At 71.3% G+C, this 100,232-nt stretch carries 87 protein-coding genes; 37 read left to right on the plus strand and 50 right to left on the minus strand.

The genetic code is table 11. The features are described from left to right. The 16 genes from ACWCPM_RS24430 to ACWCPM_RS24505 all read right to left on the minus strand — a co-directional run. Positions 1–410: hypothetical protein (locus ACWCPM_RS24430; protein ID WP_450978381.1), on the minus strand; the 410-nt coding region annotated here is incomplete at its 3' end. A gap of 88 nt (positions 411–498) precedes the next feature. Then, positions 499–687 carry a hypothetical protein gene (locus ACWCPM_RS24435; protein ID WP_450978382.1) on the minus strand — a complete coding sequence of 63 codons (189 nt, stop codon included), beginning with the start codon at positions 685–687 and terminating at the stop codon, positions 499–501. A 515-nt stretch (positions 688–1,202) separates the two neighbouring features. Further along, positions 1,203–1,829, minus strand: a complete 627-nt coding sequence (locus tag ACWCPM_RS24440; RefSeq protein ID WP_450978383.1) for an OmpA family protein — start codon at positions 1,827–1,829, stop codon at positions 1,203–1,205. Positions 1,830–1,837: 8 nt separating this feature from the next. Continuing rightward, a complete protein-coding gene (locus ACWCPM_RS24445; protein ID WP_450978384.1) occupies positions 1,838–2,416 on the minus strand; it encodes a hypothetical protein in 579 nt (192 codons plus the stop codon). Positions 2,417–2,450: 34 nt separating this feature from the next. Then, positions 2,451–3,047, minus strand: coding sequence for a pilus assembly protein TadG-related protein (locus tag ACWCPM_RS24450; protein WP_450978459.1), 597 nt, complete (start codon positions 3,045–3,047; stop codon positions 2,451–2,453). Beyond that, positions 3,047–3,211 (minus strand): Flp family type IVb pilin, encoded by a 165-nt coding sequence (locus tag ACWCPM_RS24455; protein WP_450978460.1) that lies wholly within the window; start codon positions 3,209–3,211, stop codon positions 3,047–3,049. The genes ACWCPM_RS24450 and ACWCPM_RS24455 overlap by 1 nt, the downstream gene beginning before the upstream one ends. Positions 3,212–3,334: 123 nt before the next feature. After that, positions 3,335–4,135: a response regulator gene (locus tag ACWCPM_RS24460; protein ID WP_450978385.1), complete on the minus strand. Its 801-nt coding sequence runs from the start codon at positions 4,133–4,135 to the stop codon at positions 3,335–3,337. Next, on the minus strand, positions 4,122–5,588 hold the full coding sequence (locus tag ACWCPM_RS24465; protein WP_450978386.1) for a sensor histidine kinase: 1,467 nt from the start codon (positions 5,586–5,588) through the stop codon (positions 4,122–4,124). The genes ACWCPM_RS24460 and ACWCPM_RS24465 overlap by 14 nt, the downstream gene beginning before the upstream one ends. Before the next feature lie 5 nt (positions 5,589–5,593). Then, positions 5,594–6,481, minus strand: coding sequence for a DUF5936 domain-containing protein (locus ACWCPM_RS24470; protein ID WP_450978387.1), 888 nt, complete (start codon positions 6,479–6,481; stop codon positions 5,594–5,596). An 18-nt stretch (positions 6,482–6,499) separates the two neighbouring features. Then, positions 6,500–7,444 (minus strand): type II secretion system F family protein, encoded by a 945-nt coding sequence (locus tag ACWCPM_RS24475; protein ID WP_450978388.1) that lies wholly within the window; start codon positions 7,442–7,444, stop codon positions 6,500–6,502. Between the two features lie 13 nt (positions 7,445–7,457). Continuing rightward, complete coding sequence (locus tag ACWCPM_RS24480; RefSeq protein WP_450978389.1) at positions 7,458–8,795, minus strand: CpaF family protein; 1,338 nt, start codon at positions 8,793–8,795, stop codon at positions 7,458–7,460. A 15-nt stretch (positions 8,796–8,810) separates the two neighbouring features. Continuing rightward, positions 8,811–9,125, minus strand: a complete 315-nt coding sequence (locus ACWCPM_RS24485) for a TadE family protein (RefSeq protein WP_450978390.1) — start codon at positions 9,123–9,125, stop codon at positions 8,811–8,813. Between the two features lie 55 nt (positions 9,126–9,180). Further along, positions 9,181–9,564 (minus strand): TadE family protein, encoded by a 384-nt coding sequence (locus tag ACWCPM_RS24490; RefSeq protein ID WP_450978391.1) that lies wholly within the window; start codon positions 9,562–9,564, stop codon positions 9,181–9,183. A 20-nt stretch (positions 9,565–9,584) separates the two neighbouring features. Beyond that, positions 9,585–10,832: an AAA family ATPase gene (locus ACWCPM_RS24495; RefSeq protein WP_450978392.1), complete on the minus strand. Its 1,248-nt coding sequence runs from the start codon at positions 10,830–10,832 to the stop codon at positions 9,585–9,587. 7 nt (positions 10,833–10,839) lie between these two features. Then, positions 10,840–11,547 (minus strand): Flp pilus assembly protein CpaB, encoded by a 708-nt coding sequence (gene cpaB / locus ACWCPM_RS24500; RefSeq protein WP_450978393.1) that lies wholly within the window; start codon positions 11,545–11,547, stop codon positions 10,840–10,842. Between the two features lie 64 nt (positions 11,548–11,611). Next, complete coding sequence (locus ACWCPM_RS24505) at positions 11,612–12,427, minus strand: hypothetical protein (protein ID WP_450978461.1); 816 nt, start codon at positions 12,425–12,427, stop codon at positions 11,612–11,614. 352 nt (positions 12,428–12,779) lie between these two features. Between ACWCPM_RS24505 and ACWCPM_RS24510 the strand changes: the two genes are divergently transcribed. Beyond that, positions 12,780–14,438 (plus strand): chitinase, encoded by a 1,659-nt coding sequence (locus tag ACWCPM_RS24510; protein WP_450978462.1) that lies wholly within the window; start codon positions 12,780–12,782, stop codon positions 14,436–14,438. Positions 14,439–14,536: 98 nt separating this feature from the next. Here the strand turns inward: ACWCPM_RS24510 and ACWCPM_RS24515 are convergent, their stop codons facing one another. Next, positions 14,537–14,947, minus strand: a complete 411-nt coding sequence (locus ACWCPM_RS24515) for a hypothetical protein (protein WP_450978394.1) — start codon at positions 14,945–14,947, stop codon at positions 14,537–14,539. A gap of 151 nt (positions 14,948–15,098) precedes the next feature. On the opposite strand from ACWCPM_RS24515, the gene ACWCPM_RS24520 reads away from it, so the two are divergent. Both ACWCPM_RS24520 and ACWCPM_RS24525 read left to right on the plus strand, forming a co-directional pair. Then, positions 15,099–15,602, plus strand: coding sequence for a SigE family RNA polymerase sigma factor (locus ACWCPM_RS24520; RefSeq protein WP_450978395.1), 504 nt, complete (start codon positions 15,099–15,101; stop codon positions 15,600–15,602). A gap of 61 nt (positions 15,603–15,663) precedes the next feature. After that, entirely contained in the window at positions 15,664–16,920 is a 1,257-nt protein-coding gene (locus ACWCPM_RS24525; RefSeq protein ID WP_450978396.1) for a hypothetical protein, read from the plus strand. 9 nt (positions 16,921–16,929) lie between these two features. Here the strand turns inward: ACWCPM_RS24525 and ACWCPM_RS24530 are convergent, their stop codons facing one another. Together ACWCPM_RS24530 and ACWCPM_RS24535 are read right to left on the minus strand one after the other, a co-directional pair. Then, positions 16,930–18,258, minus strand: a complete 1,329-nt coding sequence (locus tag ACWCPM_RS24530; protein ID WP_450978397.1) for an Nramp family divalent metal transporter — start codon at positions 18,256–18,258, stop codon at positions 16,930–16,932. A gap of 283 nt (positions 18,259–18,541) precedes the next feature. Further along, positions 18,542–19,825 (minus strand): anti-sigma factor RsbA family regulatory protein, encoded by a 1,284-nt coding sequence (locus ACWCPM_RS24535; RefSeq protein ID WP_450978398.1) that lies wholly within the window; start codon positions 19,823–19,825, stop codon positions 18,542–18,544. Between the two features lie 346 nt (positions 19,826–20,171). On the opposite strand from ACWCPM_RS24535, the gene ACWCPM_RS24540 reads away from it, so the two are divergent. Then, a complete protein-coding gene (locus tag ACWCPM_RS24540; RefSeq protein WP_450978399.1) occupies positions 20,172–21,524 on the plus strand; it encodes a M14 family metallopeptidase in 1,353 nt (450 codons plus the stop codon). Between the two features lie 25 nt (positions 21,525–21,549). On the opposite strand, the gene ACWCPM_RS24545 is transcribed toward ACWCPM_RS24540, so the two are convergent. The 5 genes from ACWCPM_RS24545 to ACWCPM_RS24565 form a co-directional block, all read right to left on the minus strand. Continuing rightward, positions 21,550–22,170, minus strand: coding sequence for a hypothetical protein (locus ACWCPM_RS24545; protein WP_450978400.1), 621 nt, complete (start codon positions 22,168–22,170; stop codon positions 21,550–21,552). A gap of 87 nt (positions 22,171–22,257) precedes the next feature. Beyond that, a complete protein-coding gene (locus tag ACWCPM_RS24550) occupies positions 22,258–23,733 on the minus strand; it encodes a GntP family permease (protein ID WP_450978401.1) in 1,476 nt (491 codons plus the stop codon). A gap of 133 nt (positions 23,734–23,866) precedes the next feature. Next, entirely contained in the window at positions 23,867–24,277 is a 411-nt protein-coding gene (locus ACWCPM_RS24555; protein ID WP_450978402.1) for a RidA family protein, read from the minus strand. Then, the gene (locus ACWCPM_RS24560) at positions 24,274–25,035 is read right to left on the minus strand and encodes an IclR family transcriptional regulator (RefSeq protein ID WP_450978403.1); all 762 of its coding nucleotides are present in this window, start codon (positions 25,033–25,035) and stop codon (positions 24,274–24,276) included. Before ACWCPM_RS24560 ends, ACWCPM_RS24555 begins: the two co-directional genes overlap by 4 nt. Then, complete coding sequence (locus ACWCPM_RS24565; protein ID WP_450978404.1) at positions 25,032–26,105, minus strand: sugar kinase; 1,074 nt, start codon at positions 26,103–26,105, stop codon at positions 25,032–25,034. The genes ACWCPM_RS24560 and ACWCPM_RS24565 overlap by 4 nt, the downstream gene beginning before the upstream one ends. 137 nt (positions 26,106–26,242) lie before the next feature. Between ACWCPM_RS24565 and ACWCPM_RS24570 the strand changes: the two genes are divergently transcribed. The 8 genes from ACWCPM_RS24570 to ACWCPM_RS24605 all read left to right on the plus strand — a co-directional run bounded on the left by ACWCPM_RS24570 (position 26,243) and on the right by ACWCPM_RS24605 (position 35,700). Then, entirely contained in the window at positions 26,243–27,529 is a 1,287-nt protein-coding gene (locus ACWCPM_RS24570) for an amino acid deaminase (protein ID WP_450978405.1), read from the plus strand. A 10-nt stretch (positions 27,530–27,539) separates the two neighbouring features. Continuing rightward, positions 27,540–29,156, plus strand: coding sequence for an N-acyl-D-amino-acid deacylase family protein (locus tag ACWCPM_RS24575; protein ID WP_450978406.1), 1,617 nt, complete (start codon positions 27,540–27,542; stop codon positions 29,154–29,156). A gap of 129 nt (positions 29,157–29,285) precedes the next feature. Then, complete coding sequence (locus ACWCPM_RS24580) at positions 29,286–30,497, plus strand: pyridoxal phosphate-dependent aminotransferase (RefSeq protein WP_450978407.1); 1,212 nt, start codon at positions 29,286–29,288, stop codon at positions 30,495–30,497. A 101-nt stretch (positions 30,498–30,598) separates the two neighbouring features. Further along, a complete protein-coding gene (locus tag ACWCPM_RS24585) occupies positions 30,599–31,015 on the plus strand; it encodes an SCO4983 family protein (protein ID WP_450978408.1) in 417 nt (138 codons plus the stop codon). A 258-nt stretch (positions 31,016–31,273) separates the two neighbouring features. Continuing rightward, on the plus strand, positions 31,274–32,347 hold the full coding sequence (locus ACWCPM_RS24590) for a hypothetical protein (RefSeq protein WP_450978409.1): 1,074 nt from the start codon (positions 31,274–31,276) through the stop codon (positions 32,345–32,347). A gap of 14 nt (positions 32,348–32,361) precedes the next feature. Further along, positions 32,362–33,573: a toxic anion resistance protein gene (locus ACWCPM_RS24595; RefSeq protein WP_450978410.1), complete on the plus strand. Its 1,212-nt coding sequence runs from the start codon at positions 32,362–32,364 to the stop codon at positions 33,571–33,573. Continuing rightward, entirely contained in the window at positions 33,570–35,111 is a 1,542-nt protein-coding gene (locus tag ACWCPM_RS24600) for a substrate-binding and vWA domain-containing protein (protein WP_450978411.1), read from the plus strand. The genes ACWCPM_RS24595 and ACWCPM_RS24600 overlap by 4 nt, the downstream gene beginning before the upstream one ends. Further along, positions 35,098–35,700 (plus strand): hypothetical protein, encoded by a 603-nt coding sequence (locus ACWCPM_RS24605; protein ID WP_450978412.1) that lies wholly within the window; start codon positions 35,098–35,100, stop codon positions 35,698–35,700. The genes ACWCPM_RS24600 and ACWCPM_RS24605 overlap by 14 nt, the downstream gene beginning before the upstream one ends. A 219-nt stretch (positions 35,701–35,919) precedes the next feature. Here the strand turns inward: ACWCPM_RS24605 and ACWCPM_RS24610 are convergent, their stop codons facing one another. Further along, the gene (locus ACWCPM_RS24610; protein WP_450978413.1) at positions 35,920–37,740 is read right to left on the minus strand and encodes a phosphoenolpyruvate carboxykinase (GTP); all 1,821 of its coding nucleotides are present in this window, start codon (positions 37,738–37,740) and stop codon (positions 35,920–35,922) included. A gap of 326 nt (positions 37,741–38,066) precedes the next feature. Between ACWCPM_RS24610 and trhA the strand changes: the two genes are divergently transcribed. The 3 genes from trhA (at position 38,067) to ACWCPM_RS24625 (ending at position 40,257) form a co-directional block, all read left to right on the plus strand. Next, positions 38,067–38,780, plus strand: coding sequence for a PAQR family membrane homeostasis protein TrhA (gene trhA, locus ACWCPM_RS24615; RefSeq protein ID WP_450978414.1), 714 nt, complete (start codon positions 38,067–38,069; stop codon positions 38,778–38,780). A gap of 85 nt (positions 38,781–38,865) precedes the next feature. After that, complete coding sequence (locus ACWCPM_RS24620; RefSeq protein WP_450978415.1) at positions 38,866–39,492, plus strand: TetR/AcrR family transcriptional regulator; 627 nt, start codon at positions 38,866–38,868, stop codon at positions 39,490–39,492. A 33-nt stretch (positions 39,493–39,525) separates the two neighbouring features. Beyond that, a complete protein-coding gene (locus ACWCPM_RS24625; RefSeq protein WP_450978416.1) occupies positions 39,526–40,257 on the plus strand; it encodes a Mut7-C RNAse domain-containing protein in 732 nt (243 codons plus the stop codon). Here ACWCPM_RS24625 and ACWCPM_RS24630 read toward each other — a convergent pair. From ACWCPM_RS24630 to ACWCPM_RS24650, 5 genes are all read right to left on the minus strand, one after another. Further along, the gene (locus tag ACWCPM_RS24630; RefSeq protein WP_450978417.1) at positions 40,254–42,656 is read right to left on the minus strand and encodes a galactose oxidase-like domain-containing protein; all 2,403 of its coding nucleotides are present in this window, start codon (positions 42,654–42,656) and stop codon (positions 40,254–40,256) included. The genes ACWCPM_RS24625 and ACWCPM_RS24630 overlap by 4 nt on opposite strands. Continuing rightward, positions 42,653–43,855, minus strand: a complete 1,203-nt coding sequence (locus tag ACWCPM_RS24635; protein ID WP_450978418.1) for a glycosyltransferase — start codon at positions 43,853–43,855, stop codon at positions 42,653–42,655. The genes ACWCPM_RS24630 and ACWCPM_RS24635 overlap by 4 nt, the downstream gene beginning before the upstream one ends. Then, entirely contained in the window at positions 43,852–45,504 is a 1,653-nt protein-coding gene (locus ACWCPM_RS24640) for an ArnT family glycosyltransferase (RefSeq protein WP_450978419.1), read from the minus strand. Before ACWCPM_RS24640 ends, ACWCPM_RS24635 begins: the two co-directional genes overlap by 4 nt. Continuing rightward, positions 45,501–46,763 carry a glycosyltransferase gene (locus tag ACWCPM_RS24645; protein ID WP_450978420.1) on the minus strand — a complete coding sequence of 421 codons (1,263 nt, stop codon included), beginning with the start codon at positions 46,761–46,763 and terminating at the stop codon, positions 45,501–45,503. Before ACWCPM_RS24645 ends, ACWCPM_RS24640 begins: the two co-directional genes overlap by 4 nt. 195 nt (positions 46,764–46,958) lie before the next feature. Continuing rightward, positions 46,959–48,992, minus strand: coding sequence for a thioredoxin domain-containing protein (locus tag ACWCPM_RS24650; protein WP_450978421.1), 2,034 nt, complete (start codon positions 48,990–48,992; stop codon positions 46,959–46,961). Positions 48,993–49,281: 289 nt separating this feature from the next. Here ACWCPM_RS24650 and ACWCPM_RS24655 point away from each other — a divergent pair, with 289 nt between their 5' ends. Beyond that, positions 49,282–52,482 carry a tetratricopeptide repeat protein gene (locus ACWCPM_RS24655; protein WP_450978422.1) on the plus strand — a complete coding sequence of 1,067 codons (3,201 nt, stop codon included), beginning with the start codon at positions 49,282–49,284 and terminating at the stop codon, positions 52,480–52,482. Between the two features lie 389 nt (positions 52,483–52,871). Here ACWCPM_RS24655 and ACWCPM_RS24660 read toward each other — a convergent pair whose 3' ends face one another. Next, on the minus strand, positions 52,872–53,132 hold the full coding sequence (locus ACWCPM_RS24660; protein WP_450978423.1) for a hypothetical protein: 261 nt from the start codon (positions 53,130–53,132) through the stop codon (positions 52,872–52,874). Further along, a complete protein-coding gene (gene mca / locus ACWCPM_RS24665) occupies positions 53,125–53,985 on the minus strand; it encodes a mycothiol conjugate amidase Mca (protein ID WP_450978463.1) in 861 nt (286 codons plus the stop codon). Before mca ends, ACWCPM_RS24660 begins: the two co-directional genes overlap by 8 nt. A gap of 170 nt (positions 53,986–54,155) precedes the next feature. Here mca and ACWCPM_RS24670 point away from each other — a divergent pair, with 170 nt between their 5' ends. Together ACWCPM_RS24670 and greA are read left to right on the plus strand one after the other, a co-directional pair. Further along, on the plus strand, positions 54,156–54,554 hold the full coding sequence (locus ACWCPM_RS24670) for a DUF4307 domain-containing protein (RefSeq protein WP_450978424.1): 399 nt from the start codon (positions 54,156–54,158) through the stop codon (positions 54,552–54,554). 168 nt (positions 54,555–54,722) lie between these two features. Next, positions 54,723–55,223 carry a transcription elongation factor GreA gene (gene greA, locus ACWCPM_RS24675; protein ID WP_450978425.1) on the plus strand — a complete coding sequence of 167 codons (501 nt, stop codon included), beginning with the start codon at positions 54,723–54,725 and terminating at the stop codon, positions 55,221–55,223. A 144-nt stretch (positions 55,224–55,367) separates the two neighbouring features. Here greA and ACWCPM_RS24680 read toward each other — a convergent pair whose 3' ends face one another. From ACWCPM_RS24680 to ilvA, 3 genes are all read right to left on the minus strand, one after another. Continuing rightward, a complete protein-coding gene (locus tag ACWCPM_RS24680) occupies positions 55,368–56,216 on the minus strand; it encodes an ABC transporter permease (protein ID WP_450978426.1) in 849 nt (282 codons plus the stop codon). Continuing rightward, positions 56,213–57,235, minus strand: coding sequence for an ATP-binding cassette domain-containing protein (locus ACWCPM_RS24685; RefSeq protein WP_450978427.1), 1,023 nt, complete (start codon positions 57,233–57,235; stop codon positions 56,213–56,215). The genes ACWCPM_RS24680 and ACWCPM_RS24685 overlap by 4 nt, the downstream gene beginning before the upstream one ends. A gap of 209 nt (positions 57,236–57,444) precedes the next feature. Then, positions 57,445–58,674: a threonine ammonia-lyase gene (gene ilvA / locus ACWCPM_RS24690; RefSeq protein WP_450978428.1), complete on the minus strand. Its 1,230-nt coding sequence runs from the start codon at positions 58,672–58,674 to the stop codon at positions 57,445–57,447. Between the two features lie 161 nt (positions 58,675–58,835). Between ilvA and ACWCPM_RS24695 the strand changes: the two genes are divergently transcribed. The 3 genes from ACWCPM_RS24695 (at position 58,836) to ACWCPM_RS24705 (ending at position 60,346) form a co-directional block, all read left to right on the plus strand. Next, the gene (locus tag ACWCPM_RS24695) at positions 58,836–59,342 is read left to right on the plus strand and encodes a MarR family winged helix-turn-helix transcriptional regulator (protein WP_450978464.1); all 507 of its coding nucleotides are present in this window, start codon (positions 58,836–58,838) and stop codon (positions 59,340–59,342) included. A 235-nt stretch (positions 59,343–59,577) separates the two neighbouring features. Continuing rightward, positions 59,578–60,081 carry a sigma factor-like helix-turn-helix DNA-binding protein gene (locus tag ACWCPM_RS24700; protein WP_450978429.1) on the plus strand — a complete coding sequence of 168 codons (504 nt, stop codon included), beginning with the start codon at positions 59,578–59,580 and terminating at the stop codon, positions 60,079–60,081. A gap of 13 nt (positions 60,082–60,094) precedes the next feature. Continuing rightward, a complete protein-coding gene (locus tag ACWCPM_RS24705; protein WP_450978430.1) occupies positions 60,095–60,346 on the plus strand; it encodes a hypothetical protein in 252 nt (83 codons plus the stop codon). A 3-nt stretch (positions 60,347–60,349) separates the two neighbouring features. On the opposite strand, the gene ACWCPM_RS24710 is transcribed toward ACWCPM_RS24705, so the two are convergent. Further along, on the minus strand, positions 60,350–61,510 hold the full coding sequence (locus ACWCPM_RS24710) for a cystathionine gamma-synthase (protein WP_450978431.1): 1,161 nt from the start codon (positions 61,508–61,510) through the stop codon (positions 60,350–60,352). A gap of 198 nt (positions 61,511–61,708) precedes the next feature. Here ACWCPM_RS24710 and ACWCPM_RS24715 point away from each other — a divergent pair, with 198 nt between their 5' ends. The 5 genes from ACWCPM_RS24715 to ACWCPM_RS24735 all read left to right on the plus strand — a co-directional run bounded on the left by ACWCPM_RS24715 (position 61,709) and on the right by ACWCPM_RS24735 (position 67,576). Continuing rightward, positions 61,709–62,827, plus strand: a complete 1,119-nt coding sequence (locus tag ACWCPM_RS24715; protein ID WP_450978432.1) for a hypothetical protein — start codon at positions 61,709–61,711, stop codon at positions 62,825–62,827. A gap of 378 nt (positions 62,828–63,205) precedes the next feature. Beyond that, positions 63,206–64,873: a M48 family metallopeptidase gene (locus ACWCPM_RS24720; protein WP_450978433.1), complete on the plus strand. Its 1,668-nt coding sequence runs from the start codon at positions 63,206–63,208 to the stop codon at positions 64,871–64,873. Continuing rightward, positions 64,870–65,970, plus strand: coding sequence for a hypothetical protein (locus ACWCPM_RS24725; protein WP_450978434.1), 1,101 nt, complete (start codon positions 64,870–64,872; stop codon positions 65,968–65,970). Before ACWCPM_RS24720 ends, ACWCPM_RS24725 begins: the two co-directional genes overlap by 4 nt. Positions 65,971–66,095: 125 nt before the next feature. Beyond that, positions 66,096–66,764, plus strand: coding sequence for a peptide-methionine (S)-S-oxide reductase MsrA (msrA, locus tag ACWCPM_RS24730; RefSeq protein WP_450978435.1), 669 nt, complete (start codon positions 66,096–66,098; stop codon positions 66,762–66,764). A 164-nt stretch (positions 66,765–66,928) separates the two neighbouring features. Beyond that, a complete protein-coding gene (locus ACWCPM_RS24735; protein WP_450978436.1) occupies positions 66,929–67,576 on the plus strand; it encodes a hypothetical protein in 648 nt (215 codons plus the stop codon). A 161-nt stretch (positions 67,577–67,737) separates the two neighbouring features. Here the strand turns inward: ACWCPM_RS24735 and ACWCPM_RS24740 are convergent, their stop codons facing one another. Further along, positions 67,738–69,798, minus strand: a complete 2,061-nt coding sequence (locus tag ACWCPM_RS24740) for a restriction endonuclease (RefSeq protein WP_450978437.1) — start codon at positions 69,796–69,798, stop codon at positions 67,738–67,740. Positions 69,799–70,349: 551 nt separating this feature from the next. Between ACWCPM_RS24740 and ACWCPM_RS24745 the strand changes: the two genes are divergently transcribed. After that, positions 70,350–74,180 (plus strand): S8 family serine peptidase, encoded by a 3,831-nt coding sequence (locus tag ACWCPM_RS24745; protein WP_450978438.1) that lies wholly within the window; start codon positions 70,350–70,352, stop codon positions 74,178–74,180. A 260-nt stretch (positions 74,181–74,440) separates the two neighbouring features. On the opposite strand, the gene ACWCPM_RS24750 is transcribed toward ACWCPM_RS24745, so the two are convergent. Then, a complete protein-coding gene (locus tag ACWCPM_RS24750; protein WP_450978439.1) occupies positions 74,441–75,280 on the minus strand; it encodes a carbon-nitrogen family hydrolase in 840 nt (279 codons plus the stop codon). Between the two features lie 477 nt (positions 75,281–75,757). On the opposite strand from ACWCPM_RS24750, the gene ACWCPM_RS24755 reads away from it, so the two are divergent. Further along, complete coding sequence (locus ACWCPM_RS24755; protein WP_450978440.1) at positions 75,758–76,981, plus strand: FG-GAP-like repeat-containing protein; 1,224 nt, start codon at positions 75,758–75,760, stop codon at positions 76,979–76,981. Between the two features lie 7 nt (positions 76,982–76,988). On the opposite strand, the gene ACWCPM_RS24760 is transcribed toward ACWCPM_RS24755, so the two are convergent. Next, on the minus strand, positions 76,989–77,909 hold the full coding sequence (locus ACWCPM_RS24760; RefSeq protein WP_450978441.1) for a helix-turn-helix domain-containing protein: 921 nt from the start codon (positions 77,907–77,909) through the stop codon (positions 76,989–76,991). Positions 77,910–78,075: 166 nt separating this feature from the next. Between ACWCPM_RS24760 and ACWCPM_RS24765 the strand changes: the two genes are divergently transcribed. Beyond that, positions 78,076–79,116 (plus strand): NAD(P)-dependent alcohol dehydrogenase, encoded by a 1,041-nt coding sequence (locus ACWCPM_RS24765; protein ID WP_450978442.1) that lies wholly within the window; start codon positions 78,076–78,078, stop codon positions 79,114–79,116. Positions 79,117–79,332: 216 nt separating this feature from the next. Here ACWCPM_RS24765 and ACWCPM_RS24770 read toward each other — a convergent pair whose 3' ends face one another. From ACWCPM_RS24770 to ACWCPM_RS24790, 5 genes are all read right to left on the minus strand, one after another. Beyond that, positions 79,333–82,635: a S8 family peptidase gene (locus tag ACWCPM_RS24770; RefSeq protein ID WP_450978443.1), complete on the minus strand. Its 3,303-nt coding sequence runs from the start codon at positions 82,633–82,635 to the stop codon at positions 79,333–79,335. A gap of 231 nt (positions 82,636–82,866) precedes the next feature. After that, on the minus strand, positions 82,867–83,550 hold the full coding sequence (locus ACWCPM_RS24775) for an ABC transporter ATP-binding protein (RefSeq protein ID WP_450978444.1): 684 nt from the start codon (positions 83,548–83,550) through the stop codon (positions 82,867–82,869). Positions 83,551–83,686: 136 nt separating this feature from the next. Beyond that, entirely contained in the window at positions 83,687–85,120 is a 1,434-nt protein-coding gene (locus tag ACWCPM_RS24780) for an ABC transporter permease (RefSeq protein WP_450978445.1), read from the minus strand. Positions 85,121–85,264: 144 nt separating this feature from the next. After that, complete coding sequence (locus tag ACWCPM_RS24785) at positions 85,265–86,515, minus strand: L,D-transpeptidase (protein ID WP_450978446.1); 1,251 nt, start codon at positions 86,513–86,515, stop codon at positions 85,265–85,267. Positions 86,516–86,753: 238 nt separating this feature from the next. Beyond that, positions 86,754–87,098 (minus strand): hypothetical protein, encoded by a 345-nt coding sequence (locus ACWCPM_RS24790; protein ID WP_450978447.1) that lies wholly within the window; start codon positions 87,096–87,098, stop codon positions 86,754–86,756. Positions 87,099–87,206: 108 nt separating this feature from the next. On the opposite strand from ACWCPM_RS24790, the gene ACWCPM_RS24795 reads away from it, so the two are divergent. Both ACWCPM_RS24795 and ACWCPM_RS24800 read left to right on the plus strand, forming a co-directional pair. After that, a complete protein-coding gene (locus ACWCPM_RS24795; RefSeq protein ID WP_450978448.1) occupies positions 87,207–87,584 on the plus strand; it encodes a hypothetical protein in 378 nt (125 codons plus the stop codon). A gap of 68 nt (positions 87,585–87,652) precedes the next feature. Continuing rightward, positions 87,653–88,462: a hypothetical protein gene (locus ACWCPM_RS24800; protein WP_450978449.1), complete on the plus strand. Its 810-nt coding sequence runs from the start codon at positions 87,653–87,655 to the stop codon at positions 88,460–88,462. Between the two features lie 80 nt (positions 88,463–88,542). Here the strand turns inward: ACWCPM_RS24800 and hutH are convergent, their stop codons facing one another. The 3 genes from hutH to ACWCPM_RS24815 form a co-directional block, all read right to left on the minus strand. Further along, positions 88,543–90,081 (minus strand): histidine ammonia-lyase, encoded by a 1,539-nt coding sequence (gene hutH / locus ACWCPM_RS24805; protein ID WP_450978465.1) that lies wholly within the window; start codon positions 90,079–90,081, stop codon positions 88,543–88,545. Positions 90,082–90,236: 155 nt separating this feature from the next. Continuing rightward, positions 90,237–91,379: a diguanylate cyclase domain-containing protein gene (locus ACWCPM_RS24810; RefSeq protein ID WP_450978450.1), complete on the minus strand. Its 1,143-nt coding sequence runs from the start codon at positions 91,377–91,379 to the stop codon at positions 90,237–90,239. Positions 91,380–91,695: 316 nt separating this feature from the next. Further along, positions 91,696–92,496 carry an enoyl-CoA hydratase/isomerase family protein gene (locus tag ACWCPM_RS24815; protein WP_450978451.1) on the minus strand — a complete coding sequence of 267 codons (801 nt, stop codon included), beginning with the start codon at positions 92,494–92,496 and terminating at the stop codon, positions 91,696–91,698. Between the two features lie 224 nt (positions 92,497–92,720). Here ACWCPM_RS24815 and ACWCPM_RS24820 point away from each other — a divergent pair, with 224 nt between their 5' ends. Continuing rightward, on the plus strand, positions 92,721–94,316 hold the full coding sequence (locus ACWCPM_RS24820; RefSeq protein ID WP_450978452.1) for a hypothetical protein: 1,596 nt from the start codon (positions 92,721–92,723) through the stop codon (positions 94,314–94,316). A gap of 12 nt (positions 94,317–94,328) precedes the next feature. On the opposite strand, the gene ACWCPM_RS24825 is transcribed toward ACWCPM_RS24820, so the two are convergent. Both ACWCPM_RS24825 and ACWCPM_RS24830 read right to left on the minus strand, forming a co-directional pair. Next, positions 94,329–95,435, minus strand: a complete 1,107-nt coding sequence (locus ACWCPM_RS24825) for an adenylate/guanylate cyclase domain-containing protein (protein ID WP_450978453.1) — start codon at positions 95,433–95,435, stop codon at positions 94,329–94,331. A 92-nt stretch (positions 95,436–95,527) separates the two neighbouring features. After that, positions 95,528–96,391, minus strand: a complete 864-nt coding sequence (locus ACWCPM_RS24830) for a biotin--[acetyl-CoA-carboxylase] ligase (protein ID WP_450978454.1) — start codon at positions 96,389–96,391, stop codon at positions 95,528–95,530. Positions 96,392–96,500: 109 nt separating this feature from the next. Here ACWCPM_RS24830 and ACWCPM_RS24835 point away from each other — a divergent pair, with 109 nt between their 5' ends. The 4 genes from ACWCPM_RS24835 (at position 96,501) to ACWCPM_RS24850 (ending at position 99,265) form a co-directional block, all read left to right on the plus strand. Then, positions 96,501–98,111, plus strand: a complete 1,611-nt coding sequence (locus ACWCPM_RS24835; RefSeq protein WP_450978455.1) for an acyl-CoA carboxylase subunit beta — start codon at positions 96,501–96,503, stop codon at positions 98,109–98,111. 39 nt (positions 98,112–98,150) lie between these two features. Beyond that, positions 98,151–98,360 carry an acyl-CoA carboxylase epsilon subunit gene (locus tag ACWCPM_RS24840; protein WP_450978456.1) on the plus strand — a complete coding sequence of 70 codons (210 nt, stop codon included), beginning with the start codon at positions 98,151–98,153 and terminating at the stop codon, positions 98,358–98,360. Positions 98,361–98,484: 124 nt separating this feature from the next. Beyond that, positions 98,485–98,613, plus strand: coding sequence for a morphogenic membrane protein MmpB (gene mmpB, locus ACWCPM_RS24845; protein ID WP_450978457.1), 129 nt, complete (start codon positions 98,485–98,487; stop codon positions 98,611–98,613). A 31-nt stretch (positions 98,614–98,644) separates the two neighbouring features. Then, positions 98,645–99,265 (plus strand): Maf family protein, encoded by a 621-nt coding sequence (locus ACWCPM_RS24850; RefSeq protein WP_450978458.1) that lies wholly within the window; start codon positions 98,645–98,647, stop codon positions 99,263–99,265. Here the strand turns inward: ACWCPM_RS24850 and ACWCPM_RS24855 are convergent. Next, positions 99,234–99,797: a hypothetical protein gene (locus ACWCPM_RS24855; RefSeq protein WP_450978466.1), complete on the minus strand. Its 564-nt coding sequence runs from the start codon at positions 99,795–99,797 to the stop codon at positions 99,234–99,236. The two genes, ACWCPM_RS24850 and ACWCPM_RS24855, sit on opposite strands and share 32 nt — an antisense overlap. 332 nt (positions 99,798–100,129) lie before the next feature. On the opposite strand from ACWCPM_RS24855, the gene ACWCPM_RS24860 reads away from it, so the two are divergent. Further along, positions 100,130–100,232: biotin carboxylase N-terminal domain-containing protein (locus ACWCPM_RS24860; protein WP_382268234.1), on the plus strand; the 103-nt coding region annotated here is incomplete at its 3' end.

Consider the following 100,232-nt stretch of genomic DNA (forward strand, 5'->3'; position numbering starts at 1 on the left):
CCAGACCATCGGGCCACGGACCGGCTGCGTTCCGGCATGGCGAGCGGTGCACGTTCGTCCGTACCAGGCTGAGCACTTTCATGCGTACGCCGACAGGTGGTTGCTCTCGTCGCCCGGTCCCGGAAGGCTTCGGGGTCCTCCGCCAGGGCGTGCAGTTGCCGGGCGGACTCCTGAGCTTGGACCATCCAGGGCGCGAAGGCATCCTCGGCCAGGACCTGGTCGAGGCGTCGCCGCGCGGTGGAGGTATCACCGGTCAGCCCGGCGGCGATCCCGGCGTGGTATCTGTCCCAGAAGTAGCCGGGGCGAGGCTTCTGCGAGGCCAGGAAGTCGGCGGTGGACGGCAGGTCAATGAACCTGGCCTCGGTTTTCCAGCGCCAGGTCGGCGGCTCGCCGCGCGAGGTTTTGCGCATCGAGGGCGAACTGGGTGGGGTTCACGAACCGCTCGAATCCGGGCTCGCGGCCGCCGACGTCGAATGCCAGATGATCTCTGTCCTGCCACTACCACATCACGCCGACGTTCAGATAGCTGCCGGCGTTCCGGCCGGGCTGGAACTCGATGATGCCCAGCCACCATCGGTGGTCGTCGATCCAGGTTCGCGACCTTCCGCGCTGCTGGAGACCGTGGGGCCGAAGTGCCTCGCGGGCTGCTGCCGTGACCAGGCGGGGAGCGGTGGGTGTGGCTGCCATGCCGATCATTGTCGGCTGCCTGGTCGTGTGTGTTCTGTCCGGGCTGGTTCGCGGTGAGGCCAGGCGGAAGGACCTGAGCTTCGACCGCCAGGCGGCGTGCGGCTTCGGCATGCAGGTCGTTGCCCTCGCGCCAGCGGGCGAGGCGAACAGGCCGGTCAGGGCAACGGTTCCGGGGTAGGTGGCGAGTTCGATGCGGTCCTCGGTGAGGCGGTGGGGGTCTCCTTAGGCGTCCTCAGCGATGACCTCCAGGCGTCGGGTCCAGCGCTGCCGGAGAGTGAGTGGTTCACACGCTCGGAACCAGTTCGCTGTGGTCGTGCGGGCGCGCAAGTAGTCCAGGCCGATGAACGGGGTGAGACCAGCCAGATCAGATGAGACTCAATCCACCCTGTCACCTGAGACGAGTGAGACACCACCGGGTCCAGTGAGACCGGACAATAAGTGCCGCCGCCGTGCAGTTCTCGCTGAGATTATGCAGCGAGTTTTGAGACCCTGCGGGCCCTGCCCGGCGGGGCAAGTCAGCTGCCGGTGCGGGGGAATGACACCTCGACGCGGCGGTTCTTCTTGCGGCCGGGCTCCGAGGAGTTGTCGGCGATGGGGTACTGCTCGCCGTAGCCGCGCACCTCGAAGGTGATGTCCGGGTCGTTCAGTTCCGAGTCGAGGATGTCGTGGACGGCGTTGGCGCGGCGACGCGACAGGGTGTCGCCGTGGGCGGAGGAGCCGAGGTTGTCCGTGAAGCCGAAGACACGGACCTTGGTCGCGTTCTGGGACTTGATCTCGTCGGCGATCGCGCCGATGCGGGCCTTCGACTCGGCGCTGAGCTTCGCGCTGTCCCTGCCGAACAGGACTTCCGCCTGGAGGGCGAACTTCACGTCGGCGTTGGTGTCCTCGCGGCGTTCCTCGCCGCTCTGGTCCTCGACGACCTGCTTGATGTCGAGAACCTTGGGTTCGGCGAGGGTGGCGCCTTCCGGGATCTTCAGATCGGGGTCGTTGCCGTCGACCTCGACGGGTGCGGAGGCGGTGGCTTCGGTGCCCGGGGGGACGCCGGGGTCGTCGTCGGCGTGGGCGGTCGCGGTGGCGTAGAGGGTGGTGGCGAGCATGACCGTGGCGGTGGTGAGGGCCAGGGGGAGGCGGGTGGGGGTCATGGGCGGCCTCAGCCGGTGATCTCGATGGAGACGGCGGCGAACATCGGGAGCTGGAAGGCGACCTCGGAGGTGCCGCTGGGGGGCGCCGGGAACTGCATGAAGACGGGAATCGACTCCCCGGACTTCAGGGAAGGGAAGTTGGTCGTGGTCAGCGGGCGGCCGTCCGTGTCGCGCAGAACGTAGTAGCGCTTCTTCCCCTGGGAGTCCACAAGGGTGGCTCCTCCCAGCGACCTGCCGTTGCGGATGATCTCCGTCTCGTTCCCACTCAGCTGCGCGGGCACATTCACCGTGTCGTTGCCGTCGTTCTTCATGGTGCCACTGACGGTGACGAATCCGCCCGAGTCGCGCGCCGCTGACGTGATCTGGAGAAGCAGGCCGTCAGGGCCCTTGAGTTCGGCAACAGGAGCGCCCGCATCTCCTTCCTGAGCACTCGGCTGCGGTCCGTCGTCCTTCGAAGCGGAAGCCGACGCCTTCGGCTTCTCGTCATCACTTCCGCCGCCGCAGCCGGTCACGCCGAGGGCCAGACCGGCCGCCACCGTCAACGCGACCATCCCGCTGCGGGCCTTCGTAGTGAACCGAATGCTCATGCCTCTGCTTCCTTCGTCATTCGTCGTTCGCTTGTCAGTCGGCCAGATGGACGTCGAAGAGGTCCTCGGGGTCCGGAAGGGTGTCGGGGGCTTCCGGGTCCAGGTCCCATTTCACGCCCTCGCAGTCGAGCCTCGGCAGGGCGTCGTCCCCCGCATCCTCACCGGGGAACTCGAAGGAACAACGCAGCTCCACGACGGCCAAGGCGGAGGCCGTCGCATACTGGCCCTCCGTGCCGGGCACGATGGTGTCCCCCACGGGCTCGTCGGTCGTGACCTCGACCCGGTAGCCCAACAGGCCCTCCTCCTGGCAAGCGTCCACGTGAGCCTCGTTCTGGGCAGCAAGCTGCCCCGCCCGGTCACAAGGGTCCTCGAACAGTTCCACGTCGCCGTCGAAGATGCCCTGCCACGAATCCGGGTCCAGCAGGTTCTCGACCCAGTCGGCCGTGATCTGCTCCCGGAGGTTCTGGGCCGCCGCGAGTGCGGCCGCGTCCGCCGCGGTCTGGGCCTCGTTGCGTGTCGCCGCGGCCTGGCCGACCGCCAGGTACGCGAACGCGAGAAAGAGCAGACCCGCCACCACCGTGATGTAGATGGGGAATGCCTGCCCTGCGTCGCGGTACTTGGCTAGGCGGATCAGCCTCCGGTCACCTCGGTGATCTTGTCGGTGATCGCGTTGTAGATCGACTGCCCGATGTCCGTCCCCGTGATCGCCAGCACGATCGCCACCACGACCGCGATGATCCCCAGGTACTCCACCGCCGTCTGGCCCTTGTCGTTGGTGTTCCTCCAGTTGGCCATCGCGTTCCCCTCCCGTTGTGGCGGCTTCCGTGCCGCGACCGTACGAGGGTGCCGCCGGATCCGCCCAGGGTCCCAGGGCCCAGTCGCGGGCCCAATCCTCAGCCTGTGGTCGATGCATGGCAATCACCCCAACCCCAGCCACTTCGCGGTGGCCTCCGAGCGGCTCGTGCTGTGGAGCTTGGCGAAGATGCGGTTGATGTGGTTCTTGACCGTCTTCTCGCTGATGAAGCACGTGGCGGCGATGTGCCGGTTGTTCATGCCGGACGCGATGAGGTCCATGATCTCCGCCTCCCTCGGGCTGAGTTGGGACTCCGACCGGTATGACGACGACTGTCCCACAAGCGGTTGCACCTGCGAAAGGTTTTCCGAAGAAATAGGCGGAGACGGGAATCCTTGGTTTGCAGTCGCATTTGTCATACCCAGGTCGTCGGGGAGCGGAGCTCGGCCCGGAGAGGGGGCGCTCCGCCTCAGCCGGGTCACGAGGGCCTCCGCCGCCGTGGGGGTGAAGTGGGGCTTGCCGACGGTGATGTCCCGTACGGCCGTGACCAGTTGGTCGGCCGTGAACTCGCCGTGGACGAGGTAGCCGCCCGCGCCGCGGCGCAGGGCCTCCTCGACGACGTCCGGTTCCCCGCTGTAGGTGAGCATGACGACGGGGGCGAGCCGCACCAGGTAGGGCAGTGCCGAGATGCCGTCCACGCCCGGCATGCGGACGTCGAGCAGGACCACGTCCGGGCGGTGGGCCCGGGCCGCCTCGTACGCCTCCCTGCCGTCCGCCGCCTCCGCCACGACCGTGATGTCCGCGCGGCCCGAGAGGAGGGCGGTGAGGCCCGCGCGGACCACGGGGTTGTCGTCGGCCACGATCACGCGCAGAGAGGTGGCCGCCGGGGGCGGGAAGGGGGCGGCGGGGTGCTCAGTGTCCGGCATCGTCCGGCCTCCTCACGGGGGTGGGGTCGAGGGCCGCCAGCGGGAGTTCCAGGCGTACCTCCGTGCCCTTGGGGTGCGTGCCGCGGCCGATGCGGAGGCGGGCGCCCACCGAGGCGGCGCGTTCGACCATGCCGACCACCCCGAAGTGGCCGGTTCTGCGGAGCTGTTCGAGCGTGGTCCCGGGGGCGAGGCCCCGGCCGTCGTCGTGGACGCTGAGGAGGAGCAGGTCTCCTTGGACGCCCGTCGTGATGTCGACATGGGTGGCGTCCGCGTGGCGGTGGGCGTTCTCCATGGCTTCCGTGGCGATGGTGAGGAGCTGGCGGGCCACTGCCGGGGGCACGGGCGGCACGGGGGTGGCGCCGGTGGGCCGGCACGTGGTGGGGACACCGGTGCGGGTGGTGAAGTCGGCGGTGCGGGCGGAGAGTTCCGCGAGGATGTCGGTGCCGAGGGCCGGGTCCGATTCACGGCGAAGGTCCGTCAGGAGCTCGCGGGACTCCGCGGCTGCCCGGCGTGCCGAGCGGGCCACCAGTTCGGCCTGTTCCTTGACCCGGGACGGGTCGAGTCCGTCCGCCGAGCCGGCCAGGCCGTCCGCCGCGAGCGCCACGCCGTGCAGGGTCTTGGCCACCGAGTCGTGCAGTTCGCGGGCCAGCCGGGCGCGCTCCGCCGCGACCGCCTCCGTCGCCGCCAGCCGGGCCTGGACCGTGGTCAGGGCGTGGGTGGCCTCGCCGAAGCGGAGCATGAGGTTGCGCAGGGTGGACCCGGCCGCGCCGGTGATGACACAGAGGCCGGGCAGCAGGAGCGTCTCGGCGGGGGTGGCGTCGGGGGTCCTCGCGAGGGTGGCGTGGACCAGCAGCAGGATCAGGGCCTGGAGGGAGGCGAAGACCGCGGCGCCCCGCCAGCTGTAGACGAGGCCGGCGAGGAGCGGGGTGCAGACGCTGACGTAGGCGAGGGTGCTGTCGGGGCCCGCGGAGATGAGGGGGAGGGAGCCCACGAGGGTGTCGAAGGCGAGGAGGGTGGGGTGGCGCAGGAGCAGGGGGGCGAAGCGTTCCCAGTCCCTGAAGAGGACGTAGGACGCCATGAAAGTGACCACCACCGCCGCGCCGACGAGGCGTACGCCCAGGCCGGGCGAGGCGTTGAGCAGGGCCGAGGGTGCGGCCAGGGCGATCATGGCGAGGCGGAACCCGAAGACCTGGCGGCACAGCGCCTGGAGGGCGTTGACCTGGATCGGGAGTGCGGGTGCGGGTGGGGTGCCGGGTGTGCGGGGCTGCGCCGGGACCGGGTTCTCCGCCGCGCCGCGCAGGCGGTTCACGTCGCCCTGCGCGAGTGGCCCTTCAGAGGCGTGGGCGCCCTCGGCGGCCGGTCCGCCGTGCTCCCTGCACACCCGGGCCGGCAGATCCGCGCGGCGGCGCACCCGCAACGCCGCGCGCGCCCCCTCCGCAGGTGTGAGTGTCATGGCCGTCACTCACCCGTGAGGGTGCCGAAGTCCGTGCCGGAGCCGAGGAGCAGGCCGGCCCCCAGCAGCAACATCGTCGCCGGGACCATGAACGTCGTGATCATCATCGTGGCCTTGGGCACCGCCCGCGCGGCCTTGCGCCGGGCGTTCTGCGCGTCCGTGCGCCGCATGTCCTTGGCGAGCGACACCAGCGTGTCCACGATGGGCGCGCCCAGCTCCTCCCCCTGCTGCAGCGCCGTCACGAACATCGCCACCTGCTCGGAGTCATTGCGCCGGCGCAGTTCCGCGAAGGCCTGGCGGCGGCTCATGCCGAGGTCCATCTGGTGCAGGGTGATGCGGATCTCGTCGGCCCAGGGTCCCTCGTAGCGGGAGGCGACCCGGTCGAGGGCCTGGCGGAAGCCGAGGCCGGCGCTGACCACGACGGCGAGGACGTCGAGGAAGTCGGGCAGGGTCCGGTCGATGACGTCCTTGCGGACCCGGATCGCCGACCAGATGCCGACCTCAGTCCAGAAGGCGCCGAAGGCGAGCAGCAGCAGGGTCATCAGCACGTTGCCCTGCAGCAGGAACATCAGGCCGCCGACGGCGCCGAGGAAGCCGTAGACCGCGCGGCGTGCGGCGTAGCGGTCGATGGTGAGGCCGCCGGGGTTGCCCGCCAGGTCGATCCTGCGGCGGTACCGGGCGACCTGCTGGGGGCCCATCAGACGCAGTACGGCGGGCGCGTAGCGCATGCCCATCCGGTCGACCAGCGAGTCCACCGCGCCGGTGCGGGTCGAGCCCACCTCCAGCGCGAGAACGAGGTCGGCGGGGAGTTTCGCCTCCGCCCGGTACATCCGGATCCCGGCGAAGACGCCCCACACGCCGAGGCCCATGGCCAGTGCCAGCACGAGTGCCATGCCGTTCCCCTCCCTTCCTCAGACGTCGATGCGGGACAGCCGGCGGATCATGACGAAGCCGACGGCGTAGAGCGCGAACGCGACGACCACGCAGGCCTGGCCTACCGGGGAGCCCGTCATCCGGTCCAGGGCGCCGTCCTTGACGCCGTTCATCAGGAACAGCGAGCCCACCCCCATCACCGGGACGGCGTACGACGTCATGCTCACCTGCGAGAGCTGGGTGCGGATCTCGCGGCGGGTCTCCTTGCGCTCCTCCAGGGTCTCGGTGAGGTTCCGCAGGGCACTGACCAGCTGTCCGCCCGCCCGGTTGGACAGCACCAGGGTGGTGACCAGGACCACCAGCTCGCGGGACGGGAGCCGCTCGGCCATCTCCCCCAGCGCGTCGTCCATCGACGCGCCCACCGCCAGTTGGTTGGCGACCTTGGCCAGCTCTTCCCCGGCCGGGGCCTCCAGCTCCTCGGCCGCCATGCCGATCGCGGTGCGCAGGGCGAGGCCGGCCTGGGTGGCGTTGGCCAGGATGCGGGCCAGTTCGGGGAGTTGGTTGATGAATCTCTCGATGCGTTTCTGGCGTTGCCAGTTGAGGAACTGGACGGCCGCCCAGACGCCCAGCAGCCCGGCGATCGGGCCGAAGAAGGGGGCGAGGGTGGCCTGCCCGATCAGCCATAGTCCGGCGACGGCGGCGAGCATCGCGACGAAGAACTCGCCCGGCGTCACGTCCAGGCCCGTCGCCAGCAGCCGCAGCTCCAGTCTTCGGCCCGGCCGGGTACGGCGCAGCCGGCGGTCCAGTTCGCGGAACCGGCGCCGGCGGCCGGCGACCTGGACCTGGCCGGTGGACGACAGGCGCTCGACGAGTGCCTGTCGCTGGGCCCTGCCCATGGCGTACGCGTGGAGTCCGGCCACGGCGAGGACGCAGGTCAGCAGGGTGACACCGGTGGTGAGGGAGACGAGGGTCGTCAGTTCCATGGTCGGCTCCTGCCTACCGGGCTTCTCGGGTGGCCAGCTGGTCCGTCGACTGGGCGACGCCGAAGGCCTGGGGGACGGGCTGGCTCGCCATGTAGAGGCGTTCGGCGGTGCGGCGGGTGAGCGGGAAGTACTGGAAGCCGCCGTGGATCCGGCCGTCGGCGGACATGGGCCGCGCGTTGAAACGGGCGACCGTGGCCAGCCGGTACGGCTCGCCGCCGTGGCTGTCGAGGAGCGCGACCTCGGTGACCCTGCGCAGTCCGTCGGCGAACCGGGTGAGCTGCACGATCACGTCCAGCGCGCTGTTGATCTGGTCGTGCAGCGCGGCGAAGGGGACCTCTACGTCGGACATGGAGGCCAGGGTCTGGAGCCGCATGAGGGCGTCCTCCGCGCTGTTGGCGTGGACGGTGGCGAGGGAGCCGTCGTGGCCGGTCGACATCGCCTGGAGCATGTCGAGCGACTCGCCGCCACGGACCTCGCCGACGACGATCCGGTCGGGGCGCATACGCAGCGAGTTGCGGACCAGGTCGCGGATGGTCACCTGGCCCTGGCCCTCGACGTTGGGCGGGCGGGACTCCAGGCGGACCACGTGCTGCTGCTGGAGCTGGAGTTCGGCGGAGTCCTCGATGGTGATGATCCGCTCGCTCTCGGGGATCAGGCCGGACAGCGCGTTCAGCAGGGTCGTCTTGCCGGTGCCCGTGGCGCCGGACACGATGATGTTGAACCGTGCCTGCACCAGCCCGGCCAGCAGGTACACCATCGGCTCCTCCAGCGAGCCGAACTGGACCAGTTCCTGGAGCGTGAAGGAGCGCGGGAAGCGGCGGATGGTGAGTGTGGCGCCGGTGAGGGAGAGCGGCGGGATGATGACGTTGACGCGCTCGCCGGAGGGGAGTCGGGCGTCGACCATCGGGTTCGACTCGTCCACTCGGCGGTTGACGGTCGACACGATCCGTTCGATGGTCTGCATCAGCTGGTCGTTCGAGGCGAACCGCAGCGGCAGCTGCTCCACCCGGCCGCCCCGCTCCACGAAGATCGCGTCGGGGCCGTTCACCATGATCTCGGTGATCGAGGCGTCCTCCAGCAGCGGCTCCAGGATGCCTAGGCCCAGCGCCTCGTCGACCACACGTCGGATCAGCTGCGACCGCTCGGCCGTCGACAGCACGGGGCCCTCACGGCTGATGATGTGGCCGAGCACCCGCTCCAGCCGTGCCCTGCGCTCGGCCGCCGCGAGGGCGCTCATCTCCGCGAGGTCGATCTCCTGAAGGAGCTTGGCCCGGTACGAGGCGACCAGGTGCGCGTCCTCGCCCCGGCTGCCGTTCTCCTCCGGGGAGTTGATCCGTGCGCGCAGGCTCATCGCGGTACTCCCTGCTCAGTGGTCCATCGGCATGGTGGCGGTCTTGCGGGCGGGGTCGAAGTCCCAGCCGGGGACGATCGACGGGATCTCGATCGTGGCGGTGACCTCGACCTCGTCGCCCAGGTACGAGGCCGCGCAGCCGGCGTCCAGCCAGGAGCTGACCGCGTTCTGGCAGTCCTGCGCGTACGGCCCGTCGAGGGAGGCGCTGCGCGCGCCGGTGCGGGCGGCCGTGCCGGCCTGCTGCGCGGTGTAGGCGATCAGGCCGATCTGCACGGCGGCCATCGCGACGAGGATCAGTACCGGGAGGAACCCCAGGTATTCCAGGGCCACTTGTCCCCGGTCGCGATCCCGGTCACGGTCGCGGTCGCTCCGCCGCCGCGCCACCTCAGTCCGTCTCCTCGACGACGGCCCCCGCGTGACCCACGACGCCCGGGAAGGGGAAGCCGATCGAGCCGGGGAAGAGGACGGGCACGTCGAGCCGTACCTCGGCCGTGACCAGGCCACCGCTCTCGCCGCAGGACACCTCGGCACCCCCCTCCCACGCGGACGGCAGATGCCTCAGCCCCGCCGTCCGACAGGCCGACTGGCGGTCCTCGGCCGCCGTGCCCGCCCGTGCCGCCTCGTCCGCAGCGTTCCCCGCGAGCGAGTAGGTGTACCCCACGAGCACGAACTGCCACAGCAGCACCAGGGTCAGGACGATGAGCGGGGTCATGCCGAGGAACTCGACGGTGACCTGTCCCCGGTCGCGGGCGCGGTGGGCCGGCGTCATCCGTCCCTCCGCCTCCGGCCTCATCCGTCCCTCCGCCGCCGCGACCCCATCGACCCGCGGTCCGCGCGCGACCGGCCGCCCTTCCGGTCGGCCGCGGGCGTCCTGACCAGTCCCAGTTCCCCGGCGAGCGCCCACAGGGCCTGTTTCACCGCGCTCCTGCTGTCGAGCTCGTGGACGCGGCCGGCGTCCACGACGCCCTGGAGCTCCTTGAAGTTGGCGGGCACCGCCGTCGCGGCGACCGCGGTGCCGGTGATCCGCTGGATGAGGGAGGGCTGGATCTCCGTGCTGCGCGTGAGCCGGTTGACGACGAGCGTGGTCTCCTCGGCCTTGCGGATCTGCAGCCGGTCCCACATCCGTACCGTGCGCTTGGCACCCCGGACCGCGACCACGTCCGGTGTGGTCAGGAGCAGGGCGGTGTCGGCCGTCTCGATCGCGACGGCGCCGGCGCCGCTGAGCTGGGCGCCGCAGTCGACGACCACGGTCTCGTAGCGGGAGCGCAGGACGCCGAGGATCTGCCGGGCGGCGCGGTCGGTGACCTCCTCGCCGCGTTCGCCGTCGCCCGGGGCGAGCAGCAGGGTGAGGCCGGTGTCGTGCGGGAAGAGCGCGTCGGCGAGGACGCGGGGCGAGATGTCGGTGATGGCGGCGAGGTCGGCGACGCTGCGCCGGAACTGGACGTCCAGGTACGAGGCGACGTCGCCCGTCTGGAGGTCCATGTCGACCAGCACGGTGGAGCGGCCCGACGCCTGGGAGGCGAGCGCCAGCTGGATGGCGGTCAGCGTCGCCCCGACGCCGCCCTTGGCGCCGCTGACGGTGACGACGGTGCCGCCGACGCCGCTGATGACGTCGCCGCCGTGTCCGAGGTGCCGGCGTACGCCCACGGACCACTGGGCGACCGACTGCACGCGGTGGGCCAGTTCCTCGTACGACAGGGGCAGCGTGACGAGGCCGCGGGCGCCGGAGTCCATGGCGGCCTGGAAGAGGCCGGGGCTCGCGTCGGAGGTGACGAGGATGACGCCGACGGCGGGGAAGCGCAGGGCCACCTCGCGGATCAGCTCCAGGGCCGGGACGGGTCCGATGCGTTCGTGCACGACGACGACCTCGGGCAGTTCGTCGACGGACTCGGCGGCGAGCCGTGCGAGGGTGTCGACGAGCTGGGTGGAGTCGACGACCGGGGGGACGGGTTCGGCGTCCGGGAGCTGGCTGAGCAGGGTCGTGACCGCGCGGATCGCGTCCGCGTCGCCGACGGCCGGCAGGATCCTCGTGGGCATCCGGGCCTCACTTGTCCTTCGCGAGTTCGTAGGTGCGGTCCGCGTCGGGGACGGTGGTGTCGCCGCCGGGCGCCACCAGGGCGAGCCGGACCCGCTCGGCGAACGACTCGGCGTACGTGAGGCGCTGGGCGTCGAGGGTGGACAGCGCGAAGGTGATGGGCACGGCGTCGGTGGAGCGCCGGGTGCGGTCGTCGCCGCCGGGTTCCAGGGCGGTGAGCTCCCCGACGTCGATCACGCGGGCGTTGGTGACGATGATCTTCGACTGGGCCGGGTCGCCCTCGCGCTCACCGGCGAAGGTGGCGTACACGTTGACCGTGGACCCCGGCGTGATCTTGCCGGCCACTCCGGTGGCCGCGTCGATCATGATCGCGACCTCCTGCTGCCCCGGCCGGAGCGCGGGCTGGTCGACGATCATGTCGCTCTGCAGCAGGGAGCCCTCGCGCAGGGTGGTGACGGCGATCTTGCCTCTGAGCTGCCGCAGATCGGTGACCGCGTTCCGCGACAGCCAGCGTTCGGGCATCTCGACCCGCTCGAACCTGTCGGCGGTGAGGGCCGTGTAGGGCGCCACGTCGTCCTTCACCCGGTACGCGGTGACCTCGGGGCCGACCTTGGACTGCACGTCGTCGATGACGGAGAGCACGCCCGCGAACGCGCCCAGGGCGCAGAGCACGGACAGGAGCAGGAGTATGACGCCGCGGCGCTGACGGGAGTTCATGGATTCGTGCAACCTCGTCGGGGTGGGGTCGAACGGGTCGGGGGGGGCTCGTCGGGACGGCGGGTCACCCCGCCGGGAGCTGGAGCTGGTCGTCGTGGACCGGTGCCGTCGCGGAGCAGAACACGCACCGGTCGCCGATGACGTCGATGCCGCACCAGTGGCAGCTGTTGCGGCGGACCGAGCCGACCAGTTGGTAGAGCACGGACAGGTCCGGCAGATAGGAGCAGAACTCGATCAGCCTGCCCGTCCCCCACCACTCGGCGGACTCGGCGGGCAGCGTGGCCTCGCGCAGGCCCTGCACCCGCCAGGCGGGCGCGAGCGTGGTGGTGACCCAGTCGGACTGGAGGCGGCCTCGGGCGAGCAGCATCCAGGTGCCGAACTCCGGTCCCGTGAGCCGCGCCTCCGGGGCGATCCGCACCAGCTGGGGCTCCGGATGGGCGAGGACGCCGAACTGGCTGCCCGGCACCCAGGACTTGGCGTGCGAGGTGAGGCCGACGGGGACGCGGTCGAGCCGGGCGACCGAGCCGAGGAGCGCGCCGGCGTGGAGGTAGTGGGTGAGCAGGCGGCCGGCCGAGGCGAGCACGCCGGGGCCGAGGTCGCAGGAGGCCAGCTGTCTCAACTGCCGGGCCAGGACGGCCAGCCCGAGCGGGGGCAGGTCGGGCCGGAACAGGGCGATGCGGTCGCTCTCCAGGAGGGAGCGGATGGTGTGCAGCCGCCGTTCCACTCCTGCCGGGACCGCCCGCGAGTACACCACGATCACATGGCCGTGCGCCTCGACGAGGGCCTGCATCTCGGCCAGCACGCGGTCCAACGGGCGTGCGTCCACGTCGCGCAGGACGACGGCGGGCAGGGTCCGCTCGTCCTGCGCCGGCAGCGCCATGTCGGCGCTGGTCACGGCGATGGCTGTTGGCACACGCAGCTCCCCGATTCCCACCCGAGTCCGGCCCGCGGGCGCAACTCCCGTGCACCTGGGCGACTTCATTGCGTGACTACCTCAGCACTGTATCCACGCGTCCACGACCGGAGAACAGCGTTTCCGCAGCCTGGCGACAACTCTTCTCGCGCAAGGCGCATCAAACCGGGGCAGGGGGAGCATCCCGACCGGACCCCGGGGAGTGCGCGGGTCGGCCCCCTTGACAGCTGAATTGGTCTGGACCAACTTGGAGCTCCTGTCCCCCACTCCCCCACCGGAGGCCCCAGTGGACCGCGCACGCAGACGCAGACGTATCCGCATGTGGCCGGGAGCGGTGATCGCCGCCCTGGCCCTCACCGTGCCCGCGATCGGCCAGGCATCGGCCGCGGACATCAACAACGCCAAGAACGCCGGCTTCGAGGCCGGGCTGACCAAATGGTCCTGCACGGCGGGCAGCGGTACGACGGTCTCCTCGCCGGTGCACACCGGCGCGTCGGCGCTGAAGGCGACGCCCGCCGGGCAGGACAACGCGCGCTGCTCGCAGACGGTGGCCGTCCAGCCCAACTCGACGTACACGCTGAGCGCGTGGGTGCAGGGCGGATACGCCTTCCTGGGCGCCACGGGCACCGGCACCACGGACGTGTCCACGTGGACCCCCGACTCCTCGACCTGGAAGAAGCTGTCGACCACCTTCACCACGGGCTCCTCGACCCGCTCGGTGACGGTCTACACGCACGGCTGGTACGGCCAGGCCGCCTACCACGCCGACGAGGTCTCGGTGTTCGGCCCCGACGGCGGCGGGGGCGGCGACCCGGACCCGACGGTCCCGGGCACGCCGGCGGGCCTCGCGGTCTCCGGTACGACGTCGTCCTCCGTCTCGCTGTCCTGGAACGCGGTCTCGGGCGCGACGGGCTACAGCATCTACCGCAACGGCACGCGGGTCACGGGGGTGACCGGCACGTCGGGGACGGTGACCGGGCTGGCGGCGTCGACGTCGTACAGCTTCCAGGTCACGGCGACCAACGCGGCGGGCGAGTCGCCGAGGTCGGCGACCGTGACGGCCACGACGGCGCCCACGGGCGGCAACCCCGGCGTCCCCCGGCACGCGGTGACCGGCTACTGGCAGAACTTCAACAACGGCGCGACCGTGCAGCGGCTGTCGGACGTGCCGGGCCACTACGACATCATCGCGGTGGCGTTCGCGGACGCGACGGCGACGCCGGGGGCCGTGACCTTCAACCTGGACTCGGCGGGGCTGGGAGGCTACACGGTCGACCAGTTCAAGGCCGACCTCCGGGCGAAGCAGGCCGCCGGGAAGAAGGTCATCATCTCGGTGGGCGGTGAGCTCGGCCGGGTCGCGGTCAACGACTCCACGTCGGCGACGAACTTCGCCAACTCCGTGCACACGCTGATGCAGACGTACGGCTTCGACGGCGTCGACATCGATCTGGAGAACGGTCTCAACGCGACGTACATGTCGCAGGCGCTGCGCTCGCTGTCGGCGAAGGCGGGACCGTCGATGGTGCTCACCATGGCGCCGCAGACGATCGACATGCAGTCCACGTCGAACTCGTACTTCCAGACGGCGCTGAACGTGAAGGACATCCTCACGGTCGTCAACATGCAGTACTACAACAGCGGTTCGATGCTCGGCTGCGACGGCAGGGTCTACAGCCAGGGCACGGTGGACTTCCTGACGGCCCTGGCCTGCATCCAGCTGGAGAACGGCCTCTCCCCGTCCCAGGTGGGCCTCGGCCTCCCGGCCTCGACGCGGGCGGCGGGCGGCGGCTATGTCGCCCCGTCGGTGGTCAACAACGCGCTGAACTGCCTGACGCGCGGAACGAACTGCGGCACCTTCAGGCCGTCGCGGACCTATCCCGACCTGCGCGGCGCGATGACCTGGTCGACGAACTGGGACGCGACCAGCGGCAACGCCTGGTCGAACGTGGTGGGGCCGCACGTGGACGCCCTGCCGTAACGGCCCGCACCGAAGGACGCCGGCCGCGAGGTACTCCTCGTGGCCGGCGTCGTGTCGTCACCGCGGGCGGGGCCCGGATCTGCGCGCGGCCTCATCGCCTAGTGGGCAGGCCGGTAGTGGTTCAGCACCCAGGCCAGTTGGCTGAACCACTCGTTCAGGCGCGTCCTGGGCCTCGCGCGCACCACCGCCTCGTAGACCCTGCCGTCGAGGTGGACGACGGCCACCATGAGGGCCTTGCCGTCGGGGCTCGCCTTGTAGTGGACGCCGCGGATCTCGGGCCAGTCGAACTCCGCCGACGTGCCGTGCATCTCCAGCGCGACGCCCGAGGCGTCGACGACGACCGAGTTCTGCTTGTCGATCGCGAGGAACTCCGGCCCGGTCGGCGGGACGCCGTACTGCGGGGCCGGGACGCCGTACTGCGGGGCCGGGGCGGGCGCGTACTGGGGCGGAGGCGGGCCGAAGCCCGGCGGCGGGGGGCCGAAGCCAGGGGGCGGTGGCTGCTGGGTCATCCGGTGGATTCCTTGTGCGTCGCGGGGCGGACGGAGACGCCGCACATTCTTTCGCTCCCCCCGCGGGGCGATGACCACACGACCGCCGTGAAACATTTCCCCCGGCCATCGCATCTGTGAGGTGACGGAACTTACGACGGAGGAACACACCATGCAGGACCGCGGTGACGAGTACGCCGAGTTCGCCGCAGCACGCGCGGGGCACCTCTACCGGGCGGCCTGTCTGCTCACCGCCGGCGACACATTCCTCGCGGAGGACCTGGTGCAGGAGACCCTCGGGCGGCTGTACCTGAAATGGGGCCGGGTCTCCCGTGCCGAGAATCCGGCCGCCTACGCGCAGACCGTCCTGACCCGCACCTTCCTCGCCCAGAAGAGACGGCGCAGCAGCACCGAGCGCGCCACCGACGTACTCCCGGAGTCCGCGGGAGCGGACGGGGACACGACTCTGCGGCTCACCCTGCTGGCGGCCCTCGCCCGGCTGCCCGCGAAGGACCGGGCCGTCGTCGTGCTGCGCTACTGGGAGGACCGCAGCGTCGAGGAGACCGCCGACGCGATGAACACCAGTTCGGCCGCGGTACGCACCCGCTGCTCCCGCGCCCTCGCCCGGTTGCGGGAGTTGCTGGGCGAGGACCTCACCGAGTACGCGGCGACCTGACCCGTCCGCCCGCGCGGTTCCATTTCACCTCACCAGCCCTCAAGACAGACGGTGATTCGCCATGTCCACAGAGCACCACGACAACCCCTTCGAGGACCGGCTCGGCAGCGCCCTGCGGCAGACCGGGGACACGTTCGACACGGACCGCGCCGCACTGATCGCCGCGGGCCGGTCCCGCGGGCGCACGCTACGGCTGCGCCGCCGGGCCGCGGTGGCCGGCGGCGCGGCCGGCATCGCCCTGGTCGGCCTGGCCGGGGCGCTGGTCCTGCCGGGAAGCGGCGGCCCGGGCCACGAGCAGGACTCCGTCAGCTCCACCGGCGAGACCGCCCCGCCGTCCGGCACGGCGACCCCGCGCAGCCCTGGCGCGGAGCGGATGATCGGGATGCTGAAGCAGCGCCTCCCCGAGGGAAAGATCTCGGACGTCGAGGCCGGCGGCGGAGGGGGCGGTGAGCTCCCGTATGTGCGGCTGGTGCACGACGACGGCGCCGGCGGCGGCCTGATCAGCCTCTCGCTGAGCCGGGTGGAGCCGGGCAGCCCGCAGGCCGCGGAGACGGTCGCCTGCCCGGACAAGGTCTACGTCCCGCACGACAGCTGCACCACCACACGGCAGCCGGACGGCTCGGTCCTGATGCTCTTCCAGGGATACGAGTATCCGGACCGGCGCGAGGACACCAAGCTGTGGCGGGCGGAACTGGTCACGACCGACGGCGTTCACGTCGGCGTGAGCGAGTGGAACGCCGAGAAGGAGAAGGGGGCACCCGTCACCCGTCCCGAACCGCCCCTGACAACGGCAGAGTTGAAAGACGTCGCCACCGCCTCGGTGTGGAGTGCGCTCGCCCCGGCCGAGGACGGTCAGGGAAGCCCCCCGCCGATGGAGCCCGCCGCCCCGAGCCACACTTTCACCGGCTCGGCCGTGGACAGGCTCGTGACGCTCCTCCCCGAGAAGGCGAAGGTCGTGAGCAAGGGCGGCGAGGGCGAGTTCGGCTATGTCGTCGTCGACGACGGCAAGGGGCGGAGCCTCGTCCAGATCAACGTGCAGCCGGGGATGGGTGACACCGCCGGCGAGCTCTTCGGCGGGGCCGAGACCCTGCCGGACGGCACGCTGGTCACCGAACGGCAGGGGCCCGGCGAGAAGGGCGGCGAGGGCGTCGTCATGTGGACCGCGGACACCCTGCGCGAGGACGGCCTGCGCGTGGTGATCAGCGCCTTCAACTCCGGCACCCAGCACGACGCGGCGACCCGCGAGGCCCCCGCACTCACCACCCGGCAGCTCCGCGAGATCGCCCTCGACCCGAAGTGGCCCACCCTGCTGAAGTGAGGGAGCCGGTCAGAAGAAGTCCGCCCAGGGCTGGTCGGAGATCTGCTTGACGCACAGCACCAGGAACAGCAGGCCCGCGATCACCAGCATCCCGTTGCTGATCCAGCCGTTGCGCCACTCCCTGGGAGTACGGCCGGTGTTGAGGAGCCAGAGCAGGGTGCCGGCGAGGAACGGCAGGAAGGCGGCGCCCAGCACGCCGTAGAGGATGACCAGCCGGAACGGCTGGCCCTGGAAGAGCAGGACCATGGGCGGGAAGGTCAGCCACAGCAGGTAGGCGCGGAACGGCCAGGACCGTTCCCGCTCGCCCGAGGCGATCTCCTCGCCCCCGGTCCGCGCCCGCCCGCGGTAGCGCGCCACGAAGTCCGCGAACATCAGGCTCACGCCGTGCCAGACACCGATCAGCGAGGTGAAGGAGGTCGCGAAGAACCCGATCAGGAAGAACTTCGCGGTCGCCGAGCCGTACTCGGCCTCCAGGATGCCGGTCAGCTGGATCAGGCCCTTGTCACCGCTCTCGATGGCGACGTTGCGGGTGTGCAGCAGCTCGGCGCCGACGAAGAGCATCGCGATGACGAAGATGCCGGTGGTGGCGTAGGCGACCCGGTTGTCCAGCCGCATCACCTTCATCCAGCCGGCGTTCGTCCAGCCCTTGGCGTTGACCCAGTAGCCGTAGGCCGCCAGCGTGATGGTGCCGCCGACGCCGCCGATCAGGCCGAGGGTGTTGAGGACGGAGTCCTTCTCGTCGGGCAGTACGGGCAGCAGGCCGGCGAAGGCGTCCGGGAGGTTCGGCGTGACCCGGATCGCCAGGTACACCGTCACCACGAACATGACGCCGACCAGCACCGTCATGACCTTCTCGAAGACGGCGTACTTGTTGAACCAGACGAAGACCAGGCCCACCAGACCGCAGGCGATCCCCCACCACTGAAGGTCCATCACGTCGGGGAACAGCGCCTGCAGGGGCAGCGCGCTCGACGACATCGCCGCCGCCCCGTACACGAAGCCCCAGACGACGACGTAGACGACGAAGAAGTACGTCGTCCAGCGGCCGAGGCTCGCCCAGCCCTCGAAGAGGGTGCGGCCGGTCGACAGATGCCAGCGGCCGGCCGCCTCCGCGAGGGAGATCTTCACCAGGCAGCCGATGACGGCGGCCCACAGCAGGGTGTAGCCGAACCTGCTGCCCGCGATCAGCGTCGCGACCAGGTCGCCCGCCCCGACACCGGTCGCCGCCACGACGATCCCGGGGCCGATGTACTTCCAGCTCGCCTTGCGCGGGCTCGCTCCGGAGTCCGGGCCGGATGCCGCCCCGGTGTCACTGGTGTTTCCCGTGGTGTCCGCCATGCACGTCAACCAAGCCCATGGACGGACAGGGGACAAGAGGGCATGCGGGATCTTCACCCGATGTCTCCGCCGGCCCGGCAGACCCCCGGGAACGGGGACGGGCCTGTCACGGCCGGAGGGGACCATGGGCGGTCGAGGACAGGCGCCGTAACAGGGTTCTGGATCCGGGCGGCCGGTCCCGGAGAGTCGCAGCACGCCTTCACGGTGAGGTGTGCCGGGTCCGGGGCGCACGGGGAGGACCACCTGTTCCCCTGCCTGCCCGGGGGTGCGCGTCCGGATCGGGCTACGCGTACTGCAGGCGCACGACGGCGCCCGCGTCGTCGTCGCGCACATCGACGTACGCGCACACCTGCCGCGCGAACCACAGCCCCTGTCCGGGGGCCGGCTCGGCACTGGGCGGGGGCACGAAGCCGGCCAGCGGATCGTCGACGCGGCGCGGTGAGCGCAACTCGCAGACGCAGCCGGGCGCCTCGCCCCACAGCAGGACCTCGCTGACCGGGTCGAGCGGGTCCGCCGCCTCGGAGACGGCCGCGGCGAACAGCTCCGCGTCGGCGGCGGGCAGACCCCGGCCGGCGGCCCAGGTGCGCACGGTGTGCGGTTCGGGCGCGGGCAGCGGATGCGCGTCGTACGGGACCGGCGGGAGGGGTACGGCGTCCAGCTCGGCCGCGATCCGCAGCGGGTCCTCGTAGACGTCGGTGCCGGGGTGGGCACGGCGGGCGGCGGCGATCACGGCCCGGCCCGCGGTGCGGGCGTCGTACGCGCACAGGACGGTGGTCGCGAGCGGGGCGAAGAGAAGGTTGGCGAACGCCTCGTAGCGGATCCACTCGGCGCTCTCCCGGACGGAGCGCCCGGCACGGCCGCCCCAGTCGGGCTCCATCAGCAGGTGGACACTGCCCCGGGGGCCGGCGTTCGCGGCGAGGTAACCGGCGCCCTGCGCCACGGCGTTGGCGGCGGACCCGCGGTACCACTCGGTGTGCGGCACGAAGCCGACGTGCCGGGCGTCCTCGCCGAGGGCGTCACGGAGCAGGTCGAGCTTGCCGGGGGCGGCGATGGCGACGGGAGGGGGTTCGTCGGGGGCGGCCAGGCCCTCGGCGAGGAAGGGCAGCGAGGCGGCGACGAACTCCTCGTCGGAGGAGAAGACGGCCATGCGGTGGTCGAAGACGTCCTGTTCACGTGCTGGCGGGACGGGCATGGAGTTCCTGTCGGTCGGTGGGGTGGGGTCGGTGGGTGGGGCGGGGTCCGGACGGCGGTGCGGTCGGACGCTGCTGCCGGCGTCCGGCGGGGGCTGCGCGGCGTGGTCGTGCGGGCCGAGGGCGTCCGCGGCGGCGACCGGTACGAGTGCCGGGTCGTGCGGACCGGAGAGGTGCACGACGTGCACGCCGTCGGGGAACTCGCGGGCGAGGCATCCGGCGAGGCGGGTCCTGCCGGCGCCGCCGGGTCCGGTGAGCGTGACCGGACGAGCCCGGGCCGGCAGCTCGCGGCCTTCGGCCAGTTCGGCCCGCCGGTCGACGAAGCCGGTCGTCTCGACCGGCGGCCGGCTGTCCCGTCGTGGCGCCGATCCGCCCATGCTCAGCCAGTCCCTGGAGGGTGCTCGAGGTCGTGTGCGCGCACCCGACTCTTCCCTCATGTGTACATATATGCACGCGCCGCTCACACCGGCGGGTGGTATTCGCCGAGGAACCGTTCCGGCGGGCCCGGCGCGCGTACACTCCGCCGCCCGCCGCCGGGCCCGGCCGTTTTCCGCCGGTTTCCGGGCGTCACTTCAAGGGTCAGTCTTGACCTGGCCATGCCAGGACTCCACGATGAGCGCCACACCGCACCAGCACGTAGTCCGTCGCACCGAGGAACCACCCCCCAGCTCCACTCCCCCACTTCCGGAGAACCCGGAATTCCTGGAGATCCAAGGAGAGTTCATGCGACTTCGCATCCGCGGCTCAGGCGTCCGCGGCGGCAGACGCACCGCCGCGCTCGCCACCCTGATCGCCCTCGCCCTCGCGGCCCCGCTCTCGGCGTCGGTCTCCGACGCCTCCGCCGACAGCGCGGGCAGGGCGGCGGCCTCGGCGGACGACGTCCGCCAGTACGAGATCCACACGCACTCGTCCGCGAAGGACCGCACGGAGATCCAGCGCACGGGCGTCACCGTGGACGAGGCCGACGACCACACCGTCGTCGTCTCCGGCCGCGCGGACCAGATCAAGAAGCTGCGCTCCCTCGGCTACGAGATCACCCCGCTCGGCGCGGTCCCCGACCGCTCCGCCGGCGAGGACGACGTCCGGCTCTTCGACTTCCCGTCCGCCGACTCCCGCTACCACAACTACGCGGAGATGACGAGCGCGATCAACTCCGCCGTCGCGGCGAACCCCGGCATCGTGAGCCAGCGGGTCATCGGCACCTCGTACCAGGGCCGGAACATCGTCGCCCTCAAGATCAGCGACAACGTCGGCACCGACGAGGCCGAGCCCGAGGTGCTGTTCACCCACCACCAGCACGCCCGCGAGCACCTCACCGTCGAGATGGCGCTGTATCTGCTGCGCGAGCTGACGTCCGACTACGGCACGGACTCCCGTGTCACGAACATCGTGAACAACCGGGAGATCTGGATCGTCCCCGACCTCAACCCGGACGGCGGCGAGTACGACATCGCCTCCGGCTCCTACCGGTCGTGGCGCAAGAACCGGCAGCCCAACTCCGGTTCGTCGGCGATCGGTACGGACCTGAACCGGAACTGGAACTACCGGTGGGGATGCTGCGGCGGCTCCTCCGGCTCGCCGTCCTCCGACACCTACCGCGGCACGGCGGCGGAGTCGGCGCCCGAGGTGAAGGTCGTCGCGAACTTCGTGCGCAGCCGTGTGGTGGGCGGGCAGCAGCAGATCAAGGCCGGGATCGACTTCCACACCTACAGCGAGCTGGTGCTCTGGCCGTTCGGGTACACCTACTCCGACACGACCACGGGGATGACGGCCGACGACCGCAACGCCTTCGCCGCGGTGGGGCAGAAGATGGCCGCCAGCAACGGCTACACGCCCGAGCAGTCCAGCGACCTGTACATCACGGACGGTTCGATCGACGACTGGCTGTGGGGCTCGCAGAAGATCTTCGGGTACACCTTCGAGATGTATCCGCGCGGCGCCTCCGGGGGAGGGTTCTACCCGCCCGACGAGGTGATCGAGCGGGAGACCTCACGCAACCGGGACGCGGTACTGCAACTGCTGGAGAACGCGGACTGCATGTACCGGTCGATCGGGAAGGAAGCCCAGTACTGCTAGGCGACCACCTGAACCGCCACGACGACTAGTCGTCGTCCTCGGCGCTCTCGACGGACTCGGACTCCTCGGCGTCCGTCTCGAAGTAGGCGTCGAGGACGGCGTCCAGTTCCTTGTCCCACTGCTGGTGCTGGGACTTCGACCTGGCCTCGATCTCGATCGGGTACCAGCGCCGCTCCGGCGTGTGCACGGTCACCGTGAACCGCTTGCCGAAGCGCGGGGACTCCGTCTCGATCGCGCCGATCTCGTCCCAGCGGAACTCGCAGTTCTGGTCGTCGAGGCTGAGGCGTACGCCCTTGGCGTCGGCGACGATGCGGGCCCGGCGGTCGGCGGCCTCGAACACGGGGCCGTCGGCCGCTTCCGCGTCGTCCGTCCCGGCGTCATCCGTCTCGGCGTCATCCGTCTCCGCGTCGTCCGCGGCCTCGGGCTCCTCGGGTTCCACCGCCTCGGATGCCTCCTCGGATGCCTCCTCGACGGCCTCGTCGGCGGCCTCCGAGACGGCCTTCTCCTCGGCCGGCACCGCGTCCTCGGGCTCGGCTGCCTTCCCCGGGCCCGTGAGCCCGGGGATGTGGGCCGGGTTGACGCCGGCGTCCAGGGGCTGACTGCTCGTACCTATGCGCTGCTCCACAGCGGGCAGTATGGCGGACATCGCTGTGCCGTGGGGCGCCGGGGCCGGATGAGGTCGTCCGTCCCGGAGACGATCCTCCGGGACGGACGACCACGCACCACCGCCCGACTAGACGAAGAGACTGAGCACCGCCGCCACCGCGAACCCGGCGATCGACAGCACCGATTCGAGCACCGTCCAGGTCTTGAGCGTGTCCCGCTCGCTGATGCCGAAGTACTTGGCGACGATCCAGAATCCGCCGTCGTTGACGTGCGAGGCGAAGATGGAGCCCGCGGAGATGGCCATGATGACCAGGGCCACGAACGCCTGCGAGTGGTCGCCCTCCGCCAGCAGCGGCGCCACGATGCCCGCCGTCGTCACGATCGCCACCGTCGCCGAACCCTGGGCGACCCGCAGGACGAGCGAGATCAGGTAGGAGAGGACGAGCACCGGCAGACCGACGTCGTTGAACGTGTCCGACAGTGCCTGGGCCACACCGCTCGCCTTGAGGACGGCGCCGAAGACGCCGCCCGCGCCGACCACCAGCAGGATGTTGCCGACGGGCTTCAGCGACGAAGTGGACACCGTCTCCAGGGACTTGCGCGACCAGCCGCGCCGGATGCCGAGCAGGTAGTAGGCCAGCAGCAGCGCGAGGGTGAGGGCCACGAACGGGTGGCCGAAGAACTCGATCACCGAGCGCGGGGTGGAGGGGTCCAGCGCGATGGAGGAGAAGGTGGCCGCGAGGATCAGGATCAGCGGGGTGCCGATGATGGTGAGGACGGTGCCGAGTGCGACCGGCGCCTCACTGGGCTCCACGCCGCTCGCGGCCTGCTCGTCGAGCACGGCGCGCTTGGCCTCGTCCGCCGCCTCCGCCATGTCCTGCGGCACCGGCACGAAGATCCGGTTGCCGATCCATGCCGAGTACGCCCAGGCCGCCAGCACGGCGGGGACACCGCAGACGAGGCCCATGAGGATGACCCAGCCGAGGTCGACATGGAGCAGACCGGCGGCGGCCACGGGACCCGGGTGCGGCGGCAGGAAGGCGTGCGTCATCGACAGGCCTGCCAGCAGTGGCAGACAGTAGAGCAGCACCGACTTGCCGGAGCGCTTGGCCGCCGCGTACACGAGCGGGGCCAGGACGAAGATGCCGACGTCGAAGAAGACCGGGATACCGAAGATCAGGCCGGTGAGGCCCATGGCGAGTGGGGCGCGCTTCTCGCCGAACAGTCCCAGCAGACGGGAGGCCAGCACCTGGGCGCCGCCGCTGACTTCGAGGATCGCGCCGAGCATCGTGCCCAGGCCGATGATGATGGCGACATGGCCGAGGATGCCGCCCATGCCGGCCTCGATGGTGGAGACGGCGGCGGACTTCTGGACGGTGCCGAAGAGTTCGGTGACCGACAGGCCCGCCATCAGGCCGACGGTGACGGAGACCGCGAGGAGGGCGACGAACGGCTGGAGGCGGACCTTGATGATCAGGAAGAGCAGCAGTGCGATACCGATCGCGGCGACGGTCAGGAGGCCTGCCGTCCCGTCGACGAGCAGGAGCAGTCCGCCCGTGTGGGGCGGGGTCTCCGGGGCGGGCGCGGCGGATATGTAGGACATGCGGGGGTCCTCTGGGTCAACACATGGTGCTTTCGGGCAGGGGGGATCGCGGCACGGCGCCCAGGGGAAGGGGGCACCGTGCCGTGGCGTCGTTCGGCGGGGGGAGTTACAGGGGCCGGGAGGGCGTCGGATGTCAGCCCAGGACGGCGAGGACGTCGATCTCGACGAGGAGACCGGCGGGCAGCCCGACGTAGACCGTGGTCCGTGCGGCGGGCGGCTGGGTGAGGCCCTGCTCCTCGAAGTACGCGTTGTAGATCGCGTTCATCTCCGCGAAGTGGTCCACGTCCGTCAGATAGACGCGGATCATCATCGCGTCGTCCCAGGAGGCGCCGCCCTCCTCCAGGATCGCCTTGACGTTGGCGAGCGTCTGGAGGGTCTGCTCACGCAGGGTCGGGCCGGCCGGGGTCGGGGGCTGCCCGTCGGCCGCGGGCAGGAAGCCGACCTGGCCGGCGACCTGGAGGATGTTGCCCTTCCTCACGCCGTGCGAGAACTTCGCGGGCGGAGCGGTGTGGGTGCTGGGGGTGAGAGCGGTCTTCTCGGTCATGCGAGCTCTTTCGTCGGGGTCCTGCCGGAGTACTCGCCGCTGATGGCGTCCGCCGTGCGGCGGACCAGCGGGAGCAGGGTGAGGAGTTCGTCGGCGGTGACGACGACGTTGGGTGCCGAGACCGACATCGCGGCGACGACCCGGCCGTCCGCGCCACGGATCGGCGCGGCGACGCAGTTGATGGACTCCTCGTGGCCACCGAGGTCGGTGGCCCAGCCCTGTTCGCGCACCTTGGCCAGTTCCCGGAGGAATGCCTCGGGGTTCGGTGTCGAACGGGCCGTGTACAGGGGGTAGTCGAGCTTCTCCGCGAGGGCGCGGCGCTCGCGCTCGGGAAGGTCGGCGAGCAGCAGCTTGGCGACGGCGGCGACCGTGAGGGCGACGGGTTTGCCGATCCGCGAGTACATCCGCACCGGGTAGCGGCTCTCGACCTTGTCGATGTAGAGGACCTCGTTCTCCTCGTACACCGCGAGGTGCACGGTGTGCCCGCACTGCTCGTTCAGCCGCATGAGGTGGGGGTGGCCGATCTCGCGGATGTCGAGGTTCTCCATCGCCTCCTGGGCGAGTGCGAAGAGGCGGGCGCCGAGGCGGTAGCGCTGGTCGGACTGGCGGTAGACGAAGCCGTGCTCGTGGAGGGTGCGCAGGAGGCGGAGCGCGGTGGACTTGTGCACGCCGAGCCGGTCGGCGACCTGGCCGAGGTCGGCGGGGCCCTCCGCGAGCAGCGGCAGGATGCTCAGCGCGCGGTCGACGGTCTGACTCATGGCGTACGTACCTCCTCGGGGGCCCGATCAACGGCGTGCGTCCAGCCGGGGCCGAGTCGAAGTGTCCCCCACGCGTCGTCGTCCAGGGCGGCGAGCCGGTCGGCGTGGTCGCGCGTCGGAGGGGTGGCGAGGTCACCGGGGACGGTGAGGGCGGCGGCGGCCAGGAGATGCCCGTGCCGCAGCCGGTCCCGGACGGGCAGGCCGCGCAGGGTGGCGGAGAGGAACCCGGCGGCGAAGGCGTCGCCCGCGCCGACGGCCGCGACGACGTCGACGTGCAGGGCGGGGACCAGGGTGCCGGCGCCCGCGGCCTCCTCGCCCGGGCCGTCGGTCTCCGCGGCGAAGGCGATCGCACCGCCCCGGCCCTGCTTGACCACCACGGTCCCCGGCTCGGGCAGCGCCTCCCGGATGCTCCGGGCGCCGTGCAGCCCCCAGGCCGCCTGCGCCTCGTCGGCGCCGACGAAGACGACGTCGGCCCGGCGGGCGAGGTCGAGCAGCACGCGCGGGCTGTCGGCGCCGCGCCACAGCTCGGGACGGAAGTTGATGTCGAAGGAGACGAGCGGGCGCCCCGGCCGGGGTGCGGTCAGCTCCCACAGCAGGGTCCGGCAGTCCTCCGAGAGCGCCGCGGTGATGCCCGACAGATGCAGCACCCGTGCCGCGTCGACCGCCTCCCTGTCGACGTTGCCCACGGCCATCGCGGACGCCGCCGACCCGGCCCGGTAGTACGCCACCTCGTGCGCGTCGCCGGCCCGGTCCCCGGCGGTGCGGAAGTAGACGCCGGTGCGGCGGTCCGGGTCACGCCCCACCCACGACACGTCGACGCCGTAGCGGCCGATCTCCTCGACCAGGTGGTCGCCGAACCCGTCGGCGCCGACGCGGCTGACCCACCGCACGGAATGCCCCGCGGCGGCGAGCACGCAGGCCACATTGGACTCGGCGCCGCCGATGCCCCGATCGAAGGAGGGGACGTCCGCGAGGCGGCCGGGCCGTGAGGGCAGGAACGTGACCATGGACTCGCCGAGCGCGACGACGTCCACGACGTCGGGTGCGGTGCAAGGGCCTTTGGCGGTCACGATGGTCAGGACTCCTCGTCGATGTCGTGGTCACGGCGGCTCCGTTGACCCCGCGTTGGCCGAGATGTTAGACAGCACTTAGCGACATACGCAATGGACGTTGCATATAACGCAACGCACCAGATCAGGGAGGCTCCATGGCCCTCGACCCCGGCAGCACCGCCACCGAAGCGCTCGCCGCACTCGCCGAGGAACGCGTCGACCACCGCTTCAAGGGCCTCCCGCCGGACGCCGACGGACTGACCGTCGCGGACCTCGCCGCGCAGCGCCGCAACCTCTTCACCGGCGGCTTCGCGACCCCGGTCCTCGCCCTCTCCGCCGAGCACCTGGAGCACAACCTGCGGCTGATGGCGGCGTACACCGCCCGCCACGGTCTCGCCTTCGCCCCGCACGGCAAGACCACCATGGCGCCGCAGCTCTTCCGGCGGCAGATCGAAGGCGGCGCCTGGGGCATCACCCTCGCCGTGCCGCACCAGGTGCGCGTGGCACGGGCGTTCGGCGTCCGGCGGATCTTCCTGGCGAACGAGCTGGTGGACGCCGCGGCCCTGCGCTGGATCGCCGGCGAACTGGCCGGCGACCCCGCCTTCACGTTCGTCTGTTACGTCGACTCCGTGCGCGGCGTCGAGCTGATGGACGAGGCGCTGCGCGGCACGGAACGCCCCGTCGACGTGGTCGTCGAACTGGCCGCCGGCGAGGGCGCCCGCACCGGCGTGCGCACCGAGGCGGAGTGCGCCGAGGTCGCCGACGCGGTGGCCGCCGCACCGGGCCTGCGCCTGGTCGGCGTCGCGGGCTACGAGGGCGAGGTGCCCGGTGCGAACCCCGAGCGGGTGCACGCCTGGCTGCGCCGGGTGGTGGCGCTGGCCGCGGACTTCGACAAGGCGGGGCGCTTCCGGGGCCTGGACGAGATCGTGGTCAGCGCGGGCGGCAGCGCCTGGTTCGACGCGGTCGCGGACGTGTTCGCCGAGATCCCCGCACTGAGCGCGCCGGTCCTGAAGCTGCTGCGTTCCGGCGCGTACGTCTCGCACGACGACGGCCACTACCGCGAGGTGACCCCCTTCAACCGGGTCTCCGAGGAGGGCGCTCTGGAGCCCGCGTTCCGGCTGTGGGCGCAGGTGGTGTCGCGACCGTCGGCGGAACAGGCCTTCGCCAACGCCGGCAAGCGCGACGCGGCCTACGACCTGGACCTGCCGTTCGCGCAGGTCCTGCGCCGCGACGGCGCCGAGCGCCCGGCGACCGGGGTGGAGGTCACCGCGCTGTCCGACCAGCACGCCTGGCTGCGCACCGCCCCGGAGGCGGACGTCGAGGTCGGGGACTGGCTCGGCATGGGGCTGTCCCACCCCTGCACGTCGTTCGACAAGTGGCAGCTGATCCCGGTGGCCGAGGCCGACGGCACGGTCGTCGACTACATCCGCACGTTCTTCTAGGAGGCCCGGCATGGCAGACCTCGTCATCCGTGACGCGGACGTCGTCGACGGCACCGGCGCCCCCGCGTACCGCGCGGACGTGGTGGTGGACGACGGCCGGATCGTCGAGATCGTCAAGGAAGCGGCGGCCGCGGGCTGCCAGCGCCCGATCGCCACGAGGGAGCTGGACGCGGCGGGCCTCGTCCTGTCCCCCGGCTTCGTCGACATGCACGCGCACAGCGACCTCGCCCTGCTGCGGGACCCCGACCACAGCGCGAAGGCCGCGCAGGGCGTGACCCTCGAAGTGATCGGGCAGGACGGGCTCTCGTACGCCCCGGTCGACGACCGCACGCTCGCCGAGGTCCGCCGTGCCATCACCGGGTGGAACGGCCACGGCGACGACATCGACTTCGACTGGCGTTCGGTCGGCGAGTACCTGGACCGGCTGGACCGGGGCATCGCGGTCAACGCGGCCTATCTGATCCCCCAGGGGACGGTCCGCGCGCTGGCCGTCGGCTGGGAGGACCGGGAGGCCACGCCGGAGGAGCTGGACCGGATGCGCCGGCTCGTCGCGGAGGGCCTGGAGCAGGGCGCGGTCGGCATGTCGTCCGGGCTCACGTACACGCCGGGCATGTACGCCGCGGACGCCGAACTGACCGAGCTGTGCCGGGTGGTGGCCGAGTACGGCGGCTATTACTGCCCGCACCACCGCTCGTACGGGGCCGGGGCCCTCCAGGCGTACCAGGAGATGGTGGCCCTGACCCGGGAAGCGGGCTGCCCGCTGCATCTCGCGCACGCCACCATGAACTTCGGCGTGAACAAGGGCCGCGCGCCCGAGCTGCTCGCCCTGCTGGACGACGCCCTCGACGCCGGGGCGGACATCAGCCTGGACACCTACCCCTACACTCCCGGCTCCACCACGCTCGCGGCACTGCTGCCGAGCTGGGCGAGCGAGGGAGGGCCGGACGCGGTCCTGCGTCGGCTGGGCGACGACCCCACGGCCGAGCGGATCCGTCACGACCTGGAGGTCGTCGGCGCGGACGGCTGTCACGGCGTCCCGGTCGAGTGGGACACCATCGAGATCTCCGGTGTGACGGACCCGGCCCTGGCGCCGTACGTCGGCCGTACGGTCGAGGACTCGGCGGCCCTGCGCGGCGAGGACCCCTGGGTCACCGCCCGCCGGCTGCTGGTCGAGGACCGGCTCGGTCCGACGATCCTCCAGCACGTCGGTCACGAGGAGAACGTCCGGGCGATCATGCGGCACCGCGTGCACACGGGCGGCTCCGACGGCATCCTCCAGGGCGCCAAGCCGCACCCGCGCGCGTACGGCACCTTCCCGCACTATCTCGGCCGCTACGTGCGGGAGCTGGGGGTGCTGTCGCTGGAGGAGTGCGTGGCCCGGCTGACCGGGCGCCCGGCTGCCCGGCTGCGACTGCCGGACCGGGGCGTGGTCCGCGAGGGGTACCGCGCCGACCTGGTGCTGTTCGACGCGGCCACGGTCGCGGCGGGCTCCACCTTCGAGCAGCCGCGCACGCTCCCGACCGGCATCCCGCACGTGCTGGTCGACGGCCGTTTCGTGATCGAGGACGGCCGCCGGACGGACGTGCTGGCGGGGCGGGCGGTCCGCAGGACACCCGCCTCCCGCTGAGCCGCGGTCACCGTGTCGTGCCCATGGCCGACACGGGAGAGTGAAGCGACCACAGGGCATCCACCCCTTTCGTCTCATGTGGCGGAAAGCACGAGCCGGGACGCGTGACGCGGCCGTAAGCTCCCAGACATGCAGGTGATCCAGTCGACGAAGCTCGCCAACGTCTGTTACGAGATCCGGGGGCCGGTGCTCGAAGAGGCGATGCGCCTGGAGGCGGCCGGCCACCGCATCCTGAAGCTGAACACCGGCAACCCTGCGGCCTTCGGCTTCGAATGCCCGCCGGAGATCCTGGAGGACATCCTCCGCAACGTCTCGACGGCCCACGGCTACGGCGACGCGAAGGGCCTGCTGGCCGCACGCCGCGCGGTCGTCATGCACAACCAGACGCTGGGCATCGAGACGGACGTCGAGCACGTCTTCATCGGCAACGGCGTCTCCGAGCTGATCACCATGGCCATGCAGGGCCTCCTGGACGACGGCGACGAGGTCCTCGTACCGGCGCCGGACTACCCGCTGTGGACGGCCGCCGTGTCGCTGTCCGGCGGCACGGCCGTCCACTACCGCTGCGACGAGCAGTCCGACTGGATGCCGGACCTCGCCGACGTCGAGCGCAAGGTCACCGACCGCACCAAGGCGATCGTGATCATCAACCCGAACAACCCGACCGGCGCGGTCTACGACGAGGCGGTGCTCAAGGGCCTGACCGACATCGCCCGCCGCCACAACCTGCTGGTCTGCTCGGACGAGATCTACGACAAGATCCTCTACGACGACGCCACGCACGTCCCGACGGCCGCGGTCGCCCCCGACCTGCTGACCCTCACCTTCAACGGCATGTCGAAGGCGTACCGGGTGGCCGGCTACCGGGTCGGCTGGATGTCGATCTCCGGACCGCGCGCGCACGCGGACTCCTACATCGAGGGCCTGACGATCCTGGCGAACATGCGCCTGTGCGCGAACATGCCGGGCCAGCACGGTGTGGTGGCCGCGCTGAGCGGCCGCCAGTCGATCAGCGACCTGGTGCTGCCCGGCGGCCGACTGCGGGAGCAGATGGAGGTCGCCCACGAACTGCTGACGCAGATCCCGGGGGTGACCTGCGTGCGCCCGAAGGGCGCCCTCTATCTCTTCCCGCGCCTCGACCCCAAGATCTTCAAGGTCAAGGACGACCGCCGGCTGGTGCTGGACCTGCTGCGCCGCGAGAAGATCATGGTCGTGCACGGCACGGGCTTCAACTGGCCGGAACCCGATCACTTCCGGGTCGTCACCCTCCCCGCGGTCGCGGACCTGCGGGACGCGATCGAGCGGATCGGCCGGTTCCTGGACGGCTACAGCCAGCCCTGACGCTCACGCTGCGAATACGCCCGTCCCCTTATTTGTGAACGACTCAACTTTAGACGAATTCCAATGTAGGATGGCTTCTGCCGAGCACAGGAGGCCATCACATGTACGAACCGATCCGTGCCAAGTCGGTCCACACCATGGCCGGCGCACCTTCCGACTTCCCCCACCGCTCCCGCGAGGAGGAACTGGACATCCAGCTCGCGGGGCACCTCGCCGCCCTGCTCGCCGTCACCGACGAGCTGCGCGCGCCGGCCCCGTCGTGCGACCTGGACACCGCGGCGGTACGGCTCTCGGAGCAGGTGGCCCGGCTGCGGGGAGGCCGGATGCCGGCCCGCATCTCGGCGACGGCGACCGCCGAGCCGCAACTCGCCGCGCTGCACCGGCGCGCCCACGCCCTCGCCGGGCGCGCGCTGGTGGTCGCCGCGTCCCGGGCGGACACCGCGGTGGCGATCCTCGCCGCCGAGCGTATGGACGCGCACGCGGCCGCGCTCGAACCTCGCAGTCTCGCCGCCCGCTGAACCCTTCCGGGACCCTCGATCGGCCCCGGTCCGCGTGCACCCGCAGCGACGCGCGGACCGGGAGCCATGGCACCGCGTCGGCTTGAGCCGCGTGTGCGCCGCAGGGCGCGCTGTCGTCCTGCGGCTTTCTGCCGTCTGTGGCTTGTCGCGCAGTTCCCCGCGCCCCTTCAGAGGCGTTGCCGTGCCGGGACTGGTAAGTCACCCGCCGTTCATCCCGGAAGCCGGGGAACGTTGGGTTCCGGGAGCACGCTCCCCGGCGTGAGACGAATCTCAGGGATTGTCCTCGCGGTGTTGCTGATCGGCGGCGTGGTGGCGGCTGTCGTGGCGGGCCGGAACGACGGGGAACAGGGCACGGCAACGAAGACCGTGCGTGGCGTGGTCGGATCGGAGAAGGCGGAGTTCTTCGCCGATCCTCAGGTGGTGGACGCCCTTGCCGCCAAGGGCTACACCGTGAAGGCGGAGCCGTCCGGCTCGTGGGCCATGGAGGAACTGGACCTGGCGGGCTACGACTTCGCCTTCCCGTCCAGCCAGGCGCCCGCCGACGCGCTCGCCGAGAAGTACCGGGCGCAGCAGCCGCTGCCGCGCCCCTTCTACTCGCCCCTCGTCGCCGTCGCCCACCGGGGCGCCGCCGAGGTGCTGCGGGCCAACGGGCTCGCCACCCTGGACGAGCCCCACCGCGGCGTCCTGAGGATGAGCGCCTTCCTCGACGCCGCCCGGGACGACCGCACCTGGCAGCAGCTCAAGGGAGCCGAGAAGTACGGCGAGTTGACCGGGACGCTCTACATCGCCAGTACCGATCCCGTCACCTCCAACTCCGGCGCCCTCTACCTCGCCGCCGCCTCCTACGTCGACAACGACGGCAAGGTCGTCGCGAGCGACGCCGAGGTCGGGCGCACGGCGCCGCTGCTGCGCAAGCTGATCACCGTGCAGGGCGCCCAGCAGTCCAGCTCGGACGGCGCCTTCCGGGACTTCATCAGCGGCGCCGGCAACCCGCTCGTCCTCGTCTACGAGTCCCAGGTCGCCTCGCTGCTGGCCCAGGGGCAGGGCGTCGACGACCTCACCGTCCTCTACCTGGACACCACCGCGACCAGCGACCACACCGTCGTGCCGCTGACCGACGAGGGCCGCGCGCTGGGCCAACTGCTCGCCACGGACCCGGCGTTGCGCAAGCTGGCCGTCCGCCACGGCTTCCGCCCGCAGGGCGCCGCCGCCGAGTTCGTCGCGGCCACGGCCGACCACGCCGACTACCTCATGCCGAAGCTGAACGTGCGACAGGTGCCCGTGCCCACCTCCGAGGTGCTGCACGAGATGGCGCGCCGGGCGCGCGGATAGGGGGGACCAGACAGATGAGCCACTACGACCTCGGCCACAGCGCCAGCCAGAACACCAGCGCCAGCCGCGACGACTCCTTCACCCTCACCCCGCCCGAGCCGGTCTCCCCGGTCCCGCGCGAGAAGGCCGGCGGGCTCGTCCCCGTCGACGAGGGCGTGCGCGGCGACATGGCCCGCAAGGCCGCCGACTACATCGCCGGCCTCGCCGCGCTCGACGCCCGCTCCCCGGAGTTCGCCGGCAAGGTCGGTGAGATCACCGGCCTCGGCGCCGGCGAGATGCGCACCGCCGCCTCGCAGTCCAACCGCATGCTGGAGCGGGCGGTGCGCAGCCTGCCCGGCAAGGGCGGCGACGCCCAGTCCAAGGTCGCCGGTTCGCTGGTGGAGCTGCGGCGGGTCGTCGAGGACCTCGACCCGCGCGACCTGCCCACCGGCAAGGGCCGCAAGTTGCTGTCCCGGCTGCCCGGCGGCAACAAGCTGCGCGACCACGTCGCCAAGTACGCCTCCGCGCAGGGCACCCTGAACAAGATCGTGGGCTCGCTGCGCGGCGGCCAGGACGAACTGCGACGTGACAGCGCCGCGTTGCAGACCGAACGGGTCCGCCTCTGGGAGACCATGGGCAAGCTCCAGGAGTACGTGGTGCTGACCGAGGCCCTGGACGGCGCCGTCGAGGAGCACATCGCCCGGGTCGCCGACCCCCAGCAGGCCGACACCCTGCGCGCCGACGTCCTGTTCCCGGTCCGGCAGAAACACCAGGACCTGCTCACCCAGCTCGCGGTGTGCGCGCAGGGCTACCTCGCCATGGACGTCGTACGCCGCAACAACGACGAACTGATCAAGGGCGTCGACCGGGCCGCGACGACCACCGTCTCGGCGCTGCGCATCTCCGTGATGCTCGCGTCCGCCCTCGACAACCAGAAGAAGGTCGTCGACCAGGTCAACGCCCTGCGCGGCACCACCGAGGAGCTGATCCGGGGCAACGCGGAGATGCTGGCCACGCAGTCCGGCGAGATCCAGCGGATCGCCGCGGACCCGGCGGTCGGCGCGGAGACCCTGCGCTCCGCCTTCCAGCAGATCTACCGCACGCTCGACGCCATCGACACCTACAAGGTGCAGGCCACCGAGGCGATGGCGGCCACCGTCGAGTCCCTGACCGACGAACTCCGCAACGCCGGCGCCCACCTGGACCGCAGCCGCGCCCAGGCCGCCCTGGAAGGAGACCGCGGATGAGACGCCGGATCGCGGCCCTCACCCTCGCCGCCCTGACCCTCCTCACCGCCTGCACCGGCGGTACGGACACCCCCGACGACGACCCCACGGCATACACACCCGGCACCCTGCGCGTCCTCGCCTCCAGCGAGCTCAGCGACATGTCCCCGGTCCTGGAGCAGGTCCGCGAGCGGACCGGCATCACCGTGCGGCCCACGTACATGGGCACCCTCGACGCCGTGGACCTGCTGGCGCGGGGGAAGGCGGACCAGGCGTACGACGCGGTGTGGCTGGCCTCCAACGACTATCTGCGGCTGCGGCCCGAGGCGCGGAAGAAGGTGGTGTCGGAGACGCCGGTCATGTCGAGCCCGGTCGCGATCGGCGTGAAACCGGGCACCGTGCGCCGCCTCGGCTGGACCCCCGAGGACGTCACCTGGTCCCAGGTGGAGCGGGCCGTCACCGACGGCGAGCTGACCTACGGCATGACCGACCCGGCCCGGTCCAACTCCGGTTTCGCCACCCTGGTCTCGGTCGCCTCCGCGCTCTCCGGAGCCCAGGCCGCGCTCACCGACGCCGATGTACGCGAGGCGACGCCGCGACTGCGGGAGTTCTTCAAGGGGCAGAAGCTGACCTCGGGTTCCTCGGGCTGGCTCGCCGACGCGTACACCCGGCGCGGCGACGTCAACGCCCTGCTGAACTACGAGTCGGTCCTCAAGGGCATCCCGGACCTGACGGTGATCCGCCCCAAGGACGGCGTGGTCAGCGCCGACTACCCGCTCTCCTCCCTGGCCGCCGCCGGTCCCGACGCCCGTGAGAACGTGCGCCGCCTCGCCGAGGCCCTGCGCGCTCCGGAGGCCCAGCGGGCGATCACCGAGCGCACCCACCGCCGTCCGGTCGTCGCCTCCGTCACCCCCGCCCCCGGTCTCGACCCCGCCCGGCGGCGCGAGCTGCCCTTCCCCGGGGACCGTTCCGTCGCCGACGGGCTGCTCGACGCGTACGAGAACGACCTGCGCCGGCCCTCGCGCACCGTGTACGTCCTGGACACCTCCGGCTCCATGGAGGGCGACCGGCTCACCCGGCTGAAGGCGGCGCTGACCGGGCTGACCGCGGACTTCCGGGACCGTGAGGAGGTGACGCTGATGCCGTTCGGATCGGCCGTGAAGAGCGTGCGCACCCATGTCGTCGACCCGGCGGACCCGAAGTCCGGCCTCGACGGCATCCGCCGCGACACCCGGGCCCTGCGCGCCGAGGGCGAGACCGCGATCTACACCTCGCTCGAGAAGGCGTACGCGCATCTGGGCTCCGACGAGGAGGCGTTCACGTCGATCGTTCTCATGACGGACGGGGAGAACACCGCCGGCGCGACCGCCCCGAAGTTCGAGACGTTCCACGGCTCCCTCACCGGCGAGCAGCGCGACATCCCCGTCTTCCCGATCCTCTTCGGCGACTCGGACCGCGCCGAGCTGGAGCGCATCGCCGAACTGACCGGCGGCCGTCTCTTCGACGCCCAGCAGGGCTCCCTGGACGGCGCCTTCGAGGAGATCCGTGGCTACCAGTAAGGCACTGACGTATCTGGAGTCCCGCAAGAACCTCACCGGTTGTGCGTGCGGTCTCCTGGGCCTGCTGCTCACCTTCACGGGTGTGGCAGGGCCGTACTGGCCGGTCGTGGTCGCGGGCCTGTACGGCGCGGGCGCGCTGATCGCGCCGCCGGAGCGTCCGGCGCTGCCCGACTTCCCGGACCCGTCCGCCCAACTGGACGAGCTGCGGGACGACTTCGCGCGGCTGGGCGCCTATCTCGCGGACGTGGACCTGCCGCCGGCGTCGACCGCGCGGCTCGACGGGCTGACGGGGCTGCTGCGGGCGCTGCTGGAGCCGGGGTGGGTGGCCGAGGTGCTGGCCCAGGACCCCGAGGGGGTGCACGCGCTGTCCCGGGCCGTCCGGCAGGACGTCCCGGAGGCGGTCGACGCCTTCGTACGCACCCGGTGGTGGCACCGGATGACCCCGGGCCAGGAGCCGCCCGAGCAGCACCTGGAGCGGCAGCTCGCGCTCCTCCACGACGAGGCGGAACGCCTGGCGGCGAACCTCAGGGAGACCGAGGCCCGCCGCCAGGAGTCCCACACCCGCTATCTGGAGGACCGCTCCCAGTGACGCCCTGAAGGGGCGCGCCCGGAAGGGGCGCGGGGCCGCATCGACATGCGGCCCCGCCGCGGGGCGCGACCAGCCCACCACGACCGGCACCCGCCGACGCACAGCGCCCCCCGAGCCATCACGCGCCCCCTCACGGAGTGAACCCGCGGCCGGCCGTGACGATGTTGCTGGTCAGGGCACTGTCGGCGTGGACCGGCCGCGGAGTCTTCCGGGTGGGCGTCAGCCCAGGCGCCGCACCAGCGCCCGGTACTCGTCCCACAGCTCCTTCGGCGTGTGGTCACCGAAGGTGTTCAGGTGGTCGGGGACGAGCCCGGCCTCCTCGCGCCACACTTCCTTGTCCACGGTGAGCAGGAAGTCCAGGTCCTCGTCGGACATGTCCAGCCCGACGGTGTCCAGGGCTTCCCGGGTCGGCAGGACGCCGATCGGCGTCTCGACGCCCTCGGCCCGGCCCTCCAGGCGCTCCACGATCCACTTCAGGACGCGGCTGTTCTCACCGAAACCGGGCCAGACGAACTTGCCCTCGTCGTTCTTGCGGAACCAGTTGACGTAGTAGATCTTCGGGAGCTTCGCCTGGTCCTTGTCCTTGGCGACGTCGACCCAGTGGCCCATGTAGTCGCCCATGTTGTAGCCGCAGAACGGCAGCATCGCGAACGGGTCGCGGCGCAGTTCGCCGACCTTGCCCTCGGCGGCGGCGGTCTTCTCGCTGGCCACGTTGGCGCCGAGGAAGACGCCGTGGTTCCAGTCGAAGGACTCCGTCACCAGCGGCACGGCGGTGGCGCGGCGCCCGCCGAAGAGGATCGCGGAGATCGGCACACCCGCGGGGTCCTCCCACTCGGGCGCGATGATCGGGCACTGCGCGGCCGGGACCGTGAAGCGGGCGTTGGGGTGCGCCGCCGGGGTCCCCGACTGCGGCGTCCAGTCGTTGCCCTTCCAGTCGGTGAGGTGGGCGGGCGTCTCCTCCGTCATGCCCTCCCACCAGATGTCGTTGTCATCGGTGAGGGCGACGTTGGTGAAGACGGAGTTGCCCCACAGCGTCTTCATCGCGTTGGCGTTGGTGTGCTCACCGGTGCCGGGCGCGACGCCGAAGAAGCCGGCCTCGGGGTTGATGGCGTACAGACGCCCGTCGGCGCCGAAGCGCATCCAGGCGATGTCGTCGCCGATCGTCTCGACCGTCCAGCCGGAGATGGTGGGCTCCAGCATGGCGAGGTTGGTCTTGCCGCAGGCGGACGGGAAGGCGGCGGCGACGTACTTGGGCTCGCCCTGCGGCGGGGTGAGCTTGAGGACGAGCATGTGCTCGGCCAGCCAGCCCTCGTCGCGGGCCATCACGGAGGCGATGCGCAGGGCGTAGCACTTCTTGCCGAGCAGCGCGTTGCCGCCGTAGCCGGAGCCGTAGGACCAGATCTCGCGGGTCTCGGGGAAGTGCGAGATGTACTTGGTGCTGTTGCAGGGCCAGGGCACGTCCTGCTCGCCGGCCTCCAGCGGCGCTCCGAGCGTGTGCACGGCACGCACGAAGAAGCCGTCGGAGCCAAGTTCGTCCAGGACGGGCTGTCCCATGCGCGTCATGGTGCGCATGGAGACGGCCACATAGGCGGAGTCGGTGATCTCGACGCCGATCGCGGACAGGTCGGAGCCGAGCGGGCCCATGCAGAACGGGACGACGTACATGGTCCGGCCGCGCATGGAGCCGCGGAAGACGCCCTTCTCACCGGCGAAGATCTCCCGCATCTCGGCGGGGTCCTTCCAGTGGTTGGTCGGGCCGGCGTCCTCCTCCTTCTCGGAGCAGATGAAGGTGCGGTCCTCGACGCGGGCGACGTCCGTCGGGTCGGAGGCCGCGTAGTAGGAGTTGGGGCGCTGGATCGGGTCGAGTTTGCGGAAGGTGCCCTTCTCGACGAGCTCCCCGCACAGGCGCTCGTACTCGGCCTCGGATCCGTCACACCAGACCACGCTGTCCGGCTGGGTCAGTTCGGCGATCTCGTTCACCCAGGAGACCAGTTCCTGGTGAGAGGTGGGGACGGGGGGAGCCGCGATGTCGCGCGCCACGATCGCTCCTAAATGAGGGATTTTTTTCTCTGTCTGCCCCGTGGGGGCCGCGACCCGGATGCTTCGCTTACTCCCTTTGGCGCTCATCCGGTGCCGACCGCACTCATTTGATCATCCGAGGTGACTGCGCATTTGTCCAGAGGGCCGCCCACCTGAGCGGAGTGAGGAACACCACCACCTCCATGTTCCCCTGAGTTTCTTTACGTGCACGTTGAGTTCGGTTGACCGCCTCTTGAGAGGTGCGCAATCCAACTGCCGTGAGATGATGGCCACTCCCGTGACCGTCCGGATTCGTAACCTACGGTTGCGTAGGTACGATGCGGCCCATGACTGCGTCCGCCCCCGACAATCCCTCGGACAAGCCGGTCACCGACCGGATCTCCGAAGCGCTCTCCCTGCCGCAGCCGATCAAACCCAAGCTCCGGGGCTGGCTGCATCTGGCCATGTTCCCGGCAGTGGTGGTCGCGGGCCTGACACTGACCGCCCTCGCCGACTCCCCGCGCGGCCGCGTCGCCTGCGGGATCTACGCCCTCACGGCCTGCCTGCTGTTCGGCGTGAGCGCGCTCTACCACCGGGGCTCGTGGAGCCCTCGGATGGACGGCGTACTGCGCCGCCTGGACCACTCCAACATCTTCCTGATCATCGCCGGCACCTACACCCCGCTGACCCTGCTGCTCCTGCCGGTCAGCAAGGGGCGCTGGCTCCTGTGGGGCATCTGGGCGGCGGCGCTGGCGGGCATCCTGTTCCGTGTCTTCTGGGTCGGGGCACCGCGCTGGCTCTACACGCCCTGCTACATAGCGATGGGCTGGGCGGCGGTCTTCTTCCTGCCCGACTTCATGCGCACCGGCGGCATCGCCGTCCTGGTCCTGGTCATCGTCGGCGGCCTGCTCTACAGCGCGGGCGGCGTCGTCTACGGCATCAAGCGGCCGAACCCGTCGCCGCGCTGGTTCGGCTTCCACGAGGTGTTCCACTCGTTCACGCTGGCGGCGTTCGTGGTGCACTACGTGGGGATCTCGCTGGTGGCCTACCGGCACTCCTGACCCCTGCCCCCTGACCCCTGCCCCCGGACGCCGGACGCCGGACGCTGATTGGCAGCGGGCTTCAATTGACAGCTACTGTCATTTCATGTCCGAAGCCCACCCCTCCCCCGCCGACCGCTCCCGGGCGGGCCTGCGCGAGCGGAAGAAACGCAAGACCCGCGAGGCGATCCGGCAGGCCACCTTCACCCTGGTCGACGAGCAGGGGTACGACGCCACCACGGTCGAGCAGATCGCCGACCGTGCCGAGGTGTCGCCGTCGACCGTCTTCCGCTACTTCCCGGCCAAGGAGGACATCGTCCTGTCCGGGGACCTCGGGCCGGCGCTCGTCGAGCGGCTGCGGACCCGGCCCGCGCACGAGCCCTGGCAGACCGCCCTGCGGCACGTCCTGCGCGAGGCGATCGGTCTCGCCCTGCGTGAGCAGGGCGAGGTCACCCGGATGCGCTGCCGGCTGCTCGCGGAGATCCCCGCGGTGCGCTCCCGCGTCACGCGGAACGCGGCCGCCGCCGGCCGGCCGCTCGCCCAGGCCCTCGCGGAGCGCACCGGACGCGACCCGGAGGACCTGGAGGTGCGGGTCCTGGCCACGTCCCTCGTCGGCGGGCTGACCGAGGTCTGCCGGTACTGGGCACGCACCGGCTTCCGCGACGACCCGGCCGACCTCGCCGACCGTGCCCTGGCCGTCTACGACCGGGATCTCGGCGCCGAAAACCCCTGAGGTCCGCGCCGTCCGCCGTGCGATGCTGAGCGGGTGAAGCGACCCGAGATCCACGTCGAATTCGCCGCCGGACTGCGCCTGTTCGTACCGGACGGCAGGCGTCGCGGCGCCTCCCCGGTCAGCACGGACGGGGTCTCGACGCTGGGTCATGTCGTCGAGTCGCTCGGCGTCCCGCTCACCGAGGTGGGCGCGCTCGTCGTCGACGGCCGCCCGGTCCCCACGGCCCACGTGCCGAAGGACGGCGAGACGGTCGCCGTCCGCGCGGTCACGCGCCCGCAGCGGATCGAGGGCGCCCCGCTGCGCTTCCTCCTCGACGTCCACCTCGGCACCCTCGCCCGCCGGCTGCGCCTGCTCGGCGTCGACACGGCCTACGAGTCCACGGACATCGGCGACCCGGCGCTGGCCGCCCGCTCGGCCGCCGAGCGCCGTGTCATGCTCAGCCGCGACCGCGGCCTGCTGCGCCGCCGCGAGCTGTGGGCGGGCGCCTACGTCTACAGCACCAGCCCCGAGGAGCAACTCCGCGACGTCCTCGACCGGTTCTCCCCCGAGCTACGACCCTGGACCCGGTGCACCGCCTGCAACGGCCTGCTGCGGGAGGCCACCAAGGAAGAGGTGGCCGAGCAGCTCAAGGGCGGGACGGAGCGGTCGTACGACGTCTTCGCGCAGTGCCGTGAGTGCGGGCGGGCGTACTGGAAGGGCGCGCACCACGAGCAGCTGGTGGCCATCGTGGAGCGCGCCCTCACCGAGTTCCCGAGCCGGGGCTAACGCCGGCGCACATCACCCTTTCCGCAGGCCTGGCCGTCCTTGTTGGGGTCGATGCGCAGCGGGTCGTCCTTGCCGTTGACCTTCAGCCGGCCGTAGTCGTGCTCCTTGAGCCAGGTACAGCGGGCCGCCGTCGTCTTCTTGACCTCCGTCGGGAAGGCCGTCGGCACGCAGACGTTCGCGGAGCCGTAGTGACGGTCGCAGCCGGCGAGGGTGGCGGGGACCTTCTGCGAGGATCGCTTCTTGCCCGGCTTGGTGACCTTGCCGGACAGGTCGTCGGCGAAGGAGTGGACGTGCGCCGAGGCGTCCGTCGCCCGCAGCGCCTGCGGGCCCGACAGATGCACCCACTTGGCCACCGACGGCACGCCGTTGGCGTCCACCGCGAAGAGCATGTACCAGCCGGGCGGCGCCATGTTGGGGTTGCTCGTCACATTGAGGTCGATGTTGTTGCCGTCCACGCTCAGCGGCAGGTCCACGAACCGCTGGTTCGGGTCGGACGAGTGCGTCACCGCCGCCGGGCGGATCAGCTCGGCCTTGGCGATGGGCCGGTCGACCGTGATGCGCTGGGTGTCGCCGTAGTTCCACTGGGTGTCGATCACCGAGGTGATCGCCGGGCGCTGGCCCTTGAGCAGGTACGGCGGGGTGTAGACGGACACGTTGTGGTTCCAGGTGCCGTTGCCCGGGTTGTCGCCGGTGGTCATCACCCGGCCGTCGGGCAGCAGGAACGCCGAGGAGTGGTAGCCACGGGCCTCGGGGTCGGCCGCCACCGGGTCGAACGTGTGGGTGGCCGGGTCGTAGATCGACGACTCGTACACCGGGTTGGCGCGGTTGTGCAGGGCGCCGCCGGTCTCCAGGACCTTGCCGTCCGGCAGCAGCACCGCCGAGACGTACATCTTGCCCTGGGCGCCGGTCTGCGGGACGGGCCCGTTGCCGAGATCGACGGTGCCCTGCGGGATCGGCGGGCCGGCGACGTACGACGGGTTGGGCTGCTTGAGGTCGATGACGTCGGTCAGACGGTTGGCCACCGGGTTGGACTCGATGTTGCCGCCGCCCAGCGTGAGCACCTTCTGGTCCTGCGCCGGGGGAAGCAGCACGCTCGCCGACTGGTCCCGCTCGTCCTTGTTCTGCAGACCGGGCACCTGGGTCACTGTGTTGGCGCCGTAGTCGTAGATCGCCGAGCCGGTGCCGGGGATGTTGTTGCCGAAGACATGGCTGCCCGAGTAGAAGAGGCGGCCGTCCTGCATGAGGATCATCGACGGGTACAGACCCCAGAAGGACCAGGTCTGGTTGACCTTCCACAGCGGCTGCCACTGCTGCTCGTCATCGGACCACAGCTCGGCGGTCACCGAGCCGGAGGAGTCCTCCTTCAGCCCGCCGAAGGAGATGACGTCACCGTTGCCGAGGATCGTCGCCGACGGGTACCAGTGCCCGTCGTTCATGTCGTTCGTCTTGATGTACGACTCGGTCGCGGGGTCGAAGATGTAGGAGTCCTTGTACCCCTGGTAGCCGATCGTGCCGTCCGCCGACGGATAGCCCTTGTTGCCGCTCATGATCAGCACCCGGCCGTCGGACAGCTGCACATGGCCGGCGCAGAACATGTCGTCCGGCGTGGGGATGACCTCGTAGTCGCCGGTCTGCGGGTCGTAGACCGCGGAGGTGAACGTGCCCGCCTCGAACATGTCGGTGTTGTTGCCGGAGCCCGCGATCAGCAGCACCTTGCCGTTGTGCAGGACCACGGAGTGCATCGAGCGCACCGGGTTCTGCACGGGCAGCACGTCCCACCTGCCGTTGGCGCACTCCTGGGGCGTGCCCGTGCAGTCCGGCTCCGGGACCGGCTCGGCGACCTGGTCCATCGTGTAGTCGTCGGTGGTCACGGAGCCGGTGCCGTAGACCGAGACACCCCAGGAGATCCGGTCGGTGCCCGCCGGGACCTCCGGCGTGCGCACGGTGGCCTCGGTCCAGGAGCCCGCCATCTGGAGGGTCTTCAGGTCGGTCCAGTACTGCCAGCCGGCGGTGGCGTCGTGCCGGAACAGCGTGATGTTGGCGTCCGGCGTGGTCGACTTGTACCAGAGGCCCAGGTCGTACTGCTTGCCGGCCGTCACGAGCGGCGCGCAGGCGGCGGACTCGGTGATCAGCGCCTTGCGGTCGCCCTCCAGGCGCCGGGTGAGCGTGACCTTCATGGCCTTGCTGCCGGTGTGGGCGTCGGCGACCGTCTCGAAGGTGAAGTCGTTGTCGCCCCAGCCGGACTTCGACCAGCAGTACGGCATGTCGCCGGTGCCCGCCGTCTCGAATCCGGGGTTCTTGATGAGGTTGGCGGCGGACGCGGGCTGGGGTGCGGTCAGCAGAAGCCCGCCGGTGAGGCCGGCGACTGCCAGCAGTGCGGTTCTGCGTCTTGAACTCATGCGGTGCTCCTTGCTGTGCGACTCCGTTTCCCGCGGCGGCCTGGACGGCGCGGGAGGTAGACCAGCGCTTCGGTTCCCACGAAGCGCAGGACGAAGGTGGTGACGAGCGCCAGCGCGGTGGCCGGTATCGCGCCCATCCCGAACGTGGAGACCAGCAGTGCGATCAGCGGGATGCGCACCAGCAGGTCGGCGTTGGCGAGCAGGGCGAACCGCGTGGTGCGGTCGGCCCAGTGCCGGAACTGCCGCCGCTCGCGGAACAGCAGCTTCTCGATGAGCAGGAAGTTCCAGGCGACGCCGAGCTGGTTGGCGAGGATCTCGGCGGGCAGGTAGTGCATCCCGGCCGCGGTCAGCGCCCACAGCCCGGCGAGGTTCGGTACGAAGCCCGTCAGCCCGATCAGCCCGAAGACGATCATCCTGGCGAGCGGGGAGGCGGTGCGCAGCCCGACGAGGTGCCGCAGAAAGCGCATGCCCTCCTGCCTGGTCGACTTGGACTCCCCGGCGAACCGGTCCTGGAAGACGAACGGCACCTCGGTGACCTCGCGGGGCCGGCTGCGCACCGCGAGTTCGAGGAGGATCTTGTAGCCGAGCGGCTGGAGCACCTCGGCGGTGACCGCGCTGCGGCGGATGGCGAAGAAGCCGCTCATCGGGTCGCTGATGCCGTGCAGCCTGCGCGGGAACAGCGACTTGGTCAGCCAGGTCGCCGCCCGGGAGACGGCCACGCGGTAGTTGCCGGCGAGTCCGGCGCGGCTGCCGCCCTTGATGTAGCGGGAGGCGACGACCAGCCCGGCGTTCGCCCGCTCCCCCGTCGCGACCAGCTCCGGCACCAGTGAGGGCGGGTGCTGGCAGTCGCCGTCCATGACGACGATCCAGTCGGAGCCGGCCGCCTTCAGGCCCTCGACCACCGCGCCGCCGAGCCCTCCCGCGGGCTCTTCGCGGTGCAGCACGGTCACCGGAAAGGGACAGTCCTGGGCGGCCTTCTCGATCACCTCCGGGGTGTCGTCCGTGGAGTCGTCCACGAAGACGACCTCCAACGGCAGCCGGGACGGCACCGACTCGGTGATCTGGTGCAGCAGTTCACGGATGTTGGCGGACTCGTTGAAGGTCGGCACGACGATGGTGACGGCACCCGGCTCGGGCACCTCGGCGGCGTACGCCGCCGGATCCCCCAGGTCGCCGGGGACCACGGACTCCTGGCTCATCGGACGCCTCCCGTCGTCCCGGCGCTCTGGATCCGCCGGATCTCGATCCGGTCCTCACCGGCGCCGAACACGGCGACCGGCGTCGAGTGCTCTATCGCGGCCTTGACGTTGGGCAGGTCGACCGCGTCCCGGCGTACCGTCGGCGAGGCGACCACGTAGTCGAGGTCGCGCCAGCCGTTCGGCATGGTCTTGGTGACGGCCGGGTCGAGGTCGGCCTTGTAGAACCAGATGACGCCGAGCCCGGGCCGGTAGCCGTGGTGCACGAGGTCCAGCCAGAGGGCGTCGTCGACGAGGACGCGGGTGTCCTCGGGGTCGTCGACCTCGGAGCCCAGCCATGCGGAGGCGGCCTTGTAGGGGGCGTTGGCGTCGGCGGTCATGGCGGTGCGGTCGCCGTCGTACCAGCGCGGTACGACGTAGGCGCCCGCGGCGAGCGCCAGGACGACCGCGAGCGTGTACCGCCCTCCCGTCAGGTACTTCGCCTCGCCCGCCCGGCGCCGGCGCCGCAGCACGGCGTGGGCGACGGAGGCCGTGCCCCCGGCCAGCACCAGGGCGAGGAACGGCAGCGCCTGGATGATGTACATGGCCGGCAGATAGCCCGGCCGCAGCGCCATCCCGGCGAGGATCGCCACGGCCAGCGCGGGCCCGGCGAACGCCCGCGCGGTCACCGACCAGCGCCATGTGACCAGGAGCAGCAGCGCGCCGGCGAGTCCGCCGAGGGGCAGCACCCGGTCGTAGTACAGCCAGGACTGGAGCACACCGTGGGAACCGGTGCCCGCTTCGAGGATGAACCCGGAGCCGGGGCGGCTCATCTGGTAGACGATGCCGTCCCACAGCGAGACATGCCCGCTGCCCGGCAGCAACTCGCCCTTCAGCAGCGCGAAGAGCGGGTACGAGAACCCGAGCAGCACACACGCGGTGATCGCGCCGGTGATGGCGAACTTGCGGGTGTCGCGGTGGCTGTGCCGCCACATGGTGAGCAGCACGGCCGGCAGCACCAGCAGCATCGTCTCCTTGGTGAGCACCGCGGCCGCGGCCGCCATGCCCGCCCCGAAGTGGTGCCACAGGTGACGGCTCGGGGACGCGGCGAGGGTGAACGCGAGCAGCGTCCACATCACCGCGATGTTGTCCAGGAAGATCTCGCGCTGCAGGACCACCGACAACGGGGAGAGCCCGAACAGCGCCATCGCGAGCCCGGCCGCCCAGCGGGGCAGCGACAGGCGGCGCGCCAGGACGTACACGAGAACCGCGCTGATCGCGCTGATCAGCAGCATCATGACGCGCATCGAGCCGACGGTCATCGACTCGGGCGCGAAGTACGCCGGGATCCAGGTCAGCACGGCTATCTGGATCCAGCCGAACGGCGGGTGGTCGTACCAGTACGTGTAGTGGGCCAGCCCGCGGCCCTCCTGCACGGCCCAGGCCTGCGCGAGGTAGGTGCCCTCGTCGTCGCTGAGGGTCGGGTAGTCCGCGATGTTCCAGCCCTGCACGACCATGACCGCCACGAGCAGCAGCCCGCACAGCAGCAGATCAGGGCGGGAGGAACGTAGTCTCTTGGGTGGCTTTGCCCGGTGTGCACCACTGGTTCTGGGCACGGCTGTCCGCTGCGCGGGGACCTTGACTTCGGTCGCCGCGGGAAGTGTGGAGGTCACGCAGGAACGTCCTCTCGGTTCACGTGCGCGAGATGTGCGCCGACGTGGCTGGTCAACTCCCAGTCGTTACGGCCGCGTTGCTCACGCCACACTGCGCGGACAGCGGCTCCGGCGAGCAGCACCTGATAGAAGGGCCCGCCGATGATCAGCTTCAGGTAGTGCACGAAACGGACACGAAGCCCGTACTGCTTGCCGAAGTCGTGCAGCCCGACGAGCTCGAAGACGAAGGTGACGAGCGCGGTGACGGCCGGCAGGAAGGTGATGAAGGCGACGCCGACCGGCACGTCGAGGAAGAGGGCGATGGCCACGTTGAGCGGGATGATCACACCGGAGATCGCCTGCAGATACGGCGTCATCAGGGTGTACCGGGCCAGCAGCCGCTGACGGAAGCCGGGCAGCTGCTTCCAGTCCTTCTTCCGGTAGACCTGGAGGAAGCCCTGGTTCCAGCGGGTCCGCTGCTTGAGCAGGGACATCAGGCTGCCGGGGGTCTCCTCGCGGGTGACCATGTCGGAGTCGTAGGCGACGACGACCTTCTTGCCGACGCTGGAGAGCCGCACACCCAGGTCGCAGTCCTCGGCCAGGCAGTTGGGGTCCCAGCCGTCGGCCTCGCGCAGCACCGCGGTGCGGACGAAGACCGTGTTGCCGCCGAGCGGGATGAACCCCTTCTGGGCGTGCAGATGGAGCCGGGAACGGAACCAGAAGAAGTACTCCAGGCAGTTGCGCAGGCTGTACCAGCTGGAGTGGAAGTTGATCAGCTGCACCCCGCCCTGGACCACGTCCGCGCCGGTGGACCGGAACGCGTGGTCGACATGGGCGAGCAGTTCGGGATGCACCTGGTCCTCGGCGTCGAAGACCCCGACGACATCGCCGCGGCAGTGCGGCAGCGCCGTGTTCATGGCCTTCGGCTTGTTCTTCTTCTCATGGGTGTCCACGACCACCCGCACGCGCGGGTCGCGGGCCTCGGCCCGCCGCGCCACCTCGGTGGTCTCCGGGTCGTCGTGCCCCACGATCACGATGATCTCGAAGTCGGTATGGGTGGACTCCAGCAGGCGCTGGATGGTGTGGTCCAGTACGGCCTGTTCGTGCCGCGCCGGTAACAGCAGCGAGAACGACACGTGCTCGTCGCCGTCCGGCCGGCTGAAGCGGGTGGAGGCCAGCACCTCGGGCGTACGCCACGCGTGCATCTGCCACCACAGGGTGAAGGCCGCCATCCAGAACAGGGCAAGCGAAACGGCGGCAATGAAGACAGACGTCAGCAAAAGATCCCCCCAGATCTTCAAAAATCCCCCCAGGCACGGCGGAGCAGTTCGTCCGCCGCGGCACTGTGGAGAGAGTAGGGGGGAAGTGTGAAGCGCGGTAGCTGTTCCGATAAATAGCTTGTTTCGGAACGGTACGGCGCCTAGGGGGACGTGTCCGAACACGTGCCCAATTGCCCGGCCGAAAGTAGCCCCTGATCAGGCGTGCAGCGCCTCCTGAAGCCGCTCCGGATCCGTCGTCGGCGCGTCACAGGTGAAATTGCGACACACGTACGCAGTCGGTTCACCGCCCACCAGCGAGCGGTCGTCGAGCAGCGGGAACTCCCCGCTCCCCGGCACGCCGCAGGCCACCACCGCACCCGGCGCCGTCCCCAGAAGTGCCGTACGGTGCAAGGACCTTGTCGCCTCGTCGTCGAGCGCCGGACCCACGACGGCCACCTCACGCGGCCCGTCCAGCCAGGCCTCCGCGACCGCCAGCCCCCAGCCGATGAAGCGCGGCACCCGCGGCCCCAGCGACTTCACCACGCCCAACGCCCCCTCGGCGGCCGTGCGATGGGGCTCGGCGCCGGTCTGGGCGGCATAGCTCAGCAGGGCGCCCGCGGCCGCGGTCCAGCCCGAAGGAGTGGCGTTGTCGGTCGGGTCCTGCGGCCGGCGGATCAGCTTCTCGGCGTCGGCCGCGGTGTCGAAGAGCCCGCCCGTCTTCTCGTCCGCGAAACGCACGAGGACGTGGTCGAGCAGCAGACCCGCCAATTCCAGCCAGACACCCTCACCGGTGACGGACGCCAGCGCGAGGAATCCCTCAGCCACGTCCGCGTAGTCCTCCAGCACCCCCGCGTTGCCGCCGACCCTGCCGTCCTTGCTGGTCCGGGCCAGACGCGCCTGGTCGTCGAGATGGACGCGGACGAGCAGGTCGGCGGCGGCGAGAGCGGCCTCCACCAGGTCGGGACGGTCGAAGTAGGCGCCGGTCTCGGCCAGGGCGGCGATCGCCAGGCCGTTCCAGGCGGCGACGACCTTGTCGTCCCGTCCCGGCGCCGGGCGCTCGGCGCGCGCCGCCAGCAGCCGCCGCCTGACCGACTCGACCCTCTCCGCGTCGAACACCCCGTCGGATTGGGGGAGCTGGAGGACCGAGGCACCCTCCTCGAACGTGCCCTCCTCCGTCACCCCGAAGTACGCCGCGGCGAGTGCGGCGTCGTCGTCCCCGAGGACCTCGCGCAGCTGCGCGGGCGTCCAGACGTAGTACGCCCCCTCGACGTGCCGCCCCGTCCCGTCGTCGCTGTCCGCGTCCAGCGCGGAGGCGAACCCGCCTTGCTCCGTGCCGAGTTCGGCGACCATGAAGTCGGCGGTCTCCAGCGCGACCCGCCGGGCGAGCTCGGAGCCGGTGGCCCGCCACAGGTGCGCGTAGACCCGGCAGAGCAGCGCATTGTCATAAAGCATCTTCTCGAAGTGCGGCACCACCCAGTCCCGGTCGACCGAGTACCGGGCGAAGCCGCCCCCGAGCTGGTCGTAGATCCCGCCCCGGGCCATCCGCTCACAGGTGTCCCGCGCCATCTGCAGCGCGCCCTCGGCACCCGTCCGGGCGTGATGCCGCAGCAGGAACTCGACGGCCATGGACGGGGGGAACTTCGGCGCCCCGCCGAAGCCGCCGCGCTGCACGTCGTAGTCCCGGGTCAGCCCCAGCAGCGCCTGCGCCAGCTCCTCCTCGCCGGGCGCCTCGGAGTCGCCGAAGCCGATCTCCCGCTCGGCGAGATCGCGGGCGATCTTCCCGGCCACGTCGGTGACCTCCGTACGACGGTCCCGCCAGGCGGTCGCGACCCCCTCCAGCACCTGCAGGAAGGACGGCATCCCGTGCCGCGGCGCCGGCGGGAAGTACGTCCCGAAGTAGAACGGCTTCCCCTCCGCCGTGAGGAACACCGTCATCGGCCACCCGCCCTGCCCGGTGGCCGCCTGCACGGCCTCCATGTACACGGCATCGACGTCGGGCCGCTCCTCGCGGTCGACCTTGATGTTGACGAAGTGCTCGTTGAGGTAGTCGGCGGTGGCCTGGTCCTCGAAGGACTCGTGCGCCATGACATGGCACCAGTGACAACTGCTGTACCCGACGCTGAGCAGGACCGGTTTGTCGCTCCCGCGCGCCTCCTCGAACGCCTCGTCCGACCAGGGCCACCAGTCGACGGGGTTGTCGGCGTGCTGCAGCAGGTACGGGGACGTCTCGTGCGCCAGTCGGTTCGGCATACCCCCATCCTGCACGACGGGACGGGGGCTGCCGATACGACCGGCCGCGCATCGGGGCGTCCGGGGGCCCGGCCCGGGTCCGCCCGAACGCGTCGGCCGCGTACCGGCGGCACAGGCCCCTCGTAAGGGCTCCCCACAGGATCGGTGCGCGGGAGGTGACCGTCGCACTCGGTGACCCTTGCGGCCGGCGACAAAGGCCGCCCGGCCCGTGATCGCCGCCCTCTCGCCATCGCGTGCCGGCCCAAGGACACTCGTAGGCACTGCAGTTGGCGCCGGAGGGGGACGGGACATGCGGGACGGTCATCGGGTGGAGGCCGAGGGGCTGTTGATGCGGGCGGTGGAGGAGGAGGTGCGGCGCTCCGGTGGCCGTGGTGACGGCAAGGTGCTGCTGGCGCGGGCGCGTGGTGAGCTGGACGCGATGGCCCGGACCGCCACTGAGGAGTACGAGGCGTTCACGCGGGCCCTGGACGAGGCGGAGGCCGGCCGGCTGACGTTCGGGCAGCGCTACGCGCGTGAAGGTGCGGGTACGCCGTTGGTCGTGGCGGGTGTGGCCGCCGTCGCGGCGGCGGTGGCCGATCTGGCACTCGGTACGGGGACGTCGACGGCGCTCGGCGCGGGCGTGGCCGTCGGCGTGGCGGGGGCGGCGGCGACGGTGGTGAAGGTCGCCGGTTCGCATCTGCCGGCCGCGCACCACCGGGCCGGTGCCGTGAGCCAGCCGGGCGGTCCCGAACAACTGCGTCTACAGTGGCTGACGGCGCTGGAGGTACGCGGCATCCGCCCGTTCCTCGACCAGCAGCGGGTGCTGGCCTCGTCGACCGGGCCGAAGAAGCCGGGGCCCAGGCTGCTGGGCGCGGACAAGAGCGGCGCGGCGCGCGGGCGCAGTGTGCTGCGGCAGTCGTTCGGTCAACTCCCTGAGCCGATCGGGCCGTTCGCGGGCCGTCGGCAGGAGTTGGCGCGTATCCGGCAGTGGGTGCAGGCGGCGCGCGCCAGTACGCAGACACGGCCCACGGTGGTCGTGCTGCACGGGCCGCCCGGCAGCGGCCGCAGCACTCTGGCGGTGCGCGCCACCCATGACCTCAAGGACCAGTTCCGCGGCGCGTGCGTGGTCGATCTGCGGGGCGGCGGCCGGGGCGAGCCGCCGTTGTCCACCCGCGAGGCCCTGCTGCATCTGCTGAACCGGCTGGGCGCGCCGCGCGAGCAACTGCTGTTCCGGGAGCGCTCGTCGACGGACCAGCAGGTCAAGCGGCTGAGTGAGCTGTACCACCACCACCTGACCGGCGTACCCGTCACCGTCGTCCTCGATGACGCCTCCGACCCCGGGCAGGTGCGGGCGCTGATCCCCGAACGCTCCGACAGCCTGGTCCTGGTGACCGCGCGGGAACCGCTCGACCTGCCCGGCGACCTGCCGGCCTGGGTGCACCAGCTGGCCGTCGAGCCTCTCGACGCGGCCGGCGCGGAGGAACTGACGGCCGCCGCGGCGCAGGGCGACACGGGCCCGTACGACGCGGAATCCGCCGAAGCGATACGGCAGTTGTGCGGCGGACTGCCGCTGGCGCTGCGGATCGCCGGTTCCTCGCTGGGCCCGCGCTCACCCCGCCGCCTGGCGTCGGACCTCGGCGCGTACGGACCGGTGGACCCCGTCGAACGCGCCCTGTGGCTGCGCTACACCGACCAGAGCGACCAGGCCAGGCGGCTGCTGCGGCGCCTCGCCCTCGTCGGCCGGGCCTCGCTCGGCGCCGCGGCGGCCGCGTCCCTGCTCGCCACCGACGAGACCGAGGCCGGGCGGCATCTCGTCGCCCTGTCCCGCGCGGGACTCATCGACCACGTCCGCGGCAGCCGGTACCGCCTGCACGGCCTCGTCCGCGCCTTCGCGCACGCACGGCTGGTGGACGAGGAGGAGGCGAACGAGCGGGTGGCCGCGCAGGAGCGCCTGATCGTGAACTACGCCGACCTCGCCGACTCCGTGCTGCGCCTGGTCGACGGCAACATGTCCACCCGCTCCGACCGCTTCGGCCCGCACGGCTTCACCTCGCTGGACGAGGCGCTGCGCTGGCTGGACGACGAGTCCAGCTTCATCACGGCCGCGCTGCGGCACGCGGAGGGAGTCGACCAGGGCGCCGTGCTGAACCTGCTGGGCGCGCTGTGCGACTACTGCCTGCTGCGCGGCGACCTCTACCGCCTCGGTGAGATCAGCGAACTCGCCCAGGCCGTCGACCAGGGCCTGCTGATCCGCTCCGTCCAGTGGCGCACCGGCATCGCGGCCCGCCAGCTGGGCGAGCTGGACAAGGCGCGCACGACGCTGACGTCGGTGGTCGACCTGTACCGGGAGGCACAGCACGACGCGGGCGCGGCCCGCGCCCTGTGCTCCCTCGGCATCACCCTGCACCACCAGGGCAACCTCACCGAGGCCGCGGCCCGGCTCCGGGAGGCACTCGACATGCAGGCCGCTCCGTCGCTGGCCACGGACCGGGCGTGGACGATGCACGCGCTGGCCGCGGTGGAACGCGACCGCGCGCACCTCGCCGAAGCCTTCGACCTGCTGACCCGCTCGCTGGAACTGCACCGCGCCGGCGAGTCCCTGCACGGCGAGGCATGGGCCCACTTCCAGTTCGGGCAGCTCTGCCTGCGCCTCGGTGACGTCCCGCGTGCCGAGACCGAGCTGCGCCGGGCTCTCGAACTGTACGGCCGTACGCGCGACGGCCGTGGCCAGGCGTGGGCCCTGACCCAGCTGGCCCGGGCCCGGCTGGTGGCGGGTGACGCGTTCCCGGCGGTGGAGGAGCTGCGGCTGGCGGCGGCCCGGCACCGCGACAACGAGGACGCCCGCGGCGAGGCGTGGACCCTGTTCTACCTGGGGCAGTCGCTGGAGGAGACGGGCGACCTCGACCAGGCGGTCCGTGAGCTGGAACGCTCGCGCACGATGTTCTCGCGCATGCGTGACGTCTACGGCCTGGCCTGCGCCCGGCACCACTCCGCCCGGACGACCCGGGACCAGCGCGCCGCCCAGACGGGCTCGCTGCGCAATTCCGGCTTCGCCCGCCAGCTCCTGGTCGACGCCCGCGCCGACTTCCACCGCGTCGGCGTCGCCCATGGCGAGGCCTGGACCTGTCTGGAACTCGCGGTGGTCGACGCGGGCAACGCGCGCACGGCGGCGGCGCTGGCGCTCTGCGACGAGGCGGCCGGCCTTTTCGCGTCGTACGGCGACCGCCGCGGCGAGGACTGGGCCCGCTTCCTGCGCTGCACCCTGCTGCCGTACGCCGCTGCCGGTGGCGTGGAGGTCGGTACCGCGGTGGCGCAGGAGGAGCTGGCGCAGCTGTCCCGGGCGGGCCACCCGGCCCGTGACGAGAAGCTGGACGACTACGTGGAGGCGTATCAGTTGCTGCTGGAGCGGGGCGTGGACCTGGAGGCCGGCTGGCAGGCCTGGCGCCTGGGAATGACCCCCAGCCGTCACGCGCGCGAGGTGATGGGGGTGACCGTGTCCACCACGTCCTGAGGGGCGCGCGCCCCGGGGGGCGGGGCGGACGACCGGCCTCGCCCTCGTACGGACGGCGCCACGTCGGCACGACGGCGACGCGGCGCGTCGGCACGGCGGCACGGCGGCACGGCGGCACAACGGCTGCGCGGCACGGCGGCAACGCGGCACAGCGGCTGCGCGGCGCGTCGGCACGGCGGCTAGGCGGCACAGCGGCTACGCGCCACGTCGGCACGGCGGGGCCCGGAGAGACGCCTTCCGGCAGCTCCGGAACGCGGACAGACCGGAACCGAACGGAACGACAGACCGGAACGGGACGACGAACTGCCGACGCCACCGCCGGGGTACCGGTCCGCGGGCACCCGCGCCCGCGGAACTGGTCCTCGCCTCGCTCCCGGCCCCGCGGCCGCTCAGGCCCGGGAGGGCTTGCCCGGCGTACCGGTCTCCGCCTTCTCCTTGCCGGCGGCCTCCGCCGGGTCCGGGGCCTCCTTGAAGTCGACCCGGCCCATGTGCCGGCTCATCGACTTCATGAGGCCCCAGACGGCCAGGGCCATCACCGCGAACACGATGAAGCCGAGGGCGCCGGGGGTCACCTTGTCCTCGTCGACCTCCTTGGCGAGGGGGACGAGGTGGGTCATTGCCAGGCTCAGGCTTGCGCTCATGTCAGGCATTGTCCCGGACGCCCGCGAAGAGGTCGTCCTCGGGGAGGGAGGTGTCGACGAGCGACTTCGCGAGCTCGTACTCCTCCGTCGGCCAGACCTCCCTCTGGAGTTCCAGCGGCACCCGGAACCAGCCCCCGTCGGGGTCGATCTGGGTGGCGTGCGCGATCAGCGCCTTGTCGCGGATCTCGAAGAAGTCGGCACACGGCACGTGCGTGGTGAGCGTGCGGTCCTTGTGGCCGGAGTCGTCCCAGCGCTTGAGCCACTCGGCATAGGGGGACTCCATGCCGCGGTCGACCAGCGCCTTGTGCAGCGCCTCCGTACGCGGCCGGTTGAAGCCCTGGTTGTAGTACACCTTCAGAGGCTGGTAGGCCGGGCCGTACTCGGACTCCGGGTACTTCTCGGTGTCCGAGGCACCCTCGAAGGCGACCATCGAGATCTTGTGGGTCATGATGTGGTCGGGGTGCGGGTAGCCGCCGTTCTCGTCGTAGGTGGTGATCACCTGCGGACGGAACGACCGGATCTTCTTCACCAGCTCACCGGCCGCCTTGTCGACGTCCTCCAGGGCGAAGCAGCCCTCCGGGAGCGGCGGCAGCGGGTCTCCCTCGGGCAGTCCCGAGTCGACGAAGCCGAGCCACTCCTGCTCGACGCCGAGGATCTCGCGCGCCTCGTCCATCTCCTTCCTGCGTACCTCGTGGATGTTCTCCTCGATGTACTTGTCGCCCTGGAGCTTGGGGTTGAGGATGGAGCCGCGCTCCCCGCCCGTGCAGGTCACGACCAGCACGTCCACCCCCTCGGACACGTACTTCGCCATGGTGGCCGCGCCCTTGCTCGACTCGTCGTCGGGGTGCGCGTGGACGGCCATCAGTCGCAGCTGGTCAGTCAAGACTCAATCCTCGTTTGGTCGGCGCCCGGGGTGACCGGGTGCGAACGGCGGCTTCTATAGTGACCGAATCGGGGGGCGATTAATTCCGGGGGGTACTGCCCGGAAGCCCCTTCGGGACACACGATCCCGCCCCGGCCGAGAGGACGATCATGAGCACGGCGAGCACGCGACTGCCCGAGGGCCGTTACGGCCGTTCCTCGGACGAGCGCGCCGACCGCACCCTCAAGGTCGTCGGTACGGCCCTTGGCGCGCTGCTCCTCGCGGTGATCGGTTATTTCGGCTACCACTACATCGGACAGAACAAGATCAGCGCCGAAGTGATCACCTTCGATCTCTCGGAGGACGCGGTGAAGATCAAGCTCGCGGTGGAGAAGGACGCGGGCGCCTCGGGCTACTGCACGGTCCGTTCACAGTCACCCGACGGCACCGTGGTCGGCCGGGCCGACTTCCGCTTCGACGGGGACGCCGAGCGCGTCACCGAGGTCGTCACGCTGCGCACGACCGCTCCGGGAACCACCGCGGAGCTCCTCGGCTGCCACGCCGACTGACGTCACTCTTCATCCGCGGGCTCTGACCTGCGTTGACGCGATTTTAAGCACTAATGTCCTACCTCTTGCGCCCCTGAATTGTTAGGCTCGTGGTTTCGCCCACTCATGGATGAACATTCTTCTGGGTAGGGCGATGCTTTGTATCCCCAGTACCGACGAGGAGCACCTGTGACCCAGACCAGCGAGAACGTCACCTGGCTGACCCAGGAGGCGTACAACAAGCTCAAGAGCGAGCTTGCGCACCTTACTGGTCCTGCGCGCACGGAGATCGCAGCCAAGATCGCGGCCGCGCGCGAGGAGGGCGACCTGCGCGAGAACGGCGGGTATCACGCGGCCAAGGAGGAGCAGGGCAAGCAGGAGCTTCGTGTGCGCCAGCTGACCCAGCTCCTCGACAGCGCCCAGGTCGGCGAGGCACCGACCTCGACGGACGGCGCCGTGGCGCCCGGCATGGTCGTGACGATCGCCTTCGACGGTGACGAAGACGACACGCTGACGTTCCTGCTCGCCTCGCGCGAATACGCGAGCGCCGACATCGAGACCTACTCGCCGCAGTCCCCGCTGGGGGCCGGCGTGATCGGACACAAGGTCGGCGAGGACGCGGAGTACGAACTGCCGAACGGCAAGAAGGCCTCCGTGAAGATCCTGAAGGCCGAGCCGTACAGCGAGTGACCCGGCGGGCGCGGCGGCCCACGACTGCCGCGCCGGTCCCGGTCCGACCGTTGCCGAAGCCCCCGGCGTCCGCGTGACGCCGGGGGCTTCGTCATGCTCGGGCCGGCCGCGACAAGCGGCCGTCCGGGCGGGGGCTCCGATGCCTCACGCCGTCGCCGAGCGGTACTTGCGCACCGCGAGGGTCCGGAAGATGACGACGATCAGGGCCGAGTAGATCAGCGAGGCCAGGACCGGGTGCTGCATGGGCCAGGCGTCCGACGTGGAGAGTCCGGGATTGCCGAAGAGTTCGCGGCTGGCCTGGACCGTGGCACTGAACGGGTTCCATTCGGCGATGTGCCGCAGCCAGGGCGTCATCTGGTTGGTGTCCGCGAACGCGTTCGACACGAAGGTGACCGGGAAGAGCCAGACCAGGCCGCCGGAGGTGGCCGCCTCGGGAGTGCGCACGGAGAGGCCGATCAGGGCGCCGATCCAGGTGAACGCGTATCCCATCAGGAGCAGCAGCCCGAACGCGCCGAGCACCTCGCCGAGGGAGGTGTGGGTGCGCCAGCCCACCAGCAGGGCGACGATCGCGAGCACCAGCAGAGTGAGCGCGGTCTGCACCAGGTCGGCGAGGGTGCGCCCGGTCAGCACGGCGCCGCGCGCCATGGGCAGCGAGCGGAACCGGTCGACCAGTCCCTTGTGCATGTCGTCGGCGATGCCGGCACCCGCGCCGGCCGTGGCGAAGGTGACGGTCTGCGCGAAGATGCCCGCCATCAGGAACTCGCGGTAGACACCGGGATCCGTGCTGCCGCCGATGCTCATGGAGCCGCCGAACACATAGCTGAACAGCACCACGAACATGATCGGCTGGAACAGCCCGAAGATGATCATCTCGGGGATCCGGGACATCCGGATCAGGTTCCGCTGAGCCACGATCAGGGAGTCCCTGACGGACTGGCCGAGCGGGTGCGGGCGCGCGGCCCGCTGCTGGGTGGCGTCGGTGACGGCACTCACTTGACGGACTCCTTCTTGCGCTTGCGGCCCTTGGCGTCGGCGGCCGTCTCGTCGGACTCGCCCTTCTCCTCGTCCTCGACCTCGGCCGCGTGTCCCGTCAGGGACAGGAACACGTCGTCGAGGGTCGGACGGCGCAGGCCGATGTCGTCGATCTCTATGCCGCGGACGTCCAGTTCGCGGATCACCTCGGCGAGCAGCTTGGCGCCACCGGTGACGGGCACGGTCAGCTTGCGGGTGTGCTCCTCGACGGTGGTCTCGCCCTTGCCGAAGCCGGCCAGCACCTCGGCCGCGGTGGCGATGTGCTCGCGCTCGTGCACCACGACCTCGACGCGCTCGCCGCCGGTGCGGGCCTTGAGCTCGTCGGAGGTGCCGCGGGCGATCACACGGCCCTGGTCCACCACCGCGATGTCGTGCGCGAGGTGGTCGGCCTCTTCCAGGTACTGGGTGGTCAGCAGGAGCGTCGTACCGCCGGAGACGAGCTGCTTGATGACCTCCCACAGCTGCTGGCGGTTGCGCGGGTCGAGGCCGGTCGTGGGCTCGTCCATGAACATCACGGGCGGTGAGACCACCAGCGCCGCGGCCAGGTCGAGCCGGCGGCGCATGCCTCCGGAGTAGGTCTTGGCGGGCCGGTCGGCGGCGTCCGCGAGGTTGAACTGGTCGAGCAGCTCGCCCGCGCGGGCCTTCGCGGCCTTGGCGCTCATCTGGTACAGCCGGCCGACCATCTGGAGGTTCTCCCGGCCGGTCAGGTATTCGTCCACGGCCGCGAACTGGCCGGACAGGCCGATGGAGCGCCGCACGTCGTCGGGGTGCGCGAGCACGTCGATTCCCGCGACGACGGCACGGCCGCTGTCGGGGCGCAGCAGGGTCGTCAGACAGCGGACCGTCGTCGTCTTGCCGGCGCCGTTCGGCCCGAGCAGGCCGAGGACGGTGCCCTCGGGGACATCGAGGTCGACGCCGTCCAGTGCCCTTACGTCGCCGAAGGTCTTGACCAGACCTTCGGCGTAGATGGCGCCTGGCATATGAGTCTCCACGTCGGTTGGGGTGCTCCGAGAGCACTGGGGCTGCGGGATTCGTCCCGGCTGATGGGCGGGGCCACGAGACACACCATAACGCGATGTATCGCGTCTCTCAACAACGGTTTCCCGGATGAGTGACGAAGAGTTGGCGATCTTGAGCCGCCTCCGGCCCGACCTCGGCCTTCGCGATCAGCCCGCCGCCCGGCGGCGGCTCAGTCGATGACGGTGTAGCCCGCCTCGCGCAGGGCCTCCCCGACCTCGACGCAGTGCGCCGGGCCCTTCGTCTCCAGGTGCAGCTCGACCTCCGCCTCCGTGAGCCCGAGCCGAGGATCGGTCCGTACATGACTCACATCGAGGACGTTAGCGTCCGCCACTGACAACGCCCCGAGAAGCGTCGCGAGGGCACCCGGCCGGTCCGTCAGCCGCAGCCGCACCGCCAGGTAGCGGCCTTGCGCCGCCATCCCGTGCCGCAGCACGCGCTGCATCAGGACCGGATCCACGTTGCCGCCCGAGAGCACCGCCACGACCGGGCCCTCGAAGGCTCCCGGATCGCTCAGCAGCGCCGCCACCGGACTCGCTCCGGCGGGCTCCACGACCAGCTTCGCCCGCTCGAGGCAGAGCAGCAGCGCGGTGGACAGCTCATCCTCGCTGACCGTCCGGACCTCGTCCACCAGATTTCCGACGAGCGTGAACGGCACGTCGCCGGGCCTGCCGACCCTGATGCCGTCGGCCATCGTCGACGGGTTCTCGATCGACACCGGACGTCCCGCCGCCAGCGACGGCGGGTACGCCGCCGAGCCCGCGGCCTGCACACCGACGATCCGCACCTCGGGCCGCAGGGCCTTGACCGCGACCGCGACACCGGCCGCGAGGCCGCCGCCGCCGATGCCGACGACGATCGTGCGCACCTCGGGGCACTGCTCGAGGATCTCCAGGCCGACGGTCCCCTGACCCGCGATGACGTCGGGATGGTCGAAGGGGTGGATGAACACCGCGCCGGTCTCGGCGGCGTACTCCTGTGCGGCGGCCAGGGTCTCGTCGACCACCTGTCCGTGCAGACGCACCTCCGCGCCGTACTCCCGCGTCGCGCTGATCTTGGGCAGCGGGGCACCCCTCGGCATGAACACCGTGGAACGGACCCCGAGCAGCGAGGACGCCAGGGCGACGCCCTGCGCGTGGTTGCCGGCGCTCGCGGCGACCACGCCGGCGGCGCGCTCCTCGGGCAGCAGACCGGCGATCCGCACGTAGGCGCCGCGCAGCTTGAACGAGCCCGTCCGCTGGAGGTTCTCACACTTGAGAAGGACAGGGGCGTCCACCAGCTGGGTCAGATACCTGCTGCCCTCCATCGCGGTGACACGTGAGACGCCGCTCAGCATCTTCTGCGCACCGCTTACGTCGTCCAAGGTGACCGGGGGCAAGGAGGGGGCCTTGCGGTAGTTCATGACTCAAGTCTCGCAGTTCACACACCGCGAGACGCGTTGTGACCAACGTGCGGAACGGGTTTGCGCAGCGCCCGTACGACCCGCCTCCCGGCCGCGTACCCTGTCCCCCAACCCAGCGCCCAGCATGAAGTGAGCCCCCGGCCATGCCCACAACACCTGAAATGTCGATGGACATGACGACCGTCGGTGAGACCGGCCTTCTCGACACGCTGCAGCACGAGGTGGCCGTGTTCGCCCGACGTGCCGAACAGACCCGGCTCGGTGGGGTCGGGCAGGTCCGCAACTCCATGGACCGCGCCGCGTACCTGCTGCTCAACCGGCTGGACAAGGAGGGGCCGATGGGCGTCAAGGCGCTCGCCGCGAGCATGGGCATCGACTCGTCGACCGTCACCCGGCAGGTGGCCCCGCTCGTCGACACCGGCCTGGTCAAGCGGACCTCGCACCCGGAGGACGGGCGGGCGGTGGTGCTCCAGCTCTCCCCGCGCGGGTCCGCGCGGCTGGAGGAGGTGCGCTCGTCGCGACGTCAGCTGATTGCCGAGCTGACCCAGGAATGGGGGCCGGAGGAGCGCGAGGCGTTCTGCACCCTTCTCACCCGCTTCAACTGCGCCCTCTCGGCCCGCATGGCGGTCCCGGGCGTGTCCGGGACGGAAGCGCCCTCGGCTTCCTGAGGACCGTGCCCGACGGGGAGACCTCCGGGGAGCCGCGCCGCCCGGGAGCCACGGCCCCGCCCGCCGTCCGCACGATCGGCATCCCCCCGTGCGCGGCTCTTGACCCAACGGGCGCGCCTGCCCTCATATGAGACCGGATCCCGCGGTCGTACGCGGGTGCGTGACCGGTACGCCGCGTGCGCCGGCCGCGCCGGTGGGATCGGCCTCCTCAGGGCGGCCTCAGGGGGGAGGCGCGGTGCGAGACCGGCAAGCGTCCCGAAATGCCCGCCGGGCACGGGAGTTCGAGGCGTTCGTCGCGGGCGCGGCGGGGCGGCTGCTGCACACCGCCACACTGCTCACCGCCGAGACCCCGGACGCCAACCCGCGCGCGCGACGTCTGCTCACGCCGGCCCTGGCCCGGACGTACGCCTCCTGGGACCGGCTGCGCGGCGACGACCCGTACGACCTCACGCGCGCGTGTCTGGCCGTCCGCTTCGCGCACCGCGCCTGGCATCAGTACGGCGCCCTCGGCCGGGCACGCCCGCACCCCGGCAGCACACTGGCCGAACTCACGCCGCAGGAACGCCTGGTGCTGGTCCTCAGGCTGTACGAAGGGGTCGCCGAGGAACAGACGGCGGCCCTGCTCGGGATGCCCACGGAACGGGTCCGCGCCCTGTGCGACCGGGCGACGGCGACCCTGCTGCACCCGCCCCGGCCGCCCGCTCCCGCGGTGACCGGCGCCGAGATGGCGGCGTCATGACCGGGTCGTCGCCATGAGCCGGGCCGATCGGGAGGCCGCCGCGCGGCGGATAATGGAGCGTACGCCGCCCCGGGTGCCGCCGGACCTGGGCGCCGACGCCGTACGTCTCGGCGAGCGCCTGCTGCGGCGCCGGACCGTGGCGCTGCGTCTGGCCTGGCTGCTGCTGTTCGCGGTGACCGTGGCCTTCACCGTCTGGGCGCTGACCGAGCGTCCCTGGGTGGAGCCGCCGCCCTCGCGGACGACTCCACCGCTCACCGGCTGGTAGCCGTCAGGACCGGCCGAGCGCCTGCTGGAGGTCCTCCAGCAGGTCCTCGACGTTCTCGATGCCCACGGACAGGCGCACCAGGTCGCCGGGGACCTCCAGGGCCGAGCCGACGACGGAGGCGTGCGTCATCCGGCCGGGGTGCTCGATCAGGGACTCGACGCCGCCCAGCGACTCACCCAGGGTGAAGACCTTGGCACGGTTGCAGACCTCGACGGCCGCCTCCTCACCGCCCTCCACCAGGAAGGAGATCATGCCGCCGAACGACCGCATCTGCTTGGCCGCGATCTCGTGCCCGGGGTGGTCGGGCAGCCCCGGGTAGAGCACGCGCGTCACGCGCGGGTGCCGGGTGAGCATGTCGGCGACCTTGACGGCGTTCTCGCTGTGCCGGTCCATGCGCACCGACAGGGTCTTGGCGCCGCGCAGCACCAGCCAGGAGTCGAAGGGCCCGGCGACGGCGCCCATCGCGTTCTGGTGGAACGCCAGCTCCTCGCCGAGTGCCGCGTCACCGACCACCAGCGCGCCGCCCACGACGTCCGAGTGGCCGCCCATGTACTTGGTCAGCGAGTGCACCACGACGTCCGCGCCGAGCGAGAGGGGCTGCTGGAGGTACGGCGTCGCGAAGGTGTTGTCGACGACGAGGCGGGCGCCCGCGTCCCGGGCGATCTGGGCGACGGCCGCGATGTCGGTGATGCCGAGCAGCGGGTTGGAGGGGGTCTCCACCCAGATGACCTTGGTCTTCGGGGTGAGGGCGGCCCGCACCGAGGCGGGGTCGCTGGTGTCGGCCACCGACCACTCCACGCCCCAGCGGGCGACGACCTTCGCGAACAGCCGGAACGTGCCGCCGTACGCGTCATTGGGGATGACCACGTGGTCCCCCGGGCTCAGCAGCGTACGCAACAAGCAGTCCTCGGCCGCCAGTCCGGACGCGAACGCGAGTCCGCGGCGGCCGCCCTCCAGGGCGGCGAGGTTCTCCTCCAGGGCGGTCCTGGTCGGGTTGGCGCTGCGGCTGTACTCGTAGCCGCCGCGCAGGCCGCCTACCCCGTCCTGTTTGTAGGTGGACACCTGGTAGATCGGCGGGACGACCGCGCCGGTGACGGGGTCGGCCGTGTTGCCCGCGTGGATGGCGAGCGTCTCGAAGTGCTGACTGATGTGCCTGTCGCTCATGGGAACCGAGCGTAAGCGTTCCGGAGGAGGTGCCGCAGGGCACGGCGGTGCGTTTCCGTGCCGTGCGAGTCGTCCGGGGGTGCTCGGCCACCGTTCTCCGCCCCCTCCCGGACGCCTGGGGGCACCGCTCGCCCGGAGTTTTCCACAGGCCGGCGGAGGGGTTCGCCAATTGTCGGCGGCGTCTGGTTCGCTTGAGACATGGAAATTCTCTGGGTCCTGTTCGCCCTGCTCATGATCGGCTTCGTGCTGGGTCCCGTCATGATGCGCAGGCGCAGGGGGATAGAGCTGGTCAAGCCGGGCCACCCGGACGCGGCGGACCCCGCGAACTACGGGTTCGTCCTCCAGGAGGAGCTGGACATCCGTATGCCCGGCCCCGACCAGGACCTGCTGGACGTGTTGGACGTGGTGCAGCGCACACAGGACCACCGGGCCGCCGCGCAGCTCCTCGCGGGTACGGAGACGTCCGGCGAGCGGCGCTGGCAGCGTGTGCAGGCGTTCGCCGGTGCCGCGTCGCTGGAGCTCCAGCAGCGGCCGGGCGGCGTCAGCGACACGCCGGGCGGCCAGTGGCTGCGGGTGTGGCGGGCGGAGGCGCCCAAGGACGCGGGCGGCGCGGCGGTGCACGCCGAGTTCCTGGTCCAGCAGGCGTGGCGGACGGCGACGCCCGGCACGGACGACTTCCGGATCATCATGGAGGAGGCGAAGACGGCATGCGGCGACGCGGCGCTGCTCGCCCCCGCTGACCCGATTCCGTACATCGTCGAGCTGTCGGTGGCCCGGGGCCTCGGCTACCCGCGCGCGGAGTTCGAGCAGCTCTGGCTGAAGATCCTGGACCGCGCGCCGAACCACATGGGCGCGCACCTGGCCGCGCTGCACTACTGGTGCGAGAAGTGGCACGGCTCTCGGGAGCTGGCGACCCAGTTCGCGGAGGCGGCGGCGGCCCGCGCCCCGCAGGGTTCGCTGCTGGCGGCGATGCCGCTGTTCTCGGTGTTCGAGCACCTCCCCGAGGTCAACCTGGTGGCCGGGTTCTACGAGAGCGAGGTCGTGACCAAGGCGATCCACGGCGCCCTCCACACGGTCCACTCGGCCCGCGCCGACGATCCGATGCTGGCGCACGTGCGTCATCTGCTGGTCTTCTTCCTGGTCCGCTCCGAGAGGTGGGCGGAGGCCATGAGCCAGCTGATACACATCGACGGCCACGTGGGGGCCCTGCCGTGGACGCTGTCGTCCGACCCGGCCGCGGAGTTCGCGGTGTACCGGGCGCTGGCGGTGGCGGGCTACGAGGCGAACGGCGGCAGCCCGGCGACGCTGCTGCGCTGAGCGCGGGGCGCGCGGCGCGGGGGCGCGGGGGCTCGCTGAGCGCGGGGCCACCGGGCCACCGGGCCACCGGGCCACCGGGCCACCGGGCCACCGGGCCACCGGGCCACCGGGCCGCAGTAAACCCACCGGCGCAGACGCTCGCCGTGCGCTCACAGCCCGGCGGCGCGCCCCGCCCCCGCGACAGCCAGGGGCAGGGTGCCAACCCACCCTGTCAGTACTCGCCTTGCACGTCAGCCCGCCGGTGGGCGATACTCCGCTTCCCCCCACATCACTGATCACGACGGACCGGAAGCCCGCCTCGGGACCGCCGCGATCCCCGCGTCATCCCAGTGACCGGAGCACCACACTCACCGTCATCCCGTGGGGGGACCCTGCCCGATGGGCGCGACTCTGCGCGCGCTGCGCGCTCTTCTGCTTCTCGCCGGGTTCTACCTGCTCGGCATCCTGCTGCTGGCGGTCCTCGCCGGCGCCGACTACCTGCTCCACCTGCACGCGCCGTCCGCCCTCGCGGCGAAGCTGTACCTCGTCTCCGTGCTCCTGGCGATCCCGCTGGTGCGGGGCCTGCTCATGCTGCGCACGCCGAAGGACGAGGAGACCCACGGCCTGCACGTCACGGAGGCCGACGAACCCGGACTCTGGCGCACCGTGAGGGAACTGGCCGACCAGGTCGGCACCCGCGCCCCCACCCGCATCGTGCTCACCGCCGACGTCAACGCGGCCGTCGCCGAGGACGCCCGGCTGCTCGGCCTGGTGCCCGGACCTCGCCGCCTCCACCTCGGCGTCCCCCTCCTGCAGGGCCTGACCGAGGCGCAGCTCAGGGCAGTCCTCGCCCATGAACTGGGGCACTACTCCCACTCCGACACCCGTCTCGCCGCCCTCACCGTGCGCGGCCGCGCCCAGATCCTGCGCACGATCGGGCACCTCGAGGAGCGCGCCGGGAAGACCGCGGACCGCGAGAGGGCCCGTCAGGAGAAGAAGAACGCCAAAGCGGCGGCCCGGGGCAGGCGGACGACGAAGGTCGACGCCGGACGCGCGGGCATCACGTACCGCACCATGGCGCGGATCTACCTCGCCTACGCCCACCTCTACTTCCGCGCCACCCTGGCCGGCGCCCGCCGTCAGGAATACGCCGCGGACGCCACCGCCGCCCGGATCGCCGGCCGCGACGCCACAGCCTCCGCGCTGCGCGAGATCCCCGTGCTCGACACCGCGTTCGGCTTCTACATGCGCGGCTACGCCACCCTGGGCGCGGAGGCGGAGCTGCTGCCGCCACGTGGCGAGGTGTTCGGCGGCTTCGGCCGGCTGCTCACCGCCCGCCAGCTCGAACTCGCCGGCCTGCGCACCGCCCCGCCGACCGAGCCGGTCTCCCCGTACGACTCGCACCCGCCGATCGCCGACCGGGTCCACCGCGTCGAAGCGCTGCCCTCCGACGACCGCACGGACGAGGGCCGGGGCGCGGCGCTCGGCCTGCTGACCGACGCGGAGCGAACCCTGACCGCACTGGAGGACGCGGTCCTGACGCAGGACGTACGACGCTTCCGCCGCACGGCCGACTGGCAGGAACTGCTCGACGGTTCCATGACCGGACAGCTCGCCGGCCTCAACACCCCGCTGCACCGGGCCCTGGTCCTCTACACCAAGGACCGCCCCACCCTGTCCGCGCTCCTCGACCTCGTCGACGACGGCCGGCTGTGGCAGCTCGCCCGACGCCTGCCGCTGTCCGACGAGGCGGCCAAGGCGAAGGGGCGGGCGTTCCGCGAGTTCGTGCGGCCCACCCTGGCCCAGTCGCTGCGCGACATGGCGCTCGCCGAGTTCAGCGCCCGCGCCCGGGTGCGCTGGGAGTTCTCCTGGGAGGAGCCGGCGACCGCCCGTCTGCTGCCCGCACCAGGCAGGCCACCGCAGGAGACGGACACCACCACGGGCGCCGTCCTCGACGCCGCGGTGGACGCCGTGCTCGCCGACCACCCGGACACCGGCCCGCTGCGGGCCCTGCTGCCCCTGTCCCCCGACGACCCCGTGAACCGAGAAACGGACTCCTCCCGATGACCGTAGTGCTGTGGATCCTGGGCATCCTGGCCGTACCCACACTGATCATCGTCGGATGGCTGGGCACGGTGTTCCTGAAGGAGTTCTTCTCCGGCCCCTCCGACAGCGACGCCGACGAGGCCGGGACCGAGGCGGCCGAGAAGCTCGGTCTGCTGCCCGCCGACCGGCTGAACACCGAACTCGCCGGCCCTCTGCCCACCGGCTGGGACGCGGCGCTGGCCGCCGTGCGGCGCGGGGACTGGAAGTCCGCGGCCGAGCTGATGGACGGCATCGGCCGGGACTGGGAGCGCCGGTCCGCCGCCTCGTATCTGCTGGCCGAGATCGCGGCGGACGACGACGAGTGGCTGCTCGCCTGGGAGGCCGACCGCCGGGACGACGCTGACGCGGCCCTCGTGCGGGCCCGCAGCACGGTGATCCTGGCGTGGAACATACGGGGCGCGAAGCGGGCGCAGTACACGACGCAGGAGCAGTTCGAGGGCTTCCACCGCACCCTGCAGCGGGCCCGCGAGGACATCGCCCGCGCGGCCGACCTCGGCCCCGACGACCCGACGCCCCACATCGCGGAGATCTGGGTCGCGCTCGGCCTCGGCTACCCGCACTCCGAGATGGACAGGCTGTGGGCGGAGATCACCCGGCGCGCCCCGCACCACTACGAGGCGCACTTCTCGGCGCTCCAGTACTGGTGCAAGAAGTGGCGCGGCTCCGAGCAGCTGGCCACCGAGTTCGCCGAGCGTGCGGCGGCGAAGGCACCGCTGGGCGGCCTGCTGACGGTACTGCCGCTGATCGCCCACTTCGAGCACGACGAGTCGAACGACAGCGAGGTCGACCGGACGCCCGAGATGATCGCCCGGGTGGACGCGGGCCTCGCCGACGCCGCCGCGGCCGACCAGGCGCACCTGCGGCTGCCGGAGCTGCGCCACCTGCTGGCGTACTACCTCTCGCTGCAGGACCGCGACGAGATGGCGATCGAGCAGTTCCGGCTGGTGGAGGGGTACGTGAACGCACTGCCGTGGCGCTACCGGGGCGACGGCCCGGTGATGGCGGCGCACTACTGCCGTATCCGGAACACCTCGGCGCTGGCAGTGACCGCGGCCTGACGGACGGTTACGGCCGGACTCCCGGGCCGGAATGCGGGGCGGTGTTCGCGCGTTCAACAAAGCACCGCCCCGCCACACCAAGACGACGGGGCGTGCCCATGTCACCCCGGCAGAAGGAGCCCCCCATGCTGTTCCGCCGTACGCCCAGCCTGCCGACCCCCGAGCAGGCGTTGCAGGGCCGCGCGGAGCCCGCCTTCACCGTCCCCGAGCACCACACCGTCCTCGGCAGCCCGCTGCTCGGCCCCTACCCCGAGGGGCTGGAGACCGCCGACTTCGGTCTCGGCTGCTTCTGGGGCGCCGAGCGCAAGTTCTGGCAGCTTCCCGCGGGAGTCTGGACGACCCTCGTCGGCTACCAGGGCGGCCACACCGAGAACCCCACGTACGAGGAGGTCTGCTCGGGCCTCACCGGCCACACGGAGGCCGTGCGCGTGGTCTACGACCCCGAGGTCATCTCGTACGACCGCCTCCTGAAGACCTTCTGGGAGGCCCACGACCCGACGCAGGGCTTCCGCCAAGGCAACGACGTCGGCACCCAGTACCGCTCGGCGATCTACACCCACACCCCGGAGCAGGCCGCGACGGCGGAGGCGTCCCGGGAGGCGTACCAGAAGGTCCTGACCGGCTCCGGCCACGGCCGCATCACCACGGAGATCCTCCCGGCACAGCCCCGCCGCTTCCACCCCGCCGAGGGCTACCACCAGCAGTACCTGGACAAGAACCCGGCGGGCTACTGCGGCATCGGCGGGACGGGCGTGTCCTGCCCGATCGGCGTCGCCGAAGCGCCTGGGAAGTAGGCGGCTCCTGCTCTCCGCCCCGGCGCACGAGCGGCTGACCCGGCCTGGCAGGCCCACCGGCCTGCCAGGCCGCCGCTTCCCCATGAGCGGAGACAGGCACTCCAGCACCGGAATCCGTCAACTCCGTCGGGTGCGTGCGGCGAAGCGTGGATCATGAGGCCGTGATGAAGTGGACGAGGAAAGCGGGTCCGGTCGCGCCTCGGGAGCCCGAGCCGGAACTCTCCGCGTACCAGCGCGCGATGCGAAGTCGGCTGCTCGCGGCCCCGGTGGTGCCGGCGCCTGAACCCTGGCGGCCCCTTCCGATCGTCCCGGTCGGAGGGCTCCTCGGCATCGGCTTCGCGTCGCACCCCGGCGACGGCCACGAACTGGTGATGGTCGTCTCGCACGACGGTCACGGTCTCTTCGACGCCGTCACCGGGGAGAAGATCGCCCGGGACCGCGACCCCGATCCCGAGGACAGCAGCCCCGACGCGGTTGCCGATCTGTCCTGCCCGGGGCTGGGACCGCTCGCCGGGAGCCGCGTACGCATCGCGGGGCTCTTCGGCGGAGGGCTGCACACCACGACCGCGGACGGCTGGGCCCTGGAGATCGTCGCCCCGGCCTGGCCGAACGACCGTGTCCTGCTGTCCAGTGACGGCGGGTTGCCCCACACCGGTCCGCACGGAGAGCAGTGGTGGCACATCCTCCACTCGAACTACTCCACATTCCGCACGGCAGGCTTCTCGCCTTCCGGACGCACCATCGCCGTGGCGACGAGCAGCGACCTTTCCCTCTGGACACGCGCGGCGGACGAACGCGGCACCGAAGCCTGACCGAGCCGACCGCCCAAGGGTGCGTGAGCGACGCTTGACGTGGGGCATCAAGCCTCGCTCACAGTCATCAAGCCTCGCTCACAGCCCTCTTGCCCGGCCGGGCGCGGGCGCGGGCCCGGACGCGGCGTCGGCGACTCAGCCGCGTTGAGCCCGTGGCGGGGCTATTCGACCTCGATGCCGAAGTCCCGCACCAGTTCCTCCAGACCGCCTGTGTAGCCCTTGCCGCCCAGCACGAAGTCCCAGTCCCCGTTCGGCCTCCGGCGGAAGGATCCGAGGACCAGCGCCGTCTCGCCCGGCCGGCCGTCCGAGACGTCGAGTTCTCCGAGTTCAGTCATTCCTGGGTCGAGCAGGCGGATGCGGGCGTCCGTGAACTCGGAGAGATCGGCGTCCGGATCGATCTCCGGGTCGATGGCCGCCACGAGCACGAACCGGTCGGCCGCGTCGGGAAGCCCGTCGAACGAGACACAGATCGCGGCCTTGTCGGGAGCACTCGCGGGCAGGGTACGCACCGAGCCGTCCGGCACCTGTGGGTTGTTGAAGAAGACGAAGTGATCGTCACTGAGGATCTGGTTCCCACGGCATACGAGAGCGCACACGTCCAAGGCGACGCTTCCGGTCCACGACATGCCCAAGACGTTGTAGTCGTCGGGCAGCGGATTGTTCGGCACCTCAGGCGTCCGCTGACCCGGTGTCCGCCGAGCGCCGTCGCCGAGTCGCCCGCTCAGTCCATGGCGATGCAGCAGATCGACGAGTTCGGGGCCTGAGATGAGTTCCAGCGGCTTGCCGTTGGCGAAGGTGTGCGAGCCGGGGCCGAATCCTGAAGTCGTGACCAGAACGCCCTTGTTGGCACCGGCGTCCTGCACGGTTCCGTACAGGTCGCGGACGGCGGTGGGCGGCACCGTGTTGCGATATCGCTTCACCTGCACGACGATCTTTCCGCCGCGGATCGGTGTCGGATCCAGCGCGTCGACGTCCACGCCACCGTCGTGGGAGCGCTGGGTGGTCACCGCCTGCATTCCCATGGCCCTGAACAGTTCGGCGACGAGATTCTCGAAGGCGATCGGGTCCATGGCGAGAAGGTCCGGCTCCTCGCCGGTGCCGTGGGAGACGACGGTGTTCCCGACGTCCACGGGCCTCCTGCCCGGCCTCACCGCGGTGAGCTGGTCCGGTCGGGCCGAGAGCTGTCCGTGAAGCGCGTCCGCCAGGCAGCTCCCGGCGTCCACCTGTGCCAGGTGCAACTCGCGGAACAGGGATCGCGAAGCCATCACGGTCGCGACGACGATGTGGCCCGGTTGGCCCGTCGTCGGGTCATGCCCATCGACGAAACCGTTCAAGGCCACCGACTCGAGCGCCCCCGACTCGTCCGCCGCGAACAGCTCGTGCAGGACCAGGAGCACGCACTGGGCCAGAACCTCCCGGTACAGAGCGCGGCGCTGGCCCACCGGGCGAGGGGTCTCCTTGTCCTGGTCCACGCCGGACATGTACCGGACAGATTTCACTTCCGGCACGACGTCGTAGGCGGGCAGTGCCCAATCCAGCACCAACTGCTTGGCCGCGGAGTCGTAGGCGGCCGCCACCTGGCGCGGGAACCCCTCCGGCCACGACGTCGAGGCGTAGAGAGCGGCCGAGAAGTACTCGATCACAGCGTCGGGTTCCTGACGCCTCACTCCTTCGGTCACGGCGGCCACGCCGGCGTTGTGCCGCCGTACATCGGCCAATTGGGCATCGGCCCACTGCTGATACTGCCGTTGGTACGAGGCCAGTTCCTGCTGTCTGCGGGCCTCCGCTGCTTGAGCAGCCTGCCAGTCCCGCTCGAAGCGCGCTCTTGCTTCCGCCTGGGCCTGGGCCCGGCGGCTCGCGGTCCAGCCGCCCTGGGTCTGGTAGCCGCTGAAATCCGGCATCGGTACCGGCCGCGCCAAGGGGCCCGGGGCAAAGGGCTGAACCTCCTCGGTCCGCATGAGGGTGGCCGCCCTGAAAGCCGGGGCCCGGCATCCCGAGGCCAGCAGCCCTTGCAGCGATGCGACCTGCGCGTCCAGTTCCTCCGTGCGCCGCAGGGCCTCCGCCTGCCGGTACTCGCGGTGGCTCTGAGCAGCTCGGCGCTGGTAGGCCCGCGCTTGCTGTTCCTGCTGTCTCTGCCGCCTGGCTTCGGCTTGCATCTGTCGTTGCTGTTGCCGTTGCGCCTCGGCCCAGACGCCGACAAGACCAGTAGACCTGCGACTCATGTGCTGCATGCCCTCCCCAAGGCACCGGCTGTCCCCACAACCAGTTGTAACCAGACGACTCTAGTCAGCAATCGCCGTCTCGCACATCCACTCGTTGAAGAAAATACGATCCGTCCGTCCTCGCAGGTCAACGTGGCTCGACGGCAGGCGCGGCCGCGTAGTTGAGCAGGTCACGAGTGGTCGCGCTCCTCGGCAACCGTCTCGCGGTGCATCACATGGACGACGTCATCGGCCCGCCGGTGGGCCACGGAGGTTCCCGTAGCCGGCGTCACAGACATCCCGCGTCACAGCCATCCGGCAACGCAGACTCGGCGATGCGCTCTCCGGCACCGATCACGGCGGCCGGAGCGGTGCACCTCACTCGAATTCGCCGCTCCCCGCGACGCTCCTGCCCACGCGCAGTCACACGGCACACTCCCTGGCGCATAAGCACATAAAAGGTACCCATTGTTCGGCGTGAAGGCCCCTCGGTGTCATCGAATGGCCAATGCCCGATTACGCCAGCGTCAATCGTTGACCTGCCATGACCTGGTGTTTCATGATCGCGCGCCATGAGATCCATACGAGTTTCCTCATCGGCCAGGGGCAAACCCCGCTGGTCGATGCGCGCGACCGTGGCCGCGGCTTCCGTGGCCCTGCTCGCAACTGCCGTGCCTGCCACCGCGTACGGCACGGAGTCGGCGTCGGCGGACTCCGGAAAGGCCGGCACTCCGGGCGGTCACACGGTCACCAAGAAGTGGACCGTGACCCTGGTGACCGGAGACGTGGTGAAGGTCGAGCGGTTCGCCGACGGCCGCCAGGCCGCGACCGTCAAGCCGGCCGCCGGTCACACCGGAGACGCGTTCAGCACCCGTGAAGTCGACGGCGAGTTGCTCGTCATGCCGGAATCGGCACTGCCCTACGTGGCCTCGGGTCAGCTGGACCGCGGCCTCTTCAACGTGACGGCGCTCATCGAGCAGGGCTACGACGACGCCCACAGCGCCCAGTTGCCGCTGATCGTCTCCTACGCGGACGCCGTCGGCTCGCTGAGGGCGCAGGAGGCGCCGGCCGGCACCCGCCGTACGGCCGTGCTGAACAGCGTGCACGGTGCCTCGCTGACTGCCCGCAAGACCGAGCTGCCGGACTTCTGGAAGGCCGCCACCGCACCGTCGGAGAAGGGCCGGGCGGGCACCCCGCGGCTGGCCGGCAACATCGACAAGGTGTGGCTGGACGGCAAGGTCGAGGCCAGCCTGGACCGCAGTGTGGCGCAGATCGGCGCACCGGAGGTCTGGAAGTCCGGCTACACCGGCAAGGGCGTCAAGGTCGCGGTGCTCGACACCGGCGTGGACGCCGGCCACCCCGATCTGAGCGGCAAGATCACCGGGGACCGGAACTTCACCGCCGACGAGAGCTCCGCCGACGGACACGGCCACGGCACGCATGTCGCCTCCACCATCGCGGGCAGCGGAGCCGGCTCCGGCGGCGGCCACAAGGGTGTCGCGCCCGATGCCGAACTGCTCATCGGCAAGGTCCTCGACCACGAGGGATCCGGCCAGAGCTCCTGGGTCCTGGCCGGCATGGAGTGGGCCGCCCGGTCCGGCGCCGACATCGTCAACATGAGCCTGGGCGGTCCGCCCGAGGCGGACGACCCGCTGGCCGCCGCCCTCGACCAGCTGACCGAGGAGACCGGAACCCTCTTCGTCGTCGCCGCCGGCAACTCGGGTCCCGGGGACGGGACCGTGGGTTCGCCCGGCATCGCCGACCGGGCGCTGACCGTCGGCGCGGTGGACCGCGAGGACGCCCTCGCGTCGTTCTCCAGCCGTGGTCCCGTGGGGGACGCCTACAGCGTGAAGCCCGAGATCACCGCACCGGGTGTGGGCATCGTGGCGGCCCGCGCCCAGGGCACGTCCATGGGCAGCCCCGTGGGCGACCTCTACACCGCCGCCTCCGGGACCTCCATGGCCACGCCCCACGTCGCGGGCGCCGCCGCGCTGCTGGCACAGCAGCACCCGGACTGGACTCCCGGCCGGATCAAGGACGCGCTCGTCAGCACCGCCACGTCCGTCCAGGGCACGTCGGTCGACGCCCAGGGCAGCGGCCGGATCGACGTGGCCCGAGCCTCGGCCCTTTCCGTCCACGCCACCGGCCTGCTCAACCTCGGTGTCACCGACCCCGACGAGGGTTCGGTGAACAAGACGGTGACGTACACCAACGACTCCGACACCGACGTACGGCTGTCGCTGTCGCTGGACGTCAGGAACGCCGAGGGCGGCGCCGCGCCCGCCGGGTTCATCACCGTCGGCTCGCCGTCGGTCACCGTCGCCCCCGGTGGGACGGCCACCGTTCCCGTCGTCGCCGACGCCTCCGCCGCCCCGGTCGGCCGGTACACCGGCAGCCTCACCGCCACCTCGGCCGACGGTGCGGTGAAGGTCGTCACCACCGTGGCCCTGACGGTCCAGGCCGAGGCGGTCGAGGTCACGCTCACGGGCCTCGACCGCTTCGGCAAGGGGCCGTACCCGGTCACGTGGTTCATGTTCTACGGCAACGATCCCCGATGGGACACCTCCGGGTTCTACCACCCCAACTACCACGGCTCGAGCGTCACGGTCCGGCTTCCCAAGGACACGTACTTCTTCGAGGCGATGGTCGAGAGCCGCAACAGCGCCGGTGAGGACGAACACAACCTTGTCGTCACCACTGAGCTGAAGGTCGACGACGACCTCTCCCTGACGGTGGACCCGCGCAAGGCCGTCAAGGTCGACATCCGCACCCCGAAGCCGGCCGAGCCCCAGGGCACGGTGCACTACGGTCTCCACCGCACCTTCGGCGGCAGGGACATCTCCACCCTCGCGATCACGCCCAGCACCGTCAAGACGCTGTACGTCACGCCGACGGACAAGCCCGCCAAGGGCTCCTTCGAGGCGTACTCCCGCTGGCAGCTGGTTCCTCCGCGGCTCAACGTCACGGTCGAGGGCCGGGACGCGCCGAAGATCTACGCCACGCCCCTGTGGAACTCCCCTCTGAAGGACATCACCCGGCGCTACCCGCTCGTCTATGTGGGAGGCGCCACGCCGGAGGAACTGGCCGGCAAGGACCTGCGCGGCAAGATCGCGCTGATCGACGGGGGCGAGTCTCTCGACGAGAACACCGTCGTGCCCCGGGTCAGCGAGGCCGGAGCGGTGGGTGCCCTGACAGGCCACCCCTGGCCCGGAATGGCGGCCTGGCAGCCCTGGACCCCTCAGGGCGACCGGCTTCCGATCATGGCCGCGCGCATCAGCCAGGACCACCTCAAGGCGCTGGTCAAGCTGCTGTCCCGGAGTGACGCGCGGATCGAGTGGTCCATGGTCACCGCGACCCCGTACCAGTACGACCTGACGCTGGTCCAGCGCGACCGGGTGCCCGCGAAGCTGCGGTACGACGTCGACCGGCTTCCGGCCGAGACCATCACGAGCCGCTACCACCGACCGGGCTCGAACGAGTGGATCGCGGAGCAGCGCTTCGCCTGGCGTCCGTGGCAGTCGACCGCCGTCCTGGTGGAGGGCACATCGTGGGTGAAGGTGCCGTCCGTGCGGGTCGAGACCGTCACCGCCGATGACACCTTGTGGCTGCACCGCGTCGACCACACGATCCCCTGGATCATCGGGGCGCCGGTCGAGTACGGCATGACGGCCGGGTTCGAGCGGTACACGCCCGGAAAGAAGCGGACCGAGAACTGGTTCCGTTCCGTGGTCCGGCCGGCCGCGCCCAAGGGCGTCGCGGGCTTCTCCTCGGTCCGCCAGGGCGACACCCTCTCCCTGCGGATCCCGGAGTACGCCGACAGTGAGGGCGGTCACTACGCCTTCGCCCAGCGCGGGGACACGGTGAGCACCCACCTGTACCGCGACGGGGAACTGGTCGCCGAGCGGACCAACCCGTGGGGCGACGTCCCCGTGACGGGCGGCAAGGGCGACTACCGGCTCCAGGTGCGGACCAGCCGCCCCGCGACCCCGGAGTGGCAGATCTCCACCTCGACGGACACCAGTTGGCGGTTCTCCTCGGGGACCACTCAAAAGAGCGCTCTGCTGCCGCTGATCCAGCTGGACTACGGGGTACCGGTCGACGGCGCCAACCAGGTCCATGCCTGGTCCCCGACGGTCGTCTCCCTCAAGGCCCGCCACCAGGACGGCCTGAAGGGCCCGGAGATCAACCGGATGCAGGCCTGGGTCTCCTACGACGACGGTGCCCACTGGACGAAGGTCAAGTGGTTGTCGCACGGGGGCAAGGGCTCCTGGAAGGCGCTGATCGACCCCAAGGCCGCCGCCAAGGGCACCGGGTACGTCTCCCTGCGTGCCCAGGCCCAGGACGCCGCGGGGAACCTGGTGGACCAGACGGTCATCCGCGCGTACGGAGTGCGCACCAAGTAGCGTTCGGCACCTGATCCGTGCGGCCGGTGGCGTCTCGCCGCCGGCCGCACGGCGTGCGGGCCCGGCATGGGCGATCGTGCGCACGCGCGACCATACGGTCTCCCGCCTTGGTCTGATCCCGAGCGCCAACCGGCCCGGGGCGAGGCCGTGTTGATCGTCAGATTGTTGTCGTGCTGCGTACACCCCCGCGCAACGCTCCCCGGTCCCCGTTCAGCCGCTGGGGATGAACCTCCGGCTGCGAGGAACTCGACCCGCCCCTGTCACCGCACCACCCCACCCCCCGTCACCGCGTGCCAGTCGAGCCGGTGGCCCTCCGGGGCCTCGACGGACAGGACACGGTCGCGCAGGACGGGGAGCTCCGCGCGGATGCGGGCGACCTCGGCCAGGTCGCAGTCGACGGTCAGCGTCTCCGCGTCGGCGCCGGCCTCGCCGAGGACCGTTCCCCACGGGTCGACGACGACGCTGTGCCCGGCCTGCCGCATGCCGCCGTGCGTGCCCGTGGCGCAGCAGGCGAGCAGGAAGACCTGCTCCTCCAGGGCCCGCGTGCGGGTGAGGAGCCGCCAGTGCGCGAGCCGTGTCGCGGGCCATGCGGCGGGCACCACGATCAGCTCCGCGCCCGCGTCGAGCAGGCCCCGGAAGAGTTCGGGGAAGCGCAGGTCGTAGCAGACGGCGAGCCCGACGACCCCGAGGTCGGTGGGCACGGTGACGATGTCGTGGCCGCCTCCCATCAGGGTGGCCTCGCCGGTGTCGAAGCCGTACCGGTGGATCTTGCGGTAGTGGCCGCGCAGGTCACCGGCGGGGTCGAAGAGGAGCGCGGTGTTGTACAGCGTCCCGTCCCGGTCCCGCTCGACGAGCGACCCGGCGTGCAGCCACACCCCGGCCCGGCGGGCGGCGTCGGACATGGCCTCGGCCGTGGGGCCGTCGAGCGCTTCGGCGTCGCGGTCCCAGCCGTCGTAGGACCAGGCGCCGGCCGCCCACAGCTCCGGCAGGACCACGAGGTCGTCTCCCGCCCTGCTGCGGACCAGCGAAGCCGCTCTGCGACGGCGCTCGTCGGCCGAGTCCGACGCGTCCACGGAGAGCTGTATCAGCGAGGCACGCATGGCAGTCACTTCCTGACACGTAGACAGGGGGCCTCCGTTTCCATGGTGGCCCCGCCCCGCCGTGTCGGCAGGTTGCCGGAGGGGACGGGGGGCTCGGCCTGAGGGGACGGGGGCCCGGCCGGAGGGAACGGGGGCGGGTCGGAGGGAACGGGGGCGGGTCGGAGGGAACGGGGGCGGGCCGGAGGGATCGGAGACCTCGCCCAGCACGCAGCACGCAGCACGCGGCACGCAGCACGAAGACCGCCCCGAGGCACGGACGCCGTCGGGCCTACCCGCCACCGCCGTGCCCTTGGCTGCCGGTCCCGTGCCGCGACCGTGTGCCGCCCCGGCGGTGCGGTGGGTCGGGATGCTCCCCTACGATCACCTGGCCTGCGCCGGCCGCCACCTCGGGGGCCCGCACCGGCCGCCCGGGAGACCCGGCGGGCCGGCTGACGGGACGAGGCTCCGGCGCGCGTCACATGGGAGGGAGAACCGCATATGCAGAACCGTTTCAACCGAGGTGTGGCCGCACTCGTCGGCATCGCGCTCGCCGGCACCGGCCTGACCGCGCTGAGCGCCGCTCCGGCAGCCGCCGACTCGTACGACTGCCCGGCCGGCTACTTCTGCGGGTGGACCGGACAAAGCGCCACCGGCACGATGTGGAAGACGAACAAGAACGTCGCCGACCTGGGCAGTTGGGACAACAAGATCCGCTCGTACGTCAACCGCACGAAGTCGATCGCCTGCGTCTACGAGGACAAGGACTACTCGCCGTGGGGCGGCTACTGGTCCCAGGAGCCGAACACGCCCGGTGAGTGGAGCAGCGGCCAAGAGGCGACCACCAGCTCGATCAAGTTCGTCCGTACCGAGCGGGAGTGCAGCCAGACCGCGTACCCGCGCTGGTACTCGGAGGTCTCGCCGAAGTCCCTGGGCTTCGGGGACATGAACGGCGACCGCAAGGCCGACGTGGTCGCCCGGGACAAGGCCGGACGGCTCTGGTTCACGCCGGGCAACGGCAGCGGCAGGCTCATCGGAGGGGGCGGCTGGAACAGCATGAACGCCCTGACCCGGCACGGCGACTTCAGCCGTGACGGCCGGGAGGACCTCCTCGCGCGGGAGGCGTCCACCGGCAAGCTGTGGCTCTACGCCGGCACCGGCACCGGCTCGCTCGGCGCCCGCAAGCTGCTCGGCTCGGGCGGCTGGAACTCCATGACCCGTATCACCGCCTTCGGCGACCTGACCGGCGACAAGCGTTCCGACCTGATCGCGGTCGAGAAGGCCACGGGCAAGCTGTGGCTGTACCCGGGCACGTCGACCGCGCGTCTCGGCACCCGCAAGCTGCTCGGCTCGGGCGGCTGGAACAGCATGAACGCCCTGGTCGGCATGGGCGACGTGACCGGTGACGGCCGTGCGGACCTGTACGCGCGGGAGGCGTCCACCGGCAAGCTGTGGCTCTACCCGGGCACGTCCTCCGCCCGCCTCGGTGCCCGCAAGCTCATCGGATCCGGCGGCTGGAACTCCATGGCGAACCTCTTCTCGGTCGGCGACTTCTCCGGCGACGGACGCCCCGACCTCGCCGCGGTGACCAACGAGAAGTACGTGATCGACGGCTACCCGGGCCACCTGGGCTGGTTGGTCACCTACCGGGGCCGGAACACCGGCGGCCTGCTGGCGGGCGAGCGCACCGACGGTGAGTGGTGGGGCCTGAACGGCCTCTACTAGGCCCGGCTCAGTTCGGCGACGTCGTCGAGGACCCCGTCCCGGCCCGGGTCGCGTCCCTGCCCCAGCTGGCCAGGAGACGCAGTCCCTCCGCGGACGGGGAGCCCGGCTCCGCGTGGTACGTGATCAGGGACTGCTCGGCGTCGTCGAGCAGTCGGAAGGACTCGAAGGACAGGGCCAGTTCGCCGACGAGCGGATGGCGCAGCCGCTTGACGCCGTGGCTCTTCTCCTTGACGTCGTGGGTGGCCCACAGGCGCCGGAACTCGGAGCTCTTGACGGACAGCTCCCCGACCAGGGCCGACAGGCGCGGGTCGTCGGGGTGGCAGCCGGCGTCCATGCGGAGGAGCGCGACGATGTCGGAGGCCTTCTGGTCCCAGTCGACGAACAGGTCGCGGTACTCCGGTTCCAGGAACACCAGCCGGGCCCAGTTCCGCTCCTGCGCCGGCATCTCCGCCCAGTCGCCGAAGACGGCGGCCGCCATCCGGTTCCAGACCAGGATGTCCGAGCGGCGCCCGACGATATAGGCGGGGATGCCGTCCATCGTGTCCAGCAGCTGCCGCAGCGCGCCCCGCACGTGCTGCGTGCGCGCCGACTGCTTCTTCTTGTGCTGCTTCGGCCGGGCCAGGTGCGTGAGGTGGGCGTGCTCGGCGTCGGTCAGCCGCAGCGCCCGGGCGATCGCGTCGAGCACCTCGCCCGACACGTTCCGTCCGTTGCCCTGCTCGAGCCGCGTGTAATAGGCGACCGACACGCCGGCCAGCTGTGCCAGCTCCTCGCGGCGCAGCCCGGGGACCCTGCGGTGCCGTCCGTAGTCCGGCATCCCCACGTCCTGCGGCTTGAGGCGGGCCCGCCGACTGCGCAGGAACTCGCTGAGCTCGGCACGCCGGTCCAGGCCGCCGCCGGGCTCCTCCACATGCGCGGGCTGTCCGTCCATACGCCCAGTATTCCTGGTCCTACGCAGACGAGCCTGCCCCCGCCAGTGGTAGGCACAGCGAACGTACGCAAAGCCGTGGCCTGGGTGGATGTGCCGTGGGGCGGCAGTCTGGACGATGTGCCCGGCGGACAGCGGCCGGGCGGACTTCCCTAGGAGACCCCTCGGTATGACCACTGTCCTCGCGTACGCCGCCCCCGCCGCCAAGGCTCCGCTGGAGCGCACCACGATCGAGCGCCGGGAGGTCGGTGAGTTCGATGTCCTGATCGACATCAAGTACGCCGGAATCTGCCACTCCGACATCCACCAGGCCCGGGAGGGCTGGGGCCGGGCCGTCTTCCCGATGGTCCCCGGCCACGAGATCGCCGGTGTCGTGGCCGAGGTCGGCGCCGGTGTGACCAGGTTCGCCGTCGGCGACCGGGTGGGTGTCGGCTGCATGGTCGACTCCTGCCGTGAGTGCGACAACTGCAAGGCCGGCCTGGAGCAGTACTGCCTCAAGGGCGCCGTGATGACCTACAACGGCGTCGGCAAGGACGGGCAGCCGACGTACGGCGGCTACTCGCAGAAGATCGTCGTCGACGAGAACTACGTCGTCGGCGTCCCGGAGGGCATCGGCCTGGACGAGGCCGCGCCGCTGCTGTGCGCCGGCATCACCACCTACTCCCCGCTCAGGCACTGGAACGCGGGCCCGGGCAAGAAGGTCGCCGTCGTCGGCTTGGGCGGCCTCGGTCACATGGCCGTCAAGCTCGCCCACGCCCTCGGTGCGGAGGTGACGGTCCTCTCGCAGTCGCTGCGCAAGAAGGAGGACGGGCTGAAGCTGGGCGCCGACCACTACTACGCCACCAGCGACCCGAGGACCTTCGAGGAGCTGGCGGGCGCCTTCGACCTGATCGTGTCGACGGTCTCGGCCCCGCTGGACCTCGGCGCGTACCTCGCGCTGCTGAGGACCGACGGCGCGCTGGTGAACGTGGGTGCCCCCGAGGAGCCCGTCTCGCTCAACCTGTTCTCGGTGATCACCGGCCGCAAGACCCTCGCCGGGTCGGGCATCGGCGGCATCCAGGAGACCCAGGAGATGCTGGACTTCTGCGCCGAGCACGGCCTCGGCGCCGAGATCGAGGTGATCCGCGCGGACCAGATCAACGAGGCGTACGAGCGGGTGCTGGCGAGCGACGTCCGGTACCGGTTCGTGATCGACACCGCCACGATCTGATCGTTCGGTTCCTTCCTCGGCGGCCAGGTGGCGGAGCGCCTCCGGGCCGCCGAGCGTGCGGGTCCGCCCCGCCCCTACGGCAGCGGCGGCTGAGCCCGTGGCCGCGCCCGGCGCGGCGGGCATGGCATGTGTCACCGAGCGCGGAAGCCCGCCGGAAGCAGGCTTCCGGCGGGCTTCCCGTGACCCTCAGCCGCGCCGAACCGGCGCGGCGGGTGATCACTTGCCGTAGTAGGCGTTGTAGATCGAGATCGTCGACTTGTTGTTCTTCTTGTCGGTGATCTTCGCGTGGAACGAGATCGCCTTGCCCTTGGCCGGGTTCTTGACGGTGATCTTGCCGTTCTTGACGGTGATCTTCTTCCAGGTCTGGCCGTAGTCGTAGGACACCCACACGCCCAGCGACTTGAGGTTGCTTCCCTTCGCCGCGCCCTCGACGACGACCGGGAAGGTCACCGTACGACCGGCCGTGACGCGACTGTCCAGGCCGGTGGGCGCGTTGAACCGGACCGTGGAAGCGGGCAGCCTGGCCAGCTCGGTGGTCGGCTTCTTGGAGCGGAACGTCCAGCCGGCGTCGATCCGCGTGGCCGCCGCGGCGACCTTGACGGTCCGCTTCACCGACGTGGTCAGCCGGTACTCGGCGTCACCGGACGGGACCCGGAACACCTCCTCGCCGAACAGCGGATCGTCGTTCGAGCCGACCTTGACGCCGTTGCGGTACAGGGTCGTGTTCACCGAGGTGAACAGCGAATCACCCGCGTTCCGGGACCCGTCGGCGAACAGCGGCACGTAGCCGAAGATCTCGTTGCCCTCGCGGTACAGGCCGAACTCGCTGTTCAGGGTGGGGCCGAAGACCGCCTTGTTGAAGGTCCGCGTGTACGACGTGCCCGCCTTGTACGTCAGCGGGTCGCCGGTGGTGTAGTACGCCTCCCCGATCGGGTAACCCAGCGGGTCCTTGCCGCCGTACTGCTCGAAGTCGAAGGTCCACTTGATGCCCTGGGACGTCGACAGGTACAGCGTGCGGCTGGCGGGCAGCTTCTGCTCCGCGGGCTCACCGGCGTAGAACTCGTCGGCGATGACGCCGACCGGGCTGATCGCACCGGTCTTGCCAGAGGTCGAGGCGCCGAGGCCGGACTTGACCGTGGCGAGTTCGCTCTTGCTGAAGTTACGGACCTTGGCGCCCTGGATCTTCTTGACGGCCGCGGTGGTCACCACGTCGTACTCGGCCGAGGCGCCCTTCGTCCACTGGCCGCCCCAGGTCTGGGTCAGGCCGGAGGCGATCTCGCCGCCGAGGTGGGCCATCCGCAGGTCGGCGAAGGAGCGGGCGCCGACACCGACACCGATCTCGAAGTCCGCGCCTTCCAGGTAGTAGCTGACCATCGCCGACCGCGGCTCGGCGGCGGCGTCCGGGACGGTGATGGTGGCGGACCTGGCCGTCCGTGCGTCGATCGTCACCGAGGTGTTCCTGGTGACGGCCAGCCGGGGCTGGACCAGCCAGTCGACGCCGCCCTCCAGGGTCTCGAAGTCCTTGGCGATCCAGGCGTTCAGCAGATAGGTGCCCTTGGGCACGCGCACCGTGGTGGTGCCGGACGCGGCCGGCGGAACCTGGTGAGCGCGGCCCTCGCCCGGACCCGAGTAGCCGAGCAGCACGGTGTCGTAGTCGTCCGTCCCCTGCCCGTCCCGGCCGATGTGCTTGACCGTGACGTCGTACGACTCCGCCTCACGCTGCACGGCGGCGGCCGTGCGGACGCTCTGCCCGCCGCCCGTCGCGGTCACGTACGCGGAGTACGCGCCGTCGAGGGTGCCGCCCAGCCTGGTGTCGACGGTGAGGTCGACGGAGGCCTCGCCGCCCGCCGGGACGGTCACCTCGGTCGCGCCCAGCGTGAAGAAGCCCGCCGGGGCCGGCCGCCCCTCGGGGCCGGTGGCGGTGGCCTTCAGGTCCAGGGTGACGTCGCTGGTGCCGAGGTTGCGGTACGTCAGCTGCCGGGCGACCGGGGTGTCGTCGGTGTGCGGCCACTGCTGGACGCCGAAGCTCAGCGACACCGGGTCGGCGATCACCGTCTGCCGGAGGGCCTTGTCGACCTGGATCCGGCCGGTGCCCTGCTCGAACGGCGTGTAGGGGCCGCCCTTGGTGGACGCGGTCAGCGCGCCCTTGAGCTCGGCGTACGTCCAGTCCGGGTGTTGCTGCTTGAGGATCGCGGCGGCGCCCGCGACATGCGGCGTCGCCATCGACGTGCCCGAGATGGTCAGGTAGCCGGCCGGGCTCTCGCCGAGCTCCTGGCCGATGGCGCTGCCATGGGCGGCCGCGGCGGTGATGCTCACGCCGGGCGCGGTGACGTCCGGCTTCACGGCGCCGTCACCGAGGCGCGGGCCGGTGCTGGAGAAGAAGGCCAGCGTGTCCTTGTCGTCCACGGCGCCGACGGTGAGCGCGGCTTCCGCGCTGCCCGGCGAACCGATCGACTCGGGACCGGAGTTGCCGGCCGCGATGGCGAAGAGGATGCCCTTCTCGGCGGACAGCCGGTTGACGGCCGCCTCCAGCGGGTCGATCTCCGGAGTGTCCATGCCGCCGAGGCTGAGGTTGACGATGTCGGCGCCCTGCTCGGCCGCCCACTCCATGCCGGCCAGGATGCCGGAGTCGTCGCCGAAGCCGCTGTCGTCCAGGACCTTGCCGTTGAGGATCTCGGCGCCGGGCGCCACGCCCTTGTACTTGCCGCCGGACTTCGCGCCGGTGCCGGCCACGGTGGACGCGACGTGCGTGCCGTGGCCCTGCTTGTCGGTGGCGTCGGCCGCGCCGGTGAAGTTCTTCGACGCCACCACCTGGGACGTGAGGTCGGCGTGGGTGCTGTCGACGCCCGTGTCGAGGACGGCGACCCGCACGCCCTTGCCGTCGTAGCCGGCCGCCCATGCCGCGGGGGCGCCGATCTGCGCCACGGACTTGTCGAGGGTGGCCTTGCGGACGCCGTCGAGCCAGACGTGCGCGATGCCGGAGACGGTCCGGCCGCCGTCGGTGACGGCGTCCCACAGTTCCGCCGTGTCCTGGTGCGTGGTCTGCACGGCGTCCGCGTTCAGCGTCCTCAGGTTCCGGCGCAGGGTGCCCGCGTCGCGGACGTCGGCCTTGACGGCGGTGGCGGGGCCCTTGTAGCCGACGATGACCTTCGGGCCGTTCTTCTGGGCCTTGCGGGTGGCGGACTTGTTCAGCTCGGTGATGTCGAACAGCCGCTGGTCCAGCTTGCCGGTGGCGACCAGCCGGGCCGCGTCGGCGGGTATCACCAGGGTGTGGCCGTTCGCCTTGCGTATCTGCACCGGTATGTGCTCGCGGCCCTCGGCCCGGTCCAGGCCGACGATCCGCCCCTTGGCGTCCACGGAGACCCGGTCTCCGGTGATCAGGGTGATGCGGTGATGGGACGTCAGCTTCGCGGGGCCGCTCGGGCCCTGCTCGGGCTTCGCGCTCGCCGGGCTGGTCAGACCCGCCGCGAGGGCGATGGCGGCAGCGGTGGCGACCGCCGCCGCACCGGCTCTCTTCACTTGTCTGCGCAAAACTCTTCCCCTGGAGTCGATGAACCGAGCGAATTCCTCGCTCACCCGGTCGAGGGCGCTCTCGTACACGCGTGCGTGCACCCCCCGGATCACGCAGTATGCCGGGGGGTGATCGGCCGCCTCAAGGGAGTACCTCGTCACGAGTCGGCCATAAAGACGACTTCGCCGTGAACATCTCCCACGGAACCGGGGACCGCGGTGAGCCGGCGCCCTCGACCGCTAGGAGCCGGCGTTCTCCTTCACCGTGATGCGCCCCTTCCTGATCGTCGCCACCCGGGGGGCCTTGGCCGCGATGGCCGAGTCATGGGTGACCATGACGAAGGTCAGCCCCTGTTCCTTCCAGGTCCGTTCGAGCACGTCCATGATCTCGTCGCGCATCGACTCGTCGAGGTTCCCGGTCGGTTCGTCGGCCAGCAGCACCTTCGGCCGCTTCACCAACGCCCGCGCGATCGCGACGCGCTGCTGCTGACCGCCCGACAGTTCCCCGGGCAGATGCCCGAGCCGCTCGCCGAGCCCCACCGAGTCCAGCGCCTCGGCGGCACGTTCCCGCCGCTCCTTGGTCTTGATGCCGAGGGGCACGAGGGCGGTCTCGACGTTCTCCTGGGCGTTCAGCGTGGGGATGAGGTTGAAGCTCTGGAAGACGAAGCCGATGCTCTCGCTGCGCACCCGGGTCAGCCGCGCCTCGGGCAGCCGGGCCAGGTCGGTCCCGTCGAGGACGATCTCGCCGGAGGTGGGCCGGTCGAGGCCGCCCAGCATCTGGAGCAGTGTCGACTTGCCGCCGCCGGTGGGGCCCTGGATAACCAGCCGGTCGCCGTCGGCTATCACGAGGTCGACGCCGTCCAGCGCGCGCACGGCGGCCTTGCCCCGGCTGTAGTGCTTGGTGACGACTTTGAGTTCGTACATGGTGGTGCAACTCCCGGTATGCGTAGGGATGGTGGCCGGTGCGCGAGACAGCCGGGCAGGCGCGGTGCGCACCGAGTGCGCGCGGAAGGCCGCGCGACCTGCCGCGGCGGGACCGCGGCCGCGCCGCGGTTCGCGGCTACTCCACGCGCCGCAGTGCGTCCGCCGGCCGCAGGCGCGAGGCCCGCCACCCGCCGAACGCGCCGGCGACGAGCCCACCGGTCACGGCCAGCGCGACGGCGAGCGCGATGGTCGCGACGCTGACGGGGGCCGACAGGGCGACGTCGAGCGTGCGGGCCGCGGCCTGCCTCGCCGGGCCACCGCCGAAGCCGCCGCCCGGTCCGGCCGGTCCGCCCCCGGCGCCGCCGAGTTCGGCCTGCAGCGTCGGGCTGATCGCGGTGACGGCGTACGCCCCCGCCAGCCCGAGCGCGATCCCGAGCGCGCCGCCGACCAGTCCGGTGACGACGGCCTCGCCGACCACCTGCCGGGTCACCCGCCCGGACCGCCAGCCGAGCGCCTTCAGCGTGCCGAACTCCCGCACCCTGCGCGACACCGCCGAGGACGTGAGCAGCCCGGCGACCAGGAAGGCGGCGACCAGTACGACGATCGACAGCCACCGGCCGACGCTGCCGGCGAGGTCGGAGGCGGTCGACAGGGAACCGGAGACGGTGTCCGCGAGGTCGGCGGAGGTCGTCACGGTCGTACCGGAGATGTTCTTCTGGATCTCGGACTTGACGGCGTCGATCCGCTGGGAATCGGTCGCCTCGACGTAGATGGTGGTGACTTCGTCCGCCGAGTCGCTGAGCGTCTGCGCCTGCTGGAGGGGGATGTAGAGGTCGGCCGCCGCGTCGCCGCTGTCCGGGGTGGCGATGCCGATGACCTCGTACTTGACGTTCTTGATGGTGACCGTGTCGTCGACGGCCAGCTTCTTCTCCTTGGCGTAGGAGGCGTCGGCGACCGCCATCTTCGCGTCGGTCTCGGCGGCTTCGAACGTCCGGCCGCTGGTGATCTTCGAGGAGGTCAGCGGGCCGAGGCCGGGCTCGGTGACGTCGGTGCCGAAGACGGAGTAGCTGTCGACGCCGAAGTCCGCGCCGCCGCCCTGGACCCGCCCTTCGGTGGGAGGTCCGGACGGCCGGTCGCCGCCCTGCTGGAACTCACCGCGGGTGAACTCCCCGCTGACCTTGAGGACCTGGAGGCTCAGGCCGCCGACCGCGTTCGCGACGCCGTCCTGCGAGCCGACCTTCGTGACCGTGGAACTCGCCAGGGTCTCGAAGCCCCGGACCATGACCCGGTCGCTGCTCTGCTCCTCGCCGGAGTCGCTGTCGCGCGCGTCGAACCGGAACCGCGGTCCCTGAGCCTGCCCTTCCTCGGCGGGGTCGGCGGCCTTGGTGACGGTCATGTCGGTGCCGAGGCCGTACAGCGACTGCAGGATCCTGTCCTGCGCCTGCCCCATGCCGGACGACACGGAGTTGACGACGATGACCAGCGCGATGCCCAGCGCGAGACCGGAGGCGACGACGAGGGCCGCCCTTCTGCGGCGGCGCAGTTCGCGCCTCAGGTAGGTGAAGAACATGGACGCAAGCTAGGGACGCACCGTGATGACCGAATAAGGCGGCGATAAGAGGAGGATGAGAAGCTTCGCGGGCGTCGGCGGGAAAAGGCGAAGGCCGCCCGGAGCGGGCGGCCTTCTTCTTCGAACGGGTGCGAGGAGCGCGGGTCAGACGGCGGAGCCGGCCTTCCACTCCGCCCAGCTCATGTTCCAGCCGTTGAGGCCGTTGTCCGGTGCGATGGTCTTGTCGCCCGTGTTCTGGACGACCACGACGTCACCGACGATCGAGTTGCTGAAGAACCACGCGCCCTCGGTGTTCGGGTCGCCGGCGCCCTTGGTGTCGTTCAGGCCGATACAGCCGTGGCTGGTGTTGACGCTGCCGAAGATGGAGTCGTCGCCCCAGTAGTTGCCGTGGATGAAGGTACCGGAGGTCGACAGGCGCGCGGCGTGCGGCACGTCCTTGATGTCGTACTCGCCCTTGCCGTCGTCGTCGGTGAAGCCGACCGTCGCGCCGTCCATCCGGGTCTCCTTGAACTTCTCGGAGATCACCATCTGGCCCTCGTACGTCGTGTTCTCGGGGGCGCCGGCGGAGATCGGGATGGTCTTGACGACCTTGCCGTCCTGCGTGACCTTCATCTGCTTGGTCTCCGCGTCGACGTAGGAGACCTGGTTGCGGCCGATGGTGAAGGACACCGTCTTCTGCTGGACGCCGTAGACGCCCTCGGCGCCCTCGACGCCGTCGAGCGCCAGCTTCAGCGTGACGGTCGAGCCTTCCTGCCAGTAGTCCTCGGGGCGGCAGTCCATGCGGTTGGCGTTGAACCAGTGGCAGGCGACCTCCTGGCCGCCGCTGGTGGTGACGGTGATGCCCTTCTGGACGTCCGCCTTGTTGGTGATCGCCTTGTCGAAGTTGATCGAGACCGGCATGCCGACACCGACGGTGGTGCCGTCGTCCGGGGTGAACGAGCCTATGAAGCTGTTGTCCGGGGAGACCGTGGTGAAGGACGCGTTCTCGTGGGCCTTCAGGCCCTTGGCGTCCTTCGCGGTCACGGCGATCTTGTAGCGCGTGGAGCGCTCCAGCTGGCCGCTCGGCTTCCAGCTGGTCCTGTCGGCGGAGATCTCGCCCTCGACGGCACCGCCGTCGGCCGTCGTCATCGTCACCTCGGTGAGCGTTCCCTTGCTCACCGTGACGGCCGCCGAGTTGTTGATGGAGGCGTTGGCCGAGCCGTCCTTGGGCGTGATCTTGATCTGGGCCTCTGACGTCTTCTGCGCGGCAGCCTCGTCGACCTTGGACTGCGAGCTGTCGTTGCCGCCGTTCCCGGCGGCCTCTCCTTCGCCGCTGGAGCACGCCGAGAGCACCAGTACGCCACCGAGCAGTACGGACGCGACCGTCAGGCCCCTGCGCCGCTTACTGTTCGTCATCACACGCTTCTCCATCGTTGCCGAATCCCCAGAACCCCGCGAGTCCCGTTCAGAGTCCTCATCAACCAATTCCAACGCTACGACCGGTTCATCCCGTTCCATATTCCTTCCGCGTGTGGGCCACGCCACGTCCGCGGCGCCGGTGGCCCGTGGTGCGGGTGTCGAACCGTGCGCCCTGTGAGACGAGTGAACCCCGGGCCGTGGTTGCCGCCCGGGGTCACGATTTCCCCAAGCCGCGTCAATGGACCCGCTCTTCCTCTTCCTCTTCGTCCACATCATCCTCGTCAAGATCCCAGTCCGGTGCGTCGGGGTCGTAGTCCACCTGCTCGCTGCTCCAGGAAGCCTGCTGGAGTTCGATCCCGGGCACCTCGCTCACCAGGTCGAACGGGTCGACGAGATACGCGAGTGCCTCCGCGGTGTCTTCCGTCACAGCGCTCTCGGCGTGTACCCGCTCCTCGGCCGGCATATCGGCGTCCTCGGAGATCCGCCGCTGTGCCGCCCGGGTCACGGCCCCCGCGTCGTCGACCTGGAGGACGAGTTCCACCCGAAGGCGTACAAAACCTACTGTCTCTGGAGTGCTCATGCCCGGAGCGTACGGCCACGGACCCCCGGACTTTCCCACGACCCGCGGCTTTCACTAGCATCGCCCCACACGGCCAATTCGCCGACGTCACAAGGGGATCGATATTCCGTGTCATCCGCTCGCCGTCCGTTGCTGACCGCCACCGCCGCGGGCACCCTGCTGGGGGCCCTCTGGTTCGTCCCCTCCGCCAACGCGACCTCGGACGGGCCGGTAAGAGAGCAGGCCATGACGGTGACGACGCATGTCGGAGCCGCGACCACGGACGCCGGCCCGGCCAGGGATTCCGATGCGGTCGCCGTCACGGACACCGTGACCCGGACGGGGACCGGAGCGGCGATATCAGGGACCGCCGGAACCGCCGGGACCCGTCTCGCGGACACCGGCAGCTTCGACAGCACGCCCTACGTCTTCGGCGGCGCGCTCTGCCTCACGCTGGGCGCCGGATTCGTCGCGTACTCGGTGCGCCGCGAGCGCCTCGGGTTCTGACGCGGCACCACGTCAGGGGCGCCGGGAGCTCACTTGACGCGCTCCGGCCTGCGACCCATAGTCCGATCATGAACAGATCATCGGGTACGCGGATGCGCGTCACGCTTGCCGTGAGTGCGCTGTCGCTCGCCCTCATCACGGGTTGTGCCGAGAGCGGTCCGGCCGACTCCAAGGACACCAAGGGGTCGGGCTCCTCGGACGGCACGACCGCCGAGAAGGCGCTCAGCGCCGCCGAGTTGAAGAAGCTGATCATCGCCCAGGGCGATGTCGAGGGGTACAAGGTCGGGGCCACCGACTCCTCCTTCCCGAGCTCCAAGAGCGAGGTGAAGGTCGACAAGGCGGAGTGCGAGCCCCTCGCCTTCGCCATGGCCGGGCTCGCGCCGGGTGACTCGTCCGCCGCGGCGAGCGGCACGGCCACCGAGGAGAAGAAGCCGTCGGACACCGCCTCCGACTCCCTCGAGGACCTGACCTCGGGTGAGATGGAGGACGCGTTCACCGACGCCATGAGCATCAAGATGGTCGTCGTGGGCCTGTCCTCCTACGGGGGCGACGGCGCCGAGAAGACGTTCAAGTCCGTCTCCGACGCGGTCGCGGGCTGCGCCGGCGGCTTCACCATCGCCGCGCAGGGCAGCGAGCAGAAGCTCACCGGGATCGCCGCGGTGAAGGCGTCCGGCACCGGCGACAAGTCGGTGCGGTTCACCGCCGCCGGCGCGACGGAGGAGTCGGGCGGCGAGGAGGTCAAGGTGCTCACCGAGGTGGTGCGGCACGGCGGCACCATCGCCACCTACTACTCCATCGACTTCGGCACGATGCTGACGGGCGAGGAGCCCGAGATGCCGGCGCCCGTCATCGACGCGCAGGCCGCCAAGCTGAAGTGACCCACGGGGCCCCGCCGTCGTCGTACCGCGGGGCCCGGTGCGTCCTCCCACGAGCGGTCACGGCGACGGCCGGGCCACCGTCACCGCAGCGGGCCGGTGACCGCCTCCGCCGCCGCGACCAGATGTCCCTCGCGTACGAAGACGTCCGCCGCCGCGAGGTCGGGCGCCAGGAAGCGGTCCGGCCCCGGGCCCGCCACACCGGCGGCCCGCACCGCGTCGATGACCGCCCGTGAGGCCGGTGCCGGCTCCAGTCCCTCGCGCAGTTCGACGGCGCGGGTGGCGGCGTACAACTCGACGGCGATGACCCGCGCGAGGCCGTCCACGGCCGTGCGCAGCTTGCGCGCCGCCGACCAGCCCATCGACACGTGGTCCTCCTGCATCGCGGAGGACGGGATGGAGTCCGCCGACGCCGGAACGGCGAGCCGCTTCAGCTCGCTCACCAGCGCGGCCTGCGTGTACTGGGCGATCATCAGCCCGCTGTCCACCCCGGCGTCGTCGGCGAGGAACGGCGGCAGCCCGTGGCTGCGGTTCTTGTCCAGCAGCCGGTCGGTACGCCGCTCGGCGATCGACGCGAGGTCGGCGGCGGCGATCGCGAGGAAGTCCAGCACGTAGGCGACCGGGGCGCCGTGGAAGTTGCCGTTGGACTCGACCCGGCCGTCCGGGAGGACGACGGGATTGTCGACGGCGGAGGCGAGTTCGCGGTCGGCGACGAGGCGGGCGTGGGCGAGCGTGTCGCGTCCGGCGCCGGCGACCTGGGGCGCGCAGCGGACCGAGTAGGCGTCCTGGACGCGGGGCGCGTCGCCCTGGTGATGGCCCGTCAGGCCGGAACCCTTGAGCACGGCCAGCATGTTGGCGGCGCTGGCGGCCTGACCGGGGTGCGGGCGGATCGCGTGCAGCTCGGGGGCGAGGACCTTGTCGGTGCCGAGCAGGGCCTCCATGGACAGGGCCGCGGTGATGTCGGCGGACTTGTAGAGGGTGTCGAGGTCGGCGAGGGCCATCAGCAGCATGCCGAGCATGCCGTCGGTGCCGTTGAGCAGGGCGAGGCCCTCCTTCTCGCGCAGTTCGACGGGTGCGATGCCGTGCGCGGCCAGCAGCTCGGCGGCGGGCCGCACGACCCCGTCCGGACCTTCGGCGTCCCCTTCGCCCATCAGGGTGAGGGCACAGTGCGACAGGGGCGCGAGGTCGCCGGAGCAGCCGAGCGAGCCGTACTCGTGGACGACGGGGGTGATGCCGGCGTTCAGCAGGTCCGCCATGGTCTGCGCGACCTCGGGGCGCACACCGGTGTGCCCGGAGCAGACGGTCTTCAGCCGAAGGAACATCAGCGCCCTGACGACCTCGCGCTCGACGGCCGGTCCCATGCCGGCGGCGTGCGAGCGGACGATGTTGCGCTGGAGCTGGGTGCGCAGTTCCTGGCCGATGTGCCGGGTCGCGAGGGCGCCGAAGCCGGTGGAGACGCCGTAGACCGGGTCGGGCTTGGCCGCCAGGGCGTCCACGATCTCGCGGGCCGCGGCGAGGGCGGCCACCGCCTCGCCGGAGAGCTCGACGCGGGCGTCGGCGCGCGCCACGGCGAGAACGTCGGACGCGGTGACCCCGGACGTTCCCACCACCACAGTGTGCATATCCATATTCAGGAGCGTACGCAGTGAATTCAAGGATGTCACGAGTGCGGGTGGGATGTGCCCCTTACCACCCGTACCCCCTCACCACCCGATGCGCCTGACGCCGGGCGCCGGCAGCCACCCGGGCACGCCACGCTCTACCGGGGCCGGCGCGCTCAGTCGCGGCCGCGGAAGCGGCGGCGTTCGCCGGCGGCGCCCTCGGGGGGCGCGTCCGCGAGGCGCACGACAGGGTCGTCGGGACCCTCCCGGCCGGCCACCACCGCCTTGGCCGCGCGGACGCCCTTGGCCCGGTACTGGGCGGCGTCCGCCAGCCGGAACAGCCGACGGGCGGATCGGACCTGGCCGATCGGGTCCTCGGTGGACGCGACGCCGCAGGCCACACCGTCGCCCAGCTCCAGCTCGGCGGCGCGGCGGCACAGCTCGTCGGCGACCTTGACGACGTCGTCGGCGGGCGGGCCGACGGCGAGCAGGCAGAACTCGTCACCGCCGAGGCGGGCCGCGAGGGTGCCGGGCAGCATGGCGCCGCACAGCGAGAGCACGGAGCCGAAGCGTTCGAGGAGGCGGTCGCCGACGGCGTGCCCACGGGTGTCGTTGACGCGCTTGAGACCGTTGAGGTCGCAGACGACGAGACTCACCACGACCCCGTCCCTACGGTGCCGCTCGACGGCCTCCTCCAGGCGCATGTCCACGGCGCGACGGTTGGCGAGACCGGTCAGGGAGTCGGTGAACGCGAGCTTCCGGGCCTCCTCCAGCCGCTCGGTCTGCGCGATGCCGGCGGCGACGACGGCGGCCAGCACCGTGGCGAAGTCGGCGTCGCCGCGATCGAAGACGGGGGCGCCCAGGGGCCGGGCGACGTAGAGCTCGCCCCAGGCGCGGCCGTGCAGTACGACGGGGGCGACGACGCAGCAGCCCCGGCCCCTGCGCCGCAGGGCGGCGACGCGCTGATGGCAGAAGCCGGCGCTGTCCGCGGTCGGTCCCTCGGCGGTCTCCACCCAGGCGTCGGGCTCACCACCGCCCGCCCACTTCTCGTGCAGGAACTCGGTGATCTCGGCGAACTGATGCACCGGGTAGGTCTCGTCCTCCGGGAACTCCTCCTCGTCCGCCACGCGCTCCCCCACGTTGACGAGCACGCGCAGCCGCCCGAGGTCCCGCTCCCACACCGAGAGCGCCGCGAAGCTCCCGTCCAGCGCCCGGCACGCCCCGAGCGCGGCGGCCCGCCACGAGTCCCGCACCGACTGCGCCGCGGCCATCCCCTGCGCCAACGCCACCACAGCCGCGAGCCGACTCTCCACACCCATTCCTCCAGGCTAGGGAGGTTCCGGATGAATGGGGTTGTTTGCGGAGCGGTGGGGTGAGAGGCCCCCACCGGCACGAGCGGCGGGGACACGTCGCCCCGGGCCGCCTCGACAGCGGATCACCCGACCGCCACGACCGCCGGGGGGCGCCGCGCGGCGCGTTCACCGGACCGGCGCGTTCACCGGACCGGCGCGCGACCGCCGGAGCAGCACCACACGGCACGTCCACCTCACCCGAGCAACCGCCGGAGCAACACGACACGGCACGTCCACCTGACCGGTGCGACGCGGCGCACCCGCCCAGCCCGCGACGCGTCCGTCACTCGCCCGGCCACTCGGGCCTGCGCTTCTCGTTGAAGGCCGCGACGCCCTCCGCCCGGTCACCCGAGAACGCCACCGAGCGCCACGCCGCGTCCTCGACCTCCAGTCCCGCCGACAGGTCCAGTCCGTGCCCCAGTCGCAGGGCCCGCTTGGCGGCGCGCAGGCCCACCGGGGAGTTCGCGGCGATCCGGGAGGCCAGCGCGAGCGCCTCCTCCCGGTCCCGTCCCTCCTCCACGAGCACGTCCACCAGCCCCAGCTCGCGCGCCTCGGGCGCCTCGACGCGCCGCGCGGTGAAGATCAGCTCGGCAGCCCTCGCCGCCCCGACGCGCCGCGGCAGCAGCTGTGTGCCGCCGCCTCCGGGAATCACCCCCACGGACACCTCCGGCAACCCCACCACCGCCGTACCGTCCGCCACGATCACATCGCACGACAGCGCCAGTTCGAACCCGCCCCCGAGCGCGAACCCGTGCACCGCCGCCACGGTCGGCACCGGCAGTTCGAGCACGCCGGTGTACGCCCCCCGCGCCACCGGCCGCTGCCGGACGAGCTCCGCGTCACTGAGCGAGTTCCGCTCCTTGAGGTCGGCTCCCACGCAGAAGGCCCGCTCATGCGTCGACGTCACCACGACCGCCCGCACCGCCCGGTCCGCGCCGAGCGCCGCGCACGCCGCGCCGATCGACCTGGCCATCTCCGTGGACACGGCGTTCATGGCCTTGGGCCGGTCCAGCGCCAGCTCCGCGACATGCCCGTCCCCGTGCCGCCGCACCAGCACGAACTCCCCGAACCGCTCCTCGCTCATGACACCCTCCCGGTTAACGCGGGTTAACAAGACTCGACGATCATTCCAGCCCAGCCCCGCCGGGGGAAGGCCGGTCCCTGGCGCGCCCGGGTTCCCGGATCACCCTCCGACACCCCGTTCGAGTGACATACCGCCCGACTCACTCCCCCGCCCCGGCGCGAGCGCATAGCGTGCGAGCGCCATGGCGCACCGGGGGGGCGCAGGGGCATCGGGGAGGAACCGGCATGAGGACCGACACGCCGACGGGCGTCCCGTCGAGAAACGGCCAACGGAACGGCCAGGGAAGCACCACCCAGGGAAGCGGCCAGGGTGGCGCCGCGAAGGACGGCCAGGGGAGCACGCCGAAGGACGCCCAAGCGGGCCCGCGGAGGGACGGCAAGGGGGGCCCGCAGAGGGACGGCCGGCGAATCCCGAAGGGAGACGGCCAGGGCGGCACCTCACAGCGCACCCAGGGCGGCACCCAGCGGAAGAATCAGGGAAGCGCCCAGCAGAACGACCGGGAGAGCGCCCCGGGGAACGCCCAGGGAAGCACCCCGAGGACCGGTCCCGGAGACCGGCACCCGGAACCGGTGGACAGCCAGAACGCCGGTAGCGCGGTCGCCGGGGAGGACGGCCGCCCGAGCACACCGGAGGACGGCCAGGGAAGCACCCAGGAGAACGGTCACGGAAGCCCCCGGGGCGGCCACCAGGAAAGCACCCCGGCGGAAGCCCTTCGCACCCGTCTGAAAACCGCCCCGGCGATCGCCGTGCCCACCAGCCGTGCGGCAAGCACGCCGATCGACCCACCCACCACCCCTGCAGCCGCCCCGGACAGCACCCGGCCCACCAAGCCCACAACCGGCCGGGACCACACCAGGCCCACCACCGGCCCCACAACGGGACCTGACCGCAACAAGCCCACCACCGGCCCCACAACCGGCCCGGACCACACCACACCCCCCAGGCCGACAAGCGGCCCGCGCAACACCCCGCCCACTGAATCCACCGAATCCGCCCGATCCACCGAATCCAAGGTCGCCCCCGGCAACACCCCACCCGCCGAACCCGCCAGATCCGCCACCCCCGGCAACGGGCGGCTGAACAGTCAGGGCAACGACGCGACCCAGCGCGGCTCCCGCCCGTCACCGAGCACGCAGCCCCGCGACGGCGCCCTCGGCGCGCCCGACGCCCCCGACGCCGGAGAGGCCGAGCCGCCCGCCACCGCGCCCCAAGGCGCCTGGAGCGCCGGCAGTCGTGGACGGCACCGTCGGCCCCGGACCCGCAAGATCCTTCTCCTCGCGGCGGGCGCCCTCGCCCTGGCCTCCGGTTTCCTGAGCCTCGTGCACCTGGCGCCGGACTCCGGGCTCGGCGGCGGCAGCGGAACCAGGGCGGCCGGACCCACCCCGGACTCGGCGGTCAGCAGCGAGCAGGCCGCGAACACCTCCGCGCCGGTGACCCCCGGCACCGGTACCGCGGGGCCCTCCGCCTCCGGCCCGCTGAGCGGACCAGGCACGCCTCACGCGCACGGCATGACGCCCACCGCGCCCGGTTCTCCGCGTGCGTCCGCACGGACCGACGCACACGTCCCGGGCACGGGTACAGGCACGGACACGGGTACGACCATCCCGGACGCCTCGAACGCTCCCGGCGTGCCGACGGCCCCGCAGCCCCCCACAGGAACCGGCGGCACGGGCCACACCCCACCGCCCCCGCGCCCGCCCACCGCGAGCCCGGCCCCCGCGCCGACACCGGCTCCGAGCGCCCCGGCCCCACCGCCCGACCGGCCCGTCCTGTGCGTGCCGGTCCTCGACCTGTGTCTGGGGTCCCTCACCCAGGGGTGAGCCGAGGTCCCGCTACAGCGCGCCGTCCCGCCGCGTGAGCAGCCACGGCTCGACCACGCCCAGCCCGCGCACCGGTCGCTGCCACATCGGCTGGAGCCCGAAGCGGTACGCCGGCGGCTCCTCGCCCTCCTTCTCGGCGGCCGCCGCGGCCTCGGCCGCCTCCGCCTCGGAGGCGGGAGCCTCACCGCTGCGGATCAGCTCCTCGGCGAAGGCGCTGTCGACCAGGACGGCGTCCCGTGGCGCTATGGACGTGAGCCGAGAGGCCAGGTTCACCGTCGTCCCGAAGACGTCGCCCATACGGGTCGTGACCGTGCCGAAGGCGATGCCGACGCGCAGTTCGGGCATCGTCTCGTCGTTCGCGAGGGTCTCGATGAGCCGCAGCGCGATGTCGGCGGCGACCCCCGCGTCGTCCGCGGCGTAGAGCACCTCGTCGCCCAGGGTCTTGATCAGTCTGCCGCCCCGCGCCGCGACCAGATCGGCCGCCGTGGTCTCGAAGGCCTCGACCAGCTCGCCGAGTTCCTCCTCCTCCAGGCGGCGCGTCAGCCGTGTGAACCCGACCAGGTCGGCGAAGCCGACGGCCAGCCGCCGGTCCACCATCTCCTCGTCGTCGCCCGCCTGTACGACCCGTCCGGTCGCGGCGGCCAACTGGCGCCGCCAGACGTAGACGAGGAACTCCTCCAGCTCCGGCAGGAGCAGCTCGATGAGGGGGTAGGTCACCTCGGTGCGGGTCATGCCGGGCTCGGGCGGCTCGGTCAGGCCCTCCAGGAAGGAGTCGATCTGCCACTCCGCGAGCCGGGCGGTGGTCTGTCCGGTGGAGCGGGCCACCTGCACGGCCATCGCCTCGCTGAGCAGCCCCGCCTCGACCAGACCCGCCAGGCGCCGCAGCGCCAGGACGTCCGCCTCGGTGAGCGCCTTGGCCTGGCCTATGTCGGCGAAGCCCATGGCGCGCCAGAAGCGGGAGGCCAGTTCCATGGACACGCCGGCGCTACGGGCCGCCTGGAACGGTGTGTAGCGCCGCTCGGCGCCCAGGATGAGCCCTTCGAGCCGCAGGGCGAGCGGGTCCTCGCCGGAGTCGGCGCCCTGCGGGTCCGTGCCGGAGCCCGTGTCGTCGACGGTCACGCCTGCTGCCCTTCCGATCTGCCGCGGTCAGGTATCGACCGGCCCCAACTTTACGTCAGCTGTGCCCCAGGTCACTCCCTCCGGCACCGCGGTCAAACCCCCCTCAAGTGCACGATGTCACCGGCACCGACCGGTTCCTGCATGCCCGCCTCCGTCGCCAGCACCAACCGGCCGTCGCCGTCCACCGCGACCGCCTCGCCGACGATCGACCGGTCTCCCGGCAGTTCGGCGCGGACCACCCTCCCCAGCGTGGCGCACCCGGCGGCATACGTCTCCTGCAAGCCGCTGGACACCGGGTCGCCCCCGGCGGTCCGCCACCGCCGGTACCACTCCTCCAGCGACCGCAGCACGGCCCTCAGCAGCGGGTCCCGGTCCGTGTTCACCGCCCCGGCGAGCGCCAGCGAGCCCGCTGTCGGCACCGGCAGCTCGTCCTCACGCAACGAGACGTTCAGGCCCACGCCGATGACCACGCCGTCGTCCCCCGCCCGCTCGGCGAGGATGCCACCGGCCTTGCGCTCCTCGCGGTCCACCGTCACCAGCAGGTCGTTGGGCCACTTGAGTGCCGCGTCGACCCCGGCCGCCCGCGACAGGCCCGTGGCCACGGCCACGCCGGTGAGCAGCGGCAGCCAGCCCCAGCGGGCCACCGGGACCTCCGCCGGGCGCAGCAGCACCGAGAAGAACAGGCCGGAGCGCGGCGGGGCCGTCCACTGCCGGTCGAGGCGGCCCCGCCCGGCGGTCTGCTCCTCGGCGATCAGCACCGCCCCCTCCGCGGCCCGGCCCTCGACGGCCCGGGCCACCAGGTCGGAGTTGGTGGAGCCGGTCCGCTGCACCACGTGCACCTCGGACCACAGGCCCCCCTCGCGCACGAGTGCCTTGCGCAGGGCCGCGGGGTTCAGCGGCGGCCGGTCCAGATCGGTCCAGCGGTTGCTCGGGTCTGAGGAGTCTCGGGGCGTCATGCAAGCCACCCTAGGTGTGGTAAACGCCGCACTGCCGATCGGTGGGCCCCCCACTACGCTACGGATGAGTAACCGTCCCCCTTTTGAGCAGGCAGGGAGCCGCATCCCGATGTCCGAGCCGGAAGAGCGTCAAGAGCGTCAAGAGCGTCAAGAGATCGACATCCACACGACCGCGGGGAAGCTCGCGGATCTCCAGCGCCGTATCGAGGAAGCGACGCACGCCGGCTCCGCTCGCGCCGTCGAGAAGCAGCACGCGAAGGGCAAGTTGACGGCACGTGAGCGGATCGCGCTGCTGCTCGACGAGGATTCCTTCGTGGAGCTGGACGAGTTCGCCCGGCACCGCTCCACCAACTTCGGCCTGGAGGAGAACCGCCCTTACGGCGACGGCGTGGTGACCGGCTACGGCACCGTCGACGGCCGTCCGGTCGCGGTGTTCTCGCAGGACTTCACCGTCTTCGGCGGGGCGCTCGGCGAGGTCTACGGGCAGAAGATCGTCAAGGTGATGGACTTCGCGCTGAAGACCGGCTGTCCGGTCATCGGCATCAACGACTCCGGTGGCGCCCGCATCCAGGAGGGCGTGGCCTCACTGGGGGCGTACGGCGAGATCTTCCGCCGCAACACCCATGCCTCGGGCGTGATTCCGCAGATCAGCCTGGTCGTCGGGCCCTGCGCGGGCGGCGCGGTGTACTCGCCCGCCATCACCGACTTCACGATCATGGTCGACCAGACCTCGCACATGTTCATCACCGGCCCGGACGTCATCAAGACCGTCACCGGCGAGGACGTCGGCTTCGAGGAGCTGGGCGGCGCCCGCACCCACAACACCGCCTCGGGCGTGGCCCACCACATGGCCGGCGACGAGAAGGACGCCATCGAGTACGTCAAGCAGCTGCTGTCGTACCTGCCGTCCAACAACCTCAGCGAGCCCCCGGCGTTCCCGGAGGAGGCGGACCTCGTCCTCAGCGACGAGGACCGCGAGCTGGACACGCTGGTCCCGGACAGCGCGAACCAGCCGTACGACATGCGCACGGTGCTGGAACACGTCCTCGACGACGGCGAGTTCTTCGAGACGCAGCCGCTGTTCGCGCCGAACATCATCACCGGCTTCGGCCGGGTGGAGGGCCGTCCGGTCGGTCTGGTCGCCAACCAGCCGATGCAGTTCGCGGGTTGCCTCGACATCGCGGCCAGCGAGAAGGCCGCGCGGTTCGTGCGGACCTGCGACGCGTTCAACGTCCCGGTGATCACCTTCGTCGACGTCCCCGGCTTCCTGCCCGGCGTCGACCAGGAGCACGAGGGCATCATCCGCCGCGGCGCCAAGCTGATCTACGCCTACGCCGAGGCCACCGTCCCGCTGATCACCGTCATCACGCGCAAGGCCTTCGGCGGCGCCTACGACGTCATGGGCTCCAAGCACCTGGGCGCCGACCTCAACCTGGCGTGGCCGACCGCCCAGATCGCCGTGATGGGCGCCCAGGGCGCCGTGAACATCCTGCACCGCCGCACCATCGCGGAGGCGGACGACGTCGAGGGGACGCGGGCGCGGCTGATCCAGGAGTACGAGGACGCCCTCCTCAACCCCTATGTCGCGGCCGAGCGCGGTTACGTCGACGCGGTGATCATGCCGTCGGACACCCGCAGGCACATCGTGCGCGGTCTGCGTCAGCTGCGCACCAAGCGGGAATCCCTGCCTCCGAAGAAGCACGGCAACATCCCCCTCTAGCCGATCCCGTCCAGACGACCCCGAGCTCCTGGAGCAGACATGACGATCAAGGTCGTACGGGGCAATCCGACCCCGGAGGAGCTGGCCGCCGCCCTGGCGGTGGTCCGCGCCCGCGCCGCGGCGGCGTCGGCCCTGCCGCCCGGCGCGCCCCGCCCGCGGGACTCCTGGTCCGACCCGGCCCGCCTCGCCGCCCAGCACATGCCGCCCGTGGGGCCGACGGCGTGGGCGCGCACCTACTGGCCGGCCTGAGGCACCTCCGCCGCACCCGGACGGGGCCCGGGTTCCCTCGGCCGGGGGAACCCGGGCCCCGTCCGTTCAAGTTGAGTACGCGTACTCAGGCGCCGCCCGGCACCGCCGACCGACGATCGACGGCATGCTGTGGTCCGACCCGGAGAACGAGCCGCCGAAGGAACTGCGCGACATGCAGGTGATGTTGTGGCGGCTGGGCGTTCTCATGGCGCTGGCCATGGTTCTCGCGATGATCGTGATCGGCCTGGGATGAGCCGTTCGGAGTACGCCGATACGCTGGCCGCATGACTGATCAGCCGCACCGCCGACTCGTGCTCGCCTCCCAGTCCCCCGCCCGGCTCGGACTGCTGCGGCAGGCCGGACTCGCCCCCGAGGTGATCGTGAGCGGCGTCGACGAGGACGCCGTGACCGCGCCCACGCCCGCGGAGCTGGCACTCGCGCTCGCCGAGGCCAAGGCATCCGTCGTGGCCGCCCGGCCCGACGTGAAGGGTGCCCTGGTGATCGGCTGCGACTCGGTGCTCGACCTGGACGGCGAGGCGCTCGGCAAACCGGCCGACGCCGCGGAGGCCACGGCGCGCTGGAAGGCGATGCGCGGCCGGGCCGGCACCCTCCAGACGGGCCACTGCGTCTACGACACCCTGAGCGGGCGGTACGCCTCCGCCACCGCCTCCACGGTCGTCCGTTTCGGTGACCCCACCGACGAGGAGATCGCCACGTACGTCGCCTCCGGCGAGCCGCTCCACGTCGCCGGCGCGTTCACCCTCGACGGCCGCTCCGCGCCGTTCATCGACGGCATCGACGGCGACCACGGGAACGTGATCGGCATCAGCCTGCCCCTGGTCCGCCGTCTGCTGGCGGAACTGGGCGTCGGGATCACGGAGCTGTGGGCGCCGGTGGAGGGCTGACCGGGGCGTCGGTGACGGGGGAGACGCCCTGCGGCGGCCTCCCCGCCCCGTCCGGGTCGTCGGCGTCGTCCGCCGCCTTCCGGGACGCGGGCCGCTCGTGGCCGTCGTACGTCATCAGGAGCAGCACGACGAGGCCCATCGCGACCATCAGGAACAGGAACGCGTCCGAGCCCACCAGCCCCCAGGAGACCGCCCCCAGCACGCCGTGCACCACTGCCACGCTGATCAGCAGGACACGCCCGAGCCCGGCCGGGGCGCGGTCGCGCACGGCGACCCGAAGGGCGATCACGCCGCACAGGGCGAAGTAGAGCCCGAAGAGCACGCCGCCGATCTTCGAGGACAGGGACATCACGTCCGGGTCGAGACCCGCCAGGGACATGTCCTGGTTGTCGACCATCATGCCCATGATCCACTGCAGCGCCGCGATGCCGAATCCCTCGGCGACGAGCACGAGCGCCACGATCCACGCCACCGGCCTGCGCACCACCGGTCCCCACCCACTTTCGGCCGCCGTACCGCCACACGGGGCCATTACCCCGAGTACGTCCGAGTACATCGCGCACGCTACTAACGGGTAAACCGCGGGACAAGGGTTGCGCCGTAGGCAAAGAATCATTGGGCCATTCGTAGGGACTCGACAAAGAATCGGAGTGGGGCGCGGCACGCTCTCACAGAGACCTTGGCCACATGGGAGGGCTAGGGTTTCCCGGAGGAGTCCTGGGTGCCGCGCTGCGACAAGGGATTTCGTAGGTCGAGCAAGCCTCGCATCACGCTCCGTGTGGGCAAGCTCACCAGTGGGGACGGGTCGAAGTGCCGTGTCGGCAGTCCCTAAACTCGGCTTGTTTCAAGGAGGGAGCCTCAATCGTGCGCAAGGTGCTCATCGCCAACCGTGGCGAAATCGCTGTCCGCGTGGCCCGGGCCTGTCGGGACGCCGGTATCGCGAGCGTCGCCGTCTACGCCGAACCGG

It is taken from the genome of Streptomyces sp. NPDC002309, assembly GCF_053593375.1.

Excerpts from the sequence above, each read along its gene's own strand:
- ACWCPM_RS24855 (WP_450978466.1), bottom strand. The coding sequence starts at position 99,797 with ATGGCCCCGTGTGGCGGTACGGCGGCCGAAAGTGGGTGGGGACCGGTG.
- ACWCPM_RS24755 (WP_450978440.1), top strand. The coding sequence starts at position 75,758 with ATGCAGAACCGTTTCAACCGAGGTGTGGCCGCACTCGTCGGCATCGCG.
- ACWCPM_RS24725 (WP_450978434.1), top strand. The coding sequence starts at position 64,870 with ATGACCGTAGTGCTGTGGATCCTGGGCATCCTGGCCGTACCCACACTG.
- ACWCPM_RS24535 (WP_450978398.1), bottom strand. The coding sequence starts at position 19,825 with ATGGGCGGATCGGCGCCACGACGGGACAGCCGGCCGCCGGTCGAGACG.
- ACWCPM_RS24545 (WP_450978400.1), bottom strand. The coding sequence starts at position 22,170 with ATGTCCGCCATACTGCCCGCTGTGGAGCAGCGCATAGGTACGAGCAGT.
- ACWCPM_RS24695 (WP_450978464.1), top strand. The coding sequence starts at position 58,836 with ATGTCGATGGACATGACGACCGTCGGTGAGACCGGCCTTCTCGACACG.
- ACWCPM_RS24785 (WP_450978446.1), bottom strand. The coding sequence starts at position 86,515 with ATGACGAACAGTAAGCGGCGCAGGGGCCTGACGGTCGCGTCCGTACTG.
- ACWCPM_RS24670 (WP_450978424.1), top strand. The coding sequence starts at position 54,156 with ATGAGCACGGCGAGCACGCGACTGCCCGAGGGCCGTTACGGCCGTTCC.
- ACWCPM_RS24685 (WP_450978427.1), bottom strand. The coding sequence starts at position 57,235 with ATGCCAGGCGCCATCTACGCCGAAGGTCTGGTCAAGACCTTCGGCGAC.
- ACWCPM_RS24655 (WP_450978422.1), top strand. The coding sequence starts at position 49,282 with ATGCGGGACGGTCATCGGGTGGAGGCCGAGGGGCTGTTGATGCGGGCG.
- ACWCPM_RS24780 (WP_450978445.1), bottom strand. The coding sequence starts at position 85,120 with ATGTTCTTCACCTACCTGAGGCGCGAACTGCGCCGCCGCAGAAGGGCG.
- ACWCPM_RS24630 (WP_450978417.1), bottom strand. The coding sequence starts at position 42,656 with ATGAGTTCAAGACGCAGAACCGCACTGCTGGCAGTCGCCGGCCTCACC.
- ACWCPM_RS24585 (WP_450978408.1), top strand. The coding sequence starts at position 30,599 with ATGTACGAACCGATCCGTGCCAAGTCGGTCCACACCATGGCCGGCGCA.
- ACWCPM_RS24580 (WP_450978407.1), top strand. The coding sequence starts at position 29,286 with ATGCAGGTGATCCAGTCGACGAAGCTCGCCAACGTCTGTTACGAGATC.
- ACWCPM_RS24555 (WP_450978402.1), bottom strand. The coding sequence starts at position 24,277 with ATGACCGAGAAGACCGCTCTCACCCCCAGCACCCACACCGCTCCGCCC.
- ACWCPM_RS24560 (WP_450978403.1), bottom strand. The coding sequence starts at position 25,035 with ATGAGTCAGACCGTCGACCGCGCGCTGAGCATCCTGCCGCTGCTCGCG.
- ACWCPM_RS24620 (WP_450978415.1), top strand. The coding sequence starts at position 38,866 with ATGTCCGAAGCCCACCCCTCCCCCGCCGACCGCTCCCGGGCGGGCCTG.
- ACWCPM_RS24600 (WP_450978411.1), top strand. The coding sequence starts at position 33,570 with ATGAGACGCCGGATCGCGGCCCTCACCCTCGCCGCCCTGACCCTCCTC.
- ACWCPM_RS24470 (WP_450978387.1), bottom strand. The coding sequence starts at position 6,481 with ATGGCACTCGTGCTGGCACTGGCCATGGGCCTCGGCGTGTGGGGCGTC.
- trhA (WP_450978414.1), top strand. The coding sequence starts at position 38,067 with ATGACTGCGTCCGCCCCCGACAATCCCTCGGACAAGCCGGTCACCGAC.
- ACWCPM_RS24745 (WP_450978438.1), top strand. The coding sequence starts at position 70,350 with ATGAGATCCATACGAGTTTCCTCATCGGCCAGGGGCAAACCCCGCTGG.
- ACWCPM_RS24750 (WP_450978439.1), bottom strand. The coding sequence starts at position 75,280 with ATGCGTGCCTCGCTGATACAGCTCTCCGTGGACGCGTCGGACTCGGCC.
- ACWCPM_RS24490 (WP_450978391.1), bottom strand. The coding sequence starts at position 9,564 with ATGACGCCGGCCCACCGCGCCCGCGACCGGGGACAGGTCACCGTCGAG.
- ACWCPM_RS24790 (WP_450978447.1), bottom strand. The coding sequence starts at position 87,098 with ATGAGCACTCCAGAGACAGTAGGTTTTGTACGCCTTCGGGTGGAACTC.
- ACWCPM_RS24815 (WP_450978451.1), bottom strand. The coding sequence starts at position 92,496 with ATGAGCGAGGAGCGGTTCGGGGAGTTCGTGCTGGTGCGGCGGCACGGG.
- ACWCPM_RS24520 (WP_450978395.1), top strand. The coding sequence starts at position 15,099 with ATGCAGGACCGCGGTGACGAGTACGCCGAGTTCGCCGCAGCACGCGCG.
- ACWCPM_RS24460 (WP_450978385.1), bottom strand. The coding sequence starts at position 4,135 with ATGCCGGACACTGAGCACCCCGCCGCCCCCTTCCCGCCCCCGGCGGCC.
- ACWCPM_RS24705 (WP_450978430.1), top strand. The coding sequence starts at position 60,095 with ATGAGCCGGGCCGATCGGGAGGCCGCCGCGCGGCGGATAATGGAGCGT.
- ACWCPM_RS24570 (WP_450978405.1), top strand. The coding sequence starts at position 26,243 with ATGGCCCTCGACCCCGGCAGCACCGCCACCGAAGCGCTCGCCGCACTC.
- ACWCPM_RS24530 (WP_450978397.1), bottom strand. The coding sequence starts at position 18,258 with ATGGCGGACACCACGGGAAACACCAGTGACACCGGGGCGGCATCCGGC.
- ACWCPM_RS24735 (WP_450978436.1), top strand. The coding sequence starts at position 66,929 with ATGAAGTGGACGAGGAAAGCGGGTCCGGTCGCGCCTCGGGAGCCCGAG.
- ACWCPM_RS24480 (WP_450978389.1), bottom strand. The coding sequence starts at position 8,795 with ATGAGCCTGCGCGCACGGATCAACTCCCCGGAGGAGAACGGCAGCCGG.
- ACWCPM_RS24455 (WP_450978460.1), bottom strand. The coding sequence starts at position 3,211 with ATGGCCAACTGGAGGAACACCAACGACAAGGGCCAGACGGCGGTGGAG.
- ACWCPM_RS24550 (WP_450978401.1), bottom strand. The coding sequence starts at position 23,733 with ATGTCCTACATATCCGCCGCGCCCGCCCCGGAGACCCCGCCCCACACG.
- mca (WP_450978463.1), bottom strand. The coding sequence starts at position 53,985 with ATGGCCGTCCACGCGCACCCCGACGACGAGTCGAGCAAGGGCGCGGCC.
- ACWCPM_RS24720 (WP_450978433.1), top strand. The coding sequence starts at position 63,206 with ATGGGCGCGACTCTGCGCGCGCTGCGCGCTCTTCTGCTTCTCGCCGGG.
- ACWCPM_RS24475 (WP_450978388.1), bottom strand. The coding sequence starts at position 7,444 with ATGGAACTGACGACCCTCGTCTCCCTCACCACCGGTGTCACCCTGCTG.
- ACWCPM_RS24650 (WP_450978421.1), bottom strand. The coding sequence starts at position 48,992 with ATGCCGAACCGACTGGCGCACGAGACGTCCCCGTACCTGCTGCAGCAC.
- msrA (WP_450978435.1), top strand. The coding sequence starts at position 66,096 with ATGCTGTTCCGCCGTACGCCCAGCCTGCCGACCCCCGAGCAGGCGTTG.
- mmpB (WP_450978457.1), top strand. The coding sequence starts at position 98,485 with ATGCTGTGGTCCGACCCGGAGAACGAGCCGCCGAAGGAACTGCGCGAC.
- ACWCPM_RS24830 (WP_450978454.1), bottom strand. The coding sequence starts at position 96,391 with ATGACGCCCCGAGACTCCTCAGACCCGAGCAACCGCTGGACCGATCTG.
- ACWCPM_RS24575 (WP_450978406.1), top strand. The coding sequence starts at position 27,540 with ATGGCAGACCTCGTCATCCGTGACGCGGACGTCGTCGACGGCACCGGC.
- ACWCPM_RS24515 (WP_450978394.1), bottom strand. The coding sequence starts at position 14,947 with ATGACCCAGCAGCCACCGCCCCCTGGCTTCGGCCCCCCGCCGCCGGGC.
- ACWCPM_RS24835 (WP_450978455.1), top strand. The coding sequence starts at position 96,501 with ATGTCCGAGCCGGAAGAGCGTCAAGAGCGTCAAGAGCGTCAAGAGATC.
- ACWCPM_RS24660 (WP_450978423.1), bottom strand. The coding sequence starts at position 53,132 with ATGCCTGACATGAGCGCAAGCCTGAGCCTGGCAATGACCCACCTCGTC.
- ACWCPM_RS24850 (WP_450978458.1), top strand. The coding sequence starts at position 98,645 with ATGACTGATCAGCCGCACCGCCGACTCGTGCTCGCCTCCCAGTCCCCC.
- ACWCPM_RS24440 (WP_450978383.1), bottom strand. The coding sequence starts at position 1,829 with ATGACCCCCACCCGCCTCCCCCTGGCCCTCACCACCGCCACGGTCATG.
- ACWCPM_RS24810 (WP_450978450.1), bottom strand. The coding sequence starts at position 91,379 with ATGGGTGTGGAGAGTCGGCTCGCGGCTGTGGTGGCGTTGGCGCAGGGG.
- ACWCPM_RS24635 (WP_450978418.1), bottom strand. The coding sequence starts at position 43,855 with ATGAGCCAGGAGTCCGTGGTCCCCGGCGACCTGGGGGATCCGGCGGCG.
- ACWCPM_RS24775 (WP_450978444.1), bottom strand. The coding sequence starts at position 83,550 with ATGTACGAACTCAAAGTCGTCACCAAGCACTACAGCCGGGGCAAGGCC.
- ACWCPM_RS24465 (WP_450978386.1), bottom strand. The coding sequence starts at position 5,588 with ATGACACTCACACCTGCGGAGGGGGCGCGCGCGGCGTTGCGGGTGCGC.
- ACWCPM_RS24540 (WP_450978399.1), top strand. The coding sequence starts at position 20,172 with ATGCGACTTCGCATCCGCGGCTCAGGCGTCCGCGGCGGCAGACGCACC.
- ACWCPM_RS24760 (WP_450978441.1), bottom strand. The coding sequence starts at position 77,909 with ATGGACGGACAGCCCGCGCATGTGGAGGAGCCCGGCGGCGGCCTGGAC.
- ACWCPM_RS24740 (WP_450978437.1), bottom strand. The coding sequence starts at position 69,798 with ATGAGTCGCAGGTCTACTGGTCTTGTCGGCGTCTGGGCCGAGGCGCAA.
- ACWCPM_RS24505 (WP_450978461.1), bottom strand. The coding sequence starts at position 12,427 with ATGGCGCTGCCGGCGCAGGACGAGCGGACCCTGCCCGCCGTCGTCCTG.
- ilvA (WP_450978428.1), bottom strand. The coding sequence starts at position 58,674 with ATGAACTACCGCAAGGCCCCCTCCTTGCCCCCGGTCACCTTGGACGAC.
- ACWCPM_RS24595 (WP_450978410.1), top strand. The coding sequence starts at position 32,362 with ATGAGCCACTACGACCTCGGCCACAGCGCCAGCCAGAACACCAGCGCC.
- ACWCPM_RS24435 (WP_450978382.1), bottom strand. The coding sequence starts at position 687 with ATGGCAGCCACACCCACCGCTCCCCGCCTGGTCACGGCAGCAGCCCGC.
- ACWCPM_RS24800 (WP_450978449.1), top strand. The coding sequence starts at position 87,653 with ATGAACAGATCATCGGGTACGCGGATGCGCGTCACGCTTGCCGTGAGT.
- ACWCPM_RS24445 (WP_450978384.1), bottom strand. The coding sequence starts at position 2,416 with ATGAGCATTCGGTTCACTACGAAGGCCCGCAGCGGGATGGTCGCGTTG.
- cpaB (WP_450978393.1), bottom strand. The coding sequence starts at position 11,547 with ATGAACTCCCGTCAGCGCCGCGGCGTCATACTCCTGCTCCTGTCCGTG.
- ACWCPM_RS24710 (WP_450978431.1), bottom strand. The coding sequence starts at position 61,510 with ATGAGCGACAGGCACATCAGTCAGCACTTCGAGACGCTCGCCATCCAC.
- ACWCPM_RS24510 (WP_450978462.1), top strand. The coding sequence starts at position 12,780 with ATGTGGCCGGGAGCGGTGATCGCCGCCCTGGCCCTCACCGTGCCCGCG.
- ACWCPM_RS24495 (WP_450978392.1), bottom strand. The coding sequence starts at position 10,832 with ATGCCCACGAGGATCCTGCCGGCCGTCGGCGACGCGGACGCGATCCGC.
- hutH (WP_450978465.1), bottom strand. The coding sequence starts at position 90,081 with ATGCACACTGTGGTGGTGGGAACGTCCGGGGTCACCGCGTCCGACGTT.
- ACWCPM_RS24765 (WP_450978442.1), top strand. The coding sequence starts at position 78,076 with ATGACCACTGTCCTCGCGTACGCCGCCCCCGCCGCCAAGGCTCCGCTG.
- ACWCPM_RS24525 (WP_450978396.1), top strand. The coding sequence starts at position 15,664 with ATGTCCACAGAGCACCACGACAACCCCTTCGAGGACCGGCTCGGCAGC.
- ACWCPM_RS24840 (WP_450978456.1), top strand. The coding sequence starts at position 98,151 with ATGACGATCAAGGTCGTACGGGGCAATCCGACCCCGGAGGAGCTGGCC.
- ACWCPM_RS24715 (WP_450978432.1), top strand. The coding sequence starts at position 61,709 with ATGGAAATTCTCTGGGTCCTGTTCGCCCTGCTCATGATCGGCTTCGTG.
- ACWCPM_RS24820 (WP_450978452.1), top strand. The coding sequence starts at position 92,721 with ATGAGGACCGACACGCCGACGGGCGTCCCGTCGAGAAACGGCCAACGG.